Raw genomic sequence first — 115022 nt, 5'->3', positions numbered from 1 at the left:
ATCGAGTAGATCTTGTTCGACTTCGCGTTCTGGCCCTCGATCGAGTAGTCGTTGATGTAGAGGTCGGCGTTCGGGTCGGCCGCGCGGGCGGTCTGGAACGCGGTGGTGATGTAGCCTTCGCCGAGCTTCTGCAGCCAGAACGAGTCGCGCATGGCGCCGTTGGAGTCGCTGACGACCTCGTTCACGACGTCCCAGGAGTCCACCCGGCCCTCGTAGCGGTTCGCGAGGGTGTTGATGTGGTCGACCATCGCCGTCTGCAACGCGGACGCGGAGAGGTTCTGCACCCACGACGGGGTCTGCTGGTGCCACACGAACGTGTGGCCGTGGACGGTCTGCCCGTTGTCCTCGGCGAAGTCGACGATCGCGTCGGCCTGCGTGAACGTGTAGTTGCCGTCGCTGGGCTCGGTCGCGTCCCACTTCATCGCGTTCTCGGCGGTGAGGGAGTTGAACTCGGTCGCCACGAGCTCGCGGTACTGGGCGCTGCTCTGGAGCAGGTTGTAGTTGACGGCCACGCCGATGTCCTTGTTCAGGGCGTCGGCGGCCCCGCGCAGCGTCGTCTGCTGCGCGCTGGCGAACTGGGTCGAGAGGCCGATGCCGAGCGCGGCGGTCGCGACGGTGACGACCCCCGCGAGCAGCGCCCTCCGGCGCGTTCGTGACTGGTGCGTTCGGGTAGGCAGCACGAGAAAGCTCCTCAAGGTGGTGCCGCGCCGTGAGGGAACGAGGCTGTTCAGCAGATGGGGCCCGCGGGGGCGGAGCGCTCCCAACGAGGTGTGCACAGCCTAGCGCTTGCATAGATGTTGGTCAATGCCAGCGGATCGGTGAACCCCGCGGGCGCGCCGGATTCCCTACCATCTCTCGTATGGACACCCCGGAAACCCTGCACCCGCCCAGAAAGAAACCCGTCTACCAGCACCCCATGCCCTGGCAGGTCGTCGTCGCCCTCGTACTCATCGGACTCGACGTCCTGTCCAGGGCCGCGACGACCGTGCTGACGTTCTCGCCCGTCTCCGCACTGGGGGCGCTCATCTGGATCGCGCTCGCCGTGTGCATCGCCGCGCGCCTGGACCGGGCGAGGAACCTCGCCATGTGGTTCAACCTCCTCAGCCTCCTGCTCGCCGTGCTGCTCACCTTCGCGTTCGCCTCCGTCCCGGGGATCATGGTGCTGACCATCGCCAACGGCGTGTTCGCACTCGGCCTGATCTACCTGCTCGGCAGCGAGGCGTCCAAGCGGTACACCTACAGGACGAGCCTGCGGTCCTCCGAGGACTGACGAAGGGCGGGACCGGTCTCCGGTCCCGCCCTTCGCGCTCGGTCTACTTGGCGACGATCGAGACCATCTTGCCGGCCACGACGATGACCTTCTTGACGTCCTTGCCGTCCAGGTTCGCCGCGACCTTCTCCTCCGCCAGCGCGGCGGCCTTGACGTCCGCTTCGGACGCGCCCGCGGCGACCTCGATGCGGCCGCGGACCTTGCCGTTGATCTGGACCGGGTAGGTCACGGTGTCCTCGACCAGGTACCGCTCGTCGGCGACCGGGAAGTCGACGTACGCGATGCCCCCGGTGTGCCCCAGGCGCTCCCACAGCTCCTCGGCGATGTGGGGGGCCACGGGTGCGACCATGACGACCAGGGCCTCGGCGGCCTCGCGCGGCACCGGGTGCAGGCCGGTCACGTGGTTGTTCAGCGTGATCAGCTTGGCGACGGCGGTGTTCATGCGCAGGTTCTCGTAGTCGTCGCGGACCCCCGCGACGGCCTTGTGGATCTCGCGCAGCGTCTCCTCGGAGGCGGGCACGTCGGCGACGGCGGTCTCGCCGGTCTCCTCGTCGACGATGTTGCGCCACAGGCGCTGCAGGAACCGCTGGGAGCCGACGATCGCGCGGGTCTCCCACGGCTTGGAGTCGGCCAGCGGGCCCATCGACATCTCGTAGACGCGGAACGTGTCGGCGCCGTACGACTCGCAGATCTCGTCGGGCGTGACGACGTTCTTCAGGGACTTGCCCATCTTGCCGTACTCGCGGTTCACCTTCTCGCCCTTGTAGGTGTACACGCCTTCGGCCTGCTCCTCGACCTCCTCGGCGGGCACGTAGACGCCGCGCTCGTCGGTGTAGGCGTAGGCCTGGATGTAGCCCTGGTTGAACAGGCGGCGGAACGGCTCGCGGCTGGAGACGTGGCCCAGGTCGAACAGGACCTTCTGCCAGAAGCGGGCGTACAGCAGGTGCAGGACGGCGTGCTCGACGCCGCCGATGTACAGGTCGACGCCGCCGACGTCCTCGGTGTCCGCGGGGCCCATCCAGTAGGACTCGTTGGCGGGGTCGGCCAGCGCGTGGGCGGCCTTCGGGTCGGTGTAGCGCAGCTCGTACCAGGAGGACCCGGCCCAGTTGGGCATGGTGTTGACCTCGCGGCGGTACTGCTTGGGGCCGTCGCCCAGGTCCAGTTCGACCTCGACCCAGTCCTTGGCGCGGCCCAGGGGCGGCTCCGGCGCGGAGTCGGCGTCCTCGGGGTCGAAGGTCTTGGGCGAGAAGTCGTCCAGCTGCGGCAGCTCGACCGGCAGGTGGTCCTCGGTCAGGGCGACGGGCAGGCCGGTCTCGTCGTAGACGATCGGGAAGGGCTCGCCCCAGTAGCGCTGGCGGCTGAACAGCCAGTCGCGCAGGCGGAAGGTGACGGCCTTCTCGCCGCGGCCGTGCTCGGCCAGCCACGCGATGACGCGGTCCTTGGCCTCGGGGACGGACAGGCCGTCCAGGAAGCCGGAGTTGACGATCGTTCCGGTGGTGCTCGACAGGACCTCCTGGCGGTCCCACTCCGTGCCGTCGGAGACGACCTGGACGATCGGGATGCCGAAGGCGGTCGCGAAGTCGAAGTCGCGGGCGTCGTGGGCGGGGACGGCCATGATCGCGCCGGTCCCGTACCCGGCCAGCACGTAGTCGGCGATGAAGACGGGGACCGTCTCGCCGTTGACCGGGTTGGTGGCGTAGCCGCCGGTGAAGACGCCGGTCTTCTCCTTGGCGTCGGCCTGGCGCTCCACGTCGGTCTTGGCGGCGGCCTGGGCGCGGTAGGCGGCGACGGCCCCGGCGGGGGTGTCGTGGCCGCCGGTCCACGCGGCGGGGACGTCCGCGGGCCAGGTCTCGGCGGTCAGGGCGTCGACCAGCGGGTGCTCGGGGGCCAGGACCATGTAGGTGGCGCCGAACAGGGTGTCGGGGCGGGTGGTGAACACCCGGATGTCCCCCGCGTAGGTCGCGAAGTCCGCGTACGCGCCTGTGGATTTGCCGATCCAGTTGCGCTGCATGGACTTCAGGGACTCGGTCCAGTCCAGTCCGTCCAGGTCGGACAGCAGCCGGTCGGCGTAGGCGGTGATGCGCATCATCCACTGCTTCAGGGTGCGCGTGTACACCGGGAAGTTCCCGCGCTCGCTTCGGCCCTCGGAGGTGACCTCCTCGTTGGACAGCACCGTGCCCAGGCCCGGGCACCAGTTCACGGGCGCCTCGGTGACGTACGCCAGGCGCTGCTCGTCGACCGCGCGGCGGCGCTCGACGTCGCTCAGCTCGGACCAGGCGCGGCCGCCGACGGTGCGCTCACCGGACTCGAACGCGGCGATCAGCTCGCTGATCGGCCGGGCCTTGCCGGCCTCGGTGTCGTACCAGGAGTTGAAGATCTGCAGGAAGATCCACTGGGTCCACTTGAAGTAGTCCGGGTCGGTGGTCGCGAACTCGCGGCGGTTGTCGTAGCCCATGCCGACCCGGCGCAGCTGGCGGCGGAAGACGCCGATGTTCTCGGCGGTGATCTCGGCGGGCTGGCGGCCCGTGGCGATCGCGTACTGCTCGGTGGGCAGGCCGAACGCGTCGAAGCCCAGCGGGTGCAGCACGTTGTACCCGGCCATGCGCAGGTACCGCGAGTAGGCGTCGGTCGCGATGTACCCCAGCGGGTGGCCGACGTGCAGGCCCGCGCCCGACGGGTACGGGAACATGTCCATCACGAACTTCTTCGGGGCGCCGGCCCGCGGGTGGCCGGGCTCGGCCAGCTCGCCGGACGGGTTCGGGGCGCGGAAGGTCCGCTCGGCCTCCCAGCGCTCCTGCCAGCGCGGTTCGATCGCGTTGGCCAGCTTGGCGTCGTAGCGGTGTGCGGGTTCGGTCATGGCTCGTCCTGTGGTCCGGTGCGGCTGCTCTGGTTTCGCGGGTTCGGTCGGCGTTCTCCGGGTACTGACCCTAGACAGCAAAAAACCCCAGACACGCTGGGGTGGCCGTGCTGGGATCTGTCCCGCACGGCTAGGTAAGGAGCTCGAATCGCCGAGGCATGCCCCCAGTGTAGCCGAGCGCCGCCCAGGTGGCACGGGACATAACGCTTGGGCGGGTCCGAGTAGGATGACCAGAACGCGCGGCGGATCCGGTGCACGCCGCACCCACCCACCTCACCGACTCCCCAGGAGGACCGTTGACCTTCGAGTCGTCCCCCGAGAAGCCCGACGGCACGATGCCGCTCCAGAGCACGGCGCAGGCGGGGCAGGGTCCCGCGCCGCTCTCGCCGCAGGAGTTCAAGGCCACGGCCGAGGCGATCCTGACGAACGTCGAATGGGTCATCGAGGGGAAGTCGCACACGATCCGGCTGGCGCTGGCGGTCATGCTCGCGGAGGGGCACCTGCTGCTGGAGGACGTGCCCGGCGTCGGCAAGACCCAGCTGGCGAAGGCCCTCGCCCGGTCGATCGACTGCTCCGTGCGGCGCATCCAGTTCACCCCCGACCTGCTGCCCTCGGATGTGACGGGCGTGAGCATCTTCGACCCCGAGAAGCGCGACTTCGTGTTCAAGCCGGGCGCGATCTTCGGGAACCTGATCCTCGGCGACGAGATCAACCGGGCCAGCCCCAAGACCCAGTCCGCGCTCCTGGAGTGCATGGAGGAGCGGCAGGTCACCGTCGACGGGAACACGTACAAGCTGCGCAGCCCGTTCATGGTGATCGCGACGCAGAACCCCGTCGAGATGGAGGGCACGTACCCGCTCCCGGAGGCGCAGCGCGACCGGTTCGCCGCGCGCCTGGCGATCGGGTACCCCGACATCAACGCGGAGCTGGCGCTGCTGGACCGCCGCGAGGAGTACAACCCGCTGGACGCGCTGCGGCCGATCGCCGACGCGGAGATGATCGTGCGGATGATCGCGGCGGCGCGCGCGGTGCACCTGGCGCCGGAGCTGAAGCGGTACGTGGTGGACCTGGTGGCGGCGACGCGCACGAACGCGCAGGTCCGGTTGGGAGCGAGCCCGCGGGCGACGCTCCAGCTGCTGCGGTGCACGCAGGTGCTCGCGGCGATGGACGGGCGCGACTTCGCGCTCCCCGACGACGTGCAGCAGCTCGCCGTGCCGGTGCTCGCGCACCGCCTGATCCCCACGACGGAGACCACGATGGGCGGCGGCGACACGAAGGCGATCGTCTCCGACATCCTGAGGCACGTGCCGGTGGTGTCGCACCCGGGGAGGTTCTAGGCGTGGAGCTCACCGGACGCGGCAAGACGCTGCTGGCGGTGAGTGTGGTCGTCGGCCTCACCGCCCTGGCGGTGGGCGAGGGCGACCTGCTGCGCGCCGCGGCCCTCGCGGCGATCGCCCCCCTCGGCGGCCTCGCGGTCCTGCGGTGGACGCGGCCGACCCTGGAGTCGAACCGGGTGCTCAACCCGGCGCAGGTCGAGGCCGGGCAGGCCACGCAGGTGCGCCTGGGCATCCAGAACACCGGCCGCAGCCGTCCCCCGGCGCTCATGCTGGAGGACCGCATCCCGTACCGGCTGGGGAACCGCCCCCGGCTGGTCCTGGAGCGGCTCGCGCCCGGTGCGCGGAGCGTCGTCAACTACACGATCACGCCCGGCTCGCGCGGCGCGTATGAACTGGGGCCGTTGACCGTGCGCACGTCGGACCCGTTCGGCCTGGCCGTGTCGGTGCAGGAGTTCCCGGTGACCACGGAGCTCATCGTGACCCCGCGGATCCAGCCGCTGCGCAGCCTGCTGCTGCCGGGCGGCGCGGGCATGTCCTCGGGCGAGTCCGCGGCGCACACCGTCGCGATCACCGGCAACGACGACATCGCGGTGCGCGAGTACCGCAACGGCGACGACATGCGGCGCGTCCACTGGAAGGCCAGCGCGCACCGCGGGCAGCTCATGGTGCGCCGCGAGGAGCAGCCGTGGGAGAACAACGCGGCGGTCCTGCTGGACGTGCGCCGCGGCGCGCACCGCGGCGAGCTGTCGAGCTTCGAGTGGATGGTGGACGCGGCCGCGTCGGCGACGGTGCGGCTCGCGCGCGACGGCATCGACCCGTGGCTCATCACCGCGCACCGCGACTTCGAATGCCGCCAAGGCGATTACAGCCAGGCGATGCGGTACCTGGCGACGGTGGCCGCGGCCCCCGAGGCGCCTGTCGCCGCGATGGTCGAGAAGGCCCAGCGGGCCCGCTCGGTGTCCGGGATCGTCGCGTTCCTGGGCCATCTGACGCCGGAGGAGGCGTCCGCGCTCGGCCGCCTCGCGCGGCGCGGCGGCCGGTGCACGGCCCTGGTCGTGGACCCGGTCCGGTGGATCCCGAAGGCGGCCACGAGCCGCGTCGACCCGCGCGAGCAGGCGTTCGCGCACCAGCACGGGCAGGCCGTGTCGGCCCTCGCGTCCGCGGGCTGGCAGGTGATCCCGGTCGTCGCCGGGACCGAGCTGCGCCGCGTGTGGACGCGGCTGAGCGCGTGGAGGACCCTCGCATGAACGGACAGCGCCACGCCACCGTCGTCGCCGCGTCCACGCTCGCGCTGACCCTGACGCCGCTCATCGGGATCTTCGACGGCCTCGGCTGGATCTTCCCGGTGATGCTCACGATCGCCCTCATCGCCACCGCCGGGTCGCTCATGCGCGCGGCCGGGCGCGGCCAGGGCCTCCAGACCCTCGCGATGGCCGCGACGCTCGTCGTGGTCCTCACCGTCGGCTTCGGCGGCGGCACCGGCCTGCTGTTCCTGGTGCCGCTCCCGGCGACGTTCGAGCACTGGGCGGCGCTCTCGCAGGACGGCATCGGCGCGATCATCGTGAACGCGCCGCCCGTGGAGGCCACCGGCGGGATCATGTTCCTCACGATCGTCGGCGTCGGCGTCGTCGCGATCCTCCACGACATGTTCGTGGTCGGCCTGCGCACGCCCGCGCTCGCGGGCCTGACGCTCCTGACGATGTACCTGGTGCCGGTGTCGGTGGCCCCGGACGCGACCGCGTGGTTCTGGTTCATCCTCCCCGCGATCGCGTACCTGTGGATCCTCGGCGACGACAACCTGAAGCGGGTCTCGGCGTTCGGGCACCGCTTCACGGGCGCGGGCCAGCTCGTGGGCCGGTCGTTCCCCTCGCCGATGGCGCGCACGGCGCGCTGGTCGGCGGCCGGGTTCATCGCGGTGGCGCTCGCCGTGCTCACCGTCGTGCCCGCCAACACGTCCGGGCTCATCGACAACGTCGCCGACGGCATCGAGGGCGGCGAGTCGTACGGGCTCGGCGACGTCAACCCGTGGGCGCAGCTCTCGGGCTCGCTCATGCGGCCCGACCCGGTCGACGTGCTCCGCGTGACCACCGACGACCCGAACCCGCGCTACCTGCGGATGCACGTCCTCGACGAGCTCACCAGCGACGGCTTCGCGCCCAACGAGTACGACGGCACCCAGAACCTCGACGAGCTGCCGGACCCCGGCGGCGAGCGGTACACCGCGCAGATCCAGAACCTCCAGATGCAGGCGCCCGTGGTCCCCGTGTACGGGAGCCCGGTGGACCTCGACATCGACGGCGACTGGCGCGTCGACCCGGACACCGGCGTCATCGTCGGCGACGGCAGCGACATGGGCGACGTCGACGAGTACACCGTGGAGTACGCCGAGCCCGCGCCCGACGCCGAGACGCTCGCGGCCGCGGACGGCATGAAGACCTCCGACGAGCGGTGGGGCCCGAACACCGAGCACCCGGACGTGCCCGAGCTGACCGAGATCGTCGACGGCGTGACCGCCGGGGCGACCACCGTCCACGAGAAGGTCCTCGCCGTGCAGGACTACCTGTCGGTGTCCAACGGGTTCCGGTACTCCCTGGAGACCGCCGACGCGGGCAACGACGAGGCGATCCTCGACTTCCTGGAGACCCGGCAGGGCTACTGCCAGCAGTTCGCGGCCACGATGGCGTGGATGCTCCGCGAGGCCGACGTGGCCGCGCGCGTCGTCGTGGGCATGTCCCAGGGCTCGCGCGTGGACGCCGACCAGTGGCTGCTCACCAGCGACGACTACCACGCGTGGGTCGAGGTCTACTACGACGGGCCCGGCTGGGTCACGTTCGACCCGACCCCCGCCACGGGCGTCCCCGGCTCGGTCGGCTTCCCGTGGGCCAGCGAGCCCGACGAGGCCGTCGACCCCGAGGCCGAGCCCAGCGAGAACGAGATCTCCACCGAGGAGCCGACCGCGGCCGCGACCGACGAGTCCGGGCAGACGCTCCCGCCCGAGGGCGGCGCGAGCGAGGGCCCGTCCGCCGAGGCGGGCGCCGGATCGGACGGCGGCGCCGCGCTCCCGTTCCACCCCGGCTGGCTGCTGCTCCTGCTGCTCCTCGCGGTGCCGTTCCTGCCCGCGCTGTGGCGCGGGACGGTGCGCAGGCGGCGGCTCAACCCGCGCACCGTGACCGCGAAGACCGCCTGGGACGAGGCCATGGACCTGGCCCTCGACTACGGCGTGTCCATACCGGACTCGTACACGCCGCGGCAGGCCGCGGGCGTCCTCGCCACGGCCGCCCCGAGCGCGCGCGAGGCCGCGACGGCGCTCGGGTCCGCGATGGCCCTGCACCGGTACTCCCCCAGGGGCGCCGACCCCGCCGGGCTCGCCGACGCCTTGCGAGACCTGCACACCGCGCTCGACAAGAGCGTGCCGGCGCGGCGCAAGTACGCGGCCGTGTTCTGGCCCGCCTCGCTCATCGCGAAGATCGGCGCGGGCCGGGCCGAGCAGTCCGCGCGGCTGTCGCGCCGCTCGGCGCGCACCACCGACCGGGTGAAGTCCGCGCTGCGGCGCAAACGACGTTCGAACAACCGCGACAGGCCGGGTGTCACAGGCCGCGCCTAGGGTTGCCGGTATGTACAGACGCGGCGGGTCGGGCGACGGCCCGGGCGAGGACGGCGGGGCGGGCTTCACGCAGCCCGCCCTCGACAGCTTCGGCACCCCGCTCCGCGAGGTCACCTTCTGCGTGGTCGACCTGGAGACCACCGGGCTCGCCGCCGACGCGTGCGGGATCACCGAGATCGGCGCCGTCAAGGTCAAGGGCGGCGAGGTCGTCGGCGAGTTCTCGACCCTCGTCAACCCCGGCGAGCCGATCGACCCGCGCGTCACCCGGCTCACCGGCATCACCGACGAGATGGTCGCCGACGCGCCCGGCATCGAAGCGGTCCTGCCGATGTTCCTGGAGTTCGCGCACGGGGCCACGCTCGTCGCCCACAACGCGGGCTTCGACGTCGGGTTCCTGCGCCACGCCTGCGAACTCACGGACACGCGCTGGCCCCGCCCGCCCGTGGTCGACACCGTGGTCCTGGCGCGGCGCCTCACCGAGAAGAGCGAGGTCCCCAACCGGCGCCTCGGCACGCTCGCGCGCCTCTTCGGCTCGCCCGTGACCCCGAACCACCGGGCCCTGGACGACGCCCGCGCCACCGTCACGGTGCTGCACGGCCTCATCGAGCGCGCCAGCGGCCACGGGGTGGTCACCGACGCCGAGCTCGCCGAGTTCTGCCGCGCGATCCCGTCGGAGCTCCAGCGCCGCAAGCGCCACCTCGCCGACGGGCTCCCGCAGGGGCCCGGGGTGTACATCTTCCGCGACGCCGACGACCGGGCGCTGTACATCGGCGTCTCGGTGAACGTCGCGAGCCGGGTGCGCAGCTACTTCTCGGCGGCCGAGCAGCGGCGGCGCCTGCGCGACATGCTCGCGTCGGCCGAGCGCGTCGAGGTCGTCGAGTGCGCCCACCGGCTGGAGGCGGGCGTGGCCGAGCTGCGTCTCATCGCGGGCGGGAAGCCGCCGTACAACCGGGCCGCGAAGTTCCCCGAGCACCGCAGCTGGGTCCGGCTCACCGACGAGCCGTACCCGCGCCTCCAGGTCTCCCGCAAGCCCCCCGAGCCCGGCACGCCGCGCCTCGGCCCGGCCTCGGGCACGCAGGCGCAGGCGGCGATCAGCGCGATCGAGGCGGCCCTGCCGATCCGCTCGTGCCGGACCCGCCTGTCCCCCAAGAAGACCTCCCCCACGTGCGTCCTCGGCGAGATCGGGAAGTGCGCGGAGCCCTGCCGCCACACAGTCACCGTCGAGGAGTACGCGGCCCTCGTCGAGCGCGCCGCCCGCGCCATGGACGGCGACCCCGCGCCCATCGCCGAAGCGGTCGGGGAGCGCCTCGCCGAACTCGCCGGGTCCGAGCGGTTCGAGGCGGCCGCTGAGCGCCGCGACGAGCTCGGGGCCTATCTGGCCCTGGCCGCGTCCTCGCAGCGCGTCAGGAACTTCGTGGCGGCCGGGGAACTGGTCGCCGCGGGCCGCGCGAAGGGCGGCGGCTGGGAGGTCGCCGTCATCCGCTCCGGCCTCCTCGCCGGAGCCGTGAGGACCCCGCCCCGCGCCGACCCCATGCCCTACATCGCGAAACTCCGCGACACCGCCCGCGTCATCGCCCCCGCCGACGACGTCCTCGACGCCGCCCACGCCGCCGAGTCCCGCCTCCTCCTCGACTGGCTCGCCAAGCCCGAAGTCCGGCTCGTCCTCGTCGAAGGCACCTGGGCCAGCCCCCTCCAAGGGGCCGAGCGCTGGGAGGGCGCCGTGCCCGGCGACCGGTCCCCGTGGCGCCGCGACCAGTCCGCATGGTGAGATGACCCCGCCGACGCTCCGCTGTCCCAGGCGAACCCATCGTTCCAGCCCCCGGAACGGGGCCCGAGGTGCGAAACGGACGTGAGTCGTCTCGCATTCATTTGCGGCGCTTGAGGTTTCCGGGGACACCCGCTCCCGGGTACGCTGTGTCATCCGCTCGAAACGGCGGCCCTGCCGAAATCCGACAGTGTCTAGTGTCGATTCTCTCCAGGAATCGTTGTACATCTAGAATGCGGTCAACCTTGGGCATCGGAGGCTAACATGTTGCGCGCATTGCTTTCGGCTACTCGGACTGCCAGACCTGACGACCCGTGGGACCTCGCGGGGAAGGTCGCGCAGCTCGAAGCGGCCCACCGCGCCCACTACACGCAGCCCGACATGCTCCTGGTCCGCCGCGCCTACCGCATCGCAGAGCAGATGCACCGCGGCCAGGCCCGCCGCTCCGGCGAGCCGTACATCACCCACCCGATCGCGGTGTCCACCATCCTCGCCGACCTCGGCGTCGACACCCCCACGATCGCGGCCGGGCTCCTCCACGACACCGTCGAGGACACCCCGTACTCTCTCGAAGCGCTCCGCGGCGACTTCGGCGACGAGATCGCCGTCATGGTCGACGGCGTCACCAAGCTCGACAAGATCCACCTCGGCTCCGCCGCCGAGGCCGAGACGTTCCGGAAGCTCGTGCTCACCGCCGGGCGCGACATCCGCGTCATGATCATCAAGCTCGCCGACCGGCTCCACAACATGCGGACCATCAAGTTCAAGAAGCGCCCCAGCCAGATCCGCATCGCCGAGGCCACGCAGGACGTCCTCATCCCCCTCGCCGACCGCCTCGGCCTGTACGTCATCAAGCGCGAGCTGGAGGACATCGTCCTGGAGACCCTCCAGCCGGAGGTCTTCCAGCGCATCAAGGAGCACATCGGCTCCGACACCGACCGCAAGCGCCAGGTCGAGCACATCGCCCCGCAGGTGCGCCGCGCCCTGCGCGACTTCAAGGTCACCGCGCGCCTCCTCGACCGGCCCCGCCACCCGTACTCGGTGTACCGCGAGATGCAGAAGCACCCCGGCACCGGCCCGGCCGACCCGCCGCGCCTCGTCATCGTCGTCGACGGGCCCCTGACGGACTGCTACGCGGCCCTCGGCGCGATCCACCGGCTCTGGAAGCCCCTGGGCGGCAAGTTCCGCGACCTCATCGCCGCCAAGAAGTTCAACCTGTACCAGTCGATCCACACCGCGGTCGCCGGCCCCGGCGGCCAGCCCATCGAGTTCCTCATCCGCACCCGCGAGATGCACGAGACCGCCGAGGTCGGCATCGTCGCCGGGCTCCGCCAGACCGGCGGCGACCAGATGGAGATCCAGCTCCCCTGGCTCCAGCGCCTCCTCGACTGGCAGAACGAGGTCGCCGACTCCGGCCAGTTCCTCGACTCCCTCCGCTGCGACCTCGCCGACCAGGACATCCTGGTGTTCACCGGCGACGGCGAGCAGCTCACGGTCCCCAAGGCGTCCACCCCGGTCGACGTCGCCTACTGCTCCGGCCCGTCCAAGGGCCACCGGCTCATCGCCGCGTACGTCAACGGCGAGATCGCGCCCCTGTCGCAGCCGCTGCGCGACGGCGACACGGTCGAGCTGGTCCTCACCGCCGAGCAGCCCTACGGCCCTTCGAAGCAGTGGCTCGAACACGCCAAGACCCCCGAGGCGCAGCTCCACATCAACGACTGGTTCGGCGCCCTCGACGACGGCGACTCCACCGGCGAGCTCCCCGTGATCCCCATGCAGCGCTTCGAGGACGAGCTCAAAGCGGGCAAGAACCGCCTCTGGCGCTCCCTCATCGCCCGCGGCCGCGGCCTCGCCGGAGAGCAGCCCCTCCACGGTGTCGCGTCGTCCCTGGGCTACCCGGACCTCGACTCGCTCTACCTGGCCCTCGCCCGCGAGAAGCTCGACCCCGACGAACTCGCCGAGAAGCTCATCACCACCGTCGACCGCTACTAGCGCAAAGCGCGGGGCGGCCACGCGAGGCCGCCTCCGCGGCCCTGCGCTGTCGCACCCCCGCGCCGCACTCGAAACGGGGGGCGCTCCGCATCGAGCTTTCCTCGCCTTCCGGCGCAAGCGAAACGGGCCCCGCCTTCCGGCGGGGCCCGTTCCCTTTGCCTTGCTTAATGCTTGCCCGACTCGATCTCCTCGTGCGACGAGGCGCCGTTCTCCGACGGCTCCTCGATCGACTTGAAGAAGCCCTTGTCCTGCGGCGGCAGGGCGCCGACGCGGTTCATCTTCTTCGGGACGACCCAGCCGTTGTACTCCAGCTCGGTGTGGCCGTGCTCGTCCGGCTCGGCGAGCGGCTGGTGCACCTCGTAGAAGCGGCCGTTCGGGTCGCGCATGAGGATGCCCGTCTCCAGGCCGTGCGCGAGCACCTCGCGGTCGTGCTGCTGGAGGCCCAGGCAGATCCGGTACGTCACGTAGTACGTGATGATCGGCAGGACGACCAGGCCGATGCGGCCAGCCCAGGTCATCGCGTTCAGGCTGATGTGGAACTTCTCGGCGAACACGTCGTTGCCGCCGGAGATGACGCCGATGATCCAGAAGACCACGACCATCATGCCGAGGCTGGTGCGGCCCGGGTTGTCGCGCGGGCGCTGGAGCAGGTTGTGGTGCCCGCGGTCCTTGGTGAACCGCCGCTCCAGCGCCGGATACAGCAGCGGCAGCATGACCGACAGGCCCATGCCGACGATGCCGGGCCAGAACACCGGCGGCAGCGTGAAGTACGGCGGGATCCGCAGCTCCCACGACGGGAACAGGCGGATGAGGCCGTCCAGGTACATGACGTAGAAGTCGGGCTGCGACGCCGAGGACACGACCGAGACCTCGTACGGCCCGAACAGCCAGATCGGGTTGATCTGGAACAGGCCCGCCATCGCGGCGAGCACGCCGAAGATGAAGAGCATGAAGCCGACCTGCTTCATCACGTAGTTCGGGAACATGCGGAAGCCGACCACGTTGTGCTCGGTGCGTCCCGGTCCCGGCCACTGCGTGTGCTTCTGGATGAACACCAGGGCCACGTGGACCGTGATGAGCGCCAGCAGGAGCAGCGGGAAGATGAAGACGTGGATGATGTAGAGCATCGGGATGACGGTGGTGCCGGGGAACTGGCCCCCGAACAGCGCGGCCGACGCCCAGGGCCCGATGAACGGAATGGACGCGGTCATGCCCTCCATGATGCGCAGGCCGGTGCCCGACAGGCCGTCGTCCGGGAGCGAGTAGCCGAAGAAGCCCTCGAAGAAGCCCAGCCAGAACATGACGATGCCGATCATCCAGTTCGTCTCGCGCGGCGCGCGGAACGCGCCGGTGAAGAAGATCCGGAGCATGTGCACGAGGATCGACGCCATGAACAGCAGCGCCGCCCAGTGGTGCATCTGCCGCATGAACAGGCCGCCGCGCACCTCGAACGAGAGGTGCAGCGTCGACTCGTACGCCCGCGACATGTCGACGCCCTGGAGCGGCACGTACGCGCCGTCGTAGGTCACCTCGACCATCGAGGGGTCGAAGAACAGCGCCAGGAACGTGCCCGAGAGCAGCAGCAGGATGAACGAGAACAGCGCGATCTCGCCCAGCAGGAACGACCAGTGGTCCGGGAAGACCTTGTTGAACAGGACCCGGGCCGGTCCGGCGAGCTTGAAGCGGTCGTCGAGCTCGCCGCCCGCCTTCGTCAGCAGGCTGTCACTGGAGCCTTTGCGGCGTTTCACTTCTCATCCTCCTCGGGGAGGGACGGGCGGTTCCAGAACGCCGGCCCCGGGGGCACCAGGAAGTCCGACTTGGCCTCGAAGAAGCCCTCGTCGTTGACCGTGATCGGCAGGATCGGCAGGTGCCGGGTGGCCGGGCCGAAGACCGGCGCGGCGTTGTCGACGACGTTGAACTGGGACTGGTGGCACGGGCACAGGAGCCGTTGGCTCTGCTGCTCGTACAGCGAGGCCGGGCAGCCGACGTGGGTGCAGATCTTCGAGTAGGCCACGAAGTTGCCCCACAGCGCGTCGACGTCCTGGTACATCGGGTACAGGTTGCCGCGCAGGATCTCGGCGTCCTCCTCGCGGAGGTGGATGAGCAGGACCGGCGCGGTCGGGAACTGGTTCGTGGCGCCGTGGTCGATCGCCGGGTAGACAGTGATCTGGCCGCCGGCGGACACCATGTCCGGGCGCACGAGCGCGCCGTCCTTCATCATGATGCCGACGGGGTTGCCGTCGTTGTACTTGTCGGCGTTCCAGCCGGTGACGGTGTACATGTCGCCCGGGTCCTTGATGAGGGCGCCCAGGGGGGCGACCGCAGCGAGGCCGAGCGGTGCGGCGGCCAGCAGGGCGGTCTTCACCAGGAAGGGACGGCGGCGCAGGCCCATGTCCTCGACGATGGTGTCCACGGTGGACTCGGCGATCTTCCGGTCGTCCGTGGACGAGCCGCCGTCGTGGCGGTCCTGCACCAGCTCCTCGACCGGGAGCAGCTTCTTCGCCCAGGTGAGCACGCCGACCGCGAAGAACAGCAGCGAGAACCCGAGCGTGAAGCCCAGGACCGGCGTGTACCAGGTCTGCGGGTCCTGCCAGGTCGCGGCGCCCTCGTACTCCCAGGGCCACCAGATGTACGCCACCACGAAGAGCGTCGCGAAGAGCCCCGAGAGCAGGAAGAGACCGCTGACGATGCGCTCCATGCGCTTTTCGGTCTTCGTGCCCGGCTTCGGGAAGCGCGGCTCGTAGTGGATGATCTCGATGTCGTCGCGGCGCAGGCCCTCCTTGTAGACCTCGAAGCGCGTCAGCTTCGGGTCCGAGAGGTCGACGGGCTCGACCTCGTCACGGGCGCTGTCGTTGTGGGCACTCACGATTTACCTGCAATCCAGAGCGTGGTCAGCAGGAGCGCAGTCATGCCGACCAGGAAGATGGCCAGACCTTCGGTCGAGGGGCCGTACCGTCCGAGGGAGAAGACGCCGCCCGGGTCCTTGTCGCCGTTGACGACGTACTGGACGTAGGCGATGATGTCGGCCTTCTGCTCGGGGGTGAGCTCGTTGTCGGCGAACACCGGCATGTTCTGCGGGCCGGTGAGCATGGCCTGGTAGATCTCCTCGTCGGAGACGCCCGTCAGCGCGGGCGCGTGCGCACCCGAGGACAGGGCGCCGCCGCCGCCGGCGTAGCCGTGGCAGGAGGAGCAGTTCACCCGGTAGAGCTCGCCGCCCTCGGCGACGTCGGAGTTCTCGACGAGCGCTGCGAGGTCGTCGGGCACCGCGGAGCCGCCGCCGAGGTACTCGATGTAAGCGCCGAGCCACTCGGCCTCCTCCTCGGTGAACACGGGGTAGTCCGAGGCGGGGGCCTGGGCGCCCTGCGCGGCCATCGGCATGCGGCCGGTGTTCACCTGGAACTCGACGGCCGCCGAGCCGACGCCGATGAGGCTGGGGCCGCGGCCCTCGATGCCCTCGCCGTCGTCGCCGTGGCAGGAGATGCAGCTCGTGTCGTAGAGCTCCTGGCCCTTGACGACCTCCGAGTCGATCGCGTTGTCCTCGGCCTCCTGCGCGTACAGGCTCGGCGAGAACACCGAGTAGATCCCTCCGACGATGACCAGTGCGCCGGTGAACCTGGCCAGCGCGCCGAGGCGCTTGCGCCAGCCTCGGCGGCGTTTCGCTGATGCAGCCACGGTTGTTGCCTCACCTTTATCTAGCTCGGACCGGGCGGGGCCCCTGTCGGGGCTTTCTCGTCCGGCCGGCGACCGCCTCCGGGGGGCGGCCGTCGCGTTTCTCGGTTGTGGCCTCGGCCCGGGGGCCGAGGCCTATTGCCTTGGGCCGCAGGCGCGTCCGGGTGGGAGGCGCGGGCGGCCGGTCAGTCTCAGTACTGGGCCATCGGAAGGAAGTAGATCACGGCGAACAGCGCGATCCAGACCACGTCGACGAAGTGCCAGTAGTAGGACACCACGATGGACGCGGTGGCCTGGGCGGGAGTGAAGCGGCCCATCGTCGTGCGGATGAGGTAGACGATGAAGGCGATCAGGCCGCCGGTGACGTGCAGGCCGTGGAACCCGGTGGTCAGGTAGAACATGGTCCAGTAGCCGTCGGCGGAGATGGAGTGCCCCTCGCCGACGAGGTTGCGGTACTCGTTGACCTGGCCGAGCACGAAGACCAGCCCCATGATGAAGGTGATCGCGAACCACAGGCGCAGCTTGTACACGTCCCCGCGCTCGGCGGCGAAGACCCCGAGCTGGCAGGTGACGGAGGAGGCCACCAGGATCACGGTGAACACGAGCGCGTACGGGATCTCAAGGTGCTCGTAGCCCGCCTCGAACATCGAGGGGGCGGCGGCCTGGATGGAGAAGTACATCGCGAACAGGCCCGCAAAGAACATGAGTTCGCTGCTCAACCACACGATGGTGCCGACACTGACGACATTGGGCCGGGTCAGTGAGTGGATTCGGCTGGGGTCGATAGTTGCTTCGGCGGCAGTCACGCGCACATTATTACGGTCCGGCGGCTTCAAGCTGCGCATGGGGTGTGTTTTTCGCGCGTGTCGCGCGGAGTAGGCTTCCGGCCTCTTCCCATCGTGTTCCCAGGTCATTCACGGTTCGCCTACTGTAGGCACTTCGGGCGGGGGAAGTGGCCGCGCCGGTCTTCCCATTTCAGTGTGGCCCGTTTAATATGCGAAGCGTGAGCACCTCAACGGCTGAGTACGCAGTCCTCCTTTACAGTCATCGACCCGCGGTCATCGAGCAGATGCGGTCGGCCATCGGCGAAGCGCCGGCCGAGGGCGTCCGGATCGAGTACGCGGTCGCCGGAGAGTACGACGAGGCGGTGGCCCTCATCGACAAGTACGAGATCGACCTCGTGCTCCTCGACGGGGAGGCGCAGCCCGCGGGCGGCCTCGGGATCGCGCGGCAGCTGCGCGACGAGTTCGACGAGCCGCCGACGCTGGCGGTGGTGGTCGCGCGGGACGCGGACCGCTGGCTGGCGGCGTGGTCGCGGGCCGATGCGGTGCTGAAGCACCCGCTTAACCCCGTGACAACCGGGCAGACGGTAGTAGACTTGCTGGTCAACCGGGCCGCTGGCTCGGCGCCGGCGCAGCGCGCCGCCTGATTCTTCCTTCCCCGGGAGCGCACATGTCTGATCCGACCTGGCCCGATGTCCTCGCACGCCTGTCGTCCGGCGACCATCTCGACGAGGCGAGCGCCGACTGGGCGATGGCGGAGATCATGGCCGGGAACGCCGATCCGGCGCAGCTGGCGGCGTTCGCGGTGCTGCTGCGCTCAAAGGGTGAGACGCCCGAGGAGATCGGCGCGATCGCGGGCCGGATGCTCGCCGAGACGACCCGGCTGGACCTGACGGACCTGGGCGTCGCGGTCGACATCGTCGGCACCGGCGGCGACGGCTCGAACTCGGTGAACATCTCGACGATGGCGGCGATCGTGGTCGCGGCGACGGGCGTGCCGGTCATCAAGCACGGCAACCGGTCCGCGTCGTCGAGCGTGGGCTCGGCGGACCTGCTGGAGGCGCTGGGCGTCGACCTGGAGGCCACCGCGGAGCGGGTCGAGGCGTCGGTGCGCGAGGTGGGCATCGGCTTCGCGTTCGCGCGGACCTTCCACCCCGGGATGCGGCACGCGGGCCCGATCCGGGCCGCGCTGGGCATCCCGACGGTGTTCAACCTGCTGGGGCCGCTGACGAACCCGGGCCAGCCGCAGGCGGGCCTGATCGGCTGCGCGGACCCGGTGAAGGCGCCGCTGATGGCGCAGGTGTTCGCGGCCCGCGGGGCCTCGGTCTTCGTGGTCCGCGGCGACGACGGCCTGGACGAGATCTCGACGTCGGCGACGACGTCGGAGTGGATCGCCTCGGGCGGCCGGGTGTCGCAGGGCTCGATCGACGTGAACGAGATCGGGCTGGCGAACGCGGGCCCGGAGGCGCTGCGCGGCGGCGACATCGGGTTCAACACGGACGTGGCGCGGCGGGTGTTCGCGGGCGAGTCCGGCCCGGTCCGGGACGCGGTCCTCATCAACGCGGCGGCGGCGCTGGCCTCGCGCCAGGGGCTCATCGACGCGGTGGACCTGCACGACGTGAAGATCCGGCGTGGCCTGCTGGCGGCGAACCTGGAGATCGCGGCGAAGGCCCTCGACGAGGGCAAGGCCGTGGACCTGGTGGAGCGCTGGGCCGAGTTCAGCAAGCGGTAGACGGAAGACGAAGGGGCGGAACGCGGTCGCGTTCCGCCCCTTCGCGCTACTCGTACTTCTTCAGCTCGTCCTCGGACGCGAGCGGGGCGGGCCCGGACTTGGGGAGCTCGGTGCGGATGAGGACGCAGCCGCACTCCTCGCAGCGGAGGACCTCGTCGATGGGGGCGGACTTGATGGGGATCATGTCGGCCGGGGACTTCTCGATGCGGCAGGACCCGCAGCGGCGGCCGACGAGCTCGGCTGCGGCGATGGGCTGCTTGGCGTGGATGCGCTCGTAGAGCTCGACGAGGCGGTCGGGGATGTTGATGGCGAGGGCTTCGCGGGTGGAGGTCGCGTCGGCGGTCTCGGTCTCGATCTCCCCGAGGCGGCGGCCGCGTTCGGCTTCGGCGTCGGCGAGGACGGTCTTCGCCTCGTCGAGCTGGCGGCGGGTCTCGGCGAGCTCGGCGTCGAGGGCCTCGCGGCGCTCCATGAGTTCGAGCTCGTCGTCTTCGAGCGTGCTCTGGCGGCGGGCGAGGGACTCCAGTTCGCTCTGGAGCCCTTCGAGCTCCTTAGCGGAGGCCCCGGCGCCCATGCGGTCGCGGTCGGTGGAGGCGCGGTTCTTGACGAGGTCCACTTCGCGTTCGACGCGGTCGATGTCGCGGTCGAGGTCGGCGATGTCGCCGGTGAGGTTGGCGGCCTTGTCCCCCAGGGCCCGCAGGCGCTGCGAGGCGGTGGCGAACGCGGGGTCGGCGTCGAGGTTCTTGCGGCGCTGCGCGAGCTGGGCGAGGGTGGTGTCCACCGCCTGGAGTTCGAGCAGGCGGCGCTGATCGAAGAGGTCGGCTTTCACTTCAGTTCACCCCGGGTTTCTGGTGGATGGTCCACGGATCGGTGTCGAGGTCGGAGACGCGGACGTCCTCGACCAGACGGGACAGTCGTTCGGCAACAGTATCGAGCCAGGGCCGCTCGGTCGCCCAGTGGGCGGCGTCGATGAGGGCCGGGCCGCTTCCGGACACGTGCTCGCTCACCGGGTGGTGGCGGAGGTCGGCGGTGAGGTACGCGTTGGCGCCCGCGGCCGCGGCGTCCGCGAGGAACGAGTCCCCGGCCCCGCCGCAGACGGCGACGGTGCTGATGTGGCGGTCGGGGTCGCCCGCGGCGCGCACGCCCCACGCGGTCGGCGGGAGGGCCGCGGCGGCGCGCTCGGTGAGCTGCGCGAGCGTGAGGGTCTCGGGGAGGCGGCCGATGCGGCCGTGGCCGCGACCGGTGCCGTGGTGCTCGGGCCCGTCGAGGGGGCGCAGGGGCCGCAGGTCGACGAGGCCGAGCCGGTCGGCGAGCGCGTCGGAGACGCCGGGGCTGGCGACGTCGGCGTTCGTGTGGGCGGTGTAGAGGCCCATGCCGGACTCGATGAGGGTGTGGACGAGGTCGCCCTTGTAGCCCGCGGCGGGGTCAAGCGACGAGACGCCGCGCAGCAGCAGCGGGTGGTGGGCGACGATGAGGTCGCAGTCGGCCTCGATCGCCTCGATGACCGTGGCGGGCACGACGTCGACGACGCAGAGGACCCGGCGCACGGAGTTCCCGCCGCGGCCCAGCACCAGGCCCACCCGGTCCCAGTCCTCGGCCCAGCGGCGCGGGTACAGGTCGTCGAGTGCCGCGGTGATCTCGCTGAGCGTGCGCATTCCGTGAGTCTATTGACGTTCCGCGCCGTGCGGGGAGGGGTGTGCCCGGAGCCTGAGCAGCGGCGGCTCCGGGCGCACTCGCGCACCGTGCGCGCGGGGACGGTCCGGCGAATCCGGTACCGGCCCTGGTCTGTCTAGGCGAGGGCGCCCACCTCCTCGGCGAGGCGGCGCACGTCCTGGGCGGGCTCGCCCTTGGTGCGGTGGAGGATCTGGTCGATGAGGTCGACCGCGAGCGGGCGGCAGCGGATCTCCGCGGGCGCGTTGCGGTCGGCGGTCACGAGGTGCCGCCCGGCCTGCTCGATGTCACCGACCTGGACGCAGGCCCGGGCCATGTCCAGGTAGTGGTGCGCGCGCCGCTCGGCCACGAGGTCGCCGAGCGCCGCGGGCGGGATGGCCTCGTGGACGGCGAGCGCGTCGCCGCCCTCGCCGAGCTCCACGAACGCGGCCGCGCGGTGCAGCATGACGTTCGTGGGCCCGAACGAGGTGTAGTAGTAGTTCGCGTCGCGGCCGAGGATGTTCGCGGCCCTGGAGGCGCTGTCGAGCAGGTCGTCGCTGGTCGTGGCGTCCCCGGCCAGCGCGGCGGCCATGGCGCCCTGGAGGAGGAGCGCCCCGTAGACGCTGATCGCCGCGGGGCTGGAGGACTCGCCTCCGGCCTCGGAGATGAGGCCGTGCGCGACCTGCACGTTCAGGTCGAGCGCGGCCTGGTAGCGGCCGAGGGACCTGAGCGCGTTGGCGACCCGCGTGGTCGCGATGCCGGCGAGGAGCGGGTCGTTGCCGCGGTTGGCGGCGGAGATGGCGCGGTCGGCGGCGAGCCAGGCGAGCTGGGCCTCCCCGAGTTTGCGCAGGACCGTGGACGCGATCTGGTAGACCTGCGTCATGAGTTCGGCGGCGTCGGCGCTGGTGCCGCCGATGGGCCGGTCCTCGGCGAGGGGCGTGTCGCGCAGGAGCTGGATGAGCGACCTGGCGACGACCGGGTAGTGGCCCTTCTCGAACGCGAGCCAGCAGTAGTTCACGGCCCCTTTGAGTTCGGGGATTGGCGTCGGGTCGATCGGGGCGGCTTCGAGGAAGCGGCCGAGACGCTCGTAGCGTTCGAGCGACTGGCGGATGGACTCGACCTCCACCTGGTCGAGGCAGCCGCCGAGGCCCGGGCGGCGCCGGGGCTCGCGGCCGAGCAGCTGGGCGGCGTCGACGCTCAGCGATTCGGCGAGTTCGGTGATGACCGAGTACTTGTCGAGGCGGCGGACGCCGCGCTCGATCTTGTCGACCCAGCTCTTGGACTTGCCGATGCGGTCGGCGAAGACCTGCTGGGACATGCCGCGGCGCTGGCGCCAGTAGGCGACGCGCCGCCCCATAGGTTGCGTTTCGGACTCCATGTCAGACCCCACCGTCTATATAGGAGTTACACGTTGCTTCGGGACTTCAGGGGATCGGGTCTCGCAGTTGCGTGCGGTATTCGGTTGTGCGTTCCATGCGGCCTCGCCGGAAGGCCGGGCCGGGGCGCGGTGCGGCGGTCGTCAGCAGTGCTTGGTTGTCTTGACCCGCACGAGGTTCGGTTCCGCCGGCGCGGCACCGGACGCGCCGCACGAGGCGCCCCGACACTATGTGTTTACCGTCTTTTCGGTTTCGGCACAACGGCCGCGAACTGCCAATGTGACGCTCTGGTGGAGCGTGCTTACAGTCTTGCCCGGCCGGTCCGGTCCACTGTCGCCTATCAGGGGATATGCCGGGTTTCGGTCGCTCGAACTCGTGAAACCTGCACATGCAGCGTGTCGATTCAAGGCCCTTCCTCGTTGTGTCGGATATGAGACACAACCGAGTCGTCGAGCGCCGCGAACATCGGCGCGCCTTCCGCAGGGCCTTCCTGACCGCGATGATCGCCACGGCCGCCGCGGCCGGGCTGGGCTACGCGATCGCCTTCTCCCCGCTCGCCGGGTGGGCGGCGCTCGGCGTCGCCGCGGCCGGGGCGGTGAGCCTGTGGCTGGAGTCGCGCGCGGGCCGCGCGGCCACGCCGCCGCCGTTCTATTTCTGGGGCGGGGACGGGAGCTAGTTGAGGCGGACCACCAGGCACTTGCCGCCCTGGTACACGCCGCCGTCCACGTTGAGCGCGAGCCCGTCGCAGTAGCGGCGGGCCTGGGTCACCTGGGACGGTTCGAGCTCGGTCGTGTCGGGGATCGTCGAGTGCCCGTGGACGAGCTCCTCCCCGCCGTACGAGCGGAGCATCGAGCGCACCCGCGCGGGGCCCTCCTCGCCCATGAACTCGTGGCGGCGCGTCAGCTCCCGGAACAGCTGCCACCACTCCTCGGGCTCGTCGGAGGCGAGGATCTTGCGGACGGCGGCGTTCACCGCCTCCTCGCTGCGGCCGTACCCGAGGTACGACTCGGTGTCGGAGTGGACCAGGAGCGACTTGTCCACGACGTGGAGGACCCGGCGGGTCTCCAGCCACCTCACCTCGTCCTCGGTGAGCTCGGCGAGGTCGTCCTCGAAGCCGCCGTTGAGGACCCACCAGTGCAGGAACTGCCGGTCCATGCCGTCGACGTCGGTGAACGCGACGTCCCCGAAGCGCCGGGACCCGAGCACGAGCACCTCGTGGTTGCCCACGAGCGTGTCCACGTGCCCGCCCTCGGCGGCGGCCTGCCCGGCGAGCCTGCGGAGCAGCCGCACCACGGCCACGCCCTCCTCGCCGCGGTCGAAGAGGTCCCCGAGGATCCACAGCCGGGCGTCGCCGCCGGTCCACTTCGCGTCCCCGTCGACGAGTCCCCGTCCCCGCAGCGCCTCCGTCAGCGCGTCGTAGTGGCCGTGGACGTCGCTGGCCACGAACAGCGGACTCGATTCAGACATGGTCCCGATATTAATCCCGGCAGGTGGCGTTCGGTGAGGTTGTCGACTGCTGTTCGATTCCACTTGCCGCGCGGCTGGTACGGGCAATAGGATTCGGCCCACCGCCATTGGAGATGAACGCAGCGAGGAGCCAGCGTGACCGACGAGAACCCGTTCCTGACCCCCTCAGAACTCCCCTACAAGCTCCCGCCGTTCGCGGACATCCGCAACGAGCACTACGCCCCCGCGTTCGAGGCCGGCATGGCCGAGCAGCTCGCCGCCGTCGAGGCCATTGCGAACGATCCCGCCGAGCCGACGTTCGACAACACGATCGTGGCGCTGGAGCGCTCCGGCCTGGGCACGCTCAAGCGGGTCTCCCTGGTGTTCTTCAACAAGTACTCCTCGGACACCGACGACGAGCTGAACGCCATCGAGGCCGACCTCAGCCCCAAGCTCGCCGCCCACGGCGACAAGATCCTCCTCAACGGCGACCTGTTCGCGCGCATCGACGCCCTCTGGGCGAGGCGCGACGAGCTGAATCTCGACGAGCAGGACCTGCGCCTGCTGGAGCGGTACCGCACCGAGTTCGTGCGCGGCGGCGCCGCCCTCGACCAGGACGGCAAGGACCGCCTCGCCGCGATCAACACCGAGCTGGCCGAGCTGGCGTCCAAGTTCAACCAGGTGATCCTCACCGACATCAACGACGCGGCCGTCCACGTCACCGACGCCGCCGAGCTCGACGGCCTCGGCGAGGACCAGATCGGCGCCGCCGCGGCGGCCGCGAAGGACCGCGGCCTCGACGGGTACCTCATCACCCAGTCGAACTTCTCGCGCCACCCGCTCCTGGAGGACCTGAAGAACCGGGACCTGCGCGAGCGCCTCTACAAGGCCACCATCGGCCGCGGCCGCGACAACGCCGCCACCCTCTTGCGGATGATCCGCCTCCGCGCCGAGAAGGCGCAGCTGCTCGGCTTCGAGCACTTCGCCGCGTACATCGCCGCCGACGGCACCGCCGGGAACGCCGGGATCATCGCCGAGCGCCTCGCCGGGCTCGCCGAGGCCTCGGTGCGCAACGCCCGCCGCGAGGCCGCCGAGCTCCAGGAGGTCATCGACGCCCAGGACGGCGGCTTCAAGCTGGCCGCGTGGGACTGGTCGTTCTACTCCAAGCAGGTCCGCCAGGCCAAGTACGGCTTCGACGCCGAGGCGTTCAAGCCGTACCTGGAACTCGACCGGGTCCTCGTCGACGGCGTGTTCTACGCCGCCGAGAAGGAGTTCGGCCTGACGTTCCGGCTCCGCGAGGACCTCCAGGGGTACCACCCCGAGGCCCGCGTGTGGGAGGTCCTCGACAGCGGCGAGCCCCTGGGGCTGTTCGTGGGCGACTTCTTCACCCGCGACTCCAAGAAGGGCGGCGCGTGGATGAACGCGCTCGTCGTCCAGTCCGACCTCACCGGCGACAAGCCCGTGGTCGTGAACAACCTGAACATCGTCAAGCCCTCCGAGGGGCAGCCCGCGCTCATCTCCGTGGACAACGTGACGACGCTGTTCCACGAGTTCGGGCACGCGCTCCACGGCCTGCTGTCGGCCTGCCGCTACCCGAAGACCGCGATGACCTCGACACCGCGCGACTTCGTCGAGTACCCCTCGCAGGTCAACGAGATGTGGGAGGACTGGCCCGAGATCGTCGCGAACTACGCGCGCCACCACGAGACCGGCGAGCAGGCCCCCGCCGAGCTCATCGAGCAGTGGAAGGCCGCGGCCAAGTTCGGCGAGGGCTTCGCCTCGACCGAGTACCTGGGCGCGGCGCTGCTCGACCAGGCGTGGCACCGCCTCGCCCCCGAGGACGTCCCCGACGGCGGCGACGACCCGTACGCGGCCGTCGAGGCCTTCGAGCGCAAGGCCCTCGAAGACGCCGGGATCTACCTGCCCGAGATCGCCCCGCGCTACCGCTCGGGCTACTTCGCGCACATCTCCATCGGCTACGCCGCCGGGTACTACTCGTACATCTGGTCCGAGATCCTCGACGCCGACACCGTCGAATGGTTCAAGGAGAACGGCGGCCTCACCCGCGCCAACGGCGACCACTTCCGCGAGACGCTCCTGTCGAAGGGCGGCTCCATCGACCCGATGGAGTCCTTCCGGCGCTTCCGCGGCCGCGACGCCGAGATCGACCCGCTCCTGGAGCGGCGAGGACTGAAGTAAGGCCGTAAGGGGCCCGGATCGTGCATCCTATTTCCTATAGGATGCACGATCCGGGCCCTTTCGCTTACAGCGCCAGCGCCTTCTCCCAAGGCGAGGCCACCGGGAAGTACGCCTCCAGGAAGCGCCGCATCATCGCCGAGCGCTCCTCGGCCAGCTCCTCCGGGAGCCCGGCGTCGTTGATGCAGAACGTCTCCCGGTCGCGCCGCTCCAGCAGCAGCTCCAGGCGCTCGGCGACGCCCGGCATCCCCAGCTCCACGTACTCGACCTGGGCCTGGCCGGAGACGGCGCGGCCCGAGAGGTACGCGTAGTAGTGCTGGAGGGTCACCGCGGAGACGTCGGAGACGCTGCGGAACGCGCTCCTGGCGGTCCGCCCCATCTCCTCGTCGAACTCCTTCGCCATCTCGGCGAGGACGCTTCGCTGCAACGGGTACGGCACGTGCTTCATCATCCGGGAGACTGTGCGGCCGAAGGCGCCGTCGATGAGCGCGCGGTCGTTCTTGAAGGCCGCGTTCGGCGGCGAGTCGGCGAGGCTGACCGGGTCCATGTCGATGAACGTCTGCGCCGGGAAGAACCGGGCCAGGCCGTTCGGCTCGAAGAACAGCTGCGGCCCCACCGGGCGGCCGATGAACATGTCGTCGTTGAAGTACAGGAAGTGCTCGCTCAGCCCCTCGATGCGGTGGAGCTGCGTCTCGATCGCATGGGAGTTGAAGGTGGGCAGCGAGTCCGGGTCGTCGAACAGGTCGCGGTGGTCGACGACGGTGAGCCCCGGGGCGTCTTCGAGCCAGTGCGGGCGCTGCCGGTCGGTCACCAGGTACACGTGGCGGACCCACGGCGCGTTCAGGTGCAGCGAGCGCAGCGAGAACCGCAGCTCCTCGCGGTCGATGTAGCGGGCGTCGTTGTCGGACTCGGCGTGGTACGGCGACTGGTCGGCGTCGGCGCGGCGGCGGCGCCAGGCGTGGTCGGCGCCGTCGACCCAGGTGTAGACGACGTCGATCGGGAAGCCGACGTGGTCGGGTCCGGGCCGCGCGAACTCCGGGCGGGTCGGGAGGTCCGGCAGGCCCGCGCGGGCGCCGCTCCCCAGGGCCGTGAAGAGGCGCCCGGGAGCCGACACCCGGGCGCCGCCCTGGCGGACGAGGGGGCTGATCCGGTTGTGCCTGGGCGCCAGGAGGTGCCCGTCGCCGGTGTCGGTCCAGAACTCGACATCGCAGCCGTAGTCCGGGCCGAAGACGAGGTCGCGTCCGGTGTCGGTCCACAGCCAGGAGGCGCGGACCAGCGGCACGTCGCCCATGTCGGTGCGGCGGGCCCATTGGGGGCGGGTGAGGCCGAGCTCGGACTCGCGGAACGCGGGCTCGGGCACGGAGAGGCGACCGCCGGTGGACTCGCAGAGCATGGCGAGGGCGGTGCAGACGCGCTGGCGGTCGGCGGCGGCGACGCCGAGGACGGGCCGGGTGAGGCTGAAGCCGGGCACGGCGAAGAAGTCGACGCCCGCGGCGGTGAGGATCGCGGTGACGATCTCCAGGTTGCGGCGCCACACCTCCAGGGGGGTGGGGGCGCCGAGGGCGTACGCGGGGCGGATCTCCCCTGAGTGGAGGATGTGCCCGGAGTCGAGGTCGGTGAAGAAGCCGTAGGGCTCGGTGACCTCGGTGCGGGCGGCGGCCGGAGGATCGAGGGGCTTGGGCTCCACCAGTTCTTCGGCCGGTCGGACGAACTCTGTCGCTCGGGTTGCGATACGACGGTCATCGGCTGCGAACAATCGACACCTCCTGACACTTGCGGCTTTCGCCGATCCGGGGTCTACCGGGACTGCTGCCGGCGCAGGCGGAGGCAGGTCTACGTCGACCACGCCTGAACGCCACGTGGCCGGTCTCTGACACGTGTCTCAACAGTAGGCCACAGGGCAGTGACAAAATGGTTGCAGATTCGCGTCCCAGGCGTCAACCGCAACGGGCGCCGCCCGGAGGCGACGCCCGTTGGAGACATGAGATGCCTACGCGCCCAAGGGAATCCGCGCGATGTGCTCCCACGTGTAAGTCGAGGCGTCCTCGCTTTGGATGACTCGGACGAGGTCTACCCCGGTGACTGTGATTTCCGTCCGACCCGGCCGGACGTCGCGCAGCCTGTTCTGGATCGCGCCGCGGGAGGTGTCGACCCCGACCGCGTCGGCGCGGTAGGACAGCGAGACGTGGCCCGGCCCGCCGCACGGGCGGCCGACGTCGCCTTCGACGATCTCGTTGATCGCCTCCACGCAGTTCGCGACGAGCGCGTCGAAGTGCGTGCCCGGGAACGTGTCGAGCAGGACCCCGCCGGTCGCGGCCAGCGCGGGCCCGACGGTGAGCTTGAACGAGGGGACCTCGGCGGTCTTCTCCCGGAGGCGGTCGACGAGCTTGCGGCGCACGTCGTCGCCGAGCCCGGCGGCGTCGCACTCGACGGACGCGATCGTGGCGTGGAGCCACTCGTGGGCGACGGGCTTGTCCGCGGCGCGGTCGATGACCGGCCGGTAGGACTCCGCGACGGCTTTGACCTCGTCGAGGTCGGTCAGGTAGACGTGGAGCTTGGTCCATCCGTCGGGCCAGCGCTGCCCCGAGCTGGGCGGCTTGGTACCGGATGTGGGAGCAGATGTGTTCACTGCTGCATCAATGCCTTATGCGAGTCGGAAGGCCCCGGACGGGGCCGGTTCTATGCAATTCCACCGCTCGGTACTGGGAGTACCGTTCCGGGAGTCTACCCACGTGGAGCCAGGTCCAAAAGCGCACTGAGCGGCGCGTCACGCGGCGCGGGCACCGGCGGGCGCAGGTGCACGGTCCGGTCGACGACGCCGTCGGGCAGGGGGCGGTGGGTGATGATCACGGCGGTCTTGCCTTCAAGAGCGGCCGCGGCCGTGCGGAGTACGCGTTCGGCGGTGGCCGCATCGAGGTGGGCGTCGAACTCGTCGAGGACGAGGACCTCGCGGTCGGCGAGGAGGCAGCGGGCGAGGGCGATGCGGCCGCGCTCGCCGCCGGAGACCGCCCGGCCGTGCTCCCCGAGCGGGGTCTGGAGGCCCAGGTCCAGGCCGTCGAACCAGTCGCGGAGCCCGGCCCAGCGCAGGGCCCGGACCAGTTCGTCGTCAGTCGCACTGGTGCGGGCGAGCCGCAGGTTCTCGGCGAGTGTGGTGTCGAACACGTGGGCGTCCTGGGAGCAGAGGCCGACGGTGCGGCGCACGTCGTCGCCGTCGTACTCGGCGAGTTCGACGCCGCCGAAGCGCAGGGACCCCTCGTAGGGCAGGAAGCCCATGAGGGCGGCGGCGAGCGTGGACTTCCCGGACCCGGAGGGGCCCATGACGGCGACGCGCTCGCCGGGCTGGATCTTGAGGTCGAAGCCCTCGATGGCGGGCCGGTCGGCGCCGGGCCAGGTGACCGAGAGGCGCTTGATCTCGATGAACGGGGGGCCGCCGAGCGGGTTGGGCTCGAAGTCCATGGGCTCTGCCGGGTCGGGCCGCGGCTCGGGCTCGCGGGTGATCTCGACGAGGCGGCGGCCGCTCTCCTTGGCGGCGGCGGTCTGCTGCGCGGCGGCGGGGAGGGCGAGGACGGGCTCGAACGCGGCGAGCGGGACGAGCGCGAGGCACGCGAGGAGGACCCCGTCGAGGGTCCCGTCGGCGACGGCGGGGATGCCGGTCCACAGGGCGCCGGTGACGGCGGCGGCCATGGCGAGGAGCCCGGCGGCCTGGCCGAGGCCGGCGCTCCAGGCGATGCGGGCGTGGGCGCGGCGCAGGCGCTCGTCGCCGGCGAGGGCGCGTTCGAGCGCGACGGCGTCGGTCCCGGCGGCGACGAGCTCTTCGCGGCCGTGGAGGCAGGCGCGCACGTTCTCGGTGAGGTCGCCGCGTTCGGCGGCGGTGGCGCGCAGCGCGTACCGGGCGGACCAGGACGCGAGCGCGGGCCCGGCGAGGGCCGCGGCGAGGAGCGCGAGGGCCAGGATCGCCCCGGCGGCGGGGAGGATCGCGGACTGGATCACGACCGCCGCGGCGGCGGTGATGACGGCGGCGGCGAGGGGGAGCGTGCCGCGCAGCCACCGGTCGCCGGTGCCGTCGACGTCGTCGACGAGGCGGGCCTGGAGGTCGCCGGAGCGCCACACGGGGAGCCCGGCGGGCGCGAGGCGCACGAGCTTGCGCCACACGGCGACGCGGAGGCGTTCGAGGCCGCGGAAGGCCGCGTCGTGGGAGACGAGGCGCTCGGCGTAGCGCAGGACCCCGCGGCCGATCCCGAAGGCGCGCACCGAGGTGATGGCGACCATCAGGTACAGGATCGGGGGCTGCTCCCAGGCGCGGGAGATGAGGTACGCGGAGACGGCGAGGAGCCCGAGCGCGGAGAGCTGCGCGAGGGACCCGAGGACGGCGCCGAGAACGAGCCGCAGGGCGATCGTGTTGGGGCGCTTGGCCATTACCAGTCCACCTCTCGGTCGGCGATCGCGCGCACCGCGTCGCGGTGGGAGGCGATCAGGACGGTGCGGTTCTCGCGGTACGGCTCGAACGATTCGAGGACGGCCCGCTCGGTGTCGGCGTCGAGGTGCGCGGTCGGCTCGTCGAGGAGCAGCACGGGCGTGTCGAGGAGGTCGGCGCGGAGCAGGAGCCTCGCGAGGCCGACGCGGGCGGCCTCGCCCGCGGAGAGCCCGGCGCCGCTGGCGGCGACGCGGCGGCGCCCGTCGGGGGCGTGCGCGGCCGCGATGGCCTTGGCGACGGCGGGGTCGGAGGGCTCGTAGGGGACGGCGAGGCGCACGTTGTCGGCGACGGTGCCGTCGATGAGGACGGGCTTCTGCGGGAGCCACGCGACGGAACGGCGGATCGCTTCGAGGTCGAGGCGGGTGAGGTCGGTGCCGTCGAACGCGATCGAGCCGCCCACGGGCCGCCGGAAGCCGAGGAGCGCGGCGAGCAGTGTGGACTTCCCGGCGCCGGAGCGGGCGGTGAGGACGGTGGTCTGCGCGGCGGGGACCGTCAGGCTCAGCTCCGGGAGCGGGTCGCGGCCCGGGTAGGCGAAGACGGTGCGGCGGAACATGATCGTGGGCGCGCGGCGCAGCGGCGGCGCGATGTGCGGGGCGCTGGGGAGCGCGGCGGCGCCGGTCTGCGGGGCTTCCGGGGCGGGTTCGGCGCCGGGCTCGGGGGCCTCGGCGAGGATGCCGAAGACCTGCTCGGCGGCGGCGAGCCCTTCGGCGCTGGCGTGGTAGTGGGCGCCGACGTTGCGCAGCGGCAGGTACGCCTCGGGCGCGAGGATGAGGACGAGCAGCGCGGTCTGGAGCCCGGCGGCCCCGGCGAGGCCGCCCTCCACGAGCTGGACGCCGACGGTGACGGCGACGATCGCGACCGAGAGGGACGCGGCGAGTTCGAGGACGAGCGCGGAGCAGAACGCCACGCGCAGCAGCGCCATCGAGCGGCGCCGGTACTCCCCCGTGGTCGCCTCGATGGCGCCCGCCTGCTTGGCGGCGCGGCCGAAGGCCTTCAGGGTCGGGAGCCCGGCGACGAGGTCGGCGAAGTGGTGCGCGAGCGCGGAGGTCGACGCCCACTGGCGTTCAGCGCGGGCCTTCGTGTAGCGGCCGATGAGGATGCCGAACAAGGGGATCAGCGGCAGCGTCAGGAGCACGATGAGCGCCGCGGGCGGGTAGGCGACGACCATGACGGCCAGGACGCCGACGGGGACGATCGCGGCGAGCACGAGCTGCGGCAGGTACCGCGCGAAGTACGCGTCGAGGGCGTCGACGCCGCGGACGAGGAGGTTCGCGGTCTCCCCGGTGTGGCGGGTCCCGGAGGGCAGGTGCATGAGCTTGTCGAGGGCCTGGCGGCGCAGGCCGGACTTGACGCCCGCGGCGGCGCGGTGCGCGGCGGCCTCCTGCACGGAGGCGAGGAGGGCGCGGGCGGCGAGGACCGCGGCGAGGCCGACGAGTTCCGGTGCGAGGGAGGCGAGGTCGCGGCCTCCGGCGAAGGCCCCTGCGATGAGGGAGGCGATGAGCCAGGCCCCGGCGATCACGCACGCGGTCTGGGCGAGCCCGAGCCCGGCGCACACGCCGATGTAGACGGTGGCGCCCTTCGCGCGGTGGAGCAGGCGGCGGTCGAACGCGCCGGTGTCGGGTTTCGGGGCGAGCTGGGTCATGCGACCGGGATCCTCTCGACGGCGACGCGCTTGCGGAAGACCCAGTAGGTCCAGCCCTGGTAGAGCAGCACGATCGGCAGGAACACGATCGCGGCCCAGGTCATGATGCCGAGGGTCTTCTGCGTGGCGGCCGCGTTCTCGTGCGTCAGGCTGTTGGCGGCGTCTGATGTGGACGGCAGGACGTCGGGCCACAGGGCGCAGAACAGCGCCGCGGAGGCGAGCCCGATCGTGAGCGCGGTGGCGGCGAACGCCCATCCGCTGCGGTCCTTGAAGTCGAGGGCCAGGCCCGCGAGGAGCCCGAGCACGGCGACGACGATGAGGACCAGCGACGCGGCGTTGCCGTGGGCGATCTGGGTCCACAGCAGGAACGCCAGGGCGGGGACCGCGGTGGCGACGCCGAGTTTGAGGCCGAGGGCGCGGGCGCGGTCGCTGAGGGCACCGGTGGTGCGCAGGTGCAGGAAGTACGCGCCGTGCGTGGCGAACAGGAGCAGCATCGTGAGACCGCCGAGGAGCGCGTACCCGTTGAGCAGGGACCAGAACGAGCCGGTGTAGTCGAAGTTCGCGTCGAGGGGCACGCCGCGCACGAGGTTGGCGACGACCATGCCCCACAGGAACGCGGCGAGCGCGGACCCGGCGGTGAGGCACCGGTCCCAGCCGCGGCGCCACCGGTCGGTGTCGCCCTTGCCGCGGTACTCGAACGCGACGCCGCGGACGATGAGCGCGAGGAGGATCAGGAAGAACAGCAGGTAGAACCCGGAGAACAGGCTGGCGTACCAGTGCGGGAACGCCGCGAACATGGCGCCGCCGGCGGTGATGAGCCAGACTTCGTTGCCGTCCCAGACCGGCCCGATCGTGTTGATCATGGCGCGGCGCTCGCGCTCCTCGCGACCGAGGACGGGCATGAGCATGCCGACGCCGAAGTCGAAGCCTTCGAGGACGAAGTAGCCGGTGAAGAGCACGGCTACGGCGATGAACCAGATGGTCGTCAGTTCCATTGGGCGTCCTCGGCTAGTAGGCGAAGGCCATCGGCTTGTCGGGGTCGTCGGAGGGGCTCGACGTGAACATCGCGAGCTCCTCGCCGGGCGGGCCCGCCTTCGCGAACTTGAAGAACAGCTTCACGGCGATGACGGCGAGGATCAGGTACACGAGCGTGAACCCGATGAGCGAGGCCGCGACGGTGGCCGCGCCGACGCGCGGCGACACGGCCTCGCTGGTCTGGTAGAGGCTGAACACGACCCACGGCTGGCGTCCCATCTCGGTGAAGATCCACCCGGAGCTGTTGGCGAGGAACGGGGTCAGGGCCATCCACATGGCGACGGGCCAGAACAGGTGGTGCTCGGGCAGGCGCCCGCGGCGGGTGAACCACCAGACGATGACGGCCATCGCCATGGCGAGGAGCCCGAACCCGATCATGAACCGGAAGGACCAGTAGGTGAGCGGGATGTACGGCACGTAGTCGCCGGGCCCGAAGATCTCGTTGTACTGGGCGTTCAGGTCGTTGATGCCCTGCACGGTGCCGCCGAAGGAGCCGGTGGCGAGGAACGACAGGAGCCCGGGGATCTCGATGACGGGGGTGCCGTGGCGCCCGTCGAGGGACCCGATGGTGAGCACGGAGAACGGCGCGTTCGAGGTGGTCTGGTAGAGCGCTTCGGCGGCGGCCATCTTCATCGGCTGCGTCGAGGTCATGACCTTCGAGAGCGAGTCGCCCGAGAGGATCAGGCCCAGGCCGCCGACGAGGGTGGTCATGACGCCCAGGCGCATCGCGGGCCGGTGCACGTCGAGGTCGCGGCGGTGCATGAAGTGGTAGCCGGAGACGGCGACGACGACGACCCCGGCGGTGAGCCAGGACGCGAACACGGTGTGCGGGAACGCGGCGAGGGCGACGGGGTTGGAGAGGACCGCGCCGAAGTCGGTGAGCTCGGCGCGCCCGGCGGTCTCGTTGAGCTGGTAGCCGACCGGGTTCTGCATGAACGCGTTGGCGGCGAGGATGAAGTACGCGGAGGCCATGGTGCCGAAGGCGACCAGCCAGATCGAGGCGAGGTGCAGGCCGGGCTTGAGGCGGTCCCAGCCGAAGATCCACACGCCGATGAACGTCGATTCGAGGAAGAACGCCACGAGCGCCTCGAACGCGAGGGGCGCGCCGAACACGTCGCCGACGAAGCGCGAGTACGCCGACCAGTTCATGCCGAACTGGAACTCCTGGACGATGCCGGTGACCACGCCCATGGCGATGTTGATGAGGAAGAGCTTCCCCCAGAACTTGGTGGCGCGCAGGTAGACCGGCTTGCCGGTGGAGCGCCACATGGTCTGGAGGATCGCCACCAGGAGCGAGAGCCCGATGGTGACGGGCACGAAGAGGAAGTGGTAGACGGTCGTGACGCCGAACTGGATCCGCGCCAAGTCGAGAACGTCCATAACGCCCCAATCGCCCTGAGTGCCTGAGTCCGATTATCGTGGCAGCTCGGCCGGACCAAGGTGACGAAACGCGCAATACATCTACTTTTCGCATTATCGGGCACCACGACCGGGCGGCCGTTCCCCGCGGAGCGAGGCACAATCGATGGGCAGTCCGGAACGCGGGAGGAGCGGTGATGCGGAGAGTCGCGGTACTGGGAGCGGGGAAGATGGGGCAGGCCATCGTGTCGGGCCTGCTGCGCGCGGGGTGGTCGGCCGACGCGGTCACGGCCACGGCCCGCAGCGCCGAGCGCGCGGCGGCGCTGCGCGAGCAGTACGGCGTGCGGGTCGAGCCGAACGCGGCGGCCGTGGCCGACGCCGACGTCGTCGTGGTCGCCGTGAAGCCGCAGGACGCGGGAGCGCTCCTCGACGAGCTGTCGGGCGCGTTCCGCGCGGACACGCCGCTGGTGAGCATCTGCGCGGGCCTTCCCGTGGCGTTCTTCGAGAAGCGGCTTCCCGACGCGACGCCGGTGGTGCGGGCGATGCCGAACACCCCGGCGCTCGTCGACGAGGCGATGACGGTCCTCTCCCCCGGCACGCACGCCGACGCGCGGTGCCTCGCGGCGGTCGAGGAGCTGTTCAAGCCGCTCGGGCGCACGCTCGTGGTGGACGAGAAGCACCAGGACGCGGTCACCGCGATCTCGGGTTCGGGCCCGGCGTACTTCTACTACCTCGCCGAGGCGATGACCGAGGCGGGCGTCCTCATGGGACTGCCGCGCGAGGTCTCGAAGGAGCTGGTGACGCAGACGGCCCTGGGCGCGGCCCGGATGCTCCGCGAGAGCGGCGACTCCCCCGTGGCACTGCGCGAGGCCGTCGAGTCCCCGGCGGGGACGACGATCAGCGCGGTGCGCCAGCTGGAGAACCACCGGGCCAGGTCCGCGGTGACGGATGCGATCGAGGCGGCGCGGGACCGGGCGCGCGAGATCGCGGACGAGTACGCGTAGCTTGCGGAGCGTCCAGAGGCACGGCCGCATAGCGTCTAGGCGCACAGTTGCAGAAGCGTCCAACCGCTCGAACTGTAACGCTGCTCTAATGGCGGGTATGCGTGAAATTCGACAGGGCCGCTTCGGCGAACTCGACGGGCCCACGGTGTTCGCCCTGGCCAGACTCAGGCAGTCCGTGTTCGTGGTCGAGCAGGAATGCCCGTATCCGGACCTCGACGGTCACGACACCGCCGCCTCGACCGTCCACTTCTGGGCCGCGGGCGACGAACCGGGTGAGGCCGTCGCGTGCCTGCGGCTCCTCCACGACGGCGCGAGCCTGCGGATCGGTCGCGTCTGCTGCGTCCCCGAAGAGCGCGGCACGGGCCTGAGCGGGCGGCTCATGGCGGCGGCCCTCGACCTCGCGGGCCCGGAGGCGGACGTGGTGCTCGACTCGCAGACCTACGCGGCGGGCTTCTACCGCAAGTACGGGTTCGTCGAGGACGGCGAGGAGTACGTGGAGGACGGCATCCCGCACGTCCCGATGCGGCGCGCGGGCAAATGACGCCGCGGCGCGGGTCCGGGAGCGGGGCCCCGGATCTGAATGCCCCGCTCCCGGACGTCTCGGTTCCCTACTCCGGCTGGGCTTCCAGCTTCGAGGGGTCGACGACGCCCCAGTAGGCGGCCTTCGCCTGGAGGCGGTCGTCGAAGAACAGGGGCGCCTCGTGCGGGCGCGGCACGGGCCAGGTCCGCAGCCATGAGACTGCGTCGTACAGGCCCCACATCGTCACCGATTCGAGGTGGCGGGAGCGGGCGCGCAGCACGTCGAACAGCTCCTTGTAGTACCAGCCCTGCGCGACCAGCCGCTCGGGCGGCGTCGCCGGCAGGGACTCCTCCATGTAGTCGGAGACGGACACGTCGAGCTCGGTGACGGTCTGGAGCACCCGCAGGCGCCGGAACGCGTCGATCGACTCGCCGAGGAGCTGCGGGTCGCGCTTGTAGTCGACGTGGGCCTGGTGGCCGATCCCGTCGATGGGGACGCGCCTGCGCTTGAGGTCCTGCACGAGGTTGTAGACGGCCTCGCGCTTGTCGGGGAACTCGGTGTTGTAGTCGTTGAGGAAGAGCTTCACCTTGCGCGGGAAGACCCGGCGGGCGATCTTGAATGCCTCGCCGATGTAGGAGCCGCCGCCGAAGACCTCGTACCAGCGCGAGCGGCGCAGCCCGTCGGCCTGCTCGGGGTCGACCACCTCGTTGACGACGTCCCAGGCCCACACGCGGTCGCCGTAGTGCGCGGCGAGCGCGGTCGCGTGGGCCTCGAAGCGGGCGAGCAGGAGCGCCCGGTGCCCGGGGGTGCTCTGGAGCGGGTTCCCGTCGGCGTCCTGGAACCACCAGGCCGGGGTCTGGTTGTGCCACAGGAGGGTGTGGCCCCAGATCCGCATCCCGTTGGCCTCGGCGAAGTCGACGATCTGGTCGGCCCGGGAGAAGTCGAAGACCCCTTCGGTCGGCTGGATCGCCTCGGGTTTCATCTGGTTGCCGGTGGTGACCTGCGCGAAGTGCTTCGCGAGGAGTTCGGCGGGCTTGCCGACGACCTCGCGCGGCTCGACGGCGCAGCCGATCGGGAAGTCGCATTCGAGGACGTCTTTGAGCGGCGGCAGGTCCTGGATCTCGGGCTCCTCGATGCGGGTGAGCGTGAAGTTGTCGACCAGGACCGGCGTGAGGCTGGACGCGGACTCGACGTAGAACTGGAGCTGGTCGGCGGCCTGGGTGATCGAGTACGTGCCGGTGAACTCGGTCCAGGCGTCGGGGGTGACCGCGGTGTTCCACGTGACCGATTCATAGGCGGTCGATCCGGCGGCGTCGCGCTGCACGGTGGTGCGCAGGTCGGCGGCCTCGGTGCCCGAGGGCAGGCGCATGAGGACCCGCAGCTGGTAGCGGACGCCGACCTCGATGTGGGCCGTGACGTCGATGGCGGCGCCGTTCCAGGTGGCGGTGCGGCCCTCCACGAGGAGGTTCCCGTCGGCGTTCACCGAGAGGGCGACCGCGCCGCGGGCGTACCAGCCCTCGGTGGTGCCGGTCGAGAAGTCGGTGGACAGCAGCAGGTCGTCGGCGTGCGCTGGGCTCGCGAACGCGAGCGGGAGCACGGCGGCGCCGCTCGCGACTGCCGCACCGGCGAGGACGGTGCGGCGGGTGGTGTTCTGGAAGACGGGGTCGCGGTGAGGGGAGGGATGCGGCATGGACGCTCCTTTGCGAAGTGAGGGGTCGCCGCGGCCGGAGTCGTGGAGTGCCGGCCCGCGACTGCACGGTCAGCATAGCTCGTCACCGAAAGTTTCGGAAACTTCCATTCAAAGTATTGATATGTTACGATCCTCTCGTCGGCGCTGTCAAGGCGGCGACCTACCACTGTGGTGGAGATGTGAGGGGCTCTGCCGCAAGAAGAAAGGGGGCCGGCGAAAGCCGGCCCCCTCCAAGCGCTGCTGTCCCTACGCCTCTTCGGGCTGCTCGATGAGGCTCTGGATGTACAGCGCCTCGCCGATCTTCTCCAGGATCTCCAGCTGCGTGTCCAGGTAGTCGATGTGGTGCTCCTCGTCCTTGAGGATCGACTCGAACAGGTCGCGCGAGACGTAGTCCTTGACCGACTCCATGTGCTCGATGCCGCGCTTGAGGCGGTCGATCGCCTCCACCTCGATGAGGCGGTCGCACTCGAAGATCTCCTTGATGGAGGTGCCGATGCGCAGCGGGAACAGGCGCTGGTAGTTCGGCATGCCGTCGAGGAAGAGGATCCGGTCGGTCAGGATCTCGGCGTGGCGCATCTCGTCCATGGACTCGGCGCGGGTGTACTTCGCCAGCTTCGCGTAGCCCCAGTTCTCCTGGAGCTTGTAGTGCAGGAAGTACTGGTTGATCGCGGTGAGCTCCGCGGTCAGCTGCTCATTGAGGAATTCGATGACCTTCTTGTCGCCCTGCATCGGCGGTGTCCTTCCCGGTCGTCCAGTGGCCCGGTCGGCGACCGGTGGCCCCAGACTAGGCCCAGGTCGGGGCCCAAATCCAGCCAGGAATACCTAAAATAGGACAACCTATCCTAACGGAGGGGCGCCTAAAGGGACGGGAAAATACGGATACGGCGGGCGCTCAGGCGGCCGCGGGCGCGGCGTCCGTGAAATAGCTCTCGATCATGTCCTGGAGGCGGTCGTGGCACGTGCCGCAGCTCGTGCCCGCGTCGCACGCCTCGCCGATGGCCTCTTCGGTGCGCGCGCCGGCGCGGATGCAGTCGCGGACCTCGTTCTCGTGGACCGCGTGGCAGATGCAGGCGTACACGCACCGACCTCCGGCAGGTTAGGCAGGACTAATAAAGGCATGCCTAACCTACCTACTGACCGCACGATCGGCAACCGTCCGTTCGGTCACTTGCCCAGCAGCGTGCCCAGGACCTTCACCGCGTGCTCGATCCCGGCGTCGTCCACGTCCAGGTGCGTCAGCATCCGGCCCCAGTCCGCGCCGAGCACGGAGATCTTCACGCCTTGGTCCGCCGCCGCGGCGGCGACCTTGGCGATCTCGGGGATGCGCACGAGCACGATGTTGGTCTCCACCTGCGCCGCGTCGCAGATCCCGAACGGCTCCAGCGAGCGCGCCAGGTGCTGCGCGCGGGCGTGGTCCTCCGTGAGGCGGTCGATGTGGTTCGCCAGCGCGTAGCTCCCGGCCGCGGCGAGGAACCCGGCCTGGCGCATGCCGCCGCCGAGGCGCTTGCGGATGACGCGGGCGCGCTGAGCGCGCTCGGCGTCGGTGATGAGGAGCGAGCCGACGGGGGCGCCGAGGCCCTTGGAGAGGCACACGGAGACGGTGTCGAAGAGGCGGCCGTAGTCGGCGAAGGGGGTGCCGGTGGCGGCGTGGGCGTTCCAGATGCGGGCGCCGTCGAGGTGGAGGCCGAGGCCGTAGGCGTCGGCGAAGTCCTTGAGGCGCCGCAGCTCCTCGATGGGCTGGATCGTGCCGCCGCCGATGTTGTGGGTGTTCTCGACGGCGATGGCGCGGGTGACGGTGACGTAGGGGTTGGGCCGGTTGATGAGCGGCTCGATGAGGTCGGCGTCGACGCGGCCGTGCTCGCCGGCCCAGGTGCGGGTGGAGATCCCGCCGAGCGCGGCGGCGGCGCCCATCTCGAAGTTGACGACGTGCGCCTTGACGTCGGCGAGCAGTTCCTCGCCCGGGCGGACGAGGAGCTGCAGGCCGATCTGGTTGGCCATGGACCCGGTCGGGGTGAACACGGCCGCTTCCTTGCCGAACAGGGCGGCGGCTTCGGCTTCGAGGGCGTTCACCGCGGGGTCCTCGCCGTAGACGTCGTCGCCGACGTCGGCGGTGGCCATGGCTTCGAGCATGCCCGGGGTCGGGCGGGTCACGGTGTCGGAACGGAGGTCGACGATCATGATCCGATTCTAGCCGCGCGGCTAGTTGGTTTCCGCCGCCGCTAGTAGGGGTTCTCGCCGTTCCCGATGCCGAGGACCGGGAGGTACATGCGCTCGCCGTCGGCGGTGAACCCGTCGTAGACGATGTCGAACAGGTCTTGGATGCCGAAGGCCCGCAGGGCGTCCACCATCATGTGGGCGGCCTGGTTGGTGGCGGTGCGGTCGGTGGAGTTGAACGTGCGCGACCAGTTCGGCTGGGTGCCGCTGGGGGCGCGGAATCCCATGCTCGGCAGGTTCGAGAGCCCGCCTCGCCAGGCGCCGGAGACCGCGGCGCTGGCCTCGACGCGCAGGCCGTCGTCCACGAATGCGGCGACGTACCTGGCGGACCAGTCGCCGGTGCGCAGGAGGACGGTGCCGGAGGTGTCGACGACGGGGACGTCGGCGGCCATGTCCTGGAGGAGGGAGCTGAGGCGCTCGGTGAACTCGCCCATGTCGTGGCAGGCGGGCTCGGGCGGGCGCGCGCCGGACCTCGCGTAGGCCGACCAGCCGGAGATGTCGCCCTTGCCGATGGCGTGGGCCTCAAGCTGTTCGAACAGGTCGGGCGAGAGCAGGCGCAGCGTGACGCCGCCGTGGAAGCGGCGCAGGTGCAGTTCGAAGATGAGGCCGTCGCGGTACCAGCGGATCCAGGGCCCGCCGTCGCCGCCGCGGATCTCGGGCGCGCCGAGCTCGGCCATCATGGTCCGCAGGACTTCCCGGAAGATCAGGGTGCGGTGGTTCTCGCCTTGGCGGCCCCGCTCGGCGGAGCGCAGGACCATGACCTCGATGGAGTAGAAGTCGGCGCGTCCGGTGACGGGAGTCTGCGGGGGGATCGAGTCGGCGATGGCGTTGCCGGTGTCGTAGCCGGTCTCGGCGCGCCACATGCCGATGTCGACCTCCGCGGAGCGGACCTGCCACCCGAGGTCGGACATGCCGCGGACGAGGTCGGCTTTGTTCCAGCGGCCGAAGTCGGTTTTTCTGGCACGGCGGAGCAGGTCGACGAGCTGCGTTTCGGTGATCCGATGTGTGCCGAGCATCCGGTACCGTGCCAATCCATCCGTAGTCGAGGCCGCGGGTCCGAGACCCGGCCGGCCACTGCGGTTAGGGTAGCCTTGCCTGAGATACCGGGTCGAGAGGTGAGGGTCGGGAGTTGTCCGATACTGTGCGGCAAGACACGCTCGTCAGCCTACTAGGCGGCAAGCGCGGCGCCTTCGACGCCACCGCCCCGCTTGTGGTGTTCGTCCTCACCTGGCTCCTGACCGGGAACTCGATCGCCTGGGCCGCTGGGGCATCCCTCACATCGGCCGCCGCCATCGCGGCCGTGCGCCTCGTCCAGAAGCAGAAGCCGCGGGCCGTGGTCCTCGGCCTCTTGAGCGTCGCGGTCGCCGTCCTCATCGTCCTCTACACCGGACGCGCCCAGGACATCCTGCTCCCCCGCATCGTCTCCAACGCCGCCAGCGCCCTCGTCTGGGCCGGCTTCATCGTCTTCCGCCGCCCCCTCCTCGGCCTCATCGTCGGCGCCCTCCTCGGCCAGCGCACCCACTGGCGCCTCGACCCCGCCCTCCTGCGCGCCTACTCTCTCGCCTCCTGGGTCTGGGTCGCGATGTACACCCTCCGCGTCGCCGTCCTCACCCCGTTCTGGAACTCCGACAGCGACGACCTCGCCGTCATCGGAGGCGGCCTCGCCCAGATCCTCCTCTCCTGGCCCCTCCTCATCCTCTGCCTCCTCACCAGCGGCTGGATCATCAAGGCAACCCTCCCGAAGGATCACCCGGGCCTGAGACACCCGCAGGTCCCGGCCGACGCACCCGCCCCCGAGACGACGGCCTCATAACCCAGTCCCCTTCCGCCCCAAGGGAACCAGATTCGAGTCGGATGCCCGACACTCCGGCGCTTCATTGCCGAGATCCGCTTGTGTGCAGCACTACACTCAACAACATGTCCGGCAACACACAAGCGAGTGGATTCCTCACACAAGAGGAACTCGACCGCCTCCTGCCCGCCGGGCACCCGGTGTCCTATCCGGCTGGAACGATCGTGCTCCGGGAGGGCGACAAGAGCGACTTCGTCCTCTACCTCCACTCGGGCCACATCAAGGCACTTGCAGGAAGACCCAAGGGCATCGTCTACATCTTCGCGCCCGGCAGCATCGCCGGAGAGCTTGCAGTCATCATGGAGAAGCCGCGTTCGGCGGACCTCGTCTGCATCAATGAGGTGGAGGCCCACTTCATACCCGGGCCGATCTGGCTCGAATTCCTCATGACCGAACGGCGGGTGAACCTGGCGATGATGCGGTACCTCGCCAACCGGATCCTCGACAAGGATCAGCCGGAGGTCGAGTCTTTGACGACCAGCGAGTTCAAGGTCGCCCGTGGCATTCTGCGGCTGCTGTCCGCGGGGATGGGCAAGCAGACTCCTCGGGGCATTCTCATCAGCGGCGTGACCCAGCGAGATCTCGGGTCGCTGAGCGGCCTCTCGAGGGAGTCCGCTGCACTCGTGTTGAAACGAATGCGCACGGAAGGGATCGTGTCCACTGGAAGAGGTTCCTTGACCATCAAGGACCCCGCGGCGATCGAGCGCTTCCTGCTCAATGAGAAGCAGTCGCCGTTAATCGCCAATGCACGCCATAGCGTGCGGTTCCGATCCCATTGAGCACGTTCCGATCGAACTAGGAAGAAGCAAGTGGCAGTTGCCAGCGGCCTTGCGGAGAACGCCCCTCTCGTGGGGAGAGCCCGTGACGCGAGAACACCTGACCGCACTCACGACGGCTGGCGACTCATCGCCCTGGTCCGGAGGCTCATCAGGGACGAAGACTTCGACCCGAAGGACTTCGTCATCGTCGGGAGCGGCCGCCTCGTGCCCACTCAGCACCGGTCGCGGATCTCAGATGTGGACCTTGTAGCCAGGGGACGGACCTGGAATCGCGCAAACGAGCTGGTCGAGCTCGGCCGCGGCTACAAGGAGTACGCCAAGTTCAGCGGTGCGCTGGTTGTTCGGCTATATGAAGGCCTGGTAGAGGTGTGCGACCACTGGTTCATGGACGGCGCCGAAACCGACGTGCTGATCGAATCAGCGGAGATCCTAGACGGCCTGCCTTACATGCGACTCGATGATCTCGAAGCCTACAAGCGGCAGCTGGACCGTCCCAAAGATCGCCGGGATCTCGCGGTACTGTCGCGTACCTTCCAACGGAGTGTTTTAGGAACTTGGTGAACCCAAGCAGCACCGTGGTTCTGGCACGATCGGCAATGAGCCGCGCACCTTGGAGAAGAATGATGCCACCCGCTTTAGCCCCTGCCACCGAGGCCATGGTCGAACTGGTCCAACGCGACATCGACCACTCCCGCCAGATGATCGCCCACGCGGACACCAAAGCCTCTTTCCTCGCCGCGGGTGCAGTCCCCTTTGCGGCCGTGCTGCTCGCAGCCCCCTCACTAACCGACCCTTCCACCGCGGTCAGAGTGGTCGCCTGGGTCGGATCGCTGCTGCTCATCCTTGGAATCGGGTGCCTCGGATCGGTGTTCTGGCCGAGGCTCCCCTCTGGCGACATCGGTATCCGTGCAGGTGCGAATCATTCTGCAAGCGAGGTGGCCGACCGCGCGCGGCTGCTGGCAGGCGACAAGGAGGCCCAGCTGGCGTCCTATTCCAAGGAACAGTCCGTCCTCTCGACGCTGGCACTCATCAAGTTCCGGTTCCTTCGTGCCGCAATGATCTGCTTCGCGCTTGCCGCCGTGCTGCTGCTCGTAGCGGCGGCAGTGTTCTTGTTCTAGAGGGCGGCGATCGACAAGCGCGGGCTGTCGGGAAATTGCAGGGGACCGATAAGGTTCCCCGTACAGCTCCGCGCTGCGTCCCACCCCCGCGACAGAGACGGATGATGCATGATCGCTGTGTACGTCTCGACGTTTGCGAGTGCGTTGGTGTCGGCGTTTTTTCCGGTTACTCCTGTTGAGCCGTATGTGGTCGGGGTGGTGGCGGTGACGGGGTGCTGGCCGGTCGGGGTGGGGTTGACGGCGGCGGCGGGGCAGACCGTGGGGAAGACGGTCATCTTTCTGGGGGCGCGGGGCGTGTTCCGGTCGGAGCGGGTGCGGGAGTGGGTGGGTGCCGCATCCGAGCATCGGAAGCGGAAGCGGGCCGCGCGTGGCGCGCGGCCCGTGTCGGCTGCGCGGGAACGGGTGCGGGCGCTGGGTGGGCCGCTTCGGGCCGCCGGGACCTGGTTGACCAGGTTGTTGGAGCGGCCTGCTCTCACCATTCCCGTGTTGTTCGTCAGTGCGTTCTTGGGGTTGCCGCCGCTGTTGGCCACCAGCATTTATATTGCCGGGACGCGGGTTCGGACTCCTGTATTCGTGGCCGTCTGCTTTGTCGGGCGGTCGGCCCGGTTCATCGTCATTGCGTATGCGCCGCAGCTTGTGCTCGGATGACTGCTGTCTCACCGGGAGCCAGTTGGTCGCTTTCCGTCCAGTCCTTGCCTGTCAGCAGGTTGTGGCCGGAGGCTTGGACCAGTTGCGGAGTGTCGGTGTGGTTGATCGCGAAGAGGTAGGTGGTGCCGTCGTCGTGGCGGCGGCGGACGAGTTCCAGGCCCTCTGGGGTGTCGGAGAAGAGGCCGAGGCGGTTGAAGAGCGGGTTGAGGTCGACGGGGCGGGTTGAGAGGTACCAGACGTCGCCTCGGCCGAGTCGGCGGTGGAAGACCGCGCCGGTCTCCGGGTAGTCCTTGAAGCTCGCGACGATTTCGGCGTCGATCGGGTGGGCCGCTTCGGTCCAGGTCTGGCCTTCGGTGCCGTCGTCGAGCCGGGCGCGTTCGCCTTCGGGAAGGGGGATGAACTCTTCGACGCGTACGCCGATCAGGTCGCGGATCGCTCCGGGGAGGCCGGGATGCACGTGGTCGTTGCCGTCGACGATGCCGGAATACGGGCCGATGACCAGCCGTCCACCGTTCTCGACGTAGGCGCGCAGGTTCGCGTCGGAGTCGAGGAGGTACAGGTGCGGGGCGAAGACGTACTCGTAGCCGGAGAGGTCCCAGGCGGGGTTGGCGAGGTCGGTGGTGATGCCGCGGCGCCAGAGGGCGGCGTGCCAGCGGCGGAGTTCGGGGTACGTCGCCATGTCGGAGGAGGGCTGGCCCGGGGTCTTTGCGGCCCAGGAGGATTCGAAGTCCAAGAGGATCGCGGCGCGGGAGGCGACCGTGGAGCCTTTGATCTCTGCCAGGCGCTTGAGCTGCGCGCCGAACTCCTTCACTTCGCGGAAGACCTTCGAGTCCTCGCCGCCGTGCGGGAGCATCGCGGCGTGGTAGCGCTCGGCGCCGTATCGGGAAGCGCGCCATTGGAAGTACATGGCGCCCTCGGAGCCGCGGGCGACGTAGGAGAGGGAGTGGCGGAGCTGGTCGCCGGGGCGTTTGGCGAAGTAGCCGCGGCGCCAGGCGCTGGAGTTGGTCGACTGCTCCATGAGGAGCCAGGGGGAGCCGGCGGCGAGGCCGCGGGAGGCGTCGGCGCCGAAGGCCACTTGGGCGGGCCATTCGATGTCGGAGTCGTGCGGGGGGATGAGGTAGTGGTCGGTGGCGACGAGGCGGTTCGGGCCCGTGACGTGGTCGCCCCAGCGGTGGTAGTCGAGGCCGGAGAAGTCGCCGGTGACCATGAGGTTGGTGGTGATCGGCTTGTCGGGGCTGAACGCGGCGATGGCGTCGGCCTCGGAGCGGAAGAGGCGCAGGAGCGCGTCGGAGCTGAAGCGCTGCCAGTCGAGGAGGAGGCCCGGGTTGGGGGTCTCGGCGCAGATGCGGGGCGGGAGGACTTGGGACCAGTCGGTGTAGGTCTGGGACCAGAACGTGGTGCCCCACGCGTCGTTGAGGCCCGAGAGGGAGCCGTGGCGGTCCTGGAGCCAGGCGCGGAAGGCGTCGGCGGCGGCGTCGCAGAAGCAGGAGCGGTAGTACTCGTTGCCGACGTGCCACATGGCGAGCGCCGGGTGGCCCGCGTAGCGCTCGGCGAGGCGGGACGCCATCTCGACCACCTTGGCCTGGAAGGCGGGCGCGTGCGGGCAGTACTCGGCGCGGGCGCCGGAGTTCAGGCGGACGCCTTCGGCGTTGACGGGGAGGGTCTCGGGGTGGAGCTGGGAGAACCAGGGCGGCGGGGACGCCGTGGAGGTGGCGAGGTCGGCCTTGATATCAGCGGACGCGAGGAGGTCCATGATCGCGTCGAGCTGCTCGAAGTCCCAGGTGTCGGGCCCCGGATGCACACTGGCCCAGGCGAAGATGTTGACGCTGACGATGTTGACGCCGGCCTCGCGCATGAGCCGGACGTCCTCGTCCCAGACTTCGCGCGGCCACTGCTCGGGGTTGTAGTCGCCCCCGTAGGCGAGGCCCTCGACCGTGGGGATGATGTCGGAGTTCGGGTGTGCCACTACCGGCCCTTCAAGATCGTTGGCAAGCGCATTCAGACGTACTCAGGATTGTGTCGCGACGATGCCCTGGAGGTCAAGCTCCTCGCGGCGCACGCAGCGGACGCCGTCCTCTAGCGGGATCGCACCGGTGTCGCAGCGGCCCTCGACGGCGTGGCGGCAGCGGCGCGCGAAGGCGCAGCCCGGGGGCGGGTTCGACGGGTCCGGAAGCTCGTCGGGCAGGAGGATGCGGCCGCCGCGGCCCTTCAGGGACGGGTCGGGGATCGGGACGGCCGACATGAGCGCTTCGGTGTACGGGTGCTGCGGCCGCTCGTAGAGGTCCGCAGTGGACGCGAGCTCGACGATGCGCCCGAAGTACATGACCGCGACCCGGTCGGCGAGGTTCTCGACCACGGACAGGTCGTGCGAGATGAACAGGTAGGTCAGGCCGAGTTCGGATTGCAGTTCCCGCAAGAGGTTCAGGATCTGCGCCCTCACGGAGACATCGAGCGCCGAGACCGGTTCGTCGGCTACCACCAGGCGCGGGTTCACGATCAGCGCCCTCGCGATGTTCACGCGCTGCCGCTGCCCGCCCGAGAACGCGTGCGGGTACCGGTCCATGTAGTCCGGGCTCAGGCCCACGCGCCGCATCATCTCGGCCACGCGGTCCTCCAGCTCCGAGCCGCGGGCCTCGCCCGTGGCGACGAGCGGGTCGCCGATGATCTGGCGCAGCGTGAACCGCGGGTTCAGCGACGAGAACGGGTCCTGGAAGACCATCCGGATCTGGCGCCGGTAGCGGGCCCGGTCGCGGTCGCGCATCGCCGTGAGGTCCTCGCCCTCGAACAGGACCGAGCCGCTCGTGGCCTTCTGCGCGCCGACGATCGTGCGCCCCAGCGTGGTCTTGCCGCAGCCGGACTCCCCCACCAGCGCGAGGGTCTCCCCCGGCACCAGCGCGAGGTCGACGCCGGAGACGGCGTGGTTCTCCACCGTGGTGCGCCCGAGGAGGTTGCGGCGCACGGGGAATCGGACGTGGAGGTCGCGGACCTCCAGGAGCGGGTCGGTCATGCCCTGGCCCCTTCCGTGTCGTAGAGGACGCATTCGGCGGTCCGGCCGCCGCCGAAGTCCACTTCGGTCGGAGCGTCGATGTCGCACTTCCCGGCGACGGCCTCGGCGCAGCGGGGGTGGAACGAGCAGCCGGACGGGCGGTGCAGCGGGTTGGGGACGGTGCCGGGGATGGTCGGCAGGTCGCGGCCGCGGTCGCGGCCGAGGACCGGCACGGAGGCCAGGAGCGCCTTCGTGTATGGGTGCTTGGGATCGGCGAAGAGCTCGTCCACGGGCGCGCGCTCGACCACGCGGCCGAGGTACATGACCGCGACCTCGTCGGCGAGCTCGGCGACCACGCCGAGGTCGTGGGTGATGAACATGACGGCCATGCGGTGCTCGGCCTGGAGGTCGCGGAGCAGGTCGAGGATGCGCGCTTGGGTCGTCACGTCGAGGGCCGTGGTCGGCTCGTCGGCGATGAGCAGGGACGGGTTGGCGCACAAGGCGATCGCGATCATGGCGCGCTGGCACATGCCGCCGGAGAGCTGGAACGGGTAGGCGTCGATGCGGCGCTTCGGGTCGGGGATGCCGACCGCGTCGAGCAGCTCGACGGCCCTGGCGCGGGCGGCCCTCTTGTCGAGTCCGGTGTGGATTCTGAGGGTCTCGATGAGCTGGGCGCCGATGGTGCGCAAGGGCAGCAGCGACGCGGCGGGCTCCTGGAAGATCATGCCGATGTCGCCGCCGCGCAGGCGCTGGAGGCGCTTGCCGCGCGGATCGAGCGAGAGGATGTCGAACGGCTCGCCGTCCCCGTGCCACGTGATGCTCCCGGCGTCGATCGAGCCGGAGTCCTCGACGAGTCGCAGGATCGACCGGGCCGTGACGGACTTGCCGCAGCCGGATTCGCCGACCACGCACAGTGTCCGGCCCGCGTAGACTTCGAGGTCGACGCCGTCGACGGCGCGGACCTTCCCGTCGAACGTGTCGAAGCTGGTGCGCAGCCCCGAGATCTCAAGCAGCGGTTTCAAGGTCTGCTCCATTGCTCACCTAATGCTTGTAGGGGTCGGCGGCGTCGCGCAGGCCGTCGCCGACGAAGTTGAACGCGAGGACCACCAGGACCACGCACAGGCCCGGGATGAGCAGCCACGGCGCTCCAGAGAGGACGCTCCACTTGCTCGCGTCCTGGAGCTGCACGCCCCACGAGACCGCGGGCGGGCGCAGCCCCATGCCGAGCCACGACAGCGCGGTCTCGGCGAGGATCATGCCCGGGATCGACAGGCTCAGCGCCGCGATCACATGCGAGGAGAACGAGGGCAGCATGTGCCGGAACATGACCCGCGCGTGGCTGGAGCCGTCGAGGCGCGCCGACGTCACGAACTCCTCGGACCGCAGCGCCAGGAACCGGCCGCGCACTTCTCTCGCCAGGCCCGTCCACGCGACGAGCGCGAGGATCGTCGTGATGATGAAGTACCTGCCCACCGGGCCCATCGTGGCCGGAAGCGCGGCGGCGAGGCCGAGCCACAGCGGGATCGACGGCACCGACATGATGAGCTCGATGAGGCGCTGCACCACGTTGTCGATCCAGCCGCCGAAGTAGCCCGAGACCGCGCCGAGGACGATGCCGAGCAGGAACGCCAGCAGCACGCCGATGATGCCGACCGAGGCCGAGACGCGGGTGGCGTACACGAGCTGGCTCAGCAGGTCCTGGCCGTCGGTGGTGGTCCCGAACAGGTACATCGGGTCCTCGACGTCCTTGGGGCCGATCAGGTGCCGGTCCATCGGGATGAGGCCGAAGAGCTCGTACTCCTCGCCCTTGACGAAGAGGCCGACGTCGACCCGGTCGTCGGGATCGGCCTCGTAGGTGATCCGCAGGGACCGGGGGTCCTGTTCGGACGTGTAGCCGTCGACGTGGAGGCCGAAGCGGAACCCGTCCGGCCCGTCGGTGTCCCAGAGCTTGAGGACCTGCGGCGGCGCCGTCGTGTACTCCGAGTCGCGGTGGCGGTCGCTGAAGGGGGCCACGAACTCGCACAGCGCGATGACGACGAGCATCGCGGCGAGCAGCCACGCCGAGACGAGCGCGAGGCGGTGCTTCTTGAAGGCCCACCACACCAGCTGGCGCTGCGAGGCGCGGGTCCGCCGGACCTCGCTCGGGCTGGGGGTCATCCCGTCGGGGGCGTCCGATTCTTTGAGCGTCATCGGGGCGTCACCTCTGGTGTCCGAGTCGGATGCGGGGGTCGAGCCAGCCGAGCAGCAGGTCCGAGATCAGCGTGCCGATGACGGTGACGACGCTGAGGACCATGATGATCGACCCGGCCAGGTACATGTCCTGGGACTTCAAGGAGCCCAGGAGGATCGGCCCGAGCGTCGGCAGGCTCAGGATCTGGCCGACGACGATGTCGCCGACCAGCAGCAGCGGCAGGATCCACCCGATCGTCGACACGAACGGGTTGAGCGCCACGCGCAGCGGATAGCGGCGCAGCAGCGGCCCCTCGGGGACCCCGCGGGCCCGCGCGGCCGTCACGTACGGGCGGCGCAGCTCGTCGAGCAGGTTGTTGCGGATGATCCGCACCAGCCCCGCGACGCCGCCCGTGCCGATGACGATCATCGGGATCCACAAGTGGCCCAAGAGGTCCAGGAGCTTCCCGAGGTTCCACGACGCGTCGCACCACTCCGGCGAGCACAGTCCCGAGGGGACCGACCCGAACCAGGTCACGCTGAAGTAGATGAACACCAGCGCGATCAGGAAGTTCGGGGTGGCGAGGCCCAGGAAGCCCACGGTCGTCGCGGCGTAGTCGCCGACCGAGTGCTGCTTGACCGCCGAGTACACGCCGATCGGGAACGCCAGCGCCCACGTCACCAGCAGCGTGATGAGCGAGACCGCGATGGTCCAGCCCAGGCGCGGCGCGATGACCTGCGAGACGGGCTTCTCGTGCTCGAACGACATGCCGAGGTCGCCGTGCAGGACGATCTGCGTGAACCAGTGCCAGTACTGCTGGAGCAGGTTCCCGTCGAGGCCGTACCTGACGCGCAGGTTCTCGATGTCCTGCACCGTCAGGCCCTGCCCCTGCGCCGCGTAGCGGGACTGGAGCGCGGTCACGTAGTCGCCGGGCGGCAGGTTGATGATCACGAAGACCACCAGCGAGATCGCCAGCAGCGTCGCCGCCATGTAGAGCGCGCGGCGACCCAGGTATCGAAGCACGGTTGTCCCTCTGCCTGACTAGTTCTCGTCGATGTACCACTGCTCGGGCGCGGCCGGGCCGGGCGTCCCGTACGTGGGGTTCTCGGGCATGGCGCCGCCGGTGTTCTTGAGCCGGTTGGCGACCACGGCCCAGGCGCCCTGGCCGCGGACCGTGCCGATGGCGAGGAACTCCTCCTTGGCGATGGCGAGGATCTGCTTGAAGATCTCGTCGCGGGCGGCCTCGTCGGGCTCGGCCTTGAACTGGTCGTAGAGGTCCCACTGCTCGGTGATGAACGCGGGCGGCTCCTCCACGAGCGGGTCCTGCGTGGCGCCGCTGGTGTACAGCTCGGACCACTGGCGGCCGAAGAACGCGCCGCCGCCGGGCCCGGCGGCCATGTACCAGTAGACGGAGGTGGTCTCGTCGATGTTGCCGCCGTCGCCGGTCCACACGGTCAGGTCGAAGTCGCTCTCGTTGACGAGGACCTGCCAGTTCTCGCGGGGCTGGCTGCCGATGTGGAGCTGGACGCCGACCTCGGCCCAGGTGTCGACGATCATGTCGAGGGCGTTGATCCAGATGGTGCCCAGGAGCGCGTCGTCGGCGACCGCGGCGGTGAATTCGAGGCGGGTGCCGTCGGCGGCGGTGCGCACGCCGTCGGCGCCGAGCGCGTACCCGGCGTCGTCGAGGATCTGGTTCGCGGTGTCGGGGTCGTATTCGAGGTACTGGGTGTCGAACGCCTCGTCGTAGAAGCGGGACTCGGGCCGGGGGGCGGCCTGGGCGGGCTCGCCGACGCGGTTCCAGAGGACGTCGATGAGCTCCTGGCGGTTGATCGCGTGCGACATGGCGATGCGGAACTGCTTGTCCTTGAAGATCGCGCGCAGCGCCGGGTTCTGGTGGTTCATGTTGAACGCGAGGTTCATGTCGCTGGAGTAGGTCGATTCGAGGTCGACGACGGTGTAGTCGCCGTTGCCCTCGTTGTCGACCGCGTCGGCGCGGTGGGCGTTGTCGTTGAAGTGGCGCGAGTGGAAGTCGTAGTCGCCGTTGATCGCGTGGGCGAACATGGTCTCGACGTCGGCGATGATGTTGTAGCGGACCTCGTCGAGGTACGGCAGCTGGCTGCCCTCCTCGTCTACCTTCCAGTAGTACGGGTTGCGCTCGAAGAGGGCGTAGTCGGCGTCGGAGATCGGCTTCTTGCAGATCCACGGGAGGAGGGTGGGGAGGTCGGGGTTCTCCCACATGAAGTTCCAGAGGTTGCCCTTGGAGGTGAAGCGGGCGACCCAGCCGTCGAAGCCCTCGTCGATCGCCTCTTGGTCGGCGTTCGGGTTGAAGTCGAGGTGGAACTGCTCCAGGTAGTGGCGGGGGTACATGGTGAAGCGCTGGCCGGAGGTGCCGGCGGCCATGTCGTCGCGGAAGAGGGGCTTGGGCGAGTTGAACCTGACGATGAAGGTGTAGTCGTCGACGATCTCCAGTTCGGCGGGGGTGCCGTCGATGGAGGCGAGTTCACTCGGGAAGCCTTGGGTGAGTTCGGGGTTGGAGGCGACGTTGACGAAGGCGAACTCGACGTCGGCGGTGGTGAGCGGCTCGCCGTCGGACCACTTGACGCCTTCGCGGAGGACGATCGTGAACTCGGTGGCGTCGGCGTTCGGTTCGAGGCTCACGGCGATGTTGGGGCGGATCTCGGTCCAGTCGCGGGAGCGTTCGAGGAGGTGGCCGTCGTTGATGGTGCGCCACAGCCAGGGGCCGTCGGCGGCGCCGGTGACGGCGGTGGTCCAGGTGCCGCCGTAGGCGCCGGAGGATTCGGCGGGGGTAATGACGAGGGGCTCCTTGGGGAGGCGCTCCTCGACGGGCGGGAGGTCGCCCGCCTCTACCCGCTCGGCGAGCATGGGGGCTTCGGGGCCTTTGTCGCCGCCGCCTTCGGCGGAGTCGTTCTCGGTGGAGAAGAAGCTGCATCCGGCGGCGGAGGCGGTGATCGCGGCGCCGCTCGCGGGGACGAGGCTGCGGCGGGTGAGAGCGGGGTGCCACTGGAGGGCGGACCGCTGGGAGGGGTTGCGGGGCTGCTGAGTGCTCATCGTCGAGCGCTCCTTCCGTGGTCGCGCAGTGCACATGAAGGGGTCCGCCGGAGCCCTGCACGACTCCGCGGCGTACCGAAACTGTTGGGGGATTTCCGGAACAGATTCGAAAACTTTCGGTAATAGGCGTGAGCGTACGGCACCGCCAAAACAGCGTCAAGGCTGGTAAGTCGCCGCAAAGGTCACGATCGAGTCACGATTGGCAATCGCATTCCGCCTCGGCGGCACTGAACAGTTTCGGAAGTTTCAGGATTCGGCTCACGCTTGCCGCCAGTGACGAGGATCGATGCCCTATTCGGCGCGGCGCGGCGGCAGGCCCCTCCGGTACCCCTCCCAGAGGGAGCGCATGACGAAGATCTTCTCGTCGAGCTCGTCGTCGGCCGAGAGCGCGCGGCCGGAGTAGGGGGCCTGGAGGCGCCAGGGCCGCTGCGACGGGTCGCTGACGTAGACGACCGGGACGGTGCGCCCGGCGCGGCGCTCGGCGCGGATGTCCGCGACCTCGGTCCACGCGGCATAGCGTTCTGACTTCGCTTGCGGGCCTTGGGATTCGAGCGGGTGGATGCCGCGCTCGTCGAGGACCACGCCGTGGCGGCGGGCCCCGGCGTACGCGACCGCGAGGGCCACCGCGGCGGCGACGAGCACGAGGCCGCCGAGGGTGAGGTGGGACCAGTGGCCCGCGGCGAGCATGTACCCGACGGCGGGCACGAGCGCGACCAGCGCGGAGACGCCGCCGAGGAAGAGGGCGCGGCCGATGACCTGTCGCGTCGTCGGACGGAATGTGATCTTGACGGCCACACTCACCCCCACCAGGCTCGTTCCGCTGCCGATGACCTGATCGTGCCACGCGCGGCGCGCACGTCAAGCGACAATCGGACAGAAACCGGACCGGCACTGTGCGGGCCCCGCGCCCGCGTGTGTCAATCTGGACGCATGACGTCCGCAGACTCCCCGCTCCCGACCCGCCGCCTGCGCGTCCGCCGCTCCGCGGCGATCACCGGCGCGGCCTTCGTCGCGTGGCTGACCGTGGCCCCGCTGTCCCTGTCGCTCATCGTGGAGCAGCCGCTGTGGAGCCCGGTCTCGGTCGTCCTCGGCGTCGTCCTCCTCTTCGTGCCCCTCGGGATCTCCATGTGGGCGTGGCGCGCCGGCGTGGACGTCACCACCGACGGCATCGCGGTGCGCGGCATGTTCTCCACCCGCGAGATCCCCTGGCAGCAGATCGACGGCTTCGCCACCGGCAACGAGGGCGTGCAGGCCATACTCGCGGACCAGTCCCAGGTCAGACTCGACCCCCTCCGCCCCGAGAACCTCCCCCAGGTCCTGGAGATCGGCGGCCAGGAGCTGCGCACCGACGCGCCGGACGAGCGCTAGTAGCCGTCCGAGACGACGTTCTCCAGAGGCTCGCCCGCTGCGAAGCGGCGGAGTTGAGGGCCGATCGGGGCGTAGGCGCGGTCGAGGGTGCCGTCGACCGAGGCGCCCGCGTGCGGGGTGATGAGGGCGCCGTCGAGGTCCCAGAGGGGGTGGCCCGGCGGGAGGGGCTCGGGGTCGACGACGTCGACCGCGCAGCGGAGGCGGCCGGAGGCGACTTCGGCGACGAGGGCGTCGGTGTCGACGATCGGGCCGCGGGCGGCGTTCACGAGGAGGGCGCCGTCCTTCATGCGGGACAGGAACTTCGCATCCACGAGGCCGCGGGTGGCGTCGGTGAGCGGGAGGATCAGGATGACGATGTCGAACTCCGGCAGGAGCGTGTCGATCGCCGCGATGGGGTGGACGCCGGGGCGCTCGCGCCGGGCGACCTTCTCGACCTCGACGCCGAGCGCGGTGAGCACCTCGGCGACCTTCTCGCCGATGTCGCCGGCGCCGACGATCAAGGCGCGCTTGCCGACCGCGGTGGTGGTCCACTCGACGCGCCATTCGTGGCGGGCCTGCTGGCGGGCGAACAGGTCGAAGCCCCGCATCGAGGCGATGACCGCGCCGACGGTCCATTCGGCGGTGACCCCGGTGTGGACGCCGCGCGCGTCGCACAGGGTCACGCCGGGCGGGACGACCGGGACCCAGACCTCGGCGCCCGCGCTGAGCAGCTGGATCGCCTTCAGGGACGTCATGTCCCGCAAGGGGGTCGTGACCTTCGACTGGGCGAGGAACGGCGGGACCCAGAACTCGACCGTCGCGGGGTCGGAAGGGTAGTCGGATCTCCCGTCGTAGACCTCGACGTCGACGTCCGCGGGGAGTTCGCCCAGGAGGGCGCGGCCTGCTTCGTGGGCGATCCAGACTTTCACAGGTCCCAAGCCTAGTCGGAGCAATCGCTTGCGCGAGGCGAGGCATAGAACGGCCCCCGGCTGGGGACCCCCGGGCGATGATTCGCGGGGAACGAGTGCTGTCGTGGACTGCCTATAAGGTTGTCGCCATGCGCAGGTTGCTCTCGGCCGCGGCGGCTGCCGCCGCCGCATTCACGCTCGCCTCGTGCTCCTTCGGCGAGCCGCCCGAGCCCGAGACCGGCGAGCCCCCGAACCTGCCGACCCCGTCGGGCGCGCCCGAGAGCCCGGCCACGTTCATGGACGTCGTCGCCGAGGGCCTCGACGTCCCCTGGGGCCTCGACTTCCTCCCCGACGGCACCGCGATCGTCGGCGAGCGCACCGGGCGGCTCCTCCAGATCCCGATCGCCGCCGACGGCACCGCGGGCGAGCCCGTCGAACTGCGCACCGTCGACGTCGACGACACCGGCGAAGGCGGCCTCCTCGGCATCGCCGTCTCCCCGAATTACGACGACGACCACGCCGTGTACGTCTACTACACGAGCGGCGACGACAACCGGATCGTCCGCGTCGACCCCACCAGCGACGCCGCACCCGAGCCGGTCCTCACTGGCATCCCCTCCTCCGACCACCACAACGGCGGCGCCCTCGAATTCGGCCCCGACGGGTTCCTCTACGCGGCCACCGGCGACGCCGGGGACGACGCCGCCGCGCAGGACCCGGACTCGTTGGGCGGCAAGATCCTCCGCATCACCACCGACGGAGCGCCCGCCGACGGCAACCCCGACCCGGCGTCCCCGGTCTACTCCCTCGGCCACCGCAACATCGAGGGCCTCGCCTGGAACGCCGCGGGCGAGCTGTACGCCACCGAGTTCGGCCAGGACATCGCCGACGAGGTCAACCGCATCGAGCCCGGCGCCAACTACGGCTGGCCGTACTACGAGGGCCCCGGCGGCGACCCGAAGTACACCGACCCGGTCCTGACCTGGGAGCCCTTCGAGGGCTCCTGCGCCGGGGCCGTGTTCCTGGAGGACTCGCTCGTCACCGCGTGCCTGCGCGGCCAGCGCCTGTGGATCGCCCGGTTCGACTCGTCCGGCGCGGTCGCGGGCGAGCCGCAAGCGGCCGTCGTCAGCGAGTTCGGTCGACTACGATCGGTCGCCATGGGCCCCGACGGGATGCTGTGGGTGACCACCTCGAACCGCGACGGCCGCTGCGTCGAGGAGCGGGGCTGCACCGCGAACGAGGCCGACGACCGCATCATCCGCTTCTCCACCAGCTACGCCGCACAAGGAAGGGTATAGATGAACGACCGGTCCCCCGCCCTGCGCCGCCTTCGAGACACCGCGCGCCGTGCTGCACGGCGCGGGAGATCCGTGTGGCGCAAGGCGGCCGCGGGCTGGTCGAGGTTCAAGGACGCCCCGGCGACGCGGCGCGGCGCCGTGGTCGCGGCGGTGCTGGCGCTCGGGGTCGGGGCCGCAGCGGCGGGCCTGGCGCTGGTGGGCGGCACGAAGGCCGACATCGGGCCGTTCGACACGACCGTGTCGATCCACCCCGACGTCAGCGGCGAGACGAAGGTGAACATCCCGCCGCTGGGCGACATCATCTTCGACAGCCACGACGGGCCGATCGGCCTGGACCTGTCGCTCGACTCGATCGACCCGGTCGAGGCGCAGTACATCATGAACTCCCCCGACGGGTTCACGACCGCGTCGCAGAGCCTGGCCTCGGACGTCACGGACGCGGTGATCCGCGTGGCCGTGGAGGCGTTCGCGATCGTGACGCTGTGCGGGCTGCTGGTCGGCGCGCTCGCGTTCCGGAACATGCGGCGGGCGCTGCTCACCGGGGTCACCTCGCTGACGGTGACCGTGGCGCTCGTGGGGTGGGCGGCGGCGACGCTGCGCGCCGAGGCGGTCTCGCAGCCGCGGTACGAGGGCCTGCTCACTTACGCGCCCAGCGTGGTCGGCAGTGCGGAGAACATCGCGGAGAACTACGAGGAGTACGTCGGGGACCTCCAGCAGATCGTCACGAACATCTCCGGGTTCTACACGCTGGCGATGGACATGCCGCAGGTCGGCATCGAGGACGATTCGATCCGCATCCTGCACGTCTCGGACCTGCACTTGAACCCGAGCGCCTGGCATCTGATGGAGACCGTGGTCGGGCAGTTCGACATCGACGCGGTCGCCGACACCGGGGACATGAACGACTGGGGCTCCGAGCAGGAGGCCGACATCTTCTCGCGCGGTGTGGAGCAGATCGACGCGCCGTACGTGTTCGTGAAGGGCAACCACGACTCGGCGACGACGGTGGCGGCGCTCGCGGCGTACGACAACGTGGTGATCCTCGACGGCGAGGTGCGGGAGATCGCGGGGCTCCGGTTCGCCGGGGTCGCGGACCCGCAGTTCACGCCCGACAAGGGCAATCTGCCCGACAAGGCGTACGTGCAGCAGATGCTCACCGAGTCCGGGGAGCGGCTGGCGAGCTCGATCGAGGAGGCGGGCGGCGCCGACGTGGCGATGGTCCACGAGCCGCCGATGGCCGAGCCGCTGGCCGGGGTGGTGCCGCTGGTGCTGGCCGGGCACATGCACGAGCGGTCGGTGTCGGACCTCGGCGAGGGCACGTCGCTCATGGTCGAGGGGTCCACGGGCGCGGGCGGTCTGCGGCACTTCACGTCGTCGTCCACGGGCAAGATGGAGATGGACATCCTGTACTTCGACCCGGACACGAAGGCGCTCACCGCGTACGACTCGATCTCGGTCGGCGCCGGGGACACCACGGACGTGACGCTGGACCGGACGGTGATCCCCACGGACGAGCAGGTCGACGAAGTCGAGATCCAGAACGGCGCGGAGTCGACCGCACCGCAAGAGGATTAGTGTTTTCTGTTCATGTTCTGTCGACCTTGAGCTGTTCTTGAGTTAACCCAGAGTTCAAAATCAGTTTGCGCGGTTTGACTCATTGCGTTCCCGAATGACAAGGAGCGCCAATGACCGGACCCGACGCCGGACACCTGCGCCGCACTGCGAGCGCGCTGCACTCGTTCAACCGCTTCGAGATCAAGTACCTGCTGTCGTACGACGAGGTGCCGCGGCTCCGCGAGGAGCTGGCCGCCCGCATGGAGGCCGACCCGTTCACCGTGCGCGGCGGCTACCCGGTCGCGAGCCTGTACTACGACTCCGCTTCGCTGCGGTACTACTGGGAGAAGATCGAGGGCCTGCGGTTCCGCCGCAAGGTCCGGGTTCGCGCGTACGGCGAGCGGCACGAACTGACCGACGAGACGCCGGTCTACATCGAGATCAAGCAGCGGGTCAACCGGGTCACGCAGAAGCGGCGCGTGAAGGTGCCGTACCTGCTGGCGCGCAAGCTGTGCGACGAGGCGGTCCTCATCGACCACCTGCCGGAGCAGCGGCCGTTCCTCGAAGAGGTCATGGGCCTGGTCGAGGGGCACGGACTGCGGCCCACCGCGATCACCGCGTACAGCCGCGAGGCGTACCTCGGCTCCGACGCGGACCTGGGGCTGCGCGTGACGATCGACCACCGGGTGCGGGGGCGCGACCGCGACTTCCACCTGGGCGCCGAGGTCGAGAACCGGCTCATCATCCCGCCGCACAAGGCGATCGTGGAGGTCAAGGCCAACGAGCGGGTCCCGTACTGGGTCACCGACATGGCCGCGCGCCTCGGGATGTCCGTCGTGCGGATCTCCAAGTACTGCCAGAGCATCGAGGCGCACGGCATGGCCCCGCGCTCGGTCTTCCACGTCCCCACCGAGGACGACTACTCGGTCCATTCCAAGAACGAAGCCTCGGCTTCCGTCTAGCCCGAATCAGAAAGCGACCATGGACTTCCTTACCGGATTCAACGACCTCTCGGCCGAGTTCAGCGTGGCGGACATCGCCATCTCGCTGACGCTCTCCTTCATCCTGAGCTGCGTGATCGGGCTCGTCTACCGGTGGACGCACCGGAACGTCTCGTACAGCCAGTCGTACGTGCAGACCCTCATCGTCATGGGGATGATCATCGCGGTGATCATGCTGATCGTCGGCTCGAACGTGGCGCGGGCCTTCGCGCTCGTCGGCGCGCTGTCGATCATCAGATTCCGCAACGCGCTCAAGGAGACCCGCGACGTCGGGTACATCTTCCTGGTGATGGGCGTGGGCATGGCCTGCGGCACCAGGTTCTACCTGCTCGCGATCATCGCGACGGTCGTGGTGTGCCTGGTGCTGGTGCTCATGTACCGGTTCAACTGGTTCGCGCACAACGTGCAGCGCCAGGTCGTTAAGGTCCACGTGCCGACCGACGAGGACTACGCCGACCGCATCGACGACGTGCTCATCCGCAACACCGACGAGTACGAGCAGGTCAGCATCGAGACGATCCGCGGCGGCGCCTTGCTGGAGTACACGTACACGGTGCGCCTGAAGAAGGCCAAGAACGCCGCGGGGCTCCTCGGCGAGCTGCGCGAGGTGACCTCGGGCCAGCAGGTGACCGTGCTGACCGGTTACGACCAGACGGACCTCTAGCCGTGGCCGGCAGGAAGCTGCGCCACCGCATCCCGGTGAGCCTCAGGCACTACTGGAAGCTCATCGCGGGCTCGGTCGGGCTGATCGCGGTGCTCACGCTGGTGGTGGGGACCGTGCGCGCGACGGCCCTGGTGTACTCCGACGCCAACGAGGGCTTCGTGGTCACCAACGACATCCAGGGCACCGTGGACCTGTTCGACACCTCGGTGGCGCACGAGATCAGCCTGTCGTACAGCGACGCGGACTACGACGACATGGTCGAGGAGTTCGAGGACTCCGGCCAGAAGGGCTGGATCAAGGCCGACATCACGATCGACGGCGTCACCATCTCCGACGTGGGGATCCGCTTGAAGGGCAACTCGACGCTGTCGGCGCTCGGCGGCGGCATGTCGATGGGCGGCGGCGAGGACGGCGGGGGCTTCCCCGGCGGCGGCGAGATGCCCGAGGGGATGGAGCTGCCGGAGGGCATGGAGATGCCCGAAGGCATGGAGTTCCCCGGCGGCGGCGAAGGGGGCGCTGGAGGCATGGGGGGTTCGACGCTGAGCTTCGACGACCCCGAGGGCCTGCCGTGGCTCGTGGACTTCTCGAAGTACGTCGACGGGCAGGTCTACCAGGGGAACAAGGAGATCAGCCTGCGTGTAGACTCCGCGATGGGCGGGGCCGCCGAAGGCACCTCGCTCAACGAGGCCGTGACCTTGGAGCTGCTCGAAGCGAGCGGCCAGTCCTCGTACGACTGGACCTACTCGACGGTGTCGGTCAACGGCGGCGAGGCGGTCACCCGCCGGGTCGTCGACATCATGGACGTGACCTGGGCCGAAGACGAGTACGGGGAGAACGCCGGGGTGCTGTACAAGGCCCTGTCGACCGGCTCGTTCACGTACCAGGGCGCCGACCCCGACGAGTACGAGGACGACTTCAAGCAGCTGAGCATGGAGGGCTCGTACGACGCGCAGCCGATCATCGACTTCCTGGAGTGGATGAGCGAGGCCGACGACGCGACGTTCGACGCCGAGCTGGGCGACTGGGTCGACGTCGAGTCCTTCGCGGACTACACGGCCTTCCAGAACCTCGTGACCAACGGCGACGACATGTCGGGGCCGGGCCAGAACTACTACCTCTGGTACGACTTCGGCACCGGGCTCATCTCCATCCTGACCTGGGACGTCGACCTGACGCTCCAGAGCGCCGACCTCGCGCCGGACGAGAACGCGTCGATCGGCGGCGGTGGCGGCATGGGCGGCTTCGGCGGCGAGATGCCCGAGGGCATGGAGCTCCCGGAGGGCATGGAGATGCCCGGCGGCGGCGAGGACGGCGAAGGCGGCGGCTTCACCATGGGCGGCAACGAGTTGAAGGAGCGGTTCCTCGCGTCGGAGGCGTTCCAGGACGAGTACGACGCCGCCTACCAGGAGCTGTACGACGCGCTGTACGCGTCGGGAGCGGCGCTGAAGGCGGTCGAGACCGCGCAGGCGGCGGCCGAGCTGAGCGGCGGCGACGCGGCCGCTTCGGCGGAGTCGCTGACGTCGTTCGTCCAGCAGCGCACGGACTTCCTCGCGGAAGCACTGGCGCAGTAGAACTGGGAAAGCCCCCGGTCTCGGCGCCGCTTGCAAGCCGTGAATTTGCACAGAGGCGCGGCACCGGGGGCGTTTCGCTTGCGGCTCAGCCGGTGAGGGCCGGGCCGAGGACGATGGCCGCCACCGTGAAGTAGATGAGCAGACCGGTGGCGTCGCACAGGGTCGAGACCATCGGGGCCGAGACGAGGGCCGGGTCGATGCCCACTTTCTTGGCCAGCAGCGGCAGCAGCGAGCCGACGAACGTGGACCACGTGCAGATCACCAGCAGGGTGATCCCGATGATGAGCCCGATGTCCCAGCCGTACACGAAGCCGACGACGGGTCCGCCGACGAGCGCGAGCAGCGCGCCGAGGACGAAGCCCACGCGCGACTCGCGCCAGGTGATGCGGAAGGCGTCGGAGAAGCGGACCTCGCCGACGGCCATGGCGCGGATGATCGTCACCGACGCCTGCGACCCGGAGTTCCCGCCGGTGCCGGTGAGCAGCGAGATGAAGACCGCGAGGACGGTGACGTTCGCCAGGTACGTCTCGTAGTAGTTGAGCACGGTCACGGTGAGCGAGGCCGAGACGGCGAGGACGAGCAGCCACACGGCGCGCTTGCGCGCCAGCATGAACACGCCCGCCGACAGGTACGGCCGGTCCAGCGGCTCGGCGCCGGCGCTGCGGGCGACGTCCTCGGTGTCCTCGGCTTCGAGGACCTCCATGGCGTCGTCCCAGGTGATGAGGCCGACGAGGCGGTCCTCGTGGTCGACGACCGGGAGCGCGTTGAGGTTGGCCTCCTGGATGAGGCGCGCGGCCTCCTCCTGGTCGGTGTCGGTGGCGACCTGGTAGTGCTCGCTGGCGATGAGGTCGGCGACCTCGGTGTCGGGGTCGGCGCTGACGAGGTCGGCGAGGGTGACGGTGCCGAGGAGCTTGCGGTGCCCGTCGGTCACCGGCAGCACGTCGAGGTGCCGGGGCCGCTCGCGCAGGTGCCGGATGCGCTCGATCGCGGCGGCGGCGGTCATCGACGCGCGCAGCGACACGTAGTCGGGCGTCATGATGCGCCCGGCGGACTCGGAGTCGTACCCGAGGAGCTGGGCGGTCTGGCGCCGGTCGGCGGCGCTCAGCTGCGACTGGAAGCGGGTCGCGACCTTCGCGGGCATCTCGTCGAAGAGCTTGGCCCGGTCGTCGGCCTCCATGGATTCGAGCAGCTCGCGCACGAAGTCGGTCTTGAGGCCGTCGATGAGCTCCTGCTGGTGGACCGGGTCGAGCTCCTCGAAGACGGCGAGCGCGCGGTCCTTGGGGAGCAGGCGGAACCTGAGCGCCTGGTCGGCCAGGTCCATGCGGGGGAGCTCTTCGACGAGCTCGACGGTCGAGAAGTCGGCGAGTTCGAGCCGGAGTGCGGCGAGTTCATCGACCGCCGCGGGCGAAATGGGCTGAATGGTCGTCGCCATGCGTCAGCCACCTCCTAACACGAGGAAAGGGCCGTGCCTCTCGACGCGTCAGCAGAAAACGCAGGTCAGGCCGCCCGCTTCACGATAAGAGGGCGCGAGGCACGGTGAAAGCAAAATGGGAAGAACGCGGTCGTATCTCGACTAGATCCGGGGTCGTCGCCCATGGCCCTCACCTCCTCGGGTCGCAGTGCACCTGACCGCTCCAGGATACCCATCCTCTGTGAACAACGTCGCTCTCCGGGGTACCCGAAGACTCGCAGCTCACACTGGAATCAAACGGACAGTGAACGCGAAAAGGCCGGGCGTGTCGCCCGGCCTTTCGCTGTGGTGGACTAGCTCAGCTTGTCCAGGATGATCTGGCGGACGGTGCCCGCGTCGGCCTGGCCCTTGGTGGCCTTCATGACCGCGCCGATGAGGACGCCCGCGGCGGCGTGGGTGCCGCCGCGGATCTTGTCGGCGACGGCCGGGTTCGCGGCGATGGCCTCGTCGACGGCCGCTTCGAGCGCGCCCGTGTCGGAGACGACCTCCAGGCCGCGCTTGGCGGCGACGTCGGCCGGGGAGCCCTCGCCGGCGAGGACGCCGTCGATGACCTGGCGGGCGAGCTTGTCGTTCAGGCGCCCGTCGTCGACCATGCCCTGGAGCTCGGCGACCTGCGCGGGCGTGATCGCGAGCGCGGCCAGCTCCTCGCCGGACTCGTTGGCGCGGCGGGAGAGTTCGCCGAGCCACCACTTGACGGCCCCCGAGGGGGTCGTGCCGGCGGCCACGGTCGCCTCGATGAGCTCGACGGCGTCGGCGTTGACGACCGACTGCATGTCCTTGTCCCCCAGGGACCATTCGGCCTGGAGGCGCTCGCGGCGCTTGCGCGGGAGCTCCGGCAGGGAGGCGCGCAGCTCCTCGACCCATTCGCGGGACGGCTCCATGACGGCGAGGTCGGGCTCCGGGAAGTACCGGTAGTCCGTGGCCTCCTCTTTGGAGCGGCCGGGGCTGGTCTCGCCGGTGGCCTCGTGGAAGTGGCGGGTCTCCTGGAAGATCCGCTCCCCCGCGTCGAGGAGCGCGGACTGGCGGCGCACCTCGTAGCGGACGGCGCGCTCGACCGAGCGCAGGGAGTTGACGTTCTTCGTCTCGGTGCGGGTGCCCCACTCCTCGCCGGGCCTGTTCAGCGAGAGGTTGACGTCGCAGCGGAGGGACCCCTGCTCCATGCGGACGTCGGAGACGCCGAGGGAGCGCACGATGTCGCGCAGCTCGGCGGTGTAGGCGCGGGCGACCTCGGGGGCGAGGGCGCCGGTGCCCGGGACGGGGCGGGTGACGATCTCCACGAGGGGGATCCCGGCACGGTTGTAGTCCACGAGGGACTCGGTGGCGCCGTGGATGCGGCCGGTCGTGCCGCCCACGTGGAGGGTCTTGCCGGTGTCCTCTTCGAGGTGGACGCGCTCGATCTCGACGCGGTGGACCTCGCCGTCGACGACGACGTCGACGTAGCCGTCCTCGCAGAGCGGCTCCTCGTACTGGGAGGTCTGGAAGTTCTTCGGCATGTCCGGGTAGAAGTAGTTCTTCCGGGCGAAGCGGGTCCAGGACGCGATGGTGCAGTTGAGCGCCAGGCCGATCTTGATGGTGGCCTCGACGGCGGCCCGGTTGGCGACCGGGAGGGCGCCGGGGAGGGCCAGGCAGACGGGGCAGACCTGGGTGTTGGGCTCGGCGCCGAACGTCGTGGCGCAGCCGCAGAACATCTTGGTCTTCGTGTCGAGCTCGATGTGGGTTTCGAGTCCGAGGACGGGCTCGTAGGTCGCCACGGCCTGCTCGAAGGTGTTCAACTTCGTCATGTTCGCTTACTTCCCTTCGAGTTCGGGCGCGGTGTCGGCGAGCAGGACGTCCTGGGTGGACTCCAGGGCGGCCGCCACGCGGTAGGTGATGTCGTCGCCCAGGACCGGGCCCATGACCTGGAGGCCCACGGGCATGCCCTCGGAGAGGCCGACGGGGACGGAGACGCCGGGGCCGCCGTACATGTTCGTCGGGATCGTGTAGAGGTCGGCGAGGTACATCTGGTACGGGTCGCCGGTGCGGGCGCCGAACTCGAACGCGACGAACGGCGTGGTCGGGCTGATGATCGCGTCGACCTGCGTGAACGCCTTCTCGAAGTCCTGCTTGATGAGCGTGCGGACCTTCTGGGCCTTGCCGTAGAACGCGTCGACGTACCCGGCGCTGAGCGCGTAGGTGCCGAGGATGATGCGGCGCTTGACCTCCGGGCCGAAGCCCGCTTCGCGGGTGAGGCTCATGACCTCTTCGAGCGAGTGCTTGCCGTCGTCCCCGGCGCGCAGGCCGTAGCGGACGCCGTCGTAGCGGGCGAGGTTCGAGGAGGCCTCGGAGGGGGCGATGAGGTAGTACGTCGGCAGCGCGTACGCGAACGACGGGCAGGAGACCTCGACGATCTCGGCGCCGAGCTTCGCGAGCTGGTCGACGGACTGGCGGAACGCGTCGACGACGCCCTGCTCGGCGTCGTCGTAGGTCGACTCGAACTCGCGGACCACGCCGAGCTTGACACCGGTGAGGTCGCCGTTCGCCCCGGTCTTGGCGGCCTCGACGACGGGCGGGACGGGCGCGTCGATGGAGGTCGAGTCGCGCGGGTCGTACCCGGAGATGACCTCGTGGAGGAGCGCGGCGTCGAGTGCGTTGCGGGACACCGGGCCCGGCGTGTCGAGCGACGAGGAGAAGGCGATGAGCCCGTAGCGGGAGTTGCCGCCGTAGGTGGGCTTGGCACCGAAGGTGCCGGTGACGGCGCCGGGCTGGCGGATCGAGCCGCCGGTGTCGGTGCCGATGGCGAGCGGGGCCATCTTCGCGGCGACCGCGGCGGCGGACCCGCCGCCGGAGCCGCCGGGGATGCGGCCGGTGTCCCACGGGTTCAGGGTCTTGAAGTACGCGGAGTACTCGGTGGAGGAGCCCATGGCGAACTCGTCCATGTTCGTCTTGCCGAGGATCGGCATCTTCGCTGCCTTGATGCGCTCGACGATCGTCGCGTCGTAGGGCGGGATCCAGCCTTCGAGGATCTTGGAGGCCGCGGTGGTCGGGAGGCCCTTGGTGACCACGACGTCCTTGATCGCGATCGGCACGCCCGCGAGCGGGCCGACGGTCTCGCCGGCGGCGATCGCGGCGTCGACCTCGGCCGCGGTGGCGAGCGCGCCGTCGCGGTCGACGTGCAGGAACGCCTTGATCGTGCCGTCCACGGCGGCGATGCGGTCGAGGAACGCGGTGGTGGCCTCGACGGAGGTGAGGCGGCCCTCGCGGATGTCCGCGGCCAGTTCGGCGGCGGTCTTGTCGATGATGCGGCTCATCTAAGCCTCCTCGTCCAGGATGCGCGGGACGCGGAAGCGGTCCTCGGCGGTGTCGGGGCCGCCCGCGAGGACGGCGTCGCGGGGCAGGGACGGCTGGGGCTGGTCTTCCCGGAACACGTTCACCAGCGGCACCGCGTGCGAGGTCGGCTGGACGCCGTCCGTGTCCACTTCGGCGAGCGTCTTCATCGACTGGAGGATGACGTCGAGCTGTCCGGCGAAGGCGTCGAGCTCGTCATCGGTGACCTCAAGGCGGGCCAGCCGCGCCAGGTGCGCGACTTCCTCGCGTGAAATCGTACTCACGACAGGTGTTTCCTAACGGTTACTAGCTGCGGGAAGACCAGTCGAGTCTAGGCCGTGCGCGGCGGCGGCCCGAGGCGGGCACGGCCGGGGCGCGGACGGGTCATAGCTGCGCGGACGGTCCGGTGCCGCGGAGTGTGACGGACGGGTCGCGGGAACGGTTTGTCACAGATAGAGCGGGGTGGATACGACCCCCTAGCCACGGCGAATGTGACGTGATACTCTTTCGGCACTGGTTCGGAACGGGTTTCCTGGTTTCCTTTCTGTTTCCTTGCTAAGAACGAGTCGGTGGGTGTTCCGACTTGTGGTGGTGTTCTCGGACCAGTACGGGCCCCGGGCTTTCGCTCGGGGCCCATTTCTGTATGTCCTACAACGGGTTCCCGACCGCGGCCAGATTGCCGTCGCGGTGCTCGGGCTCGCCGTGCCAGGCCCGCCAGAGCGCCGCGTAGTGGCCGTCGAGCGCGATGAGCTCGTCGTGGTTCCCCAGCTCGGCGACGCGGCCGTCCTCGACGACGGCGATCCGGTCGGCGTCGTGCGCAGTGTGCAGCCGGTGCGCGATGGCGATCACGGTGCGGCCCTCCAGGACCGCGGCCAGAGCGCGCTCGGTGTCGCGGGCGGCCCGCGGGTCGAGCATCGCGGTGGCCTCGTCGAGGATCACCACATCGGGGTCGGCGAGGATGATGCGCGCCAGCGCGATCTGCTGCGCCGACGCGGCGTCGAGCTCGCGGGCCTTGCCGCCCAGCGCCGTGTCGAGGCCCTCGGGCAGGTCGAAGGCCCAGTCGGCGCCGACGGCGGCGAGCGCGTCGTGCAGTTCCTGGTCGGCGGCGTCGGCCTTCGCGAGGATGAGGTTGTCGCGCAGGGAGGCCGTGAAGACGTGGTGCTCCTGGGTGACGAGGGTGACGCGGCGGCGGCGCTCGTCGAGCGGGAGCGCGGCGACGTCGACGCCGCCGATGGCGGCGCGGCCTTCGCGGGGCGTGTCCGAGCCGGAGATGAGCCGCGCGAGCGTGGACTTCCCGGCGCCGGAGGGCCCGACGACGGCGAGGCGCTGGCCTGCGGGGACGCTGAGGGTGACGCCGTGGAGGACGTCGCGGGTGCCGGACGGGTAGGCGTAGCGGACGTCGATGAGGTCGACGGTGCCGTCGACGGGCCGCTCAGTGGTGGCGCCCGCTTCGGTGTCCTCGGCTTCGGCGACGCCTTCGATGCGGGACATGGCGGCGAAGCCGCGCTGGACCTTCTCGACCCACATGAGGATGTGGTCGATCGGGAACATGATCTGGCGGGTGAGGACCGCGCAGGACGCGACGGTGCCGAGGGTGACGGCGCCGTCGAAGTAGAGCGCGCCGCCGACGAGGAGGACCGTGGCGGTGGGGAGGGCGTAGGCGCCGTCGAGGAACGGGAAGAACACGCTGCGCAGGAACAGGGTGTAGCGGGCGGCCTTCCAGTGGCGGGCGACCGTGGCGTCCCCGGCGCGGTCGCGCATCTCGCGCAGGCGGTAGGCCTCGGTGGTGCGGGCGCCGTCGGCGGAGGCGCCGATGGTGTCGCCGATGCCGGACTCGGCCTGGCGCTCGTTGAGGTAGCCGGTGCGGGCGCGCTTGAGGTACCAGCGGGTGCCGATGTACAGGGACGGGACGACGACGAGCATGCACAGGCCCAGGAGCGGGCTGGCCCAGAGCATCGCGCTGAAGAACACGATCACCTTGAGGACCGAGACGATGATCTGCGGGAGGCCGTCGCGGAACAGGACCCCGGCTTCGGGGACGTCGGCGGAGGAGCGGGTCATGAGGTCGCCGGAGCCGGCCTGCTCGACGACGGGCATCGGCAGGCGCAGGGCGCGGTCGACGAACTCGACGCGCATGCGCGCGGAGAGCTTCTCGCCGAGGCGGTGGGACACGAACGTGCCGAGCCAGGTGAAGGCGACGACGGCGACGATGGAGGCGATGAGGCCGAGCGCGAGCCGGTCGATGGCGCCGGTGCCCTCTCCGGCGGTGAGCCGGTCGAGCATCTCGCCGAGGAGGAGCGGCGCGACGGCGGCGGCGACCGCGGCGACGAGGTGGAGGCCGACCGCGGCGGCGGCGCGGCGCTTCTCGGACAGGAGCAACCGCAGGAAGGCGCGGCGGACCGCGGGGGTGTCGGCGACGGGCAGCTGGCCGGCGGCGGGGCGTTCGGGCGCCGTGGTGGTCATGCTTCCTCCCGGGAGACGAGTGCGCGGTAGTCGGGGTGCTCGGCGGCGAGTTCGTGGTGCGTGCCGGTGGCGGTGACCTTGCCGCCCTGGACGAACGCGACGCGGTCGGCGCGGCCGAGCCACAGCGGCGAGGTGGTGGCGACGGCGGTGGCGAGGCCCGAGCGGGTCTCGGCGAGGCGGTCGACGATGCGGGCCTCGGTGTGCGAGTCGACCGCGGAGGTCGGCTCGTGGAGCAGCAGCGCCTCGGGGGCGGCGGCGACGGCGCGGGCGAGCCGGAGGCGCTGGCGCTGGCCGCCGGAAAGCGTGCGGGCCTGGTTGTCGAGCTCGGTGTCGAGGCCGTGCGGGAGGGACTCGACGACGTCGGCGGCGGAGGCCGCTTCGATGGCGAGATCGACGCGGTCGCGGCCGTCGCGGGCGCCGATCGCGGCGGCGAGGGTGCCCGCGAACAGGTACGCGTCGTGGTCGGCGACGAGGACGCGGCGGTGCAGCTCGTCGCGGTCGAGCCCGGCGACGGGGACGTCGCCGAAGCGCGCCTCGGAGCGCTCGTAGCCGCCGAGGCGGTCGAAGACGCGGGCGACCTGCTCGGAGTCGGCGGAGGCGACGGCGAGGAGCTCACCGCCGCCCAAGGTGAGCCCGGACTCGGGGTCGTGGAGTTCGGCCCCGGCGGCGGGTCCGGGGAGGATCTCGGCGGGGGCGTCGCGTTCGGGGGTGTTGAGCAGCTCGCAGACCTTCCCGGCGGCGACGCGGCCTTCGATGATGCGGTAGGTGCAGCCGATGAGCCAGTGGACGGGCAGCAGCAGGGCGCTGGTGTACCCGAACGCGGCGACCATCTGGCCGGGCGTGAGGTCCCCGGAGGCGACCTGGCGGGCGGCGATCCAGATGACGACGCCGAGGAGGATCGCGGGGGTGCCTTCGCCGAGCGCGTTGAGCCACGCCTGCGGGGCGGCGACCTTGTACCCGGCCTCGCGCAGGGCCTCGGAGTCCTGGCGGTAGGAGGCGGTGAAGCGGGCCTCGCCGCCGATGCCGCGCAGGACCCGCAGGCCCGAGACGATGTCGGAGGCGCGGCCGGTGATGTCGCCGACGCGCTCGCGGTAGGCCTCCTGGCGGTCCTGGAGCTTGTTGAGGACCGGGCCGGTGACGAGGCCGACGACGAACACGCCGATGAAGATGGTGAGGCCCAGGGCGACCGAGGTGTTGAACAGGAGGACGCCGACGGCGATGAGGCCGATGACGCAGCCCGCGGTGGGCGAGAGCGAGTCGACGGCCCAGGAGATCCGGTTGATGTCGGTGGCGCCGACGGAGACGACCTCGCCGGTGGTGACCTTGCGGCGCAGCTCGTCGCCGAGGCGGTTCACCTTGCGGGTAGCGAGCTGGAGCGTGCGGTACGAGGCGTCCATGCGCCAGTAGACGGTGAGGCGGTGGGACCAGACGATCATCCCGGCGGTGGCGAACCCGGCGAGGACCATCCCGCCGGCCCAGAAGGCGAGGGCGCCCCAGTCGTGCTCGCGCAGGCCGTTGTCGACGGCGCCGGTGAGGAAGTACGGCAGGACCGGGAGCGAGCCGAGCGCGATGCCGGAGGTGATGAGCGCGGCGACGGCGAGGCCCTTGTTGCGGCTGGCGAGCCAGGCGAGGAGGCGCCACGGGGTGCGCGGAGGCTCGATGGGGTCGCCGCGCGAGCCGTCCGGGAGCAGGGGGTCGGCGAGCGGGTATTCGGGAGCACGGAGGAACCTCACTTGCCGAGCGTAAAGGGAGGGTCCGACAACCGGCAATCGATTAACGCCCGATGTGAGGTTTGACCTGCGAATTCGCCGGATATCAGGCGACCTGGGCGTATCCGAGGGGCGCTCGCGGACGATGCACTACGATTTCCGGGACATCTGGGGAGGACCGCCATTCACCGTCAGCGCGCGATCGGCCTGAAGCTGTTCACCGCCGCCGCGGTGTTCGCGTTCGGGTACCTCGCCTGGGTTGCGGCCCATCCGCTCTCGATCCTGCTCCTGGGGCACTGCCACGTCTCCGACCGGGCGTCCCTCGCGATAGCGCTCCTCATGTACGGCCTCGTGCTGGCCGTGCTGTCCCTGGTGTGGCGCAGCTGCCTGACGACCGTCCGCGAGGCCGCCTGGCTGGACGCGGGCGGCGGCGGGCCGGTGGCGCACCGGGAGTCCGCGGGGCCGGGCCGCCGCGGGACTGTCGCGCTCCAGTTCGGGGCCTGGGTCTGCGCCGGACGCGCACCGCCGCTACCGGCGTGAGACCAGCCTGCGCGCCGACGCACTGACCGTGCGGTTCTGCGGCGTGCCGTCCCGTTGCCGCACTCCCCGACTGGAGCCCATCGTGCCGACCCTGTATTCCGAGAACCACCTGCTGGAACCCGAGTGGACCGGCGAGCTGTGGGGCGCCGAGGGCCGCCCCGTGCTGCTGCTGACCGAGACCGGCGAGGACCGGTCCGCGTGGTGGCCGGTCGCCGCGCGCCTCGCCGCGTCGCACGCCGTGGCCGTGCTCGACCTGCCCGAAGGCGGCCGGATCGGCGACCGCGCCGAGACGCTCGCCCAGTTCGTCGCGGACATGGGCACCCGCGCGCCGGTCGTCGCGGCCTACGGGCGGGCGGCGATCATCGCCTCGCTGTTCGCGTGCCGGTACGTCGCCCACGGCGTGGCCGCGATCGAGCAGGCCCTCGATGCGCCCGCGGCGGACGAGGACACGGCCGCGGCCCTGGAGGAGATCACCGCGGGCCCGCGGAAGATCAAGTGCCGCTACGTGTCCGTGTTCGCGTCCGAGCCGCGTTCGGGCTACGCGGCGTGGCTCGCCGAGCGCATCCCCGGCGCCGTGTGCGCCGTGTACGGCACCGCGGGCCCGTACCCGCACCTCAGCGCCCCCGAGCGGTTCACGGACGAGGTGAGCGCACTGGCGTCCTGAGCGGGGAGGCGACCGTCCATTCGACACGGAGCGACGGTCCGGCAACGGTTACTTGGAGTTTTGTTTCACCAGAGTCCTTCTCAACGAAGAAAATCTTCGGTATGGTCTCAGTCACGATTCGAACCTCTACCCCCGACCGATCCCCGCTCCGTCCGCGGCGGCGAGCAGCGCCGCCGCAGGAATTCCGAAGGGACGCAATCGCATGACCCACCAAGAATCGCGAATCCCCCGCTCCCGCCGCTGGGTGCTCTCCCGGGCCCTCATGGTCGGCGGCGCAGTGGGCGCCGCCGCGGTCCCGTCCGTGTTCGCACTCCAGTCCGCGAGCGCCGCGACCTCGGTCGACATGGAGCTCGTGCTCGTGGCCGCGATGGTCGACCCCCAGAAGTCCGGCACCGGCACCACCCTCAACGCGGCGGCCTCGGTGAAGGCCGTCGAGCAGGCGCTCGACGCGAAGAACCACCTCGCGGCCTCCTTGGTGGACGGCCATTACGGCAGCTCCACCGTCACCGCGTACTCCGACTGGCAGAAGTCCCTCGGCTACTCCGGCCTCGACGCCAACGGCATCCCCGGCCCCACCTCGCTGACCCGCCTCGGCAGCGAGACCGGCCTGTACACCGTCACCCGCCAGGTCAGCATCGGGTCGAACTCGGACTCCTACGGCGGCAAGCGGGTCAACACCCGCACCAAGAACATGCTCGCCGCCGCCGACGGCAAGCTCTCCTGGAGCCTCGCACTGACGCAGGGCTCCTACACGACCGGCAACCCGTCCTCGGCGGGCACGCACGACGGCGGCGGCGTGGTCGACGTCAGCGTCAGCGGCATGTCCACGACGCAGCGCTGGCAGACGGTCAAGGCCCTCCGCGATGTCGGCTTCGCGGCCTGGCTGCGCACCCCCGAGCAGGGCTTCAGCTACCACATCCACGCGAACGCCATCGGCGACACCGACATGGTCGCCGTCGCGCGGGCGCAGGTCCACGACTACTTCTACGGCAAGAACGGGCTGGCGAGCCACGCCGCCGACAACACCCCCAGCGCCTACAAGGGTTCGTTCACCTGGTGGGAGCAGTACAAGCGGAGCTGACAACAGCTCGACATTGAAAGACCGGCGGGCGGGGCCACACAATGGCCCCGCCCGCCGCTTCGCGTGCTACTTGCCGGAGAAGCGGTCGATCCAGCTTGAGCCGGAGGAGGACTGCTGGCTGCGGCGGATGCCGACGATGTCGATGACGGTCTCGACGAGCTCTTCGGGGCTGTTGGTGGCGATGACGGCCCGCGGATGGAAGCTGGTGCGCGCGGTGACGCTGCCGCCGAAGATGATCGCCGGAGTCGGAATGCCGGCCTCGACCATGCGGTCGAGGAGGTTGGTTCCCGCGGCGTCGCCGTCGGGCTCGGCTTCGCGCCGCATGTCGGTGATCACCAGGTCGTACGACATGGCGCTGAGGGCCGCGACGGCGTGAGTGGTGGAGGACACGGTGTCGACCTTCAATCCGGCGGTCCTGAAGAGCCGGATGAGCGGCTCGTTCCACTCGTGGTGGTCGTCGACCCAGAGAATGCTGCCGCCGTTGAGGAGGTCTGCGGAGAGGGCCAGCCGGGTGGCCGCGCGCAGGCCGCGCTGGGAGTCTTCGGTGGACGGGCCGGGCCGGTATTGCGGCAGCGGCACCGCGCCGGGATAACCGGCCTGCGTGGCGGGGAGCGGCGGGGCGTAGTACGTGGTCGGCCGGGGCTCGGTGAGCGGGATCGGCGGCTCGTCGTTCTTCGGCTTGGCGCCGTTGTCGTTCGGTTCGTCGGCGGGCGGGGTGTTCATGGGGCGCAGGCGTACCGACTCGGTGGCCTCGTCGTCGGCGGCGGTGATCGGCGGCGGGGCGAAGTCGGGCGGCGGCGCGTAGCCGCCGGGCTGGACCGGGATCGGCGGCAAGGGGCCGTTCCAGTCGGGCTGGGGCAGGGCGGCGGGGCCGCGGGCGTAGGACTCCTCGATGGCCTGCTGGGCGAGTTCGACCGTGACCCAAGGGGTCTCGACCTTCGTCATGCGGGGCGCCTGCTGCGTGAATATGCGCTTGGCGACGGCCAGCGCGATGAAGCCGAACCCGATCCAGAGGAAGGCGGGCAGCACCTTGATCAGCTCGATCCAGATGGCTTCGCTCATGAATGGCTCCAAGAGAGGGGGGTACCGGGCCGGGCATCTCAACCTTAATCGGCCGAGGCGGCCCGTCCGGTACCCCCTTGGTACCTATCGGGTGAGTGCCTTGTACAGGGCGATCCACTTGTCCGGGTGGACGAGGCCGACCGGGGCGTCCTTGGCGATCCCGGCCTCGGCGCACGCGCGGGCGGCGGCGCGGGCGGGGACCGCCTGGCGCAGCGAGGCGGCGAGGGAGCCGCCGACGCCGGTGAAGCCGAGGGCGACCATGTCGCGGTAGTCGCGGAGGGCGCGGCGCGGCAGCAGCGGTTTCGGGCGGCGGGTCAGGTGGAGGACGGCGCCGTCGACGTTCGGGACGGGCCGGAACTGCTCGCGGCCGATGCGGATGCCCAGGGCGAGTTCGTGTTCGGGCCAGGCGTCGACGGCGAGCTTGGACCAGCGGCCGTAGTCGCCGGTGTGCTTGCGGGCGAACTCGCGCTGGACGAGGAGGCTCGCGCTGGTGAGCGCGGGCGCGTCCAGGCACCAGCGGACGATGTCGGTGGTGATCGCGAAGGGCACGTTGGCGATGACGCGGAACGGCTCGTGCGGCGGTTCGGCGTCGCGGAAGTCGCCGGTGCGGAGCCGGAAGCGGTCGAGGTGCCCGTAGCGGGACCGGAGGCGTTCGGCGAAGTGGGTGTCCTTCTCGTAGGCGAGGACGCGGCGGGCGCGGTCCAGGAGCGGGCCGGTGAGCATGCCGCCGCCGGGGCCGACCTCGACGACGAGGTCGTCAGGGCCGACGTCGGCGGTGAGGCGGTCCGCGAGGCGCGGGTCGGCCAGGAAGTTCTGGGACAGGCGCTTGCGGTTCGAGACGCGGGCGTAGGTGGAGCGCGGAGTACGGCTGCGGGACATGGGAGACCTCTGCGGAAGTAGTCGAATCAGGACGGTCGATTCGCCTAGACCGCGCAGTGGCGCAGCGGGTGCCGTCAGAGGGCACCGTCAAGGACCGGCCGGAGCCGGTGGAGGCGTGCGCGTGCGGGGCCTAGGCCGCCGCGCGGAGCCGCGTGAAGTACGGGCCGAACGCGGCGCACGCGTTGAGCCCGGGTGATCCCGACATGCGGGCCAGGCTACCGGAGGGTCCGGGAGCCGTCGAACCGTTTTTCGCCGCTGCGGATGGAACCGGTGTCGCCGGTCGAGTAGCGGCCGGGCACGTGGAGGCGGAGCACGGCCTCGCCGGCCCAGTCGGGGACCGAGGAGGGCCGGGACGCGGCGGCCATCGTGATGAACGCCAACGGGACGGTCCACAGCGCGGGCTGGGCGAGGAGGATCGACCAGGTGCCCGGCGGCAGGTCGAGGATCACCGAGGCGAGGGCCGCGCCGGTGGAGGAGGCGGCGCCGACGAGGAGCCCGGCGGTGGCGCCGGTCGCGGTGAGGCCGCGCCACCAGATGCCGAGGGTCAGGAGCGGGCAGAAGGTGGAGGCGGCGACCGCGAAGGCCCAGCCGACGAGCACGTTGATGTCGACGTCGGCGGCGGGCAGCGACAGCACGACCGCGAGCGCGGTCCCGACGAGGACTCCCATGCGCAGCTTGGAGAGCGAGCCGCCGAACAGGTCGTGCGAGAGGCCCCCGGCGAGCGCGAGGAGCAGCCCGGAGGACGTCGACAGGAACGCCGCGAACGCGCCCGCTGCGACGAGCGCGGTCAGGACCGCGCCGACGGTGCCCGGGGCTATGGCTTCGGGGACGAGGACGGGCACGACGTCGGTCTCCTCCGGGCTGGGCACGGCGATGCGCCCGAGGAGCCCGTAGACGATCGGGAAGAGGTAGAACAGGCTCAGCAGCACGATGACCGAGACGGCGACGCGGCGGGCCGCGCGGGCGCCCGCGACCGTGTGGAAGCGCATCACGACGTGCGGGAGTCCCATGGCGCCCAACGTGGTCGCCACGAGGACCGAGACGGTGGCGAGGAGCGAGTGGCCCGAGCCGTCGAGGTCCAGGAGCGGCCGGGCCCAGTCCGGGTCGGGTCCGTGCGCGGCCAGCGCGGCCTCGCGGCGGTCGGACCCGGCGAGGACGATGAGCACGACCGCCGGGCCCGCGATGAACGCGAGCTTCACGAGGTAGTGGAACGCCTGAACATACGTGGCCGAACGCATCCCGCCGACGGCGATCGTCGAGGAGACCACGAGCCCGGCGCCGAGGACGCCGATCCAGTACGGGATGCCGGAGACGAGTTCGAGGACCACACCGGCCGCTTTGAACTGCGGCAGCAGGTACAGCAGCATGATGACCAGGACCACGAGGCCGCACATGCGGCGGATGCGCGGCGAGCCGAGGCGGTACTCCGCGAAGTCGGGCACGGTGTAGGCGCCGCTGCGGCGCATGGGGCCGGCGACGAGGGCCGCGACGAGCACGTACCCGGCGGTGAAGCCCACGGCGTACCACATCGCGCCGACGCCGTTCTTCACGAGCAGGCCCGCGAGGCCGAGGACGGAAGCGGCCGAGACGTACTCCCCCGCGATGGCGAGGGCGTTCCATCCCGGCACGATCGAGCGGGAGGCGACCAGGAAGTCCGGTGTGGACCTTGCGGCGCGCACGCCCCACACGCCGATGACGACGCTGGCGACGAGCACCAGCGTGATCGAGGCGAGCCCGAGCATCAGGGGCCGCCCGGCGCGTGGTCGTCCTCGACGCGCTCGGCGCGGCGCACATGGACCGCGGCGAGCGTGAGCAAGACCGGGTAGGGCGCGAAGAACAGGACCGCCCAGCCGAGGCGGCCGGGCACGAGCGCGGCGGCCGCGAGCAGGACCGCGAGCGCGATCCCGAGCGCTGCGGCGGTGCGCACGGCGAGGCGGCGCTGGCGGCGCAGGGCGCGTTCTGCGGCTTCGAGGTCGATCGCGGAGGAGGGCATCCCGGGTCGCCCGGCGAGATGGCTGAGCCGCCCCATGGCGTCCGCCCCGCGCCGTTGCGCGAGGCGGGTCTGGGGGCTGGTGACTCGGACCCTCTGAATCACAGCGTTTACTCCGGTTCGGGGAAAGGCGAGCGAAGCGAGCCGGACGGGTGGGGCGACGGGTGCGGGCTCATGCGTCTCCGCGGACCGCTTGGAGGAGGCGCTCGCGCAGCAGCCTGGAGTGGCGGCGGCTCACGGGGACCTCGCCGGCGCCGGTGACGGCGACGAGGCCCGCGGTCGAGGTCACGCGCAGTTCGGTGATCGAGGCGAGGTTGACGAGGAAGGACCGGTGCGCGCGCACGAAACCGGCTGCGTCCCATACCTCTTCGAGATAGGTGAGGGACTGCCTGAGCAGGTGCGAGTGGCGCCCGGAGTGGAGCCGCACGTAGTCGCCGTGGGCTTCGGCGTAGGCGATGTCGTCGCGGCGGACGAAGACCGTCCGGCCTGCCAGCTCGACTTGGACGACGGCGAGGTCGTCGGCTTTGTCCCCCGCCGGGGCGGGGCCGGAGCGGCGGCGGCCGATGCGGGCGACGGCCTCGGCGAGGCGTTCGGGTCGGAAGGGCTTGAGCAGGTAGTCGACCGCGCCGAGGCCGAAGGCCTCGACCGCGTGGTTGTCGTAGGCGGTGACGAACACGATGGCCGGGGGGTGCGAGAGGCGCCGCAGGATGCGGGCGACGTCGATGCCGGTGAGGCCGGGCATGGCGATGTCGAGGAACGCGGCGTCGAAGGTGCCCTCGCCGAGGAGGCGCACGGCCTCGTCGCCTCCGGCGGCGCTCTGGACCTCGCCGACGCTGGGCTGCTCGGCGAGCTGCCCCGCGAGCTCGGCGCGGGTGGAGGACTCGTCTTCGACGACGAGGACTCGAAGTCCGGTACTCATCAGCGGTTACTCCGGTTCGGGGAGACGGGCAGAGCGAGCGGTCGGGTAGGGCGGGTGCGGGCTCATGCGTGGACTCCTCGGGCGTAGCGGGGGATTCTCACGGTGGCCTTGGTACCGGCGCCGGGGGCGGTGTCGAGCCAGAGGCCGTACTCGGGACCGTAGACGGCCCGCAGCCGCTTGTCCACGTTCGCGAGGCCGATGCGGCCCGAACCGGCGCGCGAGCCGGTCAGGATCGCTTTGGCGACATCGGGGTCCATGCCGTCGCCGTCGTCCTCGACCTCGATGACGCACAGCGGCCCCTCCGAGAAGCCGCGGACGGCGATGTGGCCGGTGCCGGGCTTGGTCTCGAAGCCGTGGCGGACGGCGTTCTCGACGATCGGCTGGACGACCAGGAACGGGATGGGCACGGGCAGGACCTCCGGGGCGATGCGCACGGTGATGTCGAGTCGGTCGTCGAAGCGGGCCCGCTGGAGCTCCAGGTAGGTCTGGACGGCGTGGAGCTCGTCGGCGACCGTGGCGAAGTCCCCGGTCCCGGCGAAGGAGTAGCGCAGGTAGTCGGAGAAGTCGGTGAGCAGCTCGCGGGCGCGCTCGGGGTCGGTGCGGGTGTGGGCGCTGATGGCGGCGAGGGCGTTGTGCATGAAGTGCGGGGAGATCTGGGCGCGGAGGGTGCGCAGGTCGGCTTCGGCGATGCGCTCGCGGGCGCGCACCAGGTCGGCGTGGTCGAGGGCGCGGACGACGAGGTCGGCGGCCTCGGCGAGGTCGGCGTCGCTGACGTCCCCGGAGACGAGCAGGCACCCGGCGAGGTCGCCGGAGACGACGAGCGGCGCGGCCCGCAGCGGCGGGGCGGTGACCGGTTCGAGGACGTCCAGGGTCTCCACCAGGAGTGCTTGGGCCGCATCGGGATCGATGCTCCCGGCGACGGCGAGGACGCGTTCGCAGTCGGCGAGGGCGACGGCGTCGGCGGCGAGGAGCCGCGCGAGGCGGCGGGCGGCCACCTGGGCGCCCTTGCCGGTGAGCCCGTCGGCGAGGGCCTCGCCGGTCTGGCGCGACAAGCGGAGCGCGGCGAGGGTCGCCGCGCTGCCGGTCCGCCGACGCTGGCGATGAGGGGATCGCGCGATCACAACACAACTGTAACGTGGCGCACATCAGGGCCCGTCCGGCGGACGGGCCCTGATGCAGCGGGGAGGGCCGCCCCGGCCCTCCCCATGGGGGCCGCCTAGTGTGCCGAGGCCCGCTCCGCACCCGCCCCGGTGAGCGCCCGGACTTGCATGGACGCGAACCGGTCGGGGTTCGATTCGGAGCTCATCAGCGTGCCGACCACGGCGCAGATGAGACCCAGCGGGATGGACACCAGGCCGGGGTTCGACAGCGGGAACCATGCGATGTCGACCCCTTCGCCGAGCAGCGAAGTTTCCGTGCCTGAGAAGGTCGGCGAGAAGATCACCAGACCGATGGCGGAGATGAGGCCGCCGTAGATGCCCGCGACGGCGCCCGCGGTGTTGAACCGCTTCCAGAAGAGGCTGAACAGCAGCGTCGGGAGGTTCGCGGACGCGGCCACCGCGAAGGCGAGCGCGACCAGGAACGCCACGTTCAGGTCCTGCGCGAAGACCGCGATGACGACGGCGATGGCGCCGACGCCGACCGCCGCGAACTTCGCGAAGACGACCTCCTGGTGCCCGCTGGCCTTGCCGCGCTTGAAGACTCCGTTGTAGAGGTCGTGGGCGAGCGAGGAGGAGCAGGCGATGATGAGCCCGGCGACCACCGACAGGATCGCCGCGAACGCGGCGGAGGCGATGAGCGCCAGCATGATCGCGCCGCCCGTGGACCCGGCGATGTCCTCGCCGATGACCTGCGAGAGCTGCGGCGCGGCCGAGTTGCCGGCCGGGTTCTCGGCGATGATCGCGTCCTTGCCGACCATCGCGGCGGCGCCGAAGCCGAGCACGAGGGTGAGCAGGTAGAACATGCCGATCAGGCCGATGGCCCAGTTGACGGACTTGCGGGCGGTCTTGCCGTCCGGCGTCGTGTAGAAGCGGATGAGCACGTGCGGGAGGCCGGCGGTGCCCAGGACCAGCGCCAGCCCGAGGCTGATGAGGTCGAGCTTGTTCCACAGTGTCTGGAGCGCGTCCCCTGGCACCTCCGCCCCGTAGCGCAGCCCCGGTTCGAGGAAGGCCGCGCCCTGGCCGGAGACGTTCGCGGCGTCGCCGAGCAGCGCCGAGAGGTTGAAGTTGTAGTGGACGAGCACGAGGATCGCCAGGACGAACGCGAGGCCGATCTTGACGCAGGCCTGGAAGATCTGGACCCAGGTCGTGCCCTTCATGCCGCCGAACGCGACGTACGCGACCATGAGCAGGCCGGTGACGACGATGCCCACGACCTTCGCCGCGCCCGAGTCCATGCCGAGGAAGGTCTCGCCTTCCTTGATGCCCAGCAGGAGCGTCACGAGCGCGCCGGTGCCGACCATCTGCGCGAGCAGGTAGAAGATCGAGATGCTCAGGGTGGCAATGGAAGCGGCCGTGCGGACCGGGCGCTGCCGCATCCGGTACGAGAGCGCGTCGGCGACGGTGAAGCGGCCGGAGTTGCGCAGCGACTCGGCGACGAGGAGCAGCGCCACGAGCCAGGCGACGAGGAAGCCGATGGAGTACAGGAACCCGTCGTAGCCGTAGAGGGCGATGGTCCCGGCGATGCCGAGGAACGAGGCGGCGGAGACGTAGTCGCCCGCGACGGCGAAGCCGTTCTGCCACGCGGAGAAGCCGCGGCCGCCGGAGTGGAAGTCGGTGGCGGTGCTGGTCTTGCGGCCGCCCTGGATGGTGATGAAGATGGTCACCAGGACCATCACCATGAACAGGGCGATCGTCAGGATCCGGTTGCCGTCGCTCATCTCCTGTGCGAGCGTGTTCACTTCGCGCCCCCGTTCATGATGTCGTCGCGCAGCTCAGCGGACTGCGTGTCGAACTTGCGGGCGGTGAAGCGGTTGTAGGCCCACGTGACGTAGAAGGTCACGACGAACTGGCTCAGGCCCAGGATCAGCCCCAGGTTGATGTTGCCGAACAGCACGATGCCCATGAAGTCGCGGGCGTACGCCGACAGGAGCACGTAGACGAGGTACCAGGCCAGCGCGGCCAGCAGGACCGGGACGGTGAAGCGGAACAGGGTGCGCTTGAGCTCGACGAACCGCGGGTCGTCGTGCATCGCGGCGATGTCCGCTTCGCTGACCTCGGGCGGCGGTCCGTTCTCTTCGGGGGTTGTGGTCATCGAGCCTTCCTCCTTGAAGGGCAATGCGTCCCGCGGTCGTGACCGGCTCAGGTCGACACGGTGACGTGTGTCACCTGGGAATCTAGGGCCTTCGGGGGCCCGCGAGAAGCACCGTTGTCAGGCGTGTCGCCGGGACGCCGCCGTCGTGCGGCGAACCGGCGCTGAGACGCCGCCGAGCGGGCGGCGAGCGGTCGGCGAGCGGTCACCGCGGAAATCCGGTCCCCGGCGATGAATCCGGACGCCCCGCCTCGTCCCCATACGTAAGGCACCGAACCGGAAAGCAGCGTGAGCCCATGGCGAGCAAGATGATCTTCCTGAACCTGCCCGTCGCCGACCTGAAGCGCTCGCAGGACTTCTACACGGCCCTCGGCTGGCGCGTCAACGCCGACTTCACCGACGAGAACGCCGCCTGCGTCGTCGTCGACGCCAATATCTGCCTCATGCTGCTCACCAAGGACTTCTTCACCACCTTCGCCGAACGCCCCCTCGGCGACACCGTCGCCTACTCCTCCGCCGCCTACGCCCTCGCCCTTCCGAACCGCGACGCGGTGGACGACCTCACCGACGCCGCCCTCCAGGCCGGAGGCACCGAGGAGACCCCCATGAACGACCGCCGCGTCCAAGAGGCCGAAGTGGGCATGTACGGCCGCACCTTCATCGACCCCGACGGTCACCAGTGGGAACCCTTCTACATGCCCTACCAGTAAGAGCTGCAAAGGAAACCAGAAAACGCCGACGGCCGCCCCGCACCACGCGGGGCGGCCGTCGGCTCACTGCGGACCGGGGCCGGGCGGCTGCGGCGGGAAGTCGCGGGGGTCCTGGGGCGGCTGATGCGGACCGGGCTGCGGCGGGCGGCCGGGCCACTGCTGCTGGGCGCCGGGAGGCGGGTACGTCGGCGGCGGGTACGGGTACCGGCGCTGCTTCCTGGCCGCGTTGGAGACGAGCACGACGGTCACGACGACCGCGGCGATCACCGCCAGGATGCAGAGCAGTGCGAGCAGGTGCCAGGGCTTCAGCGCGCCCCAGTCGAGGCCCCCGCTCGTGGGCTCCACCGGGGCGGGACTCGTTTCAGGGACTTCTTCCATGTCGGGCTCCCGTTCAGGGCCGAGGGGTTGCGCCCCGTCCTCGCAGACGGGGCGCACTACAGGGGCCGCGCTATTCGCGGTACTCGTTCGGGAGGCCGAAGAGGGGGAAGAGGCGGGCGGTGTCGAGGAAGTAGTTGAGGCCGGCGATGGCGCCGTCGCGGAGTTCGAGGACGGTGATGGACCAGGGGGTCCAGAGGCCGGGCTCGTCGTCGCTGGGCTTGTAGTGGCCGAAGGCGGGGAGGCCGTTGGCGCCGACGGGCACGAGGCGGGAGTTGCGGCAGGCGGAGCCGGTGCCGAGCATGAACTCGGCGACGCCGGCGCGGCCCTCGACCCAGAGCGGGAACGGCGGCATGGAGAGGTTGACGTCCTGGGTGCAGAGCGCGGTGAGGGCGTCCATGTCGTAGGCCTGGAAGGCGGAGACGTAGCCGTCGACGAGCTTGCGGACGTCGGCGTCGTCCATGGCGGGCGCGTCGGCCGCGGGGTCGGTGTTGACCTTCTCCATGGTGGCCTTGGCGCGCTGGAGGGCGCTGTTGACCGAGGCGGGGCTGAGGTTGAGGGTCTCGGCGGTCTCGGCGGCGGAGAAGCGCAGGACCTCGCGCATGAGCATGACGGCGCGCTGCTTGGCGGGCAGGTGCTGGACGGCGGCGACGAACGCGAGCCGGAGCGTGTCCTTGGCCTCGGCGGCGGCGGCCGGGTCGGCGCCGAAGGCCATCGAGTCGGGGATGGGCTCGACCCACATGTAGTCGGGCTCGGGCGCCGGCAGGGGCGAGCCGGCGTCGGAGGCGGGGGCGAGGTCCATCGGGCGGGCCCGGCGCTGGGGGCCCTTGAGCATGTCGAGGCACACGTTCGTGGTGATCTTGTACAGCCACGAGCGCAGCGAGGAGCGGCCCTCGAAGGACGCGTAGGACTTCCAGGCGCGCGTGAACGCGTCCTGGACGGCGTCCTCGGCCTCGAAGGAGGAGCCGAGCATCCGGTAGGCGTAGGCGCACAGCTCGCGCCGGTGCGGCTCGAACTCGGCCAGCACATCGTCTTGGACTGCGGTGTTCATGGAATCAGCCTCGCATACGGGACCGACATTCGCCGGGACGGTTCCGGGATCGCCGGGCCAGGTCGGCCCGTGCGAACGGTCTCCCTTGTGGCCGTGGCGGTCTCAGTTGTGCTTGCGGTGGTCGGCCATCCAGCGCTCGAACGCGTCGGCGCTCATGGGCTTGGCGAAGTGCCAGCCCTGGCCCGCGTGGCAGCCCCAGCCTTCGAGCTGCTTGCGCACGTTCTCGTCCTCGACGCCCTCGGCGACGACCTCGACGTCCAGGGCCCGGCCCAGGTCGATCGTGGTGGAGACGATCGCGGCGTTGTCGGGGTCGTCGATGAGCGTGGTGACGAACGACTTGTCGATCTTGATCTCGGTGACCGGCAGGCGCCGCAGGTGCTGCATCGAGGAGAACCCGGTGCCGAAGTCGTCGAGGCTGATGCCGACGCCGAGGTCGGAGAGGCGCTGCACGTTCTGGAGCACCCGCCGCGGGTCGGCCATGAGCGCGGACTCGGTGATCTCCAGCTGGAGCTTCGCGGCGTCGACCCCGTAGGCGTCGATCCGCTCGGTGAGGAAGTCGGTGAACTCCGGCGACTGGAGGTCGCGGACGGAGACGTTCACGGCCATGCGCAGGTCGTACCCGCGCTCCTTCCAGGCCCGCAGCTGGCGCAGGGCGATGTCGACGACCCGTTCGGTGAGCATCCGCATGACCGAGGAGTGCTCGGCGGTCTCGATGATCTCGGCGGGGTTGACGACGCCGCGCTCCGGGTGGCTGTAGCGCAGCAGGGCCTCGGCGCCGATGACCGCGCCGTCGGCGAGGCGCACCTGCGGCTGGTAGAAGAGGTTCACGCCGGGCGCGTCCGGGTGGTCCAGGGCGCGGCGCAGGTCGCCGAGGAGGTGGAGGCGCTCGGGCGAGTGGTGGTCGAACTCGGCGCCGTAGCGCGTGTAGGACCCGGCGCGCTGCTTCGACTCGTACATGGCGATGTCGGCGTGGCGGAACAGGGTCTGGAAGTCGGCGCCGTCGTCGGGGAAGACCGCGATGCCGACCGAGCCGTCGACCTCGATGCTGACGTCGGACAGGACGATCGGCGCGTCGAGGCGGGCGCGGATCTCGCGGGCGCACTACATCGGGTCGGTCATGCCGTCGAGCTCGGACCACACGAACGCGAACTCGTCGCCGCCGAGGTGGGCGATCTCCTTCCCGGGCGGCTTGTCGGTCGTGAAGCGCTTCGCGAGCTCGACGAGGAGCTGGTCGCCGACCTCGTGGCCGAGCGCGGAGTTGACGTCGGCGAACCGGTCGAGGTCGAGGATGAGCACGGCCACGGCGGTCTTCGTCTCGGCGGCGTCGGCGAGCTTGCCGTCGACGACCTCCTGGAAGCCCTTGCGGTTGAGCAGGCCCGTGAGCGGGTCGTGGTCGGCCTCGCGCTCGCGGTCGGCCGCGGTCTGGAGGATGCGGTAGACGCTGAAGATCGGGATGGCCGAGGCGGCCACGAGCCACCACGAGGACATGGCCGCGGTCGCCAGGATCGGCGCGATGGCGATCTGCGTGGCCCGCAGGGCCCATTCGCTCTTGAGCCAGTCCAAGGCCAGTTCCCTCCACGGCCTGCCGGTGCGCAGGCTCTGTCGACCCGCGACCAGGGCCGTGGACGTGAGCATCCAGCTGGTGCCGGCGGCGAACACGGCGATGAGCTCGATGGCGTCGCCGTTCCAGGTGGTGCCGCCCGCGATGCCGTTCCAGACGAACCACGCCACGCACAGGGCCAGGCCCTGCTGCGACAGGTTGAAGACCATCCGCCACCCGGAGGCGTGGATCTGCGCCACCAGCAGCGACATGGCCGCGGACTGCGCGATCAGGGCCGGGAGGAAGCCCCAGGTGACCATCGTGGCGAGGACGTAGACCAGGTAGATCGAGGCGATCGGCGACATCCACAGGCCGCCCCAGCGGGTCGGGCGCAGCTCGGCGATGACGGCGAGTCCCGCGGTGAGCCAGAAGGCGAAGGGCACGTCGAAGGCGCCGCCGTCGAACGCTCCGGCGCGCACGGCGGTGAACCCGGCGCCGACGATCGCCAGCACGGCGACCGCCGACGTGAAGCCGTAGTACCGGCCTGGATGCTCTCTAGGCGCAGTGTTGCGCATGAGCGTCGTGGCCATATCGCTCCTCCCACTGCCACACCGTTCCGAGGCGACGCGCCAGAATCACCGCGGCCCGGTCGTGGCCGACTCCTCTGTCATATCGCGATTTTCGCTCCCAGACAACGCTGGGAGCACATGCGGCACACTTGTGACCAGGCGCGACATGTCCGTGACAGAAACCGTTCTCCGCACGTCGGCGGCAGGGTACCCCGAGGTCGATTTCGGACCCGGCGGCCCCTTCGGGCGGACCGGTCCGCGCCGCGCACGCGGCCAGGGGCAAGCTTCCACAGGATGACTCTGCCTGGTTCTAACGAGCATCCCCCCCGATCGGAATACGGATCGTTACCGACTTGTGATCATTCCGGTTCGTTCCCGTCGCCGGATTCCTCGGACTGCGAGGAAAACTCGCCCAATCCGTGCTCCAGGAGCCGGTCGAAGTCCTCCCCTTGCACCACGGTGACACCCAGTTGCACGGCTTTGTCGTATTTCGAGCCCGGCTTGTCGCCCGCGACGACCGCGCCGGTCTTCTTCGAGACCGAGGACGAGGACTTCCCGCCGCGCGCTTTGACGGCCGCGGCGGCCCCTTCCCGGGTGTACCCGTCGATGCCGCCGGTGATGACGATCGTGACGCCCTCCAGGGTCTGCGGGAGCGCCTCGGAGGGGTCGGGGGCCTCGTCCTGCATCCGCACGCCCGCGGCGCGCCAGCGCTCGACGATGTCGCGGTGCCAGTCGACGGCGAACCAGTCCTTGATGGCGGCGGCGATGGTCGGGCCGACGCCGTCGACGGCGGCCATCTCCTCCTCGTCGGCCTCGGCGATGCGGTCGAGGTCGCGGAAGTGCTCGGCGAGGGCCTGCGCGGAGACGGGGCCGACGTGGCGGATCGAGAGGGCGTTGACGACGCGCCACAGCGGCTGGGACTTGGCGGCCTCCAGGTTCTGGAGCATCTCCTCGGCGTTCTTGCGCGGGAGGATCTCGCCGGTCTTCTTGTCGGGCTGGCGGGCGAAGGGGGTGACCACCTTCTGCTCGCCGGTCTTCTCGTCGATCTTGGGGAGCCCGGAGTCGGGGTCGCGCACGACCACGCGGATCGGCAGGAGCTCGTCCATCTTCAGGTCGAAGACGCCGCCCTCGTCGGTGAGGACCGGTTCGGCGGGCTCCAGGGGCTGCACGAGCGCCGCGCAGGCGATGTAGCCCATGCGGTCCACGTCGAAGCAGGAGCGGCCCGTGGCGAACGCCAGGCGCTCGCGCAGCTGCCCGGGGCAGGAGCGGGCGTTGGGGCAGCGCAGGTCGATGTCGCCTTCGGCGGCGGGCGCGAGCACGGAGTCGCACTCGGGGCACCGCTCGGGCATGGCGAACTCGGTCTCGTCGCCGGTGCGGGCGGCGGCGACGGGGGCGACGATCTCGGGGATGACGTCGCCGGCCTTGCGGACGACGACGATGTCGCCGATGAGGACGCCCTTGGCCTTGACCTGGTCGGCGTTGTGGAGGGTCGCGAACTCGACCTCCGATCCGGCGACGCGGACCGGGTCGAGGACGGCGTAGGGGGTGGCGCGGCCGGTGCGGCCGATGGAGACCTTGATGTCGAGGAGGCGGGTGTTGACCTCCTCGGGCGGGAACTTGAAGGCCACGGCCCAGCGGGGGGTGCGGCTGGTGGCGCCGAGGCGGCGCTGCACGCCGAAGTCGTCGATCTTGATGACGATGCCGTCGATCTCGTGGACGAGCTTGTGGCGCTTGCCGCCGAACTCCTCGATGTACGCGAAGGCCTCGTCGATGGTGGGGACGACGCGCCAGTAGGGGCTGACGGGCAGGCCCCAGGCGTCGAGGGCGGCGTAGGAGTGGGACTGGGAGTCGGGCTCGAAGCCCTGGAGGACGCCGAGGCCGTGGGCGATGAAGGAGAGGGGCCGCTCGGCGGTCTTGGCGGCGTCCTTCTGGCGCAGGGACCCGGCGGCGGCGTTGCGGGGGTTGGCGAACGGGGCCTTCCCGGCGGCGACCTGGGACTCGTTGAGGCGCTCGAAGTCGGCGGTCGGGAAGTAGACCTCGCCGCGGACTTCGAGGAGGCTCGGCACGGGGAAGCCGTCGGCGGCGGCGAGGCGCTGGGGGACGGCGGCGATGGTGCGGACGTTCGCGGTGACGTCTTCGCCGGTGACGCCGTCGCCGCGGGTGGCGGCGCGGGTGAGGCGGCCGTTCTCGTAGACGAGGTCGACGGCGAGGCCGTCGATCTTGACCTCGCAGAGGTACCGCTCGCCGGGGACCTCGGCGGTGATGCGGTCGGCCCAGGTCTGCACTTCTTCGAGGCTGAAGACGTCCTGGAGGCTGAGCATCTTCTCCAGGTGGGTCACCGGCGCGAACGCCTCGGAGAAGGTGCCGACCTGCTCGGTGGGCGAGTCGTTCTTCTTGAGCTCCGGGTAGCGGGTCTCAAGGTCGATGAGTTCGTGCATGAGCTCGTCGAACTGGCTGTCGGAGACCGTCGGCGCAGCGTCTTCGTAGTAGCGGCGCCGGTGGGCAGTGATCTCCGGGGCGAGTTCCTCGACGCGGGCGCGCGCGCGCTCGAACTCGGGGTCGCCGGTGCGGTCAGGGCCTTCGTCGATGTCAGTCGTGCTCACGGCCCCATTGTGTCAGCCGGGTCCGACGTTTCGCGGAGGTCGAAGCCTTATGCAACCGGTCACTTTCCGTTCACGTGCTGATTGCCTTCCACTCCCTTTGGGCCGCGATGATCAGCCCCGTAGTGCCCGCCCGCCCCCCGCACCCTCCTCACGAAGGAGCCCAGGTCTTGGTGACTCTTCAAGGTTCCAACCGCCGCAGCTTCCTGCGCCGCGGCGCGGCGGACGGCGGCTTCGCGTCCCCTGCGGTGGCGGGCCTCGCGGCCCGGGCCGCGCGCGCCGAGGACGGCTTGCGGGCCCGGCAGGCGCCCGGGAACGGCGGCTACGGGCCGCCGCGGGAGCTGACCCGCACCGATGAGGCCTCGGGCTTCTCGCAGACGCTGCGGCTCCCCGAGGGCTTCGACTTCGCGGTGTTCTCGGTGGCGGGCGCGGCGATGGGCGACGGCGGCGCGGTGCCTCCGGCGCACGGCGGGCTCGCGTGCTTCGCGACGGGCCGGCGCGGCGAATGGCGGCTGGTGCGCGGCCACGGCGTGCGCGGCGTCCCGGGTCCCGCCGCGGGCAAGGCGAAGCACCGGTACGACGCGCTCGCCTCGGGAGGGACGACGACGCTCGCGGTGTCGTGGCGGGACGGCGTGTTCGCGCTCGACGGGTCGCGGCAGTCGCTGTCGGGGACCGTGGCGAGCCGCTCCGGCGGGGCGACCCCGTGGGGCTCGTGGCTCGCGTGCGAGGAGACCGTGACGGGCACGGGCGCGGGCTGGGAGGCCCCGCACGGGTACGTCTTCGAGGTCGCGGCCGACGCCGACGAGGAGTCGGAGCCGCTGCCGCTCAAAGACATGGGCCGCTTCGTGCACGGCGGGGCCGCGGTCGACCCGCGCACGGGCGCGGTGTACCTGACCGAGGACCAGGCTTCGGCCGGGTTCTACCGGTTCCTGCCGAACGTGCCGGGGCGCCCGGCCGAGGGCGGGCAGCTCCAGATGCTCAAGTTCGCCGACGAGTGGAACCGCGACACGCGGACCGGCCGCCGGGCCGGGCGCGCGGCGTACGTCGAGTGGGTCGACGTCGACGAACCCGACCCCTCCGGCGCCGAAGGCGACCCGTTCGCGGTGTTCGACCAGGGCTGGGCCCGGGGCGCGGCCGTGTTCGGGCGGCTCCAGGACTGCTTCTACGCCGACGGCGCGGTGTACGCCTCGTCGGTCTCCGGCGGCGACGAGGGCGAGGGCCAGCTGTGGGAGTTCCGCCCGCGCGGCCTGCGCGGCGGCACGCTCAAGCTGGTGTTCGAGTCCCCCGACGCGGCGCTGCTGCCGTTCCCCGCCGGGCTCGCGGTCTCGCCCGCGCAGGGCCTGGTGCTGTGCGAGGGCGTGCGGGAGGCGCCCGCGCTGCGGGGCCTGACCCGCGAGGGCGAGGTCCTGGACCTGGCGGCGCACGACGGCGCGGCCGAGTGGTGCGGGGCGGCGTTCTCCCCCGACGGGAAGGTGCTGTTCGCGAACCTGCGCGGGCGCACGCGCGGCGACCGGGCCGAGCCGGGCCGCACGGTCGCGATCTGGGGCCCCTGGGAGCAGGGCGTCCTCTAGCGCTTGAACCCTCCGATAGGGCCGGCCCCGCGGTTTCGACCGCGGGGCCGGCCTTTTCACGCGCCGGGCGCGCTTCGCGGCGTAGCATTTCACCATGCGATGAATTCCCGTGCTACGGTGAATTCATCACTCGTTGAATTGCTTGGAGGCCCCGATGCCGCCCGCCCCCGCGATAGCCGTCGCCGACCTGGTGGTCGACCGCGGCAAGAAGCCCGTCCTCAAGAGCGTCTCCACGGAGATCGCCCCCGGGACCGTCACCGGCCTGCTCGGCCCCTCCGGCTCGGGCAAGACCACGTTCATCCGCGCCGTCGTCGGCACCCAGAAGGTCAAGGGCGGCACCGTGACCGTCCTCGGCGAACCCGCCGGCGCGAAGCCGCTGCGCGGCCGCGTCGCGTACGTGACGCAGGACGCCTCGATCTACCGGGACCTGTCCGTCAAGGCCAACGTCGCCTACTTCGCCGCGCTCTACGGGCGCGACCGCCACGAGGCCATGCGCGCCATCGAGCGCGTCGGCATGGGCGACCACGCCGACAAGCTCGCCGGGAACCTCTCCGGCGGCCAGAAGACCCGCACCTCCCTCGCGTGCGCGCTCGTCATCGAGCCGGAGGTGCTCGTCCTCGACGAGCCCACCGTCGGGCTCGACCCGGTCATCCGCGAGGAGCTGTGGGACCAGTTCCGCGCGCTCGCCGCGGGCGGCGCGACCCTCCTGGTCTCCAGCCACGTCATGGACGAGGCCGACCGCTGCGACCGGCTCCTGCTGCTGCGCGAAGGACAGTTCATCGCCGACGACACCCCCGCGGCCCTGCGCGAGTCCACCGGGACCGCGAACCTCGAAGCCGCGTTCCTCCACCTCATCCGCGAACTCGAAGGGGCGCGGTGACATGTCGCTGCGGATCACGTTCATCACCGCCGGGCGCATCCTGCGCCAGCTCCTCAACGACCACCGCACGGTCGGCCTCATCCTCGCCGTGCCCGCGCTCATCATCGCCCTCATCAGCGCGATCATGGACGACGCGCCGCAGGTGTTCGACAAGACCGGCCTGATCCTGCTGGCCGCCTTCCCGTTCATGCTCATGTTCATGATCACCTCCATCACGCTGCTGCGCGAGCGCACCGGCGGGACCCTGGAGCGGCTCATGACCACCCCGACCGGGAAGCTCGACCTGGTCGTGGGCTACGCGCTCGCGTTCGGCACGGCCGCCGCGGCCCAGACCGCCGTCGCGGCGGGCGTCGCGTTCCTGTGGCTCGGACTCGACACGGCCGGGCCGACGTGGGCGGTGTTCCTCATCTGCATCGTCACGTCGCTGTTCGGGATGGCCTTGGGGCTGTTCGTGTCCGCGTTCGCGACCACCGAGTTCCAGGCGATCCAGTTCATGCCCGTGTTCGTGGTGCCGCAGCTGTTCCTGTGCGGCCTGATCTGGCCCGCCGACCAGATGGCCGGGTGGCTGCAGGGCGTCTCGGACGCGCTGCCGCTCACCTACGCGGTCAAGGCGCTCGCGGAGGTGCAGGCGCACACCGAGGTCACGTCGGACATGTGGGCCGACCTCGCGGTGGTGCTCGGTGCGGTCGTCGTCGCAACCGTGCTCGGAGCCGCGACGCTCAGGCGACGGACCGACTAAGGTCGTCCCGTGGCGAGAGCGAAGCGGACCGGACGGCGCACCGGGAACCCCGACACCAGGTCGGAGATCCTGGGCGCCGCCCGGCGCCTGTTCGCCGACGAGGGCTACGAGTCGGTGTCGATGCGGCGGATCGCGGGCGAGGCGGGCGTGGACCCGTCGCTGATCCACCACTACTTCGGGTCCAAGGACGAGCTGTTCATGGCCGCCATCGAGCTGCCGTTCGACCCGGCACCAGAGGTGGAGGCCGCGCTCCAGGCGGGCGGCATCGACGGCGCGGGCGAGCGGCTCGTGCACGCGTTCGTGCGGATCTGGGACGGCGCGCACCGCGACAAGCTGCTGGCCGTGGTCCGCTCCAGCCTCTCCAAGCCCGCCATGTCGTTCGTGCTCAAGCAGCTGTTCGAGCACCGGATCGTGAAGACCGTGCAGGCGACCCTCGGCGACACCGTCGACCACATCCCCGTGCGCGCCAACTTCATCGCCTCGCAGGTCTTCGGCCTGGTCGTCGCCAGGTACATCCTGAAACTGGAGCCCCTCGCCTCCCTCGGCGAGAAGGAGCTGGCCGAGACGATCGGGCCGACCATCGACCGGTACCTGACGATGCCCGTGGGGCACTTGACGAGGGATTCTTGACGCCGAACTGACATGACGAGCCCTCGGCGCCGCGGCGGAGCGCACCTAGACTGGCCGCATGCCGATCGTCGACAGCGCCATCTACCGCAAGGGCGTCCGCGAGACCCATCACGTGTCCCTTGAGGACACCTTCGAGGACCTGCACGAGCACGGCGGGTTCGCGTGGATCGGGCTGTACCGGCCCACCGGCGGGGAGCTCAGCGCCGTCGCCGAGGAGTTCGAGCTGCACCACCTCGCGATCCAGGACGCCACCGCCGGGCACCAGCGCCCCAAGCTGGAGCGCTACGGCGACACCCTGTTCGTGGTCCTGCGCGCCGCCCGCTACCTCGACGGCCCCGAGGAGGTCGAGTTCGGCGAGGTCCACCTGTTCATCGGCCCGAACTTCGCGATCACCATCCGCCACGCCGAGTCCCCCGACCTCTCCCGGGTCCGCGGGCGCCTCGAAGCCCACCCGGAGCTGTGCGCGTTCGGGCCGCAGGCGGTCCTGTACCTGGTCATGGACGAGGTCGTGCGCGGCTACCGCCCCGTCATGGCGGGCATGGAGAACGACATCGACGAGATCGAGGAGGCCATGTTCTCCGGCGACGCGGCCGTCACGCGCCGGATCTACGAGCTGTTCCGCGAGGCCATGGCGTTCCAGCGGGCCACCCACCCGCTCGTGACCGTGCTCAAGTCCCTCGAAGCGGGCTACGACAAGTACGGCGTCGACCTGGAGCTGCGCCGCGACATGCGCGACGTCCTCGACAACGTCTACAAGACCGTCGAGCGCGCCGACACCTTCCGGGCCCTCCTCCGGAACGCCCTCACCGTCCACTCCACGCTCGTCACCCAGGCCCAGAACGAGGAGATGCGCGAACTCGCCGCCCAGACCCACGAGCAGGGCGACCAGGTCAAGAAGATCAGCTCCTGGGCCGCGATCCTGTTCACACCCGGTCTCGTGGCGGGCGTCTACGGCATGAACTTCACCCACATGCCCGAACTCTCCTGGACCCTCGGCTACCCGATGGCCCTCGGCCTCATGGTCGTCTCCGCCGCCATCCTGTGGGTGGTCTTCAAACGCGCGACCTGGCTCTAAGCCGGGCCGACCACGGGCAGACCGGCGGTGTCCGCGTACGCCGCGAGGCGGCGGTCGTAGGTCACGAACGCATGCAGTTCGTCGCGGAGCAGATCAGCGGTCGCGAGGTGCAGCGCGTCGAGCGATCGAAGCTGCGGAAACCGGTACTCGGCGGCCTTCGCCCGTACTGCGGCGGTCATGTCGAGACGATGGATGCGACCGAGGACCCGCGGGAGGTCCTCAAGCAGATGCGGCGCGTCGCGATGCAGCGCCCGCGCCATCTCGACTTCAAGGAGCGCGCTCGACACCTTCGGTGATGCTGCGCGTTCGCCGAGCCATTTCACCAGCGCCGGGGATTCGGCCTCGAATTTGAGCAGCTTGATGACCGCACAACTGTCGAGGTAGATCACCAGCGCTCCTCGTCGCGCGCGGCGATCATCCGCTCGGAGAGCGGCGGGTCGGCCGGGTCGCCGTCGGGGACCGCGAACGGAGTCTCGTCGACCGCCTGCACGACCGAGCCCTCCGCGATCCAGCGGGCCAGGAGCGAACTCGTCGCGGGCTCGGGCGTCATCCGGACCACGGGCTTCCCGTGATCCGTGATGATGACCGTCTCGCCGTTGCGCACGCGACGCACGATCTGCGCCGTGTGGTGGCTCAGTTCGCGCAATCCGATGGTGTCCATGCCGGAATGTTACCACATTTGTGCCACAAAGTGGCTCGTGCAAGTCGGCGTCAGGCGCTCACGTCGAAGAGGGAGCCGACGGCGTAGGTGACGATCATCGTCGCGGCGCCGACGGCCATGATGCGGAGCATCGCGGGGCGGCGGGGGGCGCCGCCGAGGGTGGCGGAGGTCCAGCCGGTGACGGCGAGCGCGGCGACGACGGCGACGGCGCAGCCCCAGACGCGGACGCCGTCGGGCAGGAGCGTGATCGCCAGGAGCGGCAGGAGCGCGCCGCAGGTGAAGCTGATGAACGAGGAGAGCGCGGCGTGCCAGGGGTTGGTGAGGTCGTCGGGGTCGAGGCCGAACTCGACGGCGGCATGGGCGCGCAGCGGGTTGCGGGCCGAGAGCTCGCGGGCGGCGGCGCGGGCGGTCTCGGCGGAGAGGCCGCGGCGCTCCAGGTTGGTCGTGAGCTCGTCCTCGGCGGCCTGGGGGTCCTGGTCGAGTTCGCGGCGCTCGGCCGCGACGAGGGTGGCCTCGGTGTCGCGCTGGGTGGAGACGGAGGTGTACTCGCCCCCGGCCATGGAGAAGGCGCCCGCGACGAGGCCGGCGACGCCGGAGACGAGGATCGTGGAGCGGTCCGTGGTGGCGCCCGCGACGCCGATGACGATGCCCGCGGTCGAGACGATGCCGTCGTTCGCGCCGAGGACTCCGGCGCGGAGCCAGTTGAGCCGGTTGCCGATCGAGCCGAGTTCTTCACCGCCGTGAGCTTCCACGCTCTCAGTGAACCATACGGTTGCACGACGTGGGGCTGCTCACGCGATGCGTCGGAACGGGCCGCTCAAGGGTGTTACATGCGGACCTCACGGTCCCCACGGCTACAAGGGATTCCCGTGCGGCGGGCCTCCGCTACCCTCGGGAATCCTCTCAGACGGAAGGGTCTCGATCATGAGCGAACCCGACGGCGCCCCTGCGCCGCAGGACGATCCGGCCGCCGGCGACTCCCCCGCCGAAGCGCCGGAAGCCCCTGAGCCCCGCGAGGCGCCCGAGGCGTCCCAGGCGCCGGAAGCGACGCCGCAGGCCGAGCAGCACGAGCCGCAGGCGCAGCGGCCGCCGGTGCAGCAGGGCGTGCTGGTCCCGGCCCCGCCGCCGCAGATGCCGCACCAGCACCGCGGCGCCCCCTACCAGCAGCAGTACTACGCGGCCCCTCCCCCGCCGCCGATGATCCTCCCGAACCCCCGCTGGCACCGGCCGGAACTGAGCGCGTCGCAGACCACCGTGATCCTCGTGTTCGTCGTGGCGCTGTTCGGCGCATGGGCGGCGTTCCCCGGCGGAGGCGTCGGGGTCGGCTTGGCGCTCACCGGGATCGCGCTCGTCGCGGTGCCGCTGCTGACGTCGCGTGACGACCTCCTGCCGCGCCTGCCGGGCGCGGTCCTCGTGGTGCTCCTGTGGTCGGTCGCGGCGGTGCGGGACGCGGGCTGGGTCGTGGCCCTGTGCGCGCTCGCCGCGTTCGCGTTGACACCGCTGGTCCTGGCACCGCAGCGGCGCATCGGAGGGACGGCGCTGGCGATGTGCTTCGCGTGGCTCGAAGGCATCGCGGAGTCGTTCAGGTGGGCGCGGCGCGGCCGCACCGAGCAGAACTCCCGCAACCCCGGAACCGTGCGCATCGCATGGACCGCGGGCGTGACGGTGGCGCTGCTGCTGGTCTTCGGCGGCCTGTTCGCCGCCGCGGACTCGACGTTCGCCGACCTCGTGGCGAGGCTGCTGCCGGACCTGAACCCCATCGAGGTGTTCCTGCGGCTGGTGCTCGCGGCGGTCCTGGTCCCGCTGGTCCTGGTGTGGGCGTACACGGCCGCGGCGCGGCCGCGCTGGGACGCCGAGGAGCAGGCCGAGCACCGCACCGTGTCGCGGTTCGAGCTGGCGATCCCGCTGGCGGCGCTGAACCTCCTGTTCGCGGCGTTCATCGCGGTGCAGCTGCGCGTGTACTTCGGCGGCGAGGCGTACGTGATGGAGACGGCGGGCCTGACGTTCGCCGAGTACGCGCGCCGCGGCTTCTGGCAGCTGAGCTTCGTCGCGGTCCTGTCGCTGGCGCTCATCGCGATCGCCGCGTGGCTCGCGCCGAAGCGCTCGAAGGCCGACCGGTGGACGGTCCGGGTCCTGCTGGCCCTGCTCGCGCTCATGTCGATGGCCGTCGTGGTCTCGGCGACGTACCGGATGTACACGTACACCGAGACGTACGGGCTCACGCGGCTGCGCGTCTGGATCTTCACCGTCGAGTTCTGGCTCGCGGTCCTGTTCGCGATGGTCCTGGTCGGCTGCTGGAAGCTCCGCGCGGCCTGGCTGCCGCGGGCCGTGCTCGCCTCCGGCGCGATCGCGCTCCTGGGCCTGGCGGCCGTCAACCCCGACGCGCTCATCGCCCGCTACAACATCGACCACGACCACGAGCTGGACCTGAACTACCTCAAGGGGCTCTCGGCCGACGCCGCGCCCGAGTTCGCCGACCTCCCCGCCGAGGACCGCGACTGCCTGCTGGGCGGCGACGACTTCGACGACGAGCGCGACGTCATGGCGTGGAACTGGGGCTACCAGCGCGCGATCGAGGCAGCGGAGGGCGCCGGGGAGCCGGACCCGTACTGCACCTTCCCCGACTGGGACGTGGACGCCGCCGAGTCCTCCGAGGTCGACCTGAGCCAGCCGAACGCCGACCCGGACGGGTTCTGGCACTGGAACACCTGCGCGGAGTACGACCTCGCGCAGGTGACGGAGTTCTTCGGGACCTCCGCGACCGGGGACCGGGGCCTCGTGCCCGACGACCCCTCGCAGTACGCGGAGGACCTCGACCCGGCCGCGGGCCTTGGCAACCGGGTGCTGCACTGCGGTTATTACGGTCCCGGCTCCCGATACCTGATGATCGAGACCTTCGAGTGGACCACGTCCGAGGACGCCCTCGCCGGAGTCGCTGCGATGCAGGCCGCGGACGAGGCGGGCGGGATCTACGAGGTCACCGACATCGCCGAGATCGACACCGAGGCCACGGCCGGGTACGTCGCGGTCCTCGACGGCGAGATGTACCAGTACACCGAGGTCACCGAGAACCTCGCGACGATGGTGTCGCTGAGCGACACGGCGACCGACGGCACGGCCCGCCCGGTCTGCGACGACCTGGCCGCGCAGTCCTACGAGCTCCATTACGAGCGGGGCTGAGGGCTCCGGCGGGGCGGTTGGTCGCCGCCCCGCTGGAGCTCGCATGTCCCGTCTGGACGTTCCGTGCACGGAGTTTGCAGGGCCGTAACATGTCCGGTTAGTTTCATCCCATGCTCCGAGTGATCGGCGCGGGCCTGCCGCGCACCGGGACGATGACCCTCAAGCACGCGTTGGAGACGCTCCTCGGCGCGCCGTGCCACCACATGTCGGAGGTGTTCGCGCACCTCGACACCCATCCGGCCGGGTTCCTCGCGGCCGCCGGGGGCGGACCCGTCGACTGGGACGGGCTGCTCGCCGGGTACGCGGCGGCCGTCGACTGGCCGGCGTCGGCGTTCTACGCCGAGCTCGCCGAGGCCTACCCGGGCGCGATCGTGGTCCTGTCGCGGCGCGACTCCTTCGACACCTGGTGGCGGAGCTGCAGCGACACCATCTTCAAGGGCATGGACGACGGCGCGGACGAGACCGGGGAGTGGATCGACATGATCGCCGCGGTCTGGGACAAGACGTTCGAGGGCGCGCCGCGCACCGACCGGGACGCGGTCGAGGCGGCGTACCGCCGGTACCACGAGCGGGTCCGGGCGACCGTTCCCGCGGAGCGCCTGGTGGAGTTCACGACCGGCGCGGGCTGGGCGCCGCTGTGCGACGCGCTCGGCCTGCCGGTCCCTTCAGCGCCGTTCCCGCACTTGAACACCACGAAGGAATGGCAGGAGCGCACCGGCGAGGTGCCGCCGGGCGGCGTCGGCGCCGAATAGGTCAGCCGTGGAGCCGCTTGGCGGCCTCGCGGCTCGCCTCCATCGCGAAGCGCGCGTAGTCGGGGCTCGCCCCGGCCATGCCGCACGTGGTGCTCACGCTGACCTGCCGCACCAGCTGCTCGGGCGCGAACCCGAGGCGGCCCCAGAGGGCGTGGATCCGGTCGGCAGCGGCCTTGTCGACACCCGGGCGCGGCTGCCCGAGCGGCGGGACGACGCCCGCGATGAGCCGCCCGCCGCCGTCGAGGTACTCCCCCAGGGCGTCGACGCGCGGCACGTCGTCGAGGTCGAAGGCAGTCAGGTCGATCGAGACCGCTTGCGCGCCGGCTTCTCGGAGCAGCCCCACGGGCGCGTCGGGCGCGCAGCAGTGGACGACGAGCGGCACCCCGACGGCCTCGGCGACCTCGCGGATGCGGTCCCGCGCGACCTCGACCGGCACGCGCCGGTAGAAGTCGAGGCCCGACTCGGTGTTGATGCGGGCGGCCAACGCGGCGGGCAGGCTCGGCTCGTCGAGCTGGATCGACAAGGCGGCCTTGGGCATCCGCGCCTGGGCGGCGGCGACGTACTCGCGCAGGCCCTCGGCGAGGGACGAGGCGAGGTCGGCGACCGCGCCGGGGTCGGCGAGCATCGCGCCGCCGGTGCGGCGCCACAGGTTCGCGGCGAGCGTGAACGGGCCGACGGCGGTGAGGCGCACGGGCCCGGAGGCGTTGGTCTCGTGGAGGGCGTCGAGGTCGCGTTCGAGGAAGTCGGCGGCGCGGCGGGCGTCGACGCCGGGCAGGTCGGCGATCTCCCAGCGGAAGCCCCACCACTGGACGGGGAGCCCGGCGAGGAGGGCCGCGCCGCGGCCGATCATGTCGGCGCCGAGGCCGCGGTTCGGCAGCTCGGGCAAGTGGGGCCATTCGGGGAGCTCCCCGAAGACGATGTTGACGGCCTCGGCGATGTCGGTGCCGGGCAGTGAGCCGACGCCGGTGGCGACCCCGGTGGGGAGCGCGACGGGCAGTTCCTCAGACACCGGCCGCCTCAAGGGATTCTGCTTCGGAGGACGCTGAGGCGTCGATGGTGCCGGACGCGAGCACGGCGTCCCCTTCGGCCGCGTCGGGGTCGTAGACGACGAGGGCCTGCCCGGCGGCGACGCCGAATGCGGGCTTGTGGAGGCGCGCGGTGAGACCGCCGTCCTCGACCGTGACGGTGGCCGGGTAGACCTCGCCGTGGGCGCGGAGCTGGATCTCGGCTTCGAAGGAGCCGGTGCGCTCCGCGGCGAGCCACACGGGAGCGCCGGTGCGGATGCGGTCGACGCGCAGCGCCTCGCGGGGGCCGACTTCGACGCGGTTGTCGACGGGCGTGATGGAGAGGACGTAGCGGGGCCTGCCGTCGGCGGCGGGCCGCTTGAGGCCGAGGCCGTGGCGCTGGCCGACGGTGAACTGGTGGGAGCCGTCGTGGCTGCCGAGGACTTCGCCGGTGGCCTTGTCGACGATGTCGCCGGTGGCGCTGCCGAGCCTGTTCTTGAGGAACCCGGCGGTGTCGCCGTCGGCGATGAAGCAGATGTCGTGGCTGTCGGGCTTGCGGGCGACGGCGAGGCCGCGCTCCTCGGCTTCGGCGCGGACCTGGTCCTTGGGGGTGTCGCCGAGGGGGAACATCGAGTGGTCGAGCTGCGCGGGCGTGAGGACGGCGAGCACGTACGACTGGTCCTTGCCGGGGTCGACGGCGCGGCGCAGGAGCCCGTCGCCGCCCTTGCGGGCGTAGTGGCCGGTGGCGACGGCGTCGAAGCCGAGGGCCATGGCGCGGTCGAGGACGGCGGCGAACTTGATCTTCTCGTTGCAGCGCAGGCACGGGTTGGGGGTGCGCCCGGCCGCGTACTCGCTGTAGAAGTCCTCCACGACGTCCTCGTGGAAGCGCTCGGCCATGTCCCAAACGTAGAAGGGGATGCCGATGACGTCGGCGGCGCGGCGCGCGTCGCGGGAGTCCTCGATGGTGCAGCAGCCGCGGGCCCCGGTCCGGTAGGTCTGGGGGTTCTTGGACAGCGCCAGGTGGACGCCGGTGACGTCGTGCCCGGCCTCGACGGCGCGGGCCGCGGCCACGGCCGAGTCGACTCCGCCGCTCATGGCGGCCAGTACTCGCAGTTTCACGCCTTCCATGCTAACTAGGTCAGCCCGGCGGTCTTGGCGCGCCGGACGGCTTCGGGGAGGGCGGCCACGAGCGCGTCGACGTCGGCCTCCGTGGTGGGCCAGCCGAGCGTGAACCGCAGGGAGGAGCGGGCGTCGTCGGGGTCGGCGCCCATGGCGAGGAGCACGTGGGAGGGCTGGGCGATCCCGGCGGAGCACGCGGAGCCTGTGGCGCATTCGACACCGGCGGCGTCGAGGAGCATGAGGAGCGCGTCGCCTTCGCAGCCGGGGAACGACAGGTGCGCGTTGCCGGGCAGGCGGTTGTCGGGGTCGCCGTTGTAGACGGCGTCGGGGACGGCCCGGCGGATGCGGGCGACGAGGTCGTCGCGCAGCGCGGCGAGCCGGGCGGCCTCGGTCTCGCGGGTGCGCACGGCGTGGTCGACGGCTTCGGCGAGCGCGGCGATCCCGGGCACGTCGAGGGTCCCGGAGCGGATCTCGCGCTCCTGGCCGCCGCCGTGGAGGAGCGGCGTGGCGGTGACGTCGCGGCGCAGCAGGAGCGCGCCGGTGCCGGTCGGGCCGCCGAGCTTGTGCCCGGAGAGGGTGAGGGCGGCGGCGCCGGAGGCGGCGAAGTCGACGGGGACGTGGCCGACGGCCTGGATGGCGTCGGTGTGCACGGGGATGCCGTGGGCCGCGGCGAGGGCGGCGATGTCGGCGACGGGCTGGACGGTGCCGACCTCGTTGTTCGCCCACATGCAGGTGACGACGGTGATCTCGGCGGCGCGCTCGTCGAGGAGCGCGGCGAGGACCGCGGTGTCGATGCGGCCGATCTTGTCGACGGGCAGCTCGGTGACGTCGGCCTTCTCGTGGTCCCCGAGCCAGGCGACCGCGTCGGCGACGGCGTGGTGCTCGATCGCGGTGGTGACGACCCGGTTGCGGCCGTCGGCGCGGCGGGCCCAGTGGATGCCCTTGACGGCGAGGTTGTCGGCCTCCGTGCCGGAGCCGGTGAAGATCACCTCCCCTGGTTTGGCGCCGAGCGCCTCCGCGATGCGTTCGCGGGCCTCTTCGACGGTGCGGCGGGCGGTGCGCCCGGAGCCGTGGAGGGAGGAGGCGTTGCCGAGGGACTGGGCGGTGCGCACGTAGGCGTCGAGCGCTTGGGGGAGCATCGGCGTTGTGGCGGCGTGATCGAGATAGGCCATGGCCTCTCTATGGTACGGCGCGTCGCGGCTCACTCCCTCCGGCAGCGGCGCCGCCCCGGGCGCGTTCCGGTCTGTGAGAACGTGCGCTTCGCGGCCCCGAGATGTCGGCCTCGGACCCGATGGTGGGCCCGCGATAGAATCTGACGAATCCTCCTACCTTTCCGGTATACAGGATTCGCCGCCCCGGACGCGGGTTGTGAAACCACCGAGCAAACCGTGTCGAGAGAAAGTGTGTGCCTATGACGCCAGAGCTCGCCGAAGCGCTCCGCGCGGGGCCCTTCCACACCGCGCTGCGCGTCGCCATCCAGACCAGCGGCCTCGGCCTCGACCGCATCCGGCACCGCCTCTCGATGCGCGGCATCACCGTCTCCACGACCAGCCTCAGCTACTGGCAGTCCGGCCGTTCCCGCCCCGAGCGCGCCGAGTCCCTCGCCGCGGTCACCGCTCTCGAAGACCTCCTGGAGCTCCCCGCCGGGTCCCTCCGCGTCCTCCTGGGCCCCAAGCGCGCCCGCGGCCCCCGCTCGATCCGCGGCCAGCTCCCCCGCCCCGACGCCGTCCTCGGCGGCGACGCGGTCCGCGAGCTGTGCGACCAGGTGCCCGCCTCCCGCGAGCACACCCTCGACATCCTCAGCCAGCAGGTCATCGTCCACGTCGACTCGCAGTGGCAGGAGTCGGTGTTCGAGCTGTCGATGCTGGTGCGCGCGAGGCGCGACGACGTCGACCGGTACATCCTGCTCTACCGCGGCGACACCGGCTGCGACATCGACGACATCGAGTTCAAGCCCGTCCGCGACTGCACGGTCCCGAACGTGCTGCGCCACGACGACGCCCCGGTCGCCTTGGCCGAGATCGTGTTCGACACGCCGCTGCCGAAGGGCGCGACCCACCTGTTCGAGATCGTCGTCCAAGGGAACGGCGGCGTCTCCAGCGGGCACGGCAACGCGTTCCGCTACCCGGTGGACCAGTACTCGCTCCAGGTGCGGTTCGCCTCCGATGCGATCCCGAAGCGCGTGTACCGCTTCGCGCAGTCGAGCCTCCAGCGCGAGAAGCGCGAGACCGGCGACCTCCAGCTGGGCCCGAACCGGACGGTGGCCTTGGCGGAGCCGGTGCCGCGCCCGGGGGCGCTGGGCATCGGCTGGGACATCAGCTGACCGGACTCCGAACCATATATCCTATAGGATATATGATATAGGAAAAGGGCGCCTGCGACTCGAAGCCGAAGGCGCCCTTGGAGTCTGTCTGCTAGTCCTGGTTGCGGAACTTCTGGACGGCCCACCAGGTGCCCGGGAGCAGGAGCGCCGCGAAGACGAGCTTGACGAAGTCGCCCGCGAGGAACGGGATCATGCCGGCGTCGAGGGCCTGCGAGGCGCTCAGGTCGAGCGAGGCGGCGAGGTAGGGGACGCCGAAGGCGTACATGATGACGTTGCCGATGACCATGAGCCCCACGGTCTTCACGATGGTGCGGTCGCCGCCGCGCTTGGCGAGGAAGCCGACCGCGACCGCGGCGGCGAGGAAGCCGATGATGTAGCCGAAGGTCGGCATCGCGAACCCGGAGGTGCCCTCGGTGAACCACGGCACGCCCGCTGCGCCCGCGACGAGGTAGAGGCCGAGCGCGAGGGCCGCGCGCAGCGGGCCGTAGGCCGCGCCGACGAGGAGCACGGTGAACGTGGTGAGCACGAACGGCACCGGGCTGATCTGCGGGATGGTGAAAGCGACCTGCGCGGAGGCGCCGACGGCACCAGCGCCCGCGAGCACCAGCACCCCGTCCCGGACGAGCGCAGCAGCCCGGGTCGAAGCGGGCAGGAGGTCGGCGAGCACGCGGGGAGCGGCGATCGTGGCGGTTGAGGCGACCATTGCGGATTCCTCCAACATCATCTGTAGGTTCTCTATAACGAGGGGCTCGGGGAAGCCTAACCCACGACTGTTACGACCGAGTGACGCCCCTGGCCGACGCCCCACGACCGACCATCGACAGCCATTCGGAGATTGAGAGGTTCGCGGCCATCGACGCAAATCGGGCGCATCGAGTCGCCCCCGGCTTCAACAATGCCCTCCGGGTACGACTGTCGGACCCCGCAGGCACCGTTGAAACTGGGGGCGACTGCGAACACGAGAAGCCCTCGCGCACAACGCGGCCGGCCCGCCCTCTCGGGCGGACCGGCCGCGCCGGTGGTTCGCTACTTCCGCTTCTCGATCTCCTCAAGCGCCTGCGGGAGGACCTGGAAGAGGTCGCCCACGACGCCGAAGTCGGCCATGCCGAAGATCGGGGCGTCCGCGTCCTTGTTGACGGCCACGATCACCCGCGAGGTCTGCATGCCCGCGCGGTGCTGGATCGCGCCGGAGATGCCCGCGGCGAGGTACAGCTGCGGGCTGACGGTCGTCCCGGTCTGGCCGACCTGGAACTTGTGCGGGTAGTACCCGGCGTCGGTGGCCGCGCGCGAAGCGCCGACCGCGCCGCCCAGGGCGTCCGCGACGCGCTCGATGAGCGCGAAGTCCTCGGCCGAGCCCACGCCGCGGCCGCCCGAGACGACCACGCGCGCCTCGGCCAGCGCCGGGCGGTCGCCCGCGGGCTCGTCGACCCGCTGGGCGATCTTGACGCGCTGGTCCGCTTCGGCCACAACGGCGTTGACGGTCTCGACCGCGGGCGAGCCCGGGGCCGGGGTCGGCTCGGTGGAGCCGGACTTGACCGTCGCGAGCGTGAAGCCCTTGGTGGACTTCGACTTCAGGATCGTGGCGCCCGCGAAGGCGTCCTGCGAGGCGGTGCCGTCGGCGTCCAGGCCCGACACGTCGGTCATGAGGCCGTTGTCGAGCGCGACCGCGACCCGGGCCGCGAGGGCCTTGCCCTCGTCGGTGCTCGGGAGCAGGAAGAAGTCCGGGTTCGCATTGCGGGCGAGGTCGGTGAGGACGGTCGCCTTCGGATCGACGAAGTAGTCGTCGGCGCCGGGGGCCTCGACGCGGTAGACCTTCGCGGCGCCGTACTCGCCCGCGAGCGAGGCGGCGGCGTCGTCGAAGGCGATCGCGGAGACGTCGCCGAGGGAGCGCGCGAGGGTGAGGACCTCGGCGGCGTGCTTGCCGGAGTTCGGTACGTACACGAGGATGTCGGTCATGGCGGGCTCCTAGATGAACTTCTCGGCGGCGAGGAATCCGGCGAGGGCGGACCCGCCCTGGCCTTCGTCGGTGACGATCTGGCCCGCGGAGCGCGGCGGGCGCGCGGCGGCCTCGACGACCTCGTTCGACGCGGCGGCCGGACCGGCTGCGGCGACGCCGAGGTCGGCGAGGGTCAGGGTCTCGACCGGCTTGCGCTTGGCGGCCATGATGCCCTTGAGCGACGGGTAGCGCGGGGTGTTGATCGTGTCCCAGACCGAGACGATCGCGGGCAGGGTCGCGGTGAGCACGTCGTACCCGTTGGCGCGCTGGTGCTCCACGGTGATCGAGGACCCGTCGGTGTCGATTTTGCGGGCGCCGGTCAGGGCCGGGGCGCCGGTGCGGGCGGCCAGGAGCTGGGGCATGACGCCCATGTTCGAGTCGGTGGACTCGGCGCCGGCGATGACGAGGTCCCACTCCAGGCGGCCGAGCGCGGCGGCGAGGATCGCGGAGGTGGTGAGGGCGTCGGAGCCGCCGACGGCGTCGTCCTCGACGTGGACGGCCTTGTCGGCGCCCATCGCGAGGACCTTGCGCACGGTCTCGGTGGCCTGGCCCGGCCCGAGGGTGAGGACGGTGACCTCGCCGCCGTGGGCCTCCTTGAGCTGGAGCGCGGCTTCGACGGCGTATTCGTCGAGCTCGCCCATGACGTTGTTGGCGCCGTTGCGGTCCACCCGCAGCTGGGCGTCCAGTTGTCTCGCGAGCCCCGAGTCCGGGACCTGCTTGACCAGAACCACGATGTTCATAGACCAACCTCCGAGGTCGTTCTTGGCGACACAGTAAGGGCCTTGCACCGACCCTGAGCCTAGGGCCGACTATATCCTACGAAGTTACTATCGAGTAACACCACGGAGGGCGCAACACCCCGAGCCGTTGTTGTACGGATGGCGGCAAGCAGGCATGATTGGGGACATGATCCGCGCGTTCGTCTTCCTGTTCTTGGCGCACCTGGCGCTGGTCATCGCCGCGCTCGCCGACTGCCTTGGGGGCGAGCACCATCCCCGGAAGCTCACCCGCGGATGGTGGGTCCTCATCATCCTGCTCGTGCCGGTCGCCGGCGGCATCCTGTGGTTCTCCGTGGGCCGGGCGCGCCCGCCGCGCCCGCAGCCGGGCACGGGCCGCACCGGGAGCGCCGGAGGGCCCAAGCACCCCAACGGGCCGGTGGCCCCCGACGACGACCCCGACTTCCTGCGGGACATCGACCGCCGCCTGCGCGACGAGAACAAGGAGGACTGAGCCCCGGGGCTCAGGGCCCCGGCTCAGGCCGACTTCTCGCGGCGCGGGCGCACCGCCCGCCGCGGCGTGGCCTTCGTGCGCGGCACGAGCGTCGGGTTCACGTTGCGCCGCACCACGTCCGCGGTGATCTCGACCTTCGCGACCTCATCGGCGCGCGAGGGGATCTCGAACATGACGGGCTGGAGGACCTCCTCCATGATGGCCCGCAGGCCCCGCGCGCCGGTGCCGCGCAGCAGCGCGGACTCGACGATCGGCTCCAAGGCGTCGGGGGCGAACTCCAGCTCGACGCCGTCGAGTTCGAGGAGGCGCTGGTACTGCTTGACCAGGGCGTTCCGCGGCTCGGTGAGGATGCGCAGGAGCGCGGCCTTGTCGAGGTGGTCGACGGTGGTGAGGATCGGGAGGCGCCCGACCATCTCGGGGATGAGCCCGTACTTGAGCAGGTCGTCGGGCATGACCTGGGAGACGATCGCGTCGCCCTCGGCGACCTCGGCGTGCAGCGGGGCGGTGAAGCCGACGGTGCGCTTGCCGATGCGGCCCTTGATGATCTCCTCGATCCCGGCGAACGCGCCGCCGCAGATGAAGAGGATGTTCGTGGTGTCGATCTGGATGTGGTCCTGCTGGGGGTGCTTGCGCCCGCCCTGCGGGGGGACCGAGGAGATCGTGCCTTCGAGGATCTTCAGGAGGGCCTGCTGGACGCCCTCGCCGGAGACGTCGCGGGTGATCGACGGATTCTCGGCCTTGCGTCCGGCCTTGTCGATCTCGTCGATGTAGATGATGCCGGTCTCGGCGCGCTTGACGTCGAAGTCGGCGGCCTGGATGAGCTTGAGGAGGATGTTCTCCACGTCGTCGCCCACGTACCCGGCCTCGGTGAGGGCCGTGGCGTCCGCGATGGCGAACGGGACGTCGAGCATCCGGGCGAGGGTCTGCGCGAGGTGGGTCTTGCCGGAGCCGGTGGGGCCGACCATGAGGATGTTCGACTTCTGGAGCTCCACGTGGTCGCCGCCGCGGATCGAGCCGAGCTCGTCGAGCTGCACCCGCTTGTAGTGGTTGTAGACGGCGACCGCGAGCGCGCGCTTGGCGTTGTCCTGGCCGATCACCCACTGGTCGAGGAACTCGACGATCTCCTTGGGCTTCGGCAGGTCCTCCCAGACCACCTCGGCGTCCTCGGCGAACTCCTCTTCGATGATCTCGTTGCACAGGTCGATGCACTCGTCGCAGATGTACACGTTGTTCGGACCCGCGATCAGCTTGCGCACCTGCCGCTGCGACTTCGAGCAGAACGAGCACTTCAAGATCTCGCTGTCACCCAGGCGTGGGGCCATCGCGGTAACTCCCTCCCTCGGCGGCATGCGATCCAGGGCCGCCGAGCGTGCGTGCATTGCTCCGTTGATTCAGGACGAACCGGTGTCTCGATCCAGTATTTCGCATTTGCGGCCACGGCGCCAGGGCAGTCTCAGACCGTGATGGCGGGTCCGGTACCGGGCGGCGGGTGCGCCAGCGCCACGGTATCGCGGACGGGCGGGGCTCGGGGGCGATCGGCGGGAGACGGGGGCTCGGTGCCGCGGGGAGGCGCGGCGGGCCGGGCGGGCCCGCCGCGCGCTTCCTGCGGCTGCGCGTCCTACGCGGCGGCTTCGGCCGGCAGGGCGTTCTTCTTGCGGTAGGTCAGGACGTTGTCGACCAGGCCGTAGGCGACGGCCTCGTCGGCGGTGAAGATCTTGTCGCGCTCGATGTCGCGGCGGACCTTGGTGACGTCCTGTCCGGTGTGGCGGGCGAGGATCTTCTCCAGCTGGTCGCGCATGCGCATGATCTCGCGGGCCTGGATCTCCATGTCGGACGCCTGGCCGAAGGTGCCTTCGGTGGCGGGCTGGTGGATGATCACGCGGGAGTTCGGCAGCGCGGTGCGCTTGCCGGGGGTCCCGGCTGCGAGGAGCACGGCGGCGGCCGAGGCGGCCTGGCCCATGCACACGGTCTGGATGTCCGGGCGCACGTACTGCATGGTGTCGTAGATGGCCATGAGCGCGGTGAGCGAGCCGCCGGGCGAGTTGATGTACATGATGATGTCCCGGTCGGGGTCGTTCCCTTCGAGGACGATCAGCTGGCTCATGATGTCGTTGGCCGAGGTGTCGTCCACGGGGGACCCGAGGAAGATGATCCGGTCCTCGAACATCTTGTTGTACGGGTTCATCTCCTTGATCCCGTACGAGGTCTTCTCGGTGAACGACGGGACGATGTAGCGGGCCCGCGGGTCGAACGCTCCGGACTGGGCGTGGATGTCCATCATCAGGTTCCCCTCCTGGGTGTCTAGTTGGACTCGGCGGGGACTTCGGACACCCGCTGGACGACGTGGTCGATGAAGCCGTAGTCCTTCGCCTCGGCGGCGGTGAACCAGCGGTCGCGGTCGGAGTCGGCCTCGATCTCCTCGACAGTGCGGCCGGTGTGGTGGGCGACGCGCTCCTGGAACATCTGCTTGGTGTAGAGCATCTGCTCGGCGAGGATCGCCACGTCGGAGGCGGTGCCGCCGATGCCGCCGGAGGGCTGGTGCATCATGATGCGCGCGTGCGGGAGCGCGTAGCGCTTGCCCGAGGTCCCGGCGCACAGGAGCAGCTGGCCCATGGAGGCGGCCATGCCCATGGCGATGGTCTGGACGTCGTTCTTGATGAACTGCATGGTGTCGTAGATGGCCATGCCGTCGTAGACCGAGCCGCCGGGCGAGTTGATGTAGAGCTTGATGTCGCGCTCGTCGTCCTCTGCCTCCAGCAGGATGAGCTGGGCGCAGAGCCGGTTGGCGAGCTCGGAGGTGACCTCGGAGCCGAGGAAGATGATGCGCTCCTTGAGCAGGCGGTCGAAGACCATGGCGTCCAGACCGGGCTCGGTCGCGCCCCCGTTGCCCCGGCGGGCGATCGCGTTGACGACGTCCTTCTCCAGCTGCGAGGAGAATGGAATCGAATGCTCCATGTCTTTGCACCTTCATTCTGTCTCGGCGATATGGGCTCAGCGTTGCGGCTGCCAATCCAGACCTTAGCCCGTCGGGGCGACGATCGGACGCGGCTGGGCTCCGTGTTCGCTTCCAGCGGAGCGCGGCGGAGGACCAGTCTGGGGCATCGGCGCGGGCGGCAGTGCGGACCGGGTGTCCGTTGCGGCGGGGGCGCAAACGCGGAGGACCCGGCGCGGGGCCGGGTCCTCCTGATCGCGGCGCTAGGCGGTGACGCGGAGCAGCAGGTTGGGGCTGCCTTGGACGTCGTTGATCGCGCCGGTGGTGGCCGCGCCGGTGAGGGCGGCGGCGACCTGGGCGGGGGTGGCGGTCGGGTGGGCGGAGAGGTAGACGGCGGCGGCCCCGGCGACGTGCGGGGAGGCCATGGAGGTGCCGCTGAGGCTGGACGGGGAGCCGAGGAGGTACGGCGAGGTGATGTCCTGCCCGGGGGCGAAGAGGTCGACGCAGTCGCCGAAGTTGGAGAAGTCGGCGCGGGCGTCGGCGTCGGTGGAGGCGGCGACGGTGATGGCGCCGGGGGTGCGGGCGGGCGAGACGCCGCAGGCGTCGGCGGTCTCGTTGCCTGCGGCGACGGCGTAGGTGACGCCGGATTCGATGGAGGCGGCGACGGCCGCGTCGAGGGCGTCGCTCAGGCCGCCGCCGAGGCTCATGTTGGCGACGGCGGGCTTGACGGCGTTGGCGGTGACCCAGTCGACGCCCTGGATGACGCCCGCGGTGGTGCCGGAGCCGAGGCAGTTGAGGACCTGGACCGGGACGATGGTGACCTCCTTGGCGATGCCGTACTCGGTGCCGCCGACGGTTCCGGCGACGTGGGTGCCGTGGCCGTTGCAGTCGAGGCCCTGGAGGCCGGGGAGGATCGCCGAGTAGCCGGTGCCGGTGCGGCCGGAGAAGTCGGCGGTGGAGGCCCAGATGCCGGTGTCGATGATGTAGGCGTGCACGCCTTCCCCGGCGTTCGGGTAGGTGTAGGACGCGTCGAGCGGGAGGACGGCCTGGTCGACGCGGTCGAGGCCCCAGGAGGGCGGGTCCGCTTGGGTCGCTTGGATCTCGATGGTGCGGTTCTGCTCGACGTAGGCGACGTCGGGGTCGGCGGCGAGCCGTTCGGCCTCGCGCTCGGTCATGGTGGCGAGGACGGCGTCCACGGAGTCGAAGGCGGTCTCGACGTCGCCGCCGAAGTCGTCGACGACCGCGGCCGAGGCGCCGTCCTCGAAGGCGACGATGTAGGAGCCGGGGACGGCGTCGGGGCTGTCGGCGCCGAGGATCTCGGCGGCCTGGGCGGAGGCGGGGCCCGCGGCGAACGCGGTGGCGCCGAGGGCGGCGGCCGCTGCCGTGACGAGGAGTCGGCGGGCGGGGGAATGCATCGCCATGAAAGGTCACCCTTCAGGAGAAAACGGGCTATGGCATCTGTCACAAGGTACCAAAATATTGATAGATTTGGTTACCTCGTAGTAACAGATTCCCGACAAACCCTCATACGTCCCCAATGGAGTCAATTGTGTCCGGTTCCCCTACCGCCCGTTTGCGTCTGCTCGGCATCCTGTTCTGGCTGGCCGGCGGCGCCGTCCTCACCCTCGGCTGGATGGGCATGGCCGAGCTGGCCTACGTCGACGGCCAGATGCCCTTCCTCGTCTCCGGCGGCGCCGCGGGCCTCGCGCTGGTGCTCATCGGCTCGACCCTCGTCGTCATGTCAGCTCTCTTCGACGCCGCCGAGCGCACCGCCCAGCGCACGGCCGAGCTCCTGAAGCAGGCGGCCGACGAGGCCGTGGAGGCCGCCGCCGCAGCCGAGCGGGCCGCGAAGGCCGAAGCCCCGGCCGAGCTCGCGAAGACCGAGGAGAAGGCGGCCGCCGCGAAGGCCGACTGACACCAGGGCTTTCAATCGCGTTCCCAAGCGCCGCAAGCGCGCTCGCAGGCCCCGGAAGTGCGCGTCCGGGGCCTGCAAAAGCACTGGTGGGAACCTACTGTCGCGCGCTAGTCGAAAGTCTGGTAGTTTCGGGCAAGCGCTTCACCGAGTGACCTGTGGCACTCGCATCCCCTTCCCGAAAAGAGAGCTCAATGAAGAGAAGACTGGTTCTCAGCGCCGGCACCGCCGGTGCGGCGGCCCTCCCCCTCAGCGCCTGCGGGTTCATCGGCGGCGGCGGCGACGAAGGCTCGGCCGACACCATCAAGTTCTGGCTGTCGGGCGACGCCAACCAGGGCGGCGGCTTCCAGAAGATGGCCGACAAGTACTTCGAGGAGACCGGTGTCACCGTCGACATCGACGACGTCCCGTACGACGACTTCGGCACCAAGCTCCGCAACGCCGCCCAGGCCGACGGACTGCCCGACCTCGCCCGCGTCACCGCGATCGACCCGATCTGGATGAATCAGCTCGAAGACCTCTCCGACCTCGCCGCCGAGCGCGGCGTCATGGAGAACCTGGTCACCGAGAACGAGGACGGCGCCGTCCCGACCTTCCTCACCGACCTCACCGCCGTGGGCCTCTACGTCAACAAGAGCCTCTTCGACCAGGCCGGCGTCACGTACCCGACCACGGCGGACCAGATCTGGACCTGGGATGAGTTCATCTCCGCGGTCAAGGAGGTCAAAGCCGCGACTGGAGCGCGCTACGGGCTCGTCATGGACCCGTCCTCGCACCGCCTGCGCTCGATGATGTACCAGTTCGGGTCCGACGGGTTCACCCTCGGCGACGACTGCACGTACTCGACGAAGGAGGCCGAGACGACCGCGGCGCTCCAGTTCTTCGCCGACATCAACGACGACGACGTCATGCCCCGCTCCGTGTGGGTCTCCGGCGACGACGCGAACGCCCTGTTCAAGTCCGGCCAGGTCGCGGCCTACTACTCGGGTTCGTGGCAGGTCGCCGACTTCCAGGCGAACATCGCCGACTTCGAGTGGGCCTCGGCCCTCATGCCCGCCCAGACCCGCCGCGCCACCAACCTCGGCGGCGGCTACATCGTGGTCTACAGCGGCGAGAAGTCCAAGGCCGCGCTCGACTTCCTGAACTGGCTGTTCAGCGCCGAGAACTACACCGAGATCTCGGAGATCTCCGGGTTCCTCCCGGTCATCCAGGGCCTCGACATCGACTACGGCGACTCCCAGGCGAGCTTCGACCTGTACAACGAGGAGATCGCGGCCTCCGACCCGGTCTCCTCCGCGCAGGAGAGCAGCGCCCTCCAGATGACCTACAGGGGCCAGACCTCCGGGTCCGACGCCGACCCGCTCAAGGACGAGGCCGTGAAGCTCGCCAACGGGGAGCAGGACGTCGCCACCACCATCGCGAACATCATCGCTTCGCTCAACGAGAACATCATCTGCGAGTAGACCTTGACGGCCACCGCCATCGACACCGAAGCCCCGGCCGGGCCGCTCGCGCGGCCCGGCAAGGGCCGGCGCCCCAAGTACCGGCTCGCGCCGATCGGGCTCGCCGGACTCAGCATCGTCCTGTTCGCCGTGTTCTTCGTCTGGCCCGGCAGCCTGGGCCTGATCTACTCGTTCACCGACTACACCGGCATCGGCGACTACGACTTCATCGGCCTCGCCAACTACGAGAAGCTGTTCGGCGACCCGACGTTCTACCAGGCGCTCACCCGAAGCCTCCTGTTCGCGGTCCTCAGCGTCCCGCTCATGTACGTCATGTCGCTGACCGTGGCCTCGCTCCTGGTCTCCGACTACGCCAAGGGCCGCGCCGCCGCGAAGGTCGTGTTCTTCTTCCCGTGGCTCATCTCCCCCATCGTCGCCGGGGTGATCTGGCGGTGGATGTTCGGCGAGAGCTTCGGCTTCGTCAACTACGTCGTCTCCGAGCTCGGCGGGAACCCGCTCGCGTGGCAGACCGACCCGGACCTGGCGCTCATGGTCGTGGTCATGGCCGCCACCTGGGGCGGCACCGCGTTCAACATGCTCATCTTCATCGCCGCGCTCAAGAACGTGCCGCGCGCCTACTACGAGGCCGCCGAGATCGACGGCGCGAACGCCTGGCAGCGGTTCCGCCACATCACGCTCCCGTCGATCGCGCCCACTTCGTTCCTCGTGGTGCTGCTGTCCTCGCTGGGCGCCATGAAGGAGTTCGCGATGGTCCAGGCGCTCAACGGCGGCGGGCCCGGCACCTCCAACGTGTTCCTCATCCAGTACATCTACGAGACCGGCTTCAAACGCGCCGACATCGGCTACGCCAGCGCGGTGTCGATGATCCTGCTGCTCATCCTCCTGTCCATCGCGCTGCTCCAGATGTGGGTCAACCGGAGGCGAGGCGCATGAGCACCCTGACGACCACCGCGGGCGAACCGCGCACCCGCAAGGCCCGCAAGGCGAAGGAGCTCGGCTCCGCGATCCCCATGACCGCGTTCCTGTGGCTGCTCGCCGCCGTGTACGCGTTCCCGCTGCTCTGGTTCCTCTTGAGCGCCTTCAAACCCGGCTCGGAGCTGTTCCAGTACCCGCTGTCGTTCCTGCCCGAGGACCCGACGGTCGCCGGGTTCGAGAAGGCGTGGGACCGGTTCGACTTCATGCTGTACTTCTCGAACACGCTCGCGGTGGCGCTCACGACCACGGTGCTGACGGTGATGGCGAGCGCCATGACCGGGTACGCGCTCGCGAAGTACCGGGAGCAGCGGTGGGTGCGGATCTTCTTCGTCTGCCTCCTGGCGACGACGATGCTCCCGACCGAGGTGATCATGTCGCCGACGTTCCTGGTGATCCGGGACCTCGGCATGTACGACTCGTTCGCGGGGCTCGTGGTGCCCTCGATCCTCACGGTCACGGGCGTGTTCATGTTCCGGCAGTTCTTCCTGTCGGTGCCCGACGACATCGTGGAGGCCGCGCGCATCGACGGCGCCCGCGAGGCGGGGATCTTCTTCCGGATCATGCTGCCGATGTCGCGGCCCATCATCATGACGCTGGCGATCTTCTCGTTCCAGTGGCGCTGGAACGACTACGTGTGGCCGCTGATCGTGGTCGGCGACGAGCGGAAGTTCACGCTCCAGATCGCGCTGCGCAGCATCGTGGGCGCCGAGAACATCGACTGGCCGCTGCTGCTGGCCGCGTCGGTGATGTCGATCCTGCCGCTCGTGCTCATCTTCATCGTGTTCCAGAAGTACGTCATGAACGAGGACATCAATGCGGGACTCAAGGACTGAGTTCGCCGGCGCCGCGACCGCCGCAGCGGATGCGCGGGCGCGGGAGGTGCTCGGCGGGGTGGACGCCCTGCTGGGGTCCGACCCGCACCACCGGGCGGTCATGGGCGCCGCGAAGGCGCTGGTGGCGTGCGCGGTGAACCCGGCGTCGGCGTTCTTCGCGTCGGCGGAGGCCGAGGGCGCGGCGCAGCGGCTCGTGGAATTCCTGGCCGGGATGCAGGCCGGCAACGGGCTGTTCGACGGCGAGAACTTCGCCTCGCCCCCCGACACGGCCTTCACCGTCAACGACCTGTGCGACACCTACGCGCTCTTGGAAATCGCCCCGGAGGGGTTCGCGGCCCTCGGGGACTCGCTGGCCGCGGTCGCGGCCCGCGCCGCGGAGCCGCTGCGGCTCGGCGGGGTGCACACCCCGAACCACCGGTGGGAGCTGTCGTCGGCGCTCGCGAAGCTCCACCGGCACTGGCCCGACGAGCGGCTGGTGGCGCGCGTCGACGAGTGGCTGGCCGAGGGCGTCGACATCGACGCCGACGGCTGGTATTCGGAGCGGAGCCCGAACTACGCGCTGTGGGTGTCGAACCCGGCGCTCGTCGCCATCGGCGAGCACCTCGGCCGCCCCGCGCTCCTCGACCTGGTCGAGCGCAGCCTGGAGGCCGTCGCGGCCGCGACCCTGCCCGACGGCACCGTGGAGACGGTCCACTCGCGGCGGCAGGACCAGAGGGGGACGATCGCGTTGGCGCCGTTCCTGATGCAGTTCCGGCGGTTCGCGATCCGGCGCGGGCGCGGCGACTTCGCGGCCGTCGCGGCGGGCATCGAGGGGATCGCCGACCCGGCGAGCGCCCTGACGGAAATCCTCCTCGAACCGGACCTGGCCGGGGAGCTTCCCGAGCCCGAGGCCCGCAAGGCGGGCACGGCGGTGTTCGCGGGGTCGGGCCTGGCCGTGTCGCGGGACGGGGACTTCGCCGCGACCGTGTACGGCGGCTCGGACTACGCGGCGCACGGCCGCATCCGGTCCGGGCTCGCGACGAACCCGACGTTCCTGCGGCTCTTCGCAGGCGACGCGGTCCTGGACTCGGTGCGGCTCTCCAGGGACTTCTTCGGGCTCGGGCCGTTCCGGGCCGACGGGCTCGACGCCGACGGCAGCACGTTCCTGCTGCGCGAGCGGGCGAGCGCGGCCTACTACGGGCCGCTTCCGGCCGGGTTCCGGCGCGGGGACGCGGTCTACGACCTGGCCGACGAGGGCCGGTTCTCCGCGGCGATGGACTTCGCGCACCGGCCCGCCGAGCCGGTCGCGCTGGAGACGAGCGTCCAGATCACCGTGGGCGAACGCGAAGTGGCGGTGCAGATCGCGGCCGATCCGGGCCGGGTGCGCCAGGTCCTCGAACTGGCCTTCCGCGACGGCGGCGAACTCGAAGGCGTCCGGCCCGTCGACGGCGGCTTCGAGCCCGAAGGCACGACGGCGGTCTACCGCAAGGGCGGCGACAGGATCACGGTCGAGGTCGACGCCAGAGGCGCGTTCACCCGCGGCTACCACCCGGGCGAGGACTACACGCACCTCGGCGGCACCGATGCGGCCCACGGAATCCGGCTGTACGTGCCGCTTCCCGCGACGGGCCGCTGCACGCTGGTCCTCCGCGCGTCCTGAATGGTCGACCCGATCGAGCGGACCGGCGACGGCGGGCGCTGGCGAGCCTCGTCCCGCTGGGAGAGCCGAGGTGCTAGGGAAGCCGCAGGTAGACCCGCACGGTGGTGCCTGCGGGACCGGTGTGCATGCGGAGCAGGTCGACAACATGGTTGACCAGCAGCAGGCCGCCGCCCTGGGCGTCGTCGACCGGGCGGCGGCCTGCGAGCGGGTCGGTGATGTGCCCGGCGTCGCTGACCTCGCATACGAGGAGGTCGCCGTCCGTCCAGATCCGCAGCAGTGCCGTGCCGCCGCCGTAGCCGATGCTGTTGGTGATCAGTTCGGTGACGGCGATTTCGAGATCGACGAGGCGGTGGGCGGACAGTCCCGCGTTGCGGCCGTACGCGGTGGTGAACCATCGGGCGTTGTCCACCGAGTAGCGGTCGACGCCGCGTTCCACGGCTGAGCGCGGCGCGGCCGGCAGCGGCTCGTTGTAGCCGTCGATGACGCGGCCGGGGTCGTAGTCGGCGCTCTTGCGGGTCCCCTTGGCGTCCATGAGGACCGGGTGGGTGGCGAGGGAGTCGGCGATCGCGCGCTCGTCGAGGCCGTCGAGGTCGTAGGGGCACAGGATGGCGGCGTCGCGGCCGGCGAAGGCGAGGTTGATGAGCGCCTCGTGCTGGGCGCACGCGGGGTACTCGATGTCGGTGCGCCAGGGCCAGATCGGCTCGCCGATGATGCTGACTCGCCGGCCCGGGTGGCGGTCGGCGAACTCGCGGAGCACGCCGGGGATGATGCGCCCGGGATTGGCGCCCTCCTCGGTCATGTCGAGCAGCAGGACGTGCTCGCTCGCCGCGCCGAGCGCGTCGCGGATGAGTTCGAGGTTGGGGCCGGGAACGGAGACCGCGGCGGGCTCGCCTGCGCTGAGCGCGGATTCGATGAACGGAATGGTGCCGGCGAGGTACTCGGCGGGCCCGGAATAGTAGAACGCTGGGTGGTGGAACGGTTCCTCAGCAGCACGGTCTGCCCCTGTGGTCATTTCCGCCCTCCTTCGAATCCAATAGTGCCACAGGGCGCATGCAGTCGATCACTGTCGTGCCTCTCGAACATTGACATGTGATGCGCACCACAAACGAGTTTATTCAATAGGTTACCGCCCGGTAGGTGACATTGCCGTGAGCGGCACTTATTATGAGGAGAATGACGCCCGGAGGGCACCCCGGCAACTCTGGAGCACAGGAGCAAATAGACGGACACGCACGGCGTCTGCGCCCCGCCCACAAGCGATACGGGAGGACGACGAAAATGACCGACACACGACAGGAACAGCGCAGGACCAAATCCGGCGAGTACGCCCACCTGGAGCCGCTGTTCACCGAACTGG

101 protein-coding genes and 1 pseudogene (1 of these 102 running past the window's edge) are annotated in these 115022 nt (G+C 70.6%); 41 read left to right on the top strand and 61 right to left on the bottom strand.

Features of this window, described 5'->3' with window-relative positions:
• Positions 1-680: the beginning of an endo-1,4-beta-xylanase gene (locus B0I28_RS14065; RefSeq protein WP_219926761.1), read on the bottom strand. It extends 754 nt beyond the left edge of the window; 680 of the gene's 1434 nt are visible here — the first part of the coding sequence; its start codon is at positions 678-680; its stop codon lies off the left edge, out of view.
• Positions 681-859: 179 nt separating this feature from the next.
• Here B0I28_RS14065 and B0I28_RS14060 point away from each other — a divergent pair, with 179 nt between their 5' ends.
• On the top strand, positions 860-1270 hold the full coding sequence (locus B0I28_RS14060) for a hypothetical protein (RefSeq protein ID WP_106364476.1): 411 nt from the start codon (positions 860-862) through the stop codon (positions 1268-1270).
• Positions 1271-1313: 43 nt separating this feature from the next.
• Here B0I28_RS14060 and leuS read toward each other — a convergent pair whose 3' ends face one another.
• Positions 1314-4127, bottom strand: coding sequence for a leucine--tRNA ligase (gene leuS / locus B0I28_RS14055; protein ID WP_106364475.1), 2814 nt, complete (start codon positions 4125-4127; stop codon positions 1314-1316).
• Positions 4128-4462: 335 nt separating this feature from the next.
• Here leuS and B0I28_RS14050 point away from each other — a divergent pair, with 335 nt between their 5' ends.
• The 5 genes from B0I28_RS14050 (at position 4463) to B0I28_RS14030 (ending at position 12825) form a co-directional block, all read left to right on the top strand.
• Entirely contained in the window at positions 4463-5464 is a 1002-nt protein-coding gene (locus B0I28_RS14050; protein ID WP_106364775.1) for an AAA family ATPase, read from the top strand.
• Positions 5465-5466: 2 nt separating this feature from the next.
• Positions 5467-6711, top strand: coding sequence for a DUF58 domain-containing protein (locus B0I28_RS14045; protein ID WP_106364474.1), 1245 nt, complete (start codon positions 5467-5469; stop codon positions 6709-6711).
• Positions 6708-9068 (top strand): transglutaminase TgpA family protein, encoded by a 2361-nt coding sequence (locus B0I28_RS14040; protein WP_146148097.1) that lies wholly within the window; start codon positions 6708-6710, stop codon positions 9066-9068. Before B0I28_RS14045 ends, B0I28_RS14040 begins: the two co-directional genes overlap by 4 nt.
• A gap of 10 nt (positions 9069-9078) precedes the next feature.
• On the top strand, positions 9079-10836 hold the full coding sequence (locus tag B0I28_RS14035) for a DEDD exonuclease domain-containing protein (RefSeq protein WP_106364472.1): 1758 nt from the start codon (positions 9079-9081) through the stop codon (positions 10834-10836).
• A 261-nt stretch (positions 10837-11097) separates the two neighbouring features.
• Positions 11098-12825, top strand: coding sequence for a RelA/SpoT family protein (locus B0I28_RS14030; protein WP_106364471.1), 1728 nt, complete (start codon positions 11098-11100; stop codon positions 12823-12825).
• Positions 12826-12989: 164 nt separating this feature from the next.
• Here B0I28_RS14030 and qcrB read toward each other — a convergent pair whose 3' ends face one another.
• From qcrB to ctaE, 4 genes are all read right to left on the bottom strand, one after another.
• Positions 12990-14573 (bottom strand): cytochrome bc1 complex cytochrome b subunit, encoded by a 1584-nt coding sequence (gene qcrB / locus B0I28_RS14025; RefSeq protein WP_106364470.1) that lies wholly within the window; start codon positions 14571-14573, stop codon positions 12990-12992.
• The gene (gene qcrA, locus B0I28_RS14020; RefSeq protein ID WP_425433445.1) at positions 14570-15694 is read right to left on the bottom strand and encodes a cytochrome bc1 complex Rieske iron-sulfur subunit; all 1125 of its coding nucleotides are present in this window, start codon (positions 15692-15694) and stop codon (positions 14570-14572) included. Before qcrA ends, qcrB begins: the two co-directional genes overlap by 4 nt.
• Complete coding sequence (qcrC, locus tag B0I28_RS14015; RefSeq protein ID WP_106364468.1) at positions 15688-16497, bottom strand: cytochrome bc1 complex diheme cytochrome c subunit; 810 nt, start codon at positions 16495-16497, stop codon at positions 15688-15690. Before qcrC ends, qcrA begins: the two co-directional genes overlap by 7 nt.
• A 188-nt stretch (positions 16498-16685) precedes the next feature.
• Positions 16686-17300, bottom strand: a complete 615-nt coding sequence (gene ctaE / locus B0I28_RS14010) for an aa3-type cytochrome oxidase subunit III (RefSeq protein WP_106364467.1) — start codon at positions 17298-17300, stop codon at positions 16686-16688.
• Between the two features lie 263 nt (positions 17301-17563).
• On the opposite strand from ctaE, the gene B0I28_RS14005 reads away from it, so the two are divergent.
• Together B0I28_RS14005 and trpD are read left to right on the top strand one after the other, a co-directional pair.
• The gene (locus B0I28_RS14005; RefSeq protein WP_342761223.1) at positions 17564-17923 is read left to right on the top strand and encodes a hypothetical protein; all 360 of its coding nucleotides are present in this window, start codon (positions 17564-17566) and stop codon (positions 17921-17923) included.
• A gap of 23 nt (positions 17924-17946) precedes the next feature.
• Complete coding sequence (gene trpD, locus B0I28_RS14000; protein WP_106364465.1) at positions 17947-19008, top strand: anthranilate phosphoribosyltransferase; 1062 nt, start codon at positions 17947-17949, stop codon at positions 19006-19008.
• A 46-nt stretch (positions 19009-19054) separates the two neighbouring features.
• Here trpD and B0I28_RS13995 read toward each other — a convergent pair whose 3' ends face one another.
• From B0I28_RS13995 to B0I28_RS13985, 3 genes are all read right to left on the bottom strand, one after another.
• Complete coding sequence (locus B0I28_RS13995; protein ID WP_106364464.1) at positions 19055-19834, bottom strand: zinc ribbon domain-containing protein; 780 nt, start codon at positions 19832-19834, stop codon at positions 19055-19057.
• Position 19835: 1 nt separating this feature from the next.
• Positions 19836-20660 carry a Nif3-like dinuclear metal center hexameric protein gene (locus B0I28_RS13990; protein ID WP_106364463.1) on the bottom strand — a complete coding sequence of 275 codons (825 nt, stop codon included), beginning with the start codon at positions 20658-20660 and terminating at the stop codon, positions 19836-19838.
• 134 nt (positions 20661-20794) lie between these two features.
• On the bottom strand, positions 20795-22033 hold the full coding sequence (locus B0I28_RS13985) for a helix-turn-helix domain-containing protein (protein WP_106364462.1): 1239 nt from the start codon (positions 22031-22033) through the stop codon (positions 20795-20797).
• 428 nt (positions 22034-22461) lie between these two features.
• Between B0I28_RS13985 and B0I28_RS13980 the strand changes: the two genes are divergently transcribed.
• A complete protein-coding gene (locus tag B0I28_RS13980; RefSeq protein ID WP_146148096.1) occupies positions 22462-22707 on the top strand; it encodes a hypothetical protein in 246 nt (81 codons plus the stop codon).
• On the opposite strand, the gene B0I28_RS13975 is transcribed toward B0I28_RS13980, so the two are convergent.
• Entirely contained in the window at positions 22704-23498 is a 795-nt protein-coding gene (locus tag B0I28_RS13975) for a metallophosphoesterase (protein ID WP_106364460.1), read from the bottom strand. The two genes, B0I28_RS13980 and B0I28_RS13975, sit on opposite strands and share 4 nt — an antisense overlap.
• Before the next feature lie 135 nt (positions 23499-23633).
• Here B0I28_RS13975 and B0I28_RS13970 point away from each other — a divergent pair, with 135 nt between their 5' ends.
• Complete coding sequence (locus B0I28_RS13970) at positions 23634-25676, top strand: M3 family metallopeptidase (RefSeq protein WP_106364459.1); 2043 nt, start codon at positions 23634-23636, stop codon at positions 25674-25676.
• 64 nt (positions 25677-25740) lie between these two features.
• Here the strand turns inward: B0I28_RS13970 and B0I28_RS13965 are convergent, their stop codons facing one another.
• The 6 genes from B0I28_RS13965 to B0I28_RS13940 form a co-directional block, all read right to left on the bottom strand.
• Complete coding sequence (locus tag B0I28_RS13965) at positions 25741-27360, bottom strand: stealth family protein (RefSeq protein ID WP_106364458.1); 1620 nt, start codon at positions 27358-27360, stop codon at positions 25741-25743.
• Between the two features lie 303 nt (positions 27361-27663).
• Positions 27664-28302: a hypothetical protein gene (locus B0I28_RS13960; protein ID WP_106364457.1), complete on the bottom strand. Its 639-nt coding sequence runs from the start codon at positions 28300-28302 to the stop codon at positions 27664-27666.
• Positions 28303-28397: 95 nt separating this feature from the next.
• Complete coding sequence (cydC, locus tag B0I28_RS13955) at positions 28398-30089, bottom strand: thiol reductant ABC exporter subunit CydC (RefSeq protein WP_106364456.1); 1692 nt, start codon at positions 30087-30089, stop codon at positions 28398-28400.
• On the bottom strand, positions 30089-31789 hold the full coding sequence (gene cydD, locus B0I28_RS13950; RefSeq protein ID WP_106364455.1) for a thiol reductant ABC exporter subunit CydD: 1701 nt from the start codon (positions 31787-31789) through the stop codon (positions 30089-30091). Before cydD ends, cydC begins: the two co-directional genes overlap by 1 nt.
• Positions 31786-32784: a cytochrome d ubiquinol oxidase subunit II gene (cydB, locus tag B0I28_RS13945; protein ID WP_106364454.1), complete on the bottom strand. Its 999-nt coding sequence runs from the start codon at positions 32782-32784 to the stop codon at positions 31786-31788. Before cydB ends, cydD begins: the two co-directional genes overlap by 4 nt.
• A gap of 13 nt (positions 32785-32797) precedes the next feature.
• Positions 32798-34204, bottom strand: coding sequence for a cytochrome ubiquinol oxidase subunit I (locus B0I28_RS13940; RefSeq protein ID WP_106364453.1), 1407 nt, complete (start codon positions 34202-34204; stop codon positions 32798-32800).
• A gap of 176 nt (positions 34205-34380) precedes the next feature.
• Here B0I28_RS13940 and proC point away from each other — a divergent pair, with 176 nt between their 5' ends.
• Complete coding sequence (gene proC / locus B0I28_RS13935; RefSeq protein WP_106364452.1) at positions 34381-35187, top strand: pyrroline-5-carboxylate reductase; 807 nt, start codon at positions 34381-34383, stop codon at positions 35185-35187.
• A 97-nt stretch (positions 35188-35284) separates the two neighbouring features.
• On the top strand, positions 35285-35728 hold the full coding sequence (locus tag B0I28_RS13930) for a GNAT family N-acetyltransferase (RefSeq protein ID WP_106364451.1): 444 nt from the start codon (positions 35285-35287) through the stop codon (positions 35726-35728).
• Between the two features lie 67 nt (positions 35729-35795).
• Here the strand turns inward: B0I28_RS13930 and B0I28_RS13925 are convergent, their stop codons facing one another.
• The 5 genes from B0I28_RS13925 to B0I28_RS13905 form a co-directional block, all read right to left on the bottom strand.
• On the bottom strand, positions 35796-37397 hold the full coding sequence (locus B0I28_RS13925) for an endo-1,4-beta-xylanase (protein ID WP_106364450.1): 1602 nt from the start codon (positions 37395-37397) through the stop codon (positions 35796-35798).
• 246 nt (positions 37398-37643) lie between these two features.
• Positions 37644-38126: a bacterioferritin gene (bfr, locus tag B0I28_RS13920; protein WP_106364449.1), complete on the bottom strand. Its 483-nt coding sequence runs from the start codon at positions 38124-38126 to the stop codon at positions 37644-37646.
• Between the two features lie 163 nt (positions 38127-38289).
• Entirely contained in the window at positions 38290-38475 is a 186-nt protein-coding gene (locus B0I28_RS13915; protein ID WP_106364448.1) for a (2Fe-2S)-binding protein, read from the bottom strand.
• Between the two features lie 86 nt (positions 38476-38561).
• Complete coding sequence (locus tag B0I28_RS13910; protein WP_106364774.1) at positions 38562-39572, bottom strand: GntG family PLP-dependent aldolase; 1011 nt, start codon at positions 39570-39572, stop codon at positions 38562-38564.
• A gap of 44 nt (positions 39573-39616) precedes the next feature.
• Positions 39617-40627 carry a TY-Chap domain-containing protein gene (locus B0I28_RS13905; RefSeq protein WP_106364447.1) on the bottom strand — a complete coding sequence of 337 codons (1011 nt, stop codon included), beginning with the start codon at positions 40625-40627 and terminating at the stop codon, positions 39617-39619.
• Positions 40628-40752: 125 nt separating this feature from the next.
• Here B0I28_RS13905 and B0I28_RS13900 point away from each other — a divergent pair, with 125 nt between their 5' ends.
• From B0I28_RS13900 to B0I28_RS13880, 5 genes are all read left to right on the top strand, one after another.
• Positions 40753-41424, top strand: coding sequence for a DUF3159 domain-containing protein (locus B0I28_RS13900; RefSeq protein WP_245888972.1), 672 nt, complete (start codon positions 40753-40755; stop codon positions 41422-41424).
• A 104-nt stretch (positions 41425-41528) separates the two neighbouring features.
• Positions 41529-42242, top strand: a complete 714-nt coding sequence (locus tag B0I28_RS13895) for a Crp/Fnr family transcriptional regulator (protein WP_181245782.1) — start codon at positions 41529-41531, stop codon at positions 42240-42242.
• A 30-nt stretch (positions 42243-42272) separates the two neighbouring features.
• Positions 42273-42803, top strand: coding sequence for a hypothetical protein (locus B0I28_RS13890; RefSeq protein ID WP_106364444.1), 531 nt, complete (start codon positions 42273-42275; stop codon positions 42801-42803).
• 95 nt (positions 42804-42898) lie between these two features.
• The gene (locus B0I28_RS13885; RefSeq protein WP_106364443.1) at positions 42899-43360 is read left to right on the top strand and encodes a Pycsar system effector family protein; all 462 of its coding nucleotides are present in this window, start codon (positions 42899-42901) and stop codon (positions 43358-43360) included.
• 108 nt (positions 43361-43468) lie between these two features.
• The gene (locus B0I28_RS13880) at positions 43469-44008 is read left to right on the top strand and encodes a hypothetical protein (protein ID WP_106364442.1); all 540 of its coding nucleotides are present in this window, start codon (positions 43469-43471) and stop codon (positions 44006-44008) included.
• On the opposite strand, the gene B0I28_RS13875 is transcribed toward B0I28_RS13880, so the two are convergent.
• From B0I28_RS13875 to B0I28_RS13845, 7 genes are all read right to left on the bottom strand, one after another.
• Complete coding sequence (locus tag B0I28_RS13875; RefSeq protein WP_106364441.1) at positions 43974-45974, bottom strand: beta-galactosidase; 2001 nt, start codon at positions 45972-45974, stop codon at positions 43974-43976. The two genes, B0I28_RS13880 and B0I28_RS13875, sit on opposite strands and share 35 nt — an antisense overlap.
• Before the next feature lie 42 nt (positions 45975-46016).
• A complete protein-coding gene (locus B0I28_RS13870; protein WP_219926758.1) occupies positions 46017-47015 on the bottom strand; it encodes an ABC transporter ATP-binding protein in 999 nt (332 codons plus the stop codon).
• Positions 47012-48028: an ABC transporter ATP-binding protein gene (locus B0I28_RS13865; RefSeq protein WP_106364439.1), complete on the bottom strand. Its 1017-nt coding sequence runs from the start codon at positions 48026-48028 to the stop codon at positions 47012-47014. Before B0I28_RS13865 ends, B0I28_RS13870 begins: the two co-directional genes overlap by 4 nt.
• A 7-nt stretch (positions 48029-48035) precedes the next feature.
• Complete coding sequence (locus B0I28_RS13860; protein WP_106364438.1) at positions 48036-49184, bottom strand: ABC transporter permease; 1149 nt, start codon at positions 49182-49184, stop codon at positions 48036-48038.
• 7 nt (positions 49185-49191) lie between these two features.
• Positions 49192-50187: an ABC transporter permease gene (locus tag B0I28_RS13855; RefSeq protein ID WP_106364437.1), complete on the bottom strand. Its 996-nt coding sequence runs from the start codon at positions 50185-50187 to the stop codon at positions 49192-49194.
• Positions 50188-50205: 18 nt separating this feature from the next.
• Positions 50206-52233, bottom strand: coding sequence for an ABC transporter substrate-binding protein (locus B0I28_RS13850; RefSeq protein ID WP_181245781.1), 2028 nt, complete (start codon positions 52231-52233; stop codon positions 50206-50208).
• Between the two features lie 291 nt (positions 52234-52524).
• On the bottom strand, positions 52525-53034 hold the full coding sequence (locus B0I28_RS13845; protein WP_146148095.1) for a hypothetical protein: 510 nt from the start codon (positions 53032-53034) through the stop codon (positions 52525-52527).
• Between the two features lie 129 nt (positions 53035-53163).
• Here B0I28_RS13845 and B0I28_RS13840 point away from each other — a divergent pair, with 129 nt between their 5' ends.
• Entirely contained in the window at positions 53164-53601 is a 438-nt protein-coding gene (locus B0I28_RS13840; protein ID WP_106364434.1) for a PH domain-containing protein, read from the top strand.
• On the opposite strand, the gene B0I28_RS13835 is transcribed toward B0I28_RS13840, so the two are convergent.
• Positions 53598-54509, bottom strand: coding sequence for a 2-hydroxyacid dehydrogenase (locus tag B0I28_RS13835; protein WP_106364433.1), 912 nt, complete (start codon positions 54507-54509; stop codon positions 53598-53600). The genes B0I28_RS13840 and B0I28_RS13835 overlap by 4 nt on opposite strands.
• A gap of 128 nt (positions 54510-54637) precedes the next feature.
• On the opposite strand from B0I28_RS13835, the gene B0I28_RS13830 reads away from it, so the two are divergent.
• The 5 genes from B0I28_RS13830 (at position 54638) to B0I28_RS13810 (ending at position 60576) form a co-directional block, all read left to right on the top strand.
• Positions 54638-55786, top strand: a complete 1149-nt coding sequence (locus tag B0I28_RS13830; protein WP_106364432.1) for a PQQ-dependent sugar dehydrogenase — start codon at positions 54638-54640, stop codon at positions 55784-55786.
• Positions 55787-57361, top strand: a complete 1575-nt coding sequence (locus tag B0I28_RS13825; RefSeq protein WP_106364431.1) for a metallophosphoesterase family protein — start codon at positions 55787-55789, stop codon at positions 57359-57361.
• Between the two features lie 110 nt (positions 57362-57471).
• On the top strand, positions 57472-58302 hold the full coding sequence (locus B0I28_RS13820; protein ID WP_106364430.1) for a polyphosphate polymerase domain-containing protein: 831 nt from the start codon (positions 57472-57474) through the stop codon (positions 58300-58302).
• 19 nt (positions 58303-58321) lie between these two features.
• Positions 58322-59005: a DUF4956 domain-containing protein gene (locus B0I28_RS13815; protein ID WP_106364429.1), complete on the top strand. Its 684-nt coding sequence runs from the start codon at positions 58322-58324 to the stop codon at positions 59003-59005.
• 2 nt (positions 59006-59007) lie between these two features.
• Complete coding sequence (locus tag B0I28_RS13810) at positions 59008-60576, top strand: CotH kinase family protein (RefSeq protein ID WP_106364428.1); 1569 nt, start codon at positions 59008-59010, stop codon at positions 60574-60576.
• A gap of 85 nt (positions 60577-60661) precedes the next feature.
• On the opposite strand, the gene mgtE is transcribed toward B0I28_RS13810, so the two are convergent.
• From mgtE to B0I28_RS13780, 6 genes are all read right to left on the bottom strand, one after another.
• Entirely contained in the window at positions 60662-62008 is a 1347-nt protein-coding gene (mgtE, locus tag B0I28_RS13805) for a magnesium transporter (protein ID WP_106364427.1), read from the bottom strand.
• A gap of 332 nt (positions 62009-62340) precedes the next feature.
• Positions 62341-63828, bottom strand: coding sequence for an Asp-tRNA(Asn)/Glu-tRNA(Gln) amidotransferase subunit GatB (gene gatB / locus B0I28_RS13800; protein WP_106364426.1), 1488 nt, complete (start codon positions 63826-63828; stop codon positions 62341-62343).
• Between the two features lie 6 nt (positions 63829-63834).
• Positions 63835-65334 (bottom strand): Asp-tRNA(Asn)/Glu-tRNA(Gln) amidotransferase subunit GatA, encoded by a 1500-nt coding sequence (gene gatA, locus B0I28_RS13795; RefSeq protein ID WP_106364425.1) that lies wholly within the window; start codon positions 65332-65334, stop codon positions 63835-63837.
• On the bottom strand, positions 65335-65634 hold the full coding sequence (gatC, locus tag B0I28_RS13790; protein WP_091054223.1) for an Asp-tRNA(Asn)/Glu-tRNA(Gln) amidotransferase subunit GatC: 300 nt from the start codon (positions 65632-65634) through the stop codon (positions 65335-65337).
• Positions 65635-65998: 364 nt separating this feature from the next.
• The gene (locus B0I28_RS13785; RefSeq protein WP_106364424.1) at positions 65999-67813 is read right to left on the bottom strand and encodes an ABC transporter ATP-binding protein; all 1815 of its coding nucleotides are present in this window, start codon (positions 67811-67813) and stop codon (positions 65999-66001) included.
• Positions 67810-69546, bottom strand: a complete 1737-nt coding sequence (locus B0I28_RS13780) for an ABC transporter transmembrane domain-containing protein (protein ID WP_146148094.1) — start codon at positions 69544-69546, stop codon at positions 67810-67812. Before B0I28_RS13780 ends, B0I28_RS13785 begins: the two co-directional genes overlap by 4 nt.
• A 207-nt stretch (positions 69547-69753) precedes the next feature.
• On the opposite strand from B0I28_RS13780, the gene B0I28_RS13775 reads away from it, so the two are divergent.
• The 3 genes from B0I28_RS13775 to B0I28_RS13765 all read left to right on the top strand — a co-directional run bounded on the left by B0I28_RS13775 (position 69754) and on the right by B0I28_RS13765 (position 71807).
• Positions 69754-70062 (top strand): hypothetical protein, encoded by a 309-nt coding sequence (locus B0I28_RS13775; RefSeq protein ID WP_106364422.1) that lies wholly within the window; start codon positions 69754-69756, stop codon positions 70060-70062.
• Between the two features lie 82 nt (positions 70063-70144).
• Positions 70145-70726, top strand: coding sequence for an alpha/beta fold hydrolase (locus B0I28_RS13770; RefSeq protein ID WP_106364421.1), 582 nt, complete (start codon positions 70145-70147; stop codon positions 70724-70726).
• Positions 70727-70928: 202 nt separating this feature from the next.
• Positions 70929-71807, top strand: a complete 879-nt coding sequence (locus B0I28_RS13765) for a peptidoglycan-binding protein (protein ID WP_106364420.1) — start codon at positions 70929-70931, stop codon at positions 71805-71807.
• Between the two features lie 66 nt (positions 71808-71873).
• Here B0I28_RS13765 and B0I28_RS13760 read toward each other — a convergent pair whose 3' ends face one another.
• The 8 genes from B0I28_RS13760 to B0I28_RS13725 all read right to left on the bottom strand — a co-directional run bounded on the left by B0I28_RS13760 (position 71874) and on the right by B0I28_RS13725 (position 79909).
• Positions 71874-72869 carry a DNA-binding transcriptional response regulator gene (locus tag B0I28_RS13760; RefSeq protein WP_106364419.1) on the bottom strand — a complete coding sequence of 332 codons (996 nt, stop codon included), beginning with the start codon at positions 72867-72869 and terminating at the stop codon, positions 71874-71876.
• A gap of 84 nt (positions 72870-72953) precedes the next feature.
• Positions 72954-73748 carry a 23S ribosomal RNA methyltransferase Erm gene (gene erm / locus B0I28_RS13755; protein WP_106364418.1) on the bottom strand — a complete coding sequence of 265 codons (795 nt, stop codon included), beginning with the start codon at positions 73746-73748 and terminating at the stop codon, positions 72954-72956.
• 215 nt (positions 73749-73963) lie between these two features.
• Positions 73964-75490: a sodium/solute symporter gene (locus B0I28_RS13750; protein WP_219926757.1), complete on the bottom strand. Its 1527-nt coding sequence runs from the start codon at positions 75488-75490 to the stop codon at positions 73964-73966.
• Entirely contained in the window at positions 75490-75843 is a 354-nt protein-coding gene (locus tag B0I28_RS13745; protein ID WP_146148093.1) for a hypothetical protein, read from the bottom strand. Before B0I28_RS13745 ends, B0I28_RS13750 begins: the two co-directional genes overlap by 1 nt.
• A 67-nt stretch (positions 75844-75910) precedes the next feature.
• Positions 75911-76657 (bottom strand): LytR/AlgR family response regulator transcription factor, encoded by a 747-nt coding sequence (locus B0I28_RS13740; protein WP_106364415.1) that lies wholly within the window; start codon positions 76655-76657, stop codon positions 75911-75913.
• A 62-nt stretch (positions 76658-76719) separates the two neighbouring features.
• A complete protein-coding gene (locus tag B0I28_RS13735) occupies positions 76720-77775 on the bottom strand; it encodes a sensor histidine kinase (RefSeq protein WP_425433444.1) in 1056 nt (351 codons plus the stop codon).
• A 98-nt stretch (positions 77776-77873) separates the two neighbouring features.
• Positions 77874-79535 (bottom strand): sodium:solute symporter family transporter, encoded by a 1662-nt coding sequence (locus B0I28_RS13730; protein WP_106364773.1) that lies wholly within the window; start codon positions 79533-79535, stop codon positions 77874-77876.
• A gap of 17 nt (positions 79536-79552) precedes the next feature.
• Positions 79553-79909, bottom strand: coding sequence for a DUF485 domain-containing protein (locus tag B0I28_RS13725; protein WP_106364413.1), 357 nt, complete (start codon positions 79907-79909; stop codon positions 79553-79555).
• Positions 79910-80202: 293 nt separating this feature from the next.
• Between B0I28_RS13725 and B0I28_RS13720 the strand changes: the two genes are divergently transcribed.
• Positions 80203-80616: a VOC family protein gene (locus B0I28_RS13720; protein WP_106364412.1), complete on the top strand. Its 414-nt coding sequence runs from the start codon at positions 80203-80205 to the stop codon at positions 80614-80616.
• A 63-nt stretch (positions 80617-80679) separates the two neighbouring features.
• Here the strand turns inward: B0I28_RS13720 and B0I28_RS13715 are convergent, their stop codons facing one another.
• From B0I28_RS13715 to ligA, 4 genes and pseudogenes are all read right to left on the bottom strand, one after another.
• Positions 80680-80994, bottom strand: coding sequence for a hypothetical protein (locus B0I28_RS13715; RefSeq protein ID WP_146148092.1), 315 nt, complete (start codon positions 80992-80994; stop codon positions 80680-80682).
• A 70-nt stretch (positions 80995-81064) separates the two neighbouring features.
• Entirely contained in the window at positions 81065-82042 is a 978-nt protein-coding gene (locus tag B0I28_RS13710) for a sigma-70 family RNA polymerase sigma factor (protein WP_106364410.1), read from the bottom strand.
• Positions 82043-82144: 102 nt separating this feature from the next.
• A pseudogene (locus tag B0I28_RS28480) lies at positions 82145-83530 on the bottom strand (putative bifunctional diguanylate cyclase/phosphodiesterase).
• A 980-nt stretch (positions 83531-84510) separates the two neighbouring features.
• Positions 84511-86754, bottom strand: a complete 2244-nt coding sequence (gene ligA, locus B0I28_RS13695) for an NAD-dependent DNA ligase LigA (RefSeq protein WP_245888970.1) — start codon at positions 86752-86754, stop codon at positions 84511-84513.
• 170 nt (positions 86755-86924) lie between these two features.
• Between ligA and B0I28_RS13690 the strand changes: the two genes are divergently transcribed.
• The 5 genes from B0I28_RS13690 (at position 86925) to B0I28_RS13670 (ending at position 91646) form a co-directional block, all read left to right on the top strand.
• Positions 86925-88322: an alkaline phosphatase PhoX gene (locus B0I28_RS13690; RefSeq protein WP_219926755.1), complete on the top strand. Its 1398-nt coding sequence runs from the start codon at positions 86925-86927 to the stop codon at positions 88320-88322.
• 154 nt (positions 88323-88476) lie between these two features.
• A complete protein-coding gene (locus B0I28_RS13685; RefSeq protein ID WP_106364407.1) occupies positions 88477-89202 on the top strand; it encodes an ABC transporter ATP-binding protein in 726 nt (241 codons plus the stop codon).
• A gap of 1 nt (position 89203) precedes the next feature.
• Positions 89204-89941 (top strand): ABC transporter permease, encoded by a 738-nt coding sequence (locus B0I28_RS13680; RefSeq protein WP_106364406.1) that lies wholly within the window; start codon positions 89204-89206, stop codon positions 89939-89941.
• A 9-nt stretch (positions 89942-89950) separates the two neighbouring features.
• A complete protein-coding gene (locus B0I28_RS13675; RefSeq protein ID WP_106364405.1) occupies positions 89951-90571 on the top strand; it encodes a TetR/AcrR family transcriptional regulator in 621 nt (206 codons plus the stop codon).
• Between the two features lie 58 nt (positions 90572-90629).
• Positions 90630-91646, top strand: a complete 1017-nt coding sequence (locus B0I28_RS13670) for a magnesium and cobalt transport protein CorA (protein WP_106364404.1) — start codon at positions 90630-90632, stop codon at positions 91644-91646.
• Here B0I28_RS13670 and B0I28_RS13665 read toward each other — a convergent pair.
• Genes B0I28_RS13665 through B0I28_RS13655 form a run of 3 tightly spaced genes read right to left on the bottom strand, consistent with a single transcriptional unit; the run spans position 91643 to position 93059 of the window.
• Entirely contained in the window at positions 91643-92035 is a 393-nt protein-coding gene (locus tag B0I28_RS13665) for a type II toxin-antitoxin system VapC family toxin (RefSeq protein ID WP_106364403.1), read from the bottom strand. The genes B0I28_RS13670 and B0I28_RS13665 overlap by 4 nt on opposite strands.
• On the bottom strand, positions 92032-92307 hold the full coding sequence (locus tag B0I28_RS13660; RefSeq protein WP_106364402.1) for a type II toxin-antitoxin system Phd/YefM family antitoxin: 276 nt from the start codon (positions 92305-92307) through the stop codon (positions 92032-92034). Before B0I28_RS13660 ends, B0I28_RS13665 begins: the two co-directional genes overlap by 4 nt.
• Before the next feature lie 50 nt (positions 92308-92357).
• The gene (locus tag B0I28_RS13655; RefSeq protein ID WP_106364401.1) at positions 92358-93059 is read right to left on the bottom strand and encodes a VIT1/CCC1 transporter family protein; all 702 of its coding nucleotides are present in this window, start codon (positions 93057-93059) and stop codon (positions 92358-92360) included.
• Positions 93060-93231: 172 nt separating this feature from the next.
• Here B0I28_RS13655 and B0I28_RS13650 point away from each other — a divergent pair, with 172 nt between their 5' ends.
• Complete coding sequence (locus B0I28_RS13650; RefSeq protein WP_106364400.1) at positions 93232-95487, top strand: DUF4153 domain-containing protein; 2256 nt, start codon at positions 93232-93234, stop codon at positions 95485-95487.
• Between the two features lie 110 nt (positions 95488-95597).
• Positions 95598-96239 (top strand): sulfotransferase family protein, encoded by a 642-nt coding sequence (locus B0I28_RS13645; RefSeq protein ID WP_106364399.1) that lies wholly within the window; start codon positions 95598-95600, stop codon positions 96237-96239.
• Between the two features lies 1 nt (position 96240).
• On the opposite strand, the gene B0I28_RS13640 is transcribed toward B0I28_RS13645, so the two are convergent.
• Genes B0I28_RS13640 through B0I28_RS13630 form a run of 3 tightly spaced genes read right to left on the bottom strand, consistent with a single transcriptional unit; the run spans position 96241 to position 99534 of the window.
• The gene (locus tag B0I28_RS13640) at positions 96241-97248 is read right to left on the bottom strand and encodes a uroporphyrinogen decarboxylase family protein (protein ID WP_219926754.1); all 1008 of its coding nucleotides are present in this window, start codon (positions 97246-97248) and stop codon (positions 96241-96243) included.
• Positions 97241-98356 (bottom strand): tRNA 2-thiouridine(34) synthase MnmA, encoded by a 1116-nt coding sequence (gene mnmA, locus B0I28_RS13635; RefSeq protein ID WP_106364769.1) that lies wholly within the window; start codon positions 98354-98356, stop codon positions 97241-97243. Before mnmA ends, B0I28_RS13640 begins: the two co-directional genes overlap by 8 nt.
• Positions 98357-98376: 20 nt before the next feature.
• Positions 98377-99534 carry a cysteine desulfurase family protein gene (locus B0I28_RS13630; protein WP_106364398.1) on the bottom strand — a complete coding sequence of 386 codons (1158 nt, stop codon included), beginning with the start codon at positions 99532-99534 and terminating at the stop codon, positions 98377-98379.
• A gap of 239 nt (positions 99535-99773) precedes the next feature.
• Here B0I28_RS13630 and B0I28_RS13625 point away from each other — a divergent pair, with 239 nt between their 5' ends.
• Positions 99774-100685: a hypothetical protein gene (locus tag B0I28_RS13625; protein WP_106364397.1), complete on the top strand. Its 912-nt coding sequence runs from the start codon at positions 99774-99776 to the stop codon at positions 100683-100685.
• 91 nt (positions 100686-100776) lie between these two features.
• On the opposite strand, the gene B0I28_RS13620 is transcribed toward B0I28_RS13625, so the two are convergent.
• From B0I28_RS13620 to B0I28_RS13610, 3 genes are all read right to left on the bottom strand, one after another.
• Positions 100777-101388 carry a biotin transporter BioY gene (locus tag B0I28_RS13620; protein ID WP_106364396.1) on the bottom strand — a complete coding sequence of 204 codons (612 nt, stop codon included), beginning with the start codon at positions 101386-101388 and terminating at the stop codon, positions 100777-100779.
• 323 nt (positions 101389-101711) lie between these two features.
• Positions 101712-102641 (bottom strand): electron transfer flavoprotein subunit alpha/FixB family protein, encoded by a 930-nt coding sequence (locus B0I28_RS13615; protein ID WP_106364395.1) that lies wholly within the window; start codon positions 102639-102641, stop codon positions 101712-101714.
• Between the two features lie 9 nt (positions 102642-102650).
• The gene (locus B0I28_RS13610; protein ID WP_106364394.1) at positions 102651-103421 is read right to left on the bottom strand and encodes an electron transfer flavoprotein subunit beta/FixA family protein; all 771 of its coding nucleotides are present in this window, start codon (positions 103419-103421) and stop codon (positions 102651-102653) included.
• A 166-nt stretch (positions 103422-103587) separates the two neighbouring features.
• Here B0I28_RS13610 and B0I28_RS13605 point away from each other — a divergent pair, with 166 nt between their 5' ends.
• Positions 103588-103911 carry a PLD nuclease N-terminal domain-containing protein gene (locus B0I28_RS13605; RefSeq protein WP_181245780.1) on the top strand — a complete coding sequence of 108 codons (324 nt, stop codon included), beginning with the start codon at positions 103588-103590 and terminating at the stop codon, positions 103909-103911.
• A gap of 23 nt (positions 103912-103934) precedes the next feature.
• Here B0I28_RS13605 and clpX read toward each other — a convergent pair whose 3' ends face one another.
• From clpX to B0I28_RS13585, 4 genes are all read right to left on the bottom strand, one after another.
• Positions 103935-105233, bottom strand: coding sequence for an ATP-dependent Clp protease ATP-binding subunit ClpX (gene clpX / locus B0I28_RS13600; RefSeq protein ID WP_106364392.1), 1299 nt, complete (start codon positions 105231-105233; stop codon positions 103935-103937).
• Positions 105234-105529: 296 nt separating this feature from the next.
• Entirely contained in the window at positions 105530-106192 is a 663-nt protein-coding gene (locus B0I28_RS13595) for an ATP-dependent Clp protease proteolytic subunit (RefSeq protein ID WP_106364391.1), read from the bottom strand.
• A 20-nt stretch (positions 106193-106212) separates the two neighbouring features.
• Positions 106213-106866, bottom strand: coding sequence for an ATP-dependent Clp protease proteolytic subunit (locus B0I28_RS13590; protein ID WP_425433442.1), 654 nt, complete (start codon positions 106864-106866; stop codon positions 106213-106215).
• Positions 106867-107106: 240 nt separating this feature from the next.
• Entirely contained in the window at positions 107107-108264 is a 1158-nt protein-coding gene (locus B0I28_RS13585; RefSeq protein ID WP_106364390.1) for a S8 family peptidase, read from the bottom strand.
• A gap of 128 nt (positions 108265-108392) precedes the next feature.
• Here B0I28_RS13585 and B0I28_RS13580 point away from each other — a divergent pair, with 128 nt between their 5' ends.
• From B0I28_RS13580 to B0I28_RS13560, 5 genes are all read left to right on the top strand, one after another.
• Positions 108393-108758, top strand: coding sequence for a hypothetical protein (locus B0I28_RS13580; RefSeq protein ID WP_146148091.1), 366 nt, complete (start codon positions 108393-108395; stop codon positions 108756-108758).
• 191 nt (positions 108759-108949) lie between these two features.
• A complete protein-coding gene (locus B0I28_RS13575; protein WP_106364388.1) occupies positions 108950-110218 on the top strand; it encodes an ABC transporter substrate-binding protein in 1269 nt (422 codons plus the stop codon).
• An 18-nt stretch (positions 110219-110236) separates the two neighbouring features.
• Positions 110237-111151 carry an ABC transporter permease subunit gene (locus tag B0I28_RS13570; protein WP_106364767.1) on the top strand — a complete coding sequence of 305 codons (915 nt, stop codon included), beginning with the start codon at positions 110237-110239 and terminating at the stop codon, positions 111149-111151.
• 77 nt (positions 111152-111228) lie between these two features.
• Positions 111229-112026, top strand: a complete 798-nt coding sequence (locus tag B0I28_RS13565) for a carbohydrate ABC transporter permease (protein WP_342761222.1) — start codon at positions 111229-111231, stop codon at positions 112024-112026.
• Complete coding sequence (locus tag B0I28_RS13560) at positions 112007-113665, top strand: hypothetical protein (protein ID WP_106364386.1); 1659 nt, start codon at positions 112007-112009, stop codon at positions 113663-113665. The genes B0I28_RS13565 and B0I28_RS13560 overlap by 20 nt, the downstream gene beginning before the upstream one ends.
• A 73-nt stretch (positions 113666-113738) precedes the next feature.
• Here the strand turns inward: B0I28_RS13560 and B0I28_RS13555 are convergent, their stop codons facing one another.
• Positions 113739-114677 (bottom strand): sensor histidine kinase, encoded by a 939-nt coding sequence (locus tag B0I28_RS13555; protein ID WP_106364385.1) that lies wholly within the window; start codon positions 114675-114677, stop codon positions 113739-113741.
• Between the last annotated feature and the right edge of the window lie 345 nt (positions 114678-115022).

The sequence above is a fragment of the Glycomyces artemisiae genome, assembly GCF_003002955.1.
GTDB classification, from domain to species: Bacteria; Actinomycetota; Actinomycetes; order Mycobacteriales; family Micromonosporaceae; genus Glycomyces; species Glycomyces artemisiae.
The sequence above is the reverse complement of the archived record's forward strand: the minus strand, read 5'-3'. Positions and strand labels throughout refer to the sequence as shown.

What these genes read in the sequence shown, in the direction of transcription:
- B0I28_RS14060 (WP_106364476.1), top strand. Translation starts at nt 860, where the DNA reads ATGGACACCCCGGAAACCCTGCACCCGCCCAGAAAGAAACCCGTCTAC.
- leuS (WP_106364475.1), bottom strand. Translation starts at nt 4,127, where the DNA reads ATGACCGAACCCGCACACCGCTACGACGCCAAGCTGGCCAACGCGATC.
- B0I28_RS14050 (WP_106364775.1), top strand. Translation starts at nt 4,463, where the DNA reads ATGCCGCTCCAGAGCACGGCGCAGGCGGGGCAGGGTCCCGCGCCGCTC.
- B0I28_RS14040 (WP_146148097.1), top strand. Translation starts at nt 6,708, where the DNA reads ATGAACGGACAGCGCCACGCCACCGTCGTCGCCGCGTCCACGCTCGCG.
- B0I28_RS14035 (WP_106364472.1), top strand. Translation starts at nt 9,079, where the DNA reads ATGTACAGACGCGGCGGGTCGGGCGACGGCCCGGGCGAGGACGGCGGG.
- B0I28_RS14030 (WP_106364471.1), top strand. Translation starts at nt 11,098, where the DNA reads ATGTTGCGCGCATTGCTTTCGGCTACTCGGACTGCCAGACCTGACGAC.
- B0I28_RS14005 (WP_342761223.1), top strand. Translation starts at nt 17,564, where the DNA reads ATGCGGTCGGCCATCGGCGAAGCGCCGGCCGAGGGCGTCCGGATCGAG.
- trpD (WP_106364465.1), top strand. Translation starts at nt 17,947, where the DNA reads ATGTCTGATCCGACCTGGCCCGATGTCCTCGCACGCCTGTCGTCCGGC.
- B0I28_RS13990 (WP_106364463.1), bottom strand. Translation starts at nt 20,660, where the DNA reads ATGCGCACGCTCAGCGAGATCACCGCGGCACTCGACGACCTGTACCCG.
- B0I28_RS13985 (WP_106364462.1), bottom strand. Translation starts at nt 22,033, where the DNA reads ATGGAGTCCGAAACGCAACCTATGGGGCGGCGCGTCGCCTACTGGCGC.
- B0I28_RS13980 (WP_146148096.1), top strand. Translation starts at nt 22,462, where the DNA reads ATGAGACACAACCGAGTCGTCGAGCGCCGCGAACATCGGCGCGCCTTC.
- B0I28_RS13975 (WP_106364460.1), bottom strand. Translation starts at nt 23,498, where the DNA reads ATGTCTGAATCGAGTCCGCTGTTCGTGGCCAGCGACGTCCACGGCCAC.
- cydC (WP_106364456.1), bottom strand. Translation starts at nt 30,089, where the DNA reads ATGGCCAAGCGCCCCAACACGATCGCCCTGCGGCTCGTTCTCGGCGCC.
- cydD (WP_106364455.1), bottom strand. Translation starts at nt 31,789, where the DNA reads ATGACCCAGCTCGCCCCGAAACCCGACACCGGCGCGTTCGACCGCCGC.
- cydB (WP_106364454.1), bottom strand. Translation starts at nt 32,784, where the DNA reads ATGGAACTGACGACCATCTGGTTCATCGCCGTAGCCGTGCTCTTCACC.
- B0I28_RS13940 (WP_106364453.1), bottom strand. Translation starts at nt 34,204, where the DNA reads ATGGACGTTCTCGACTTGGCGCGGATCCAGTTCGGCGTCACGACCGTC.
- proC (WP_106364452.1), top strand. Translation starts at nt 34,381, where the DNA reads ATGCGGAGAGTCGCGGTACTGGGAGCGGGGAAGATGGGGCAGGCCATC.
- B0I28_RS13930 (WP_106364451.1), top strand. Translation starts at nt 35,285, where the DNA reads ATGCGTGAAATTCGACAGGGCCGCTTCGGCGAACTCGACGGGCCCACG.
- B0I28_RS13925 (WP_106364450.1), bottom strand. Translation starts at nt 37,397, where the DNA reads ATGCCGCATCCCTCCCCTCACCGCGACCCCGTCTTCCAGAACACCACC.
- bfr (WP_106364449.1), bottom strand. Translation starts at nt 38,126, where the DNA reads ATGCAGGGCGACAAGAAGGTCATCGAATTCCTCAATGAGCAGCTGACC.
- B0I28_RS13905 (WP_106364447.1), bottom strand. Translation starts at nt 40,627, where the DNA reads ATGCTCGGCACACATCGGATCACCGAAACGCAGCTCGTCGACCTGCTC.
- B0I28_RS13895 (WP_181245782.1), top strand. Translation starts at nt 41,529, where the DNA reads ATGTCCGGCAACACACAAGCGAGTGGATTCCTCACACAAGAGGAACTC.
- B0I28_RS13885 (WP_106364443.1), top strand. Translation starts at nt 42,899, where the DNA reads ATGGTCGAACTGGTCCAACGCGACATCGACCACTCCCGCCAGATGATC.
- B0I28_RS13880 (WP_106364442.1), top strand. Translation starts at nt 43,469, where the DNA reads ATGATCGCTGTGTACGTCTCGACGTTTGCGAGTGCGTTGGTGTCGGCG.
- B0I28_RS13870 (WP_219926758.1), bottom strand. Translation starts at nt 47,015, where the DNA reads ATGACCGACCCGCTCCTGGAGGTCCGCGACCTCCACGTCCGATTCCCC.
- B0I28_RS13865 (WP_106364439.1), bottom strand. Translation starts at nt 48,028, where the DNA reads ATGGAGCAGACCTTGAAACCGCTGCTTGAGATCTCGGGGCTGCGCACC.
- B0I28_RS13860 (WP_106364438.1), bottom strand. Translation starts at nt 49,184, where the DNA reads ATGACGCTCAAAGAATCGGACGCCCCCGACGGGATGACCCCCAGCCCG.
- B0I28_RS13850 (WP_181245781.1), bottom strand. Translation starts at nt 52,233, where the DNA reads ATGAGCACTCAGCAGCCCCGCAACCCCTCCCAGCGGTCCGCCCTCCAG.
- B0I28_RS13840 (WP_106364434.1), top strand. Translation starts at nt 53,164, where the DNA reads ATGACGTCCGCAGACTCCCCGCTCCCGACCCGCCGCCTGCGCGTCCGC.
- B0I28_RS13830 (WP_106364432.1), top strand. Translation starts at nt 54,638, where the DNA reads ATGCGCAGGTTGCTCTCGGCCGCGGCGGCTGCCGCCGCCGCATTCACG.
- B0I28_RS13825 (WP_106364431.1), top strand. Translation starts at nt 55,787, where the DNA reads ATGAACGACCGGTCCCCCGCCCTGCGCCGCCTTCGAGACACCGCGCGC.
- B0I28_RS13820 (WP_106364430.1), top strand. Translation starts at nt 57,472, where the DNA reads ATGACCGGACCCGACGCCGGACACCTGCGCCGCACTGCGAGCGCGCTG.
- B0I28_RS13815 (WP_106364429.1), top strand. Translation starts at nt 58,322, where the DNA reads ATGGACTTCCTTACCGGATTCAACGACCTCTCGGCCGAGTTCAGCGTG.
- mgtE (WP_106364427.1), bottom strand. Translation starts at nt 62,008, where the DNA reads ATGGCGACGACCATTCAGCCCATTTCGCCCGCGGCGGTCGATGAACTC.
- gatB (WP_106364426.1), bottom strand. Translation starts at nt 63,828, where the DNA reads ATGACGAAGTTGAACACCTTCGAGCAGGCCGTGGCGACCTACGAGCCC.
- gatA (WP_106364425.1), bottom strand. Translation starts at nt 65,334, where the DNA reads ATGAGCCGCATCATCGACAAGACCGCCGCCGAACTGGCCGCGGACATC.
- B0I28_RS13785 (WP_106364424.1), bottom strand. Translation starts at nt 67,813, where the DNA reads ATGACCACCACGGCGCCCGAACGCCCCGCCGCCGGCCAGCTGCCCGTC.
- B0I28_RS13765 (WP_106364420.1), top strand. Translation starts at nt 70,929, where the DNA reads ATGACCCACCAAGAATCGCGAATCCCCCGCTCCCGCCGCTGGGTGCTC.
- B0I28_RS13760 (WP_106364419.1), bottom strand. Translation starts at nt 72,869, where the DNA reads ATGAGCGAAGCCATCTGGATCGAGCTGATCAAGGTGCTGCCCGCCTTC.
- erm (WP_106364418.1), bottom strand. Translation starts at nt 73,748, where the DNA reads ATGTCCCGCAGCCGTACTCCGCGCTCCACCTACGCCCGCGTCTCGAAC.
- B0I28_RS13750 (WP_219926757.1), bottom strand. Translation starts at nt 75,490, where the DNA reads ATGCTCGGGCTCGCCTCGATCACGCTGGTGCTCGTCGCCAGCGTCGTC.
- B0I28_RS13740 (WP_106364415.1), bottom strand. Translation starts at nt 76,657, where the DNA reads ATGAGTACCGGACTTCGAGTCCTCGTCGTCGAAGACGAGTCCTCCACC.
- B0I28_RS13730 (WP_106364773.1), bottom strand. Translation starts at nt 79,535, where the DNA reads ATGAGCGACGGCAACCGGATCCTGACGATCGCCCTGTTCATGGTGATG.
- B0I28_RS13725 (WP_106364413.1), bottom strand. Translation starts at nt 79,909, where the DNA reads ATGACCACAACCCCCGAAGAGAACGGACCGCCGCCCGAGGTCAGCGAA.
- B0I28_RS13720 (WP_106364412.1), top strand. Translation starts at nt 80,203, where the DNA reads ATGGCGAGCAAGATGATCTTCCTGAACCTGCCCGTCGCCGACCTGAAG.
- B0I28_RS13715 (WP_146148092.1), bottom strand. Translation starts at nt 80,994, where the DNA reads ATGGAAGAAGTCCCTGAAACGAGTCCCGCCCCGGTGGAGCCCACGAGC.
- B0I28_RS13710 (WP_106364410.1), bottom strand. Translation starts at nt 82,042, where the DNA reads ATGAACACCGCAGTCCAAGACGATGTGCTGGCCGAGTTCGAGCCGCAC.
- B0I28_RS13685 (WP_106364407.1), top strand. Translation starts at nt 88,477, where the DNA reads ATGCCGCCCGCCCCCGCGATAGCCGTCGCCGACCTGGTGGTCGACCGC.
- B0I28_RS13680 (WP_106364406.1), top strand. Translation starts at nt 89,204, where the DNA reads ATGTCGCTGCGGATCACGTTCATCACCGCCGGGCGCATCCTGCGCCAG.
- B0I28_RS13670 (WP_106364404.1), top strand. Translation starts at nt 90,630, where the DNA reads ATGCCGATCGTCGACAGCGCCATCTACCGCAAGGGCGTCCGCGAGACC.
- B0I28_RS13660 (WP_106364402.1), bottom strand. Translation starts at nt 92,307, where the DNA reads ATGGACACCATCGGATTGCGCGAACTGAGCCACCACACGGCGCAGATC.
- B0I28_RS13650 (WP_106364400.1), top strand. Translation starts at nt 93,232, where the DNA reads ATGAGCGAACCCGACGGCGCCCCTGCGCCGCAGGACGATCCGGCCGCC.
- B0I28_RS13645 (WP_106364399.1), top strand. Translation starts at nt 95,598, where the DNA reads ATGCTCCGAGTGATCGGCGCGGGCCTGCCGCGCACCGGGACGATGACC.
- B0I28_RS13630 (WP_106364398.1), bottom strand. Translation starts at nt 99,534, where the DNA reads ATGGCCTATCTCGATCACGCCGCCACAACGCCGATGCTCCCCCAAGCG.
- B0I28_RS13625 (WP_106364397.1), top strand. Translation starts at nt 99,774, where the DNA reads ATGACGCCAGAGCTCGCCGAAGCGCTCCGCGCGGGGCCCTTCCACACC.
- B0I28_RS13620 (WP_106364396.1), bottom strand. Translation starts at nt 101,388, where the DNA reads ATGGTCGCCTCAACCGCCACGATCGCCGCTCCCCGCGTGCTCGCCGAC.
- B0I28_RS13615 (WP_106364395.1), bottom strand. Translation starts at nt 102,641, where the DNA reads ATGACCGACATCCTCGTGTACGTACCGAACTCCGGCAAGCACGCCGCC.
- B0I28_RS13610 (WP_106364394.1), bottom strand. Translation starts at nt 103,421, where the DNA reads ATGAACATCGTGGTTCTGGTCAAGCAGGTCCCGGACTCGGGGCTCGCG.
- B0I28_RS13605 (WP_181245780.1), top strand. Translation starts at nt 103,588, where the DNA reads ATGATCCGCGCGTTCGTCTTCCTGTTCTTGGCGCACCTGGCGCTGGTC.
- clpX (WP_106364392.1), bottom strand. Translation starts at nt 105,233, where the DNA reads ATGGCCCCACGCCTGGGTGACAGCGAGATCTTGAAGTGCTCGTTCTGC.
- B0I28_RS13595 (WP_106364391.1), bottom strand. Translation starts at nt 106,192, where the DNA reads ATGATGGACATCCACGCCCAGTCCGGAGCGTTCGACCCGCGGGCCCGC.
- B0I28_RS13590 (WP_425433442.1), bottom strand. Translation starts at nt 106,866, where the DNA reads ATGGAGCATTCGATTCCATTCTCCTCGCAGCTGGAGAAGGACGTCGTC.
- B0I28_RS13585 (WP_106364390.1), bottom strand. Translation starts at nt 108,264, where the DNA reads ATGGCGATGCATTCCCCCGCCCGCCGACTCCTCGTCACGGCAGCGGCC.
- B0I28_RS13575 (WP_106364388.1), top strand. Translation starts at nt 108,950, where the DNA reads ATGAAGAGAAGACTGGTTCTCAGCGCCGGCACCGCCGGTGCGGCGGCC.
- B0I28_RS13565 (WP_342761222.1), top strand. Translation starts at nt 111,229, where the DNA reads ATGACCGCGTTCCTGTGGCTGCTCGCCGCCGTGTACGCGTTCCCGCTG.
- B0I28_RS13560 (WP_106364386.1), top strand. Translation starts at nt 112,007, where the DNA reads ATGCGGGACTCAAGGACTGAGTTCGCCGGCGCCGCGACCGCCGCAGCG.
- B0I28_RS13555 (WP_106364385.1), bottom strand. Translation starts at nt 114,677, where the DNA reads ATGACCACAGGGGCAGACCGTGCTGCTGAGGAACCGTTCCACCACCCA.